This is a genomic window from Roseomonas sp. TF40, from assembly GCF_057219975.1.
In genome coordinates, this window is sequence record NZ_JBXVVR010000001.1 from 507884 (window position 1) to 623226 (window position 115343).

Below are 115343 nucleotides of genomic sequence, written 5' to 3' on the forward strand. Positions count from 1 at the left end.
TCACGCTCAGGCGGAAATCGGGCACGTTCACGTCGATGCGCCGCTCCCCGCCCGGTTCGGCCTTGGCGCGCAGCATGTCGAGCGCGACCCGGAGCTGGTCCACGCGCGCCGAGAGCGGCCGGTTCAGCAGGCCGAGCGAGATGCGCCCGACCCGGCCATCGACCTCAAGACCATTGGCCTGCTGCCAGCGGCGCACCGCGGCCTCGAGCGGCGCGTCGTAGCGCGCCCCGCCATCCGGCGCGGCGGCCAGCACGGCATCCTCGGCCGCGAGGCGGGCGCGCAGCGCGGGGATGCGCACCGAATCGAAGCTGCCCGGCTCGATCGTCGATTCGCCCGGAATCGGCGCGACGCGCGCCACGCGCAGCAGGGCCTTCTGGCGGGCCAACTCGGCCTTCAGCACATCCGCCCCCGCGGGCAGCAGCGCCGCGCGGTCCAGCAGCGCGGCCGGATCGGGGGTGGAGACCAACTCGGCCATCCAGCGGTCGAGATTCACCGGGCCCGCATCGCGCCGGATATCCGGCCGGCCCGGCAGGTCGCGCACCCGGCCGAGCAGCAGGTCCGATAGCGCCATCTGCGTGGCGCGCAGCAGCGCGGCGCGATAGCCGGCCGGGTCCGCGGCCGCCAGTTCGACGCCGGGGATGCCGTAATGCCGCGGGTCGAGCCCATCCTCCTCCAGCCGTCGCAGCCGGTCGAGCAGCCGAACGAGGGAGGCCGGGGCATCGGCGGGCGCGGCCTGGGCGAAGGCGCCGCCCGCGAGTGGCGGGGCGAGGCAGGAGAGTGCCGCGGCGAGAAGGGGACGTCGGGCCGTGTTCATGGGCTGGAAATACCGAAGCGGGGCGGCGGTTGCAAACCTTCGGGGCGCGTCTCAGCGAAACAGATCGGTGAAGATCAGCGCGAGGCCCAGGCAGAGCGCCAGGAACACCAGCCCGCCCAGGAGTGCCGCCGAAAGCCCGCCGCGCGCCCCGCCAGTCTCCTCGCGCGGGATCGAGGGCGGCTCGGGCGTGCCGCTGGGGGTGAAGGGGTCGTCATGCCGCGCCCGGCGTTCCACCACGCGATGCGCGGGCGGCGGGTGGTCGGGGCGCGGGGCGTGCGGTGGGGGGGTGGTCACCGCGATGCTCGGCTGGACGTCACAGGGTGATCAGCCAGGCGGCGGCGGCCAGGAAGGCCAGCAGGGCGATGACGCCCCGGACGATGGCCCAGATGTCCGACCGCCCGACATCGCCCTCCTCGGGCAGGTAGTTGGGGCGCTGCGGCAGGTCGCCATGGCGAAAGGGATCACGGCGCGCTTGCACGCCGCGGGGCACACCGGTCTCGACCCGCTTGTCGACCTGCTGCGTCATTCCAGCCCTCTCAACCTCCTGCATACACCCGCTGCGGTGCCGAAGGCAATCGTTTTAATTTCGAATCGTTTTCCCGGATGGTTGACGCGCGCCCCCCGCTGCGCGACCCCTGCGCGCGGCTTCGGAGAACCAAGATGCGGGCAAGTGCGGCGGCGGTGCGCGAACAGATCCTGGCGATCCTGGGGGCCTGGGGCATGCCCGATGACCTCGCCGCCGAGACCGCCGAGGTGATGCTGGAAACCGACCTCGCTGGCGTGGACAGCCACGGCATCGGCATGCTGGCCAGCTATGAGCGCATGCGCCGCGCCGGGCAGGTGAAACTCGATGCCCGCCCGCGCGTGCTGCGCGAAGGACCCGCCATGGCGCTGGTCGATGGCGGGGCGGGGCTCGGCCATCCGGTCGCCGCCTTCGCCATGCGCCTGGCTGTGCGGAAGGCGAAGGAAGGCGGCGTGGGCGTGGTCTCGGTGGTCAACAGCCACCATTTCGGCGCCGCCGGCTGGTATGTGCAGCAGGCAGCCGCCGCGGGCTGCATCGGCTTCATCACCAGCGGCACGCGCACCCTGGCGATGGTGCCCACGCGCGGCGCCCTGCCGGTGCTCGGCACCAACCCCATCGCCTTCGCCGCCAAGGGGGCCGAGAGCCCCGCCGTGGTGCTCGACATGGCGACCACCACGGTCGCCGCCAACAAGGTCCGCGCCAAGGCGCTGCGCGGCAAGGCGATCCCGCCCGGCTGGGTGCTGGACGGCCAGGGCGCCCCGGTGAGCGACCCCGTGGCCGCCGCCGCGCAGATCTTCGAGCGGCCCGAGGGCGGCATCTCGCCGCTCGGCGGCACGGAGGAGATGGGCAGCCACAAGGGCTACGGCCTTGGGCTGATGGCGCATATCCTGGGCGGCACCCTGGCCGGGGCCAGTTTCAGCCCGATCCGCAACCGCACCCAGCGGCCCGGCGACCCCGACAATATCGGCCACTTCCTGCTGGCGATCGACCCGGGCTTCTTCCGGGAACCCGGCGCCTTCGAGGCCGATCTGGACGCCGTGGTCGGCGTGCTGCGCGCCACGCCCCCGGCCGACCCGGCCCTGCCCGTGCTGGTGCCTGGCGACCCCGAGCGCGCCGAACGCGCGGCGCGCCTTGCGGAGGGCATCCCCATCCCGCCCCTCCTGGCCGAGGAGATCCGCGGCATCGCCGAGCGCGCGGGCGTCGCCTTCCTGCTGGGCAATGCCTGATGGCCGCGCCGCGCGCCCTGCTCTTCGACGTCTTCGGCACGGTGGTCGATTGGCGCAGCGGCATCGCGCGGGAGGCCGCGCCCTTCCTCGCCCGCCACGGCATCGCCGCCGACCCGCACGCCTTCGCCGATGCCTGGCGCGCACGCTACGACCCGGCGATGGCGGTGATCCGCGCCGGTGCGCGCCCCTTCACGCGGCTCGACGTGCTGCACCGGGAGAATCTGCTGGCCGTGCTGGCGGCGCTGGGCCGCGACGCCGCGAGCCTGCCCGGGGCCGAGATCGAGGACCTCGTGCGGGCCTGGCACCGGCTCGACCCCTGGCCGGACAGCGTCGCGGGGCTGACCCGGCTGAAGGCGCGCCACATCATCGCGCCCCTGTCCAACGGCAATGTCGCGCTGCTGCTGAACATGGCCAAGCGCGCCGGCCTGCCCTGGGACGCCATCCTCGGTGCCGAGGTGGCGCAGGCCTACAAGCCGCAGCCCGAGGCCTATCTGCGCACGGCCGAGATCCTCGGCCTGCCGCCCGGGGCCTGCATGCTGGTCGCCGCGCATAACGGGGACCTGGCCGCCGCGCGCGCGGTGGGTTTCGGCACCGCCTTCGTCGCCCGCCCGACCGAATACGGGCCGGCCCAGGCCACCGATCTCGGCCCGACCGGGCCCTGGGATGTTGTGGCGCATGATTTCCTCGACCTCGCCGATCGCCTGGAGCAGTTTCCGATCGAATGACGCCATTCGTTCGAAATTCTTTCCTTAGAAACAATGGGTTATGGAGCATGGGATCCTTCCTGCCGGACGGATCGGGTTCCTGAGAGAGACTGAGACGCCGCATGTCCTTCCCGCATGACGACCAGGCCTGGGCCGAGACGGCCGAATTCCTCCGCGCCCGGCTGGCGCCGCCCGATCGGCTGGTCGCCCCCGACCCCTTCCGCTGGGTGATCCCGCGCGCCCAGCGCTTCCTCGCCGCGCGCGTGAACCAGCCGCGCGCCTTCGAATGGATCGTGACGCACAAGGGCGAGCTGGCGGCCATCCCGCGCGCCTTCCTCGACACGCTGCCCAGCCAGGCCGTGCCGGTCTTCGCCAATGCCGTCTTCGTCGTCTGGGCCACCGCACCGGCCGCCGACCTGCCCGACCTGACGGACACCGACCATGTCCGCGCCTTCCACGTCTTTGCCGAGGCGCTGCCGATCGAGGCCGCGCCGCCGCCGGCCGCCACGCCGGCCGCGCCGGTCTTCCAGGCCCCGCCCCCCGCCGCCCCCGGCGGCCCCGCCCGGCCCTGGCTCGGCGATGGCCAGCCCGGCACCGCGCGCGAACGCGCCTTCCAGGAGGAACTCGACCGGCTGGTGGAGGACTACCTCGCCCCCGCGCAGGGTCTCTCGGTGCTGGATATCGGCTGCGGCGCCGGGCGCTTCGCGGCGCTGGCGGGGGCCGCTGCCCTGACCGGCATCGACCTGGATGAGGCCGCGCTGGCGCGCGCGCGCGCGCGCCACGCAAAGATGACCCAGGCCGCCTTCCGGCGGATGGACGCACAGGCGCTGGAGTTCGCCGAGGCCAGCTTCGATGCGGTGATGATGATCGACATGGCCGAGGCACTGGCCGATCTGCCCGGCGCGCTGGCCGAGGCCGCGCGGGTGCTGGCACGCGGCGGGCGGCTGATGATCACCGCGCCGAACCGCGACAGCCTGCCGATACGCGCGCTGCGCCGGCTCGGCCAGCCCGCGCCCGGCCGCAGCCTGACCGTGGCGGAATTGACCGGGATGCTGCGCGCGGTGGGGCTCAGCGTGATCCGCAGCGACGGCATCTTCCTCTCGCCCGGCTGGGCGCTGCGCGAGGCCGCGAGCCTGCTCGCACCGCTGGAGGAGGATCCGGAATTCGTCGAGGCCGCACGCATCCTGGGCCGTCGCGCCGGCCCGGACTACGCGCTGGCCTTCTGCCTGCTGGCGCGGAAGGGATAGAGCACTATGCGTTCATGAGACCGCAGCGGGCCCTATCCGACGGGCTCGCCGAAGGTCAGCCGGTTGCCATCCGGGTCGCGGAGCGAGAATTCGCGCAGGCCGTACCAGAAATCCGTGGGCGGCACCTCGATGGGCGTGCCGCGCCCGGCGATCTCGGCGTGCAGCGCATCCAGGCCCGTCACCATGACATGCACCTGCCCCTGCCCGCGTCCGGCCGGCGCGCGCAGGGCGGGCATCAGGTTCAGCACCAGCGCGCCGCGCGCCACCGCCGCGAAGTCCGGCGGCTCGCCCACGCGGAAACATTCCACGCAGCCAAGCCGCCCGACATAGAAATCGAGGCTCGCCGCCACATCCCCCACCACGAAGACGGCGGCGAGGGCGGTGAGGCTCGGCGTGCTCACTCGCTGCGGATGCCGCCGTCGCGGATGATCGGCGTCCAGCGCGCCACCTCGCGGCGGATATGCGCGGCGAAATCGGCCGGGCTGCCGCCCACCACCGTGCCCGCCTGGGTCTCGAAGATCCGCTGCTGGACCTCCGGCATCGCGGCGATGCGGCCGAACACCTCATTGATGCGCGCCGCCAGCGCCGGGTCCATGCCGGCGGGGGCGACGATGCCGTGCCAGACCGCGACCTCGAAGCCCGGCAGCACGGTGGAGACCGCCGGCGTGTTGGGCAGCAGCGGCGTGCCGGCCGAGGTGCCGATGCCCAGTGCCTTGGCGTTGCCCTGGCGGATCTGCCCGATGCCGGAAGACACGGTGGGGAAGCCGAATTGCGCGTCGTTGCGGATCAGCGCCGTGACCATCTCCGCGCCGCTGCGATAGGGCACATGCACCATGCGGATGCCGGCCTCCTTCAGGAACAGCGCCATGAAGAGGTGGCTGCCATTGCCGTTGCCGGCCGAGGAATAGGTGAAGCGGTCCGGCGCGGCCTTGGCCTGGTCGATCACCTCGCGGATCGAGGTGGCGGTGACCGAGGGGTGCGCCATAAGCACCGCCGGCAGGTTCACCAGGTGGATGATGGGCGTGAAGGCGGTGGTCGGGTCATAGGCGAGGTTGGGGTTGAGCTCCTTGCCAATGGCGTTGGCGCCGATATCGGCCATCATCAGCGTGAGCCCATCGGGCCGTTCCCGCGAGACGGCGAGGCCCGCGATGGTGCCCCCCGCGCCGGGGCGGTTCTCCACCACCAGCGTCTGCCCGCCGGTCACTTCCGGGAAGCGCGCGGCCACGGTGCGCGACAGGGTGTCGATCGCCCCCCCGGCGCCGAAGGGCACGATGAGGCGGATCGGGCGATCGGGCCAGCTGCCCTGGCCCCGCGCCAGGCCCGGCAGCAGCGCCGGCGCGGCCAGCCCGGCCGCGGCCAACAGGACACTCCGGCGGCCCGGTCGATTCGTCATCGTTTCGCTCCCTCGAATTGGATTGCTCTCATAAATGAACGTGCCCACCCTGGCGCGCAACCTCACCAGCCCATTATGTGAGGCAGATAGCCTCGGAGTCGCGCGCCCCATGACCTGGTCGATCGTCGCCCATGATCCCGAGACCGGCGCCTTCGCGGTGGCCGTGACCACCTGCGCCTTCGCCGTCGGCGCCTCCTGCCCCTTCGTGCGGGCGGGGGTGGGGGCGGTCTCGACCCAATCCATGACCAACCGCTACCTCGGCCCCGCGGTGCTGGACGGACTCGCGCGCGGCCTCTCCCCGGCCGCGGCCATCGAGGGCGCGCTGGCCGGCGATGAGGGGCGCGGCCTGCGCCAGATCCATGCGGTGGACCGCCATGGCCGCTCCGCCGCCTTCACCGGGCAGCATTGCGTGGAGTGGTGCGGCGACCTGACCTCGGCACATGTCTCCTTCGCCGGGAACATGCTGGCCGGGCCGGGCGTGCTGTCCGACACCTACGCCGCCTTCGTCACCAACACCGACCTGCCCCTGGCCGAGCGGCTGCTCGCCGGGCTCGATGCCGGGGAGGCCGCGGGGGGCGACCGGCGCGGGCGGCAATCGGCGGCGCTGGTGCTGACCACGACAGAGGATTTCCCCGACATCTCGCTGCGCGTCGATGACCACCCGCTGCCGCTGGTGGAGTTGCGCCGGCTCTACGGGATCTGGCAGCGCGACCGCGCGCCGACGCTGCGCGACCAGCCCTCCAAGGCGCGGCCCTCGGGCAATCATGACCTGGACAGCATCGAGGCGCGCTGGATCAAGGCGGGGCTCGATATCCGACTGAGGCGCTGAATGCAGCGTCCCCGGGTCGCCGCCCCCTGGGTTGCAGCCCCCTGGGTCGCCGCATTGGGCGCGACCCTGCTGATGCAGACCATCGGCACCTTCCTCAGCCAGACCGTGCCTGTGGTCGCGCCGCTGATGACGGCCGAGCTCGGCCTGCCGCCCGAGGCGATCGGCAATTTCTCCTCGCTCAACACGCTGGGCGCGATCCTGTTCCTGCTGTTCGGCACGCCGCTGGTCGCGCGCTTCGGGCCGGCGCGGATGCTCCAGGCGGGGGCGCTCATCTCCTGCCTCGCGCTGCTTTGTGCGGCGGCGGGCTGGGTCTGGGCCTTGCCGCTGGCGGCGGTACTGATGGGCATCGGCTATGGGCCGACCGGGCCGGCCGGCAGCCGGATCCTGCAGGCCACGGCGCCACCACGCCACCGCGTGCTGATCTTCTCGGTGAAGCAGGCCGGTGCGCCGGCGGGCGGGGCGATGGCGGGGCTGGTGGCGGCGCCGGTGGCCGCGATCTGGGGCTGGCAGGCCGCCCTGCTCAGCGGCATCGGCGTGGCCCTGATCGCCACGCTGGTGATGCAGCCGCTGCGGGCAGGGCTGGATGCGGACCGTGACCCGACGCGCCCGCTGGCCGAGGCTTTCCACTGGCAGCAGCTGGCCACGCCGCTGACGACGCTGCGCCTCTCCCCCATCCTGCCGCCGCTCTGCCTGCAGGCCTTCGCCTTCGCCGCGCTGCAGGGCAGCCTGATGAGCTTCACCGCCACCTGGCTGGTGCAGCGCCACGGCATGAGCCTGCCCGCCGCCGGCAGCATCTATGCCGTGATGCTCGTGGCCGGCGTGGCCGGGCGGCTGGTGCTGGGCTGGGCGGCGGACCGGATGGGCGATGCGACGCGCAGCCTCGCCCTGCATGGCCTTGTGGCCGCCTCGCTCACCGCGCTGTGGGTGCTGGCGGGGCCGGGCGCGCCACTGGGCCTTGCGTGGCTGCTCGCCGCCGGGGCGGGCTTCACCGCGGCTTCCTGGAACGGAATCTTCCTGGCCGAGGTCGCCCGGGTGGTGCCGGCGGATCGCGTGGCGGAGGCCAGTTCGGGTGCCATCCTGCTCTGCTTCCTGGGCTACCTCTCGGCACCCAGCGCCTTCGCCCTGGCTGTGGCGGTGACGGGGAGCTGGCTGCTGCCCTTCCTTGCCGCCTGCGCCTTGCTGGCGATGGTCTCGGTGGGGGTGTTCCTGCGCCGGGGTGCGCCGGACGCCGGCAGGGGCTAGAAGGGCGCCGGATTTCGGCGGGATCGCAGATGAGTGTGGCGCTAGGTGTGATCGGCTTCGGCATCATGGGCGAGCGGCTGCTGCGTGCCGCCCTGGCGCATGACCCGGCGGTGCTGCGGCCCGTCGCCGTGTGGGATCCCACGCCGGCAGCGGCCGCGCGGCTGGCCGCCGCCACACCGCATGTGCCGATGCTGCGCAGCGCCGAGGACGTGATCGCGGCCTGCGACGCGCTCTACATCGCCACCCCGCCCTCTTCCCACCTGCACTACGCGCGCGCCGCCTTCGACGCCGGCAAGGCGGTGTTCCTGGAGAAGCCGCTGGCGGAGGACCTGCCCGCGGCGCGGCGCTTCGTCGCCGAGGCCGAAGCGAAGGGCGAGCGCGCGGCGGTGAACTTCCCCATGGCCTCCTCCCCCGCCGTTGCGCAGATCGCCGCCTGGCAGACCGGCCTCGGGGCGCCGCGGACGCTCACCATCCATGCCGACTTCGCCACCTGGCCGCGCGGCTGGCAGCAGGCGGCCGCAGGCTGGCTCGCGCAGCGCGCCGAGGGCGGCTTCACGCGGGAGGTGCTCTCGCATTTCCTGTTCCTCACGCGCCGGCGGCTCGGCCCGCTCACCCTGGTCGAGGGCCGCGCCACCTACCCGGCCGGCACGGGATCCGAGACGGCGATGGACGCGCGGCTCATGGCGGGTGGGGTGCCGGTGCGCGTCACGGGCGCGGTCGGCGCCACCGACCTCGACGAGACGAATGGCTGGCTGCTGCTCGCCGAGGGGGGTGCGATCCGCCTGCGCGACTGGTCGATCGCGGAGAAGCAGGCGCCCGATGGCAGCTGGCACACCGCGCCCGACGCGCTGCCCAACCCGGCGATGCGCCCGCTGGTGCTGCGCGGGCAGCTCGACAAGCTCGCGGCGCTCACGCGCGGCGCGCGCGTGGACCTCGCCACGCTGCGGGAGGCGCTGGAGGTGCAGGAGATCGTCGAGGCGATCCTCGGCACGGATCAGACCTCGTAGGGCAGGCCGACATAGTTCTCGGCGAGCGTCGTCATCGCCGCCTTCGAGGTGCTGACATAGTCCAGCTCCGCCACCTGCACGCGGTGCTCGAAGCTGTCATCGCCGTCGAAGCGATGCAGCATGGAGGTCATCCACCAGGAGAAGCGCTGGCCCTTCCAGATGCGGCGCAGGCAGATCTCGCCATAGCGGTCGAGCAGATCGGTCTCGCCCCGCTTGAAGAAGCGCTCAAGCCCGCGCGCCAGCACGCGGATATCGGCGATGGCGAGGTTCATGCCCTTCGCCCCGGTGGGGGGCACGATATGCGCGGCGTCGCCGGCCAGGAACAGCCTTCCATGGCGCATCGGCTCCACCACGAAGCTGCGCATGGCGGTGACACCCTTCTGGAAGATCGGGCCTTCCTGCAATTCCGGCCCGCAGCCGAGCCGCTTGTGCAGTTCCTCCCAGATCCGCGCATCGGGCCACTCGTCGAGGTTCTCGTCCGGCGCGCATTGCAGGTAGAGCCGGCTGATCGTCTCGGAGCGCATGGTCGCCAGGGCGAAGCCCTGCTCGTGCCGCGCATAGATCAGCTCATGCGACACCGGCTTCGAATGGCTGAGGATGCCAAGCCAGGCGAAGGGGTAGATGCGATCGAAGACCCGCACCAGCTCGGCCGGGATCGCGCCACGGCAGATGCCGTGGAAGCCGTCGCAGCCGCCGATGAAGGCGCAATCCAGCACCTGCGCCACGCCCGCATGCGTGAAGCTGATCCTCGGGGTGTCGCTGGTCACGTCATGCACGGCGACATCCGACACCTCGAAGAGGATCGGCGGGTTGCCGCTGCGCGTGCCGGCGGCCAACCGCGCGGCGATGAGGTCCTTCACCACCTCCTGCTGGCCATAGATGGTCACGACCTTGCCCGTCAGGTCGGTGAGCGGGATGCGATGGCCGACGCCGTCGAAGCGCAGCTCGATGCCGTGATGCGCGAGGCCCTGCGCGTGCAGGCGATCCGCCACCCCGGCCTCGGTCAGCGTATCGACGCTGCCCTGCTCCAGCAGTCCGGCGCGCACGCGTTCCTCGACATAGGTGCGCGAGCGCGCCTCGAGCACCACGGAATCGATGCCCGCCAGATGCAGCAGATGCGACAGCAGCAGCCCTGCCGGCCCCGCGCCGATGATGCCGACCTGAGTGCGCATCGACCGATCCTCAGTTCGCCCCGATCACCCGCGCGCCGGCGGATTTGGGGCCGGGCAGGTCGATCTCGATCGCCAGCGTCGAGAGGTCGTCGCCGCGATCCACCGAGACGTTGACCCGGTTCGGATCGATCGCGACGTAGCGCGCCACCAGGGCCACGATCTCCTGCTGCAGCTTGGGCAGGAAATCCTCGCGCGTGCGGCCCACCCGCTCGTGCGAGAGCACGATCTGCAGCCGTTCCTTCGCCTGGCTGGCCGAAGTCTCCTTCTTGCGGCTGCGGAAGATGTCGAGCCAGCTCATCACGCGGCCCTCCCGCCGAAGAGGCGCTTCAGGAAGCCCTTCTTCTCGGGCTCGAGGAAGCGGTGCTCAAGCTTCTTGCCCAGGAAGCGCGCCACGGCATCCTTGTAGGCCTGCCCGGCCGCGCTCTCGGCATCCATGATCACCGGATTGCCGGTGTTGGACGCCTTGAGCACGCTCTCGCTCTCCGGGATCACGCCGAGCAGCGGGATGGCCAGGATCTCGCGGATGTCCTCGAGCTTCAGCATCTCGCCGCGCTCGACGCGGGCGGGATCGTAGCGCGTGACCAGCAGGTGTTCCTTCACCGGGTCGCGCTTCTCCTCCGCGCGCTTCGACTTCGACTGCAGCACGCCGAGGATGCGGTCGCTGTCGCGCACCGAGCTGACCTCGGGGTTGGTCACCACGATGGCCTGGTCGGCGAAGTAGAGCGCCATGAGCGCGCCCTTCTCGATCCCCGCGGGGCTGTCGCAGACGATGTAGTCGTTGTCCGCGGACAGTTCCTCGATGATCTTCTGCACGCCTTCCTTGGTCAGCGCGTCCTTGTCGCGGGTCTGGCTGGCCGGGAGGATCTGCAGCGTGTCCACGCGCTTGTCGCGGATCAGCGCCTGGTTCAGCCGCGCCTCCCCGCTGATCACGTTCACGATGTCGAACACCACGCGCCGCTCGACGCCCATGATGAGATCGAGGTTGCGCAGGCCCACGTCGAAATCGATCACCACCGTCTTCTTGCCCGACTGGGCGAGTCCGGTGGCGATGGCGGCGGAGGAGGTGGTCTTGCCCACGCCCCCCTTGCCCGATGTGACGACGATGACTTCCGCCATGGATGACCCCCTGTTGATGTGCTCGCCGGCGTTGCTTGCGCGTCAGCCCAGCGGATCGAAACGCATATGCTCGCCCACCAGCCGGGCCATCACGGCCTTGCCGATGGGGGCTTCCCCGAGACCCTCGCGCACCGCGTAGTAGCCGGCGATGGAGACGAGTTCGGGGTCGAAATGGCTGGCGAAGACGCGCGCCGCGGCGTGGCTCTGCCCGCCGGCGATGGCGCGGCCCAGCAGCCGCCCATAGACGTGGATGTTGCCATCCGCGATCACCTCGGCGCCGCGGTTGACGGTGCCGACCACGATCAGGTCGCAGCCCTGCGCCCAGATGCGCTGGCCCGCGCGCACGGGCTGGTCCACCACCATCGCCGGCTTCGCGATGCCCTCGGGCATCGGCTCGGGCGCGGGCGGCGGCGGCGGCGCGGCGGCCTGGGGGGCCGGCGGGAGAGGCGCGGCGACGGGCTGCTCGGCCGCCTCGCTCTCGCGCCCGATCAGCGCGCGCAGCGGCGGCAGGCCGGCCCCCTGGGCGGCGACCTTCATCTCCGGCGTGCCGCCCGTGGTGCCGATGGGCACGATCTCGATCCGGCGCAGACCCTCGATCAGCCCGGCGAAATCGACCTCGTTGGGGCGCGCGGCGATGTCATCCAGCCCGATGACGACCGGGGCGAAGCGCAGGAAGCCCGGCGCGCGGCGGAACTGGTCGCCCAGCGCCGGCACCACCGCCTCCGCCCGATGGTCCAGCAGGCGCAGCACCAGCAGGTTGAAATTGGCGCCGCGCAGCCGGAAGGGCTCGAGACGGGATGCGGGGGGCCTGGACGCGGCGGACATCGCGACGGGGTTTTCTCGATCTGGGGCGCGTGGCGCGGCGGGGGACCGCGCCTTCGCCTCGTCTATAGCCGCCGCCCTGAGCGGGGCGAAGCCCGTTTGCGGCAGGGTTACACATATGAGGCGCTTGGGGGCCGAACTTGGCCCGATCTGCGAAGTGCGAATCGGGCCGCTTCAATCACTTCCGCCGATTCCCTAACCGCCGCGGATGTTGAGGCTGCGCACCAGGTCACCCCACTTCGCCACCTCCACGCGCAGATGCGCGGCCAGCGCCTCGGGCGAGGTGTCCTCGTAGATGTCCACCCCGGCCGCCACCAGGCGCTGGCGCGTCGCCGGGTCGCGCACCGCCGCCGCCACGGCCTGGGAGATCGGGCGGATCGCGGCCTCCGGCGTGCCGGCCGGCGCGTAGACGCCGTTCCAGGCCGAGCTCTCGTAGCCGGGCACCCCGGCCTCGGCCAGCGTGGGCAGCTGCGGCAGCATGGTCGAGCGCACGGCGGTCGTCACCGCAAGGCCGCGCACGCGGTTGTCGGCCATCAGCGGGCCGACCAGGGTCTGGCTGTCGATCATGAAGTCCACCCGCCCGGCCGTGAGGTCCGCCACCCCCTGCGGCGTGGTGCGATAGGGCACGACGGTGAAGGACACGCCCGCGAGCTTGCGCAGCAGCTCGGCCGAGAGATGGCTGGTGGCGCCGATGCCGGCCGTGCCGAAATTCGCCTCGCCATTCTTGCTCCGCAGCCAGGCGAGGAAGGAGGGGATGTCGGTCGCCGGGACGGAAGGATGCACCACCACCGCGAAGGGCTGGCGCGTGGGCAGCGCGACGGGGGCGAAGCTCTCGATCGGGTCGAAGGCGAAGTTGGCGTAGAGCGCCTTCATCGCCGCGTGCCCCACCGAGCCCACCATGATGGTGTTGCCATCGGGTGCGGCGCGCGCCGCCACCGCCGCGCCGATGGTGCTGCCCGCCCCGCCGAGATTCTCGATCACCATCGGCCGGCCGAGCAGCGGCGACATGCCATCCGCCAGGATACGCGCCACGACATCGGTGAGCCCGCCCACGCCAAAGGGCACGACCACGCGCAGCGGCCGCGCCGCCTGCGCGCGCGCCACCGCCGGTGCCGCCAGCGCGGCCAACAACACACGACGCGAAACAGCCATTCCGAAGCCCCTCTTCTCCCGTTGCGCCCGATAGTGTCCCATCGCGGGCAACAGAGCGAGAGGCCACGCGTGCACGCCATCACCCTGCAGGAGCCCTTCCGGGCCCTGTTCTACACGCCCTTCTACGCGGCGCTGGCACGCGGCGACTTCGCGCGCGCCGGCGTCGCGGTGAAGCTGATCACCGTGGGCGAGCCGGATCGCGCGGTGGCGAACCTGCTCTCGGGCGCGGCGGAACTCGCCTGGAGCGGGCCGATGCGCGTCATCCGCGATCACGCGAAGGACAGCGCCAGCCCGCTGGTGAGCTTCGGCGCGGTGGTGATGCGCGACCCCTTCCTGCTGATGGGTGCCACCCCCAATCCCGACTTCCAACTCGCGGATCTGGCCGGCCGGCGCCTCGGCGTGGTCAGCGAGGTGCCCACGCCCTGGTGGTGCCTGCAGCTCGACCTCGCCCGCGCCGGCGTCGATGTCGGCGCCATCAACGCGGTGACCGGGCGCGGCATGGCGGAGAACGCCGCCGCCCTGCAGCGCGGCGATATCGAGGTGGCGCAGGTCTTCGAACCGGTGGCGAGCCAGATCGAGGCCGCGGGCGGCGCCGTGTGGCACGCCCAGGCGCAGCGCGGGCCGACCTCCTACACCGCCTTCTACGCCACGCGGGCCGCGCTTGCCGCGCATCGTCCGGCCATGCTCGGCATGATCCGCGGCATCGCCGCGATGCAGGCCTGGCTGCACGCGGCCAGGCCGGCCGAGATCGCCGCCACCGTCGCGCCCTGGTTCGAGGGGCTGGACCGCGCGCTGCTCGAGGCCGGGATCGCGCGCTACCTCGCGCTCGGCCTGTGGAGCACGAACCCGCGCTTCCCGCGCGCGGCCTTCGACACGCTGCAGGCCGCCATGCTGAACGCCGGCGCCATCGCCCGCGCGCCCGGCTTCGCCGCCTGCGTGGACGAGGCGATCGTGGAAGAGGCGCTGGCATGAGCAAGCGCCTGCCCACGCGCGCCGATTACGGCTTCTTCCTCACCATCCCGACACGCTGGATGGACAACGACATCTACGGCCACGTCAACAACGTGACCTACTATTCCTACTTCGACACGGTCGTCGCGCGCTTCCTGCTGGGCACCGGGTCGATCAACCTGGTGGACAGCCCGGTGATCGGCGTGGTGGTGGAGACGCAATGCCGCTTCCACGCCCCGATCGCCTTCCCCGACGAGGTCACCGCCGGGCTGCGGGTGGAGCGCGTGGGCAATACCTCCGTCCGCTACGGCATCGGCATCTTCCGCGGCGCCGAGGAACAGGTCAGCGCCGAGGGTCATTTCGTGCATGTCTATGTGGACCGCGCGACGCAGCGCCGCCCCACACCCTTGCCGGCCACGCTGCGCGATGCCGCAACCACCTTGCTCCGGGAAAGTTGATACACAACCTTTCGTTGCAATCGGCTGCTTCGCCTGATTAGACTCAGTCCCAGGGGAATTGAGTCGAGGGCGGGAAGATGAACATGCCGGTCACCGGGACGCAGCGCATCGCCTGGGTCACCCCGCGCAACGCGACCCCTGCCTTGCCCGAGCCCATCCTTCAGATCCGCCCGCTGCGCTACGTCGCGGAAGGCCATCCCGGCGCGCTGCCGCCCGTGCAGGGGCTGCGCGTGCAGGTGCAGGGCAGCCTCGCCGCCCGCATCGAGCAGGAAGGCCAGAGCGGCCTGCTGCGCATCCAGGACCTGCCGCCCGGGCCGCGCCGCGTGCTGCTGACCGATCCGGAGCGCCGCTTCCTGCCGCTCGCCCTCAGCCTCACCATCCCCCCGCGCCTGCCGGCGCGACCGACCATGGCGGCGCCGCCGCCCGCGCCGCTGCCGCGCCCCACCGTGCTGCTCCGCCCCGCCCCGGGCCGCGCCATCCCCGCCGGCATGACGGCGGTGATCGGCACGCTGCGCGATGCGGCCGGGCACGGCATCGGCCTGGGCATGATCACCGTGATGTCGGTGCTGGAAGGCCGCCCGGCGCGCATCGTCACCTGGACGGCGCCCGATGGCGGCTTCGCGCTGTGGCTGCCGGGCGAGGCACCGGGTCTCGACACCCCGGCCCCGCCGCCGGTCACGCGCAGCTTCGCGCTGCACCTGCCCATGCCGCGCCTCGCTGCGGCGCTGGCCGCCGATTTCCTCGGCGCGCTGCCAACCGACCTCGATGGGAGTGCGGCCACCACGCGCCCGGACCTGTTCCGCCCGGCCGAGGCACGGCTGCTCGGCCCCGATGGCGCGCCGGCCGAGGCCGAGGCCGGGATGCTGCCGATCCGCCCGGCCCGCACCCAGCGCTGGGATCTGTGCGTGGCCTGACGCCGCGCGGTTGACGCGCGCGCGCACCGGCCGCATTCCCGCCCGGGCAATCTCGGGCGGAGCAAGCGACATGACCACACTTTCGCGACTGGCGATCCTGGACGACTACCAGGATGTGGCGCGCGGCATGGGCCCCTGGGCGCGACTGCCCGGCAGCCTCGACATCACCGTCTTCCACGACACGCTGAAGGACCAGGAGGCGCTGGTCGCGCGCCTGCTGCCCTTCGACGCGATCCTGGCGATGCGCGAGCGCACCCCCTTCCCCGCCGCGCTGCTCCAGCGCCTGCCAAATCTGAAACTCCTGATGACCACGGGCGAGAAGAACCGCGCCATGGACGTCGCGGCCGCACAGGCGCAGGGCATCACCGTCTGCGGCACGCCGAGCGTGGGTGCGCCGACGGTGGACATCACCTGGGGGCTGATCCTGAACCTGCTGCGCGACCTGCCGGCGCAGCAGGCCAACCTGCGCGCCGGCGGCTGGCAGACCCATGTCGGCACCTCGGTGGAGGGGCTGACACTTGGCATCGTTGGCCTGGGCAAGCTCGGCACGCGCGTCGCCAGGGTGGGTCAGGCCTTCGGCATGAAGGTCATCGCCTGGAGCCGGAACCTGACCCCCGAGGCCGCCGCCGCGGTGGGTGCGACGCGGGTCGAGAAGGCGGAGTTGTTCGCGCAGTCGGACGTGATCTCGCTGCACATGGTGCTCTCCGACCGCTCGCGCGGCATCGTCGGCGCGGCCGAGCTGGCGGCGATGAAGAAGAGCGCGGTGATCATCAACACCTCACGCGGGCCGCTGATCGACCAGGCGGCGCTGGTGGCCGCCCTGACGGAGCGGCGGATCGGCGGCGCGGGGCTCGACGTCTTCGACGAGGAGCCGCTGCCGCCCCACCACCCGCTGCTCGCCTGCCCCAACACGGTGCTGACGCCGCATCTGGGCTATGTCTCGGTGCAGAACTACGCCGCCTATTTCCAGGGCGCGGTCGAGGCGATCGAGGCCTATCTGGCCGGCAAGCCGATCCGCGTGCTGGCACCATGAGCGCGTCCGATCGCCGCAGCGCCGAAGGGCGCGAAGACGTGAATCGGCCGCCAACAAACGGCCATCTGCCGGCTTTCTGGGCGGGCGCCACGCAGGCGGAGCGCGACGCCGCCTACAACAATGCCGAAGCCGTGGCCGACAGCCCGGCGCTGATCGCCGCGCGCGATGCCGCCGCCTCGGCCTTCCGCGCGGCGCATCCGGCGCATCTCGACCTGCCCTTCGGCCCCGGCGCGCGGGAGAAATGGGACCTCTTCCCCGGCCGCGACCCGGCCGCGCCCTGCCTGGTGTTCATCCATGGCGGCTATTGGCAGCGCAACCGGCGCGAGGATTTTGCGCACCTTGCCGAAGGCGCCCTCGCCATGGGGTGGAGCTTCGCCTGCCATGGCTACACCCTGGCGCCCGAGGCCTCGCTGACCACCATCGCCTGGCAGGTCCATGCGGCGCTCGATTGGCTCTCGGCGCAGGGCGCGGCGCATGGCATCGCGGGGCCGCTGGTGGCCTCGGGCTGGTCGGCGGGCGGGCATCTGACGGCGCTGGCGCTGGAGCATCCGGCGGTCAGCGCCGGGCTCGCCATCAGCGGCATCTTCGAGCTCGCGCCGATCCGCGAGACCTATCTCAACGCCGCGCTCAAGCTGACCGAGGCGGAGGTCGCCGACCTCTCGCCCCAGCGCCGGCCTGTGGTGATGAAGCCGCTGGCCATCGCCTATGGCAGCACGGAGCTGCCGGAACTCGTCCGCCAGAGCCGTGATTTCCATGCGCTGCGCAGCGCCGCGCACGCACCCGGCCCTCTGCTGCCGATCCCCGGCGCGGATCATTTCCGCATCCTCGAGGCGCTGCGCCAGCCCGGCGGCAGCCTTTTGCGGGCTGCCGCGACGCTGCTGGACTGAGCCGCGCCCGCTACCGCGCCGGAAGGCTGTGCTGGTCCCGCACCGCCCGGCGCAGCTTCTCCAGCAAGGCAAGGCGGGCGGCTTCATCGCCCGCCTGGTCCAGCGCCTTCTCCAGCTCCAGCAGCAGCGCCGCGCGCTTGTTGTGCCAATCGGGCTGGCCGAGCCCCTCGGGCGTGGCGCGACGCCGCGCGCCGCCGGCGGCCGGCAGGCGTGTGGGCAGCCGGCCTGGCTCCAGCGCGAAGGCCTCATCCATCATCGGGCGGATCACCGCCTCCTTGGCGAGTTGCCCCGTGCCAGTCAGGCGCGCCGCGAGCCCCTCGATCGCCTCGGGCTCGCCATGCACGAGAAAGACGCCACCGGCCAGCTTGCCGCGCGCGGCAACCCAGCGCTCCAGCTCCGGCCCGTCGGCATGGGCGGAGTAGCCCTCGATCCGCGCGATGCGCGCGCCGACGCGATAGGTGTCGCCCTGGATGCGGACCTCACTCGCCCCATCCTGCAACAGCCGCCCGAGCGTGCCGGCAGCCTGGAAGCCGACCAGCGCCACGATCACGCGCGGGTCGCACAACCGCGCCTTGAGATGCGCACGGATGCGCCCGGCCTCGCACATGCCGCTGCCAGCGAGCAGGATGTGGAAGCCTTCCTGGCGCGTGATGCGCTGGCTTTCCTCGCCATCGGCCACGTAGCGCAGGCGGGGCGAGGTGAGCGCCGCGCGCAGCGCCCGCCCATCCTCCAGCGTCTGGGCATGATGCTGGAAGACGCGGCTGGCGCGCGTGGCCAAGGGGCTGTCGAGGAAGATCGGCGCAATCGGCACCTCATGCGCGTTCATCATGTGCACGAGGTCCAGCATCACTTCCTGCGCCCGCTCGACGGCGAAGGTCGGGATGAGCAGCGCACCACCCTGGGCATGCGCCGCGCGCACCAGCGCCCCCAGCGCCGCACGCCGGGCCTTGGGGGTGATGGCCGGGCGATCCTCATCGCCATAGGTCGATTCGATAATGATATGGTCCACCCCGCCCTCGGGGGCCTCGGCGCGGTGCTGCATCGTGCCGTCATCCGGCCCGATATCGCCGGAGACGACCACGCGCATCGACCCTTCCGGCAGGTCGAAGACCAGTTCGATCGAGGCCGAGCCCAGCATGTGTCCGGCATTCCAGTAGCGCGCCTGCACGCCGGGCACGGGCGAAAACCAGGCTCCGTATTCCACGGGCGCGAAGAGGGCGAGCGTGCGCTCGGCATCCTCGGCCGTGTAGATCGGCTGCACCGGCGCGCGCCCGCGGTTGCGGTTGCGGCGGTTCAGGATCTCCACCTCATGCTCCTGGATGTGCCCCGCATCGGGCAACATGCAGGAACACAGATCGACCGTAGCGGGCGTGGCGTGGATGCGTCCGCGGAAGCCCATCCCCGGCAGGCGCGGCAGCAGCCCGCTATGGTCGATATGCGCATGGGTCAGCAGCACGGCATCAAGCCGCTTGGGATCGAAGGCGAGCGGCTCATAGTTCAAGGCCTTGAGCGATTTCGGCCCCTGGAACATGCCGCAATCCACGGCGAAGCGCGCGTCCGGCGTCTCGAACACCAGGCAGGATCCGGTGACGACCTGCGCCGCGCCGCAGACCCGCAGGGTGATGGCCATCACGCTTCCTCCACGCCGGCTGTTTCTTCCCTCCCGGCTTGGGCGCAGCATAGGCCCGCCGCGAGAGGTCGGAGAAGCGGCATCGCAGGAGCGACCGATGTCGAAGCGGCCAGCCCGGAACCAGCCAGCGCGCGATCTGCCGAGCTATCGCCTCGCGATGCTCGACCGCGAGTTCCTGCTCAGCCCCGCGATGCGCGGCGTGCGGCTGCAGGTGGAATGCGCCAAGGCGGATGAGGCGCTGCGCGCTGCGGGCATCCGCTCGACCATCGTGGTGTTCGGCAGCGCCCAGGTACGGGAAGACGGGCCGGGCCGCCATGCCGCCTGGTATGCGCAGGCCCGGCGCTTCGGGCGTATCGCCGCCGAGCGCGGCGGCGCGCTGCGGCCCGTGGCAGGCGTGCGCGACAATGTGATCGCCACCGGCGGCGGCCCGGGGATCATGGAGGCGGCGAGCCGCGGCGCGCATGACGCCGGCGCACCCGCCATCGGCTTCAACATCCGCCTGCCGGCCGAGCAGTCGCCCAACCGCTACACCACCCCGGCGCTGACCTTCCAGTTCCACTACTTCGCCATCCGCAAGTTGCACCTGGCGATGCGCGCCCGCGCGCTGGTGGTCTTTCCCGGCGGCTTCGGCACGCTCGACGAATTGTTCGAGATCCTGACCCTGCGCCAGTCCGGCCGGATGGGCGTGGTGCCGATCGTGCTGGTGGACGAGGCCTATTGGCGCAGCCTCATCCGCTGGGAGGTGCTGGTCGAGAACGGCATGGTCACGGGCCAGGATCTCGACCTGCTGCGCTTCGCGGAAGATGCGGAGGGCGCCTGGGCGCTGCTGGAGCAGGCGGGCGTGGCGCTCGGCAGCGATCACGCCCAGGCGCCCGGCACGCCGACGCCGCCATGAAACATGCCGCCCCGGCGCCTGGATCAGCCCGCGCCGCAGCCCGGTAGCGGGCGCACCAGCCCATGCCCGTAGACCGGATCGCGCCCCGGCGCGCCGAGGTCGAGCGCCGCGCGCGCCAGCCGCTGAGTCGCGGTGGCGGCATCCAGCGATACCATCGCCTGGGCGAAGGCCGCGGCGACGAAGGGCACGGCATAGGAGGTCCCGCTCAGCGTGCCGCGCCCGGCCGGGGCAGGCAGGCCGACGCCAGGGGCGGCGAAGGCCAGGTGGCTGCCCCGACCGGCGCGGATGAAGGGCCGGCGCTCCCGGTCCACCGCCGTCACGGCGATGACCCAGGGGTAGGCGGCCGGGTAGCGCGGCGGGCTGGCCTGGCCCTCATTGCCCGCCGCCGCGGCCAGCAGGAGCCCCGCCGCCGCCGCGCGCTCCGTCGCCAGGGCCAGGACCTCATTGGCCGGGCCGGCGAAGGAGAGATTCACCACCGCCACCTGGTGCTGCAGCATCAGCCCGAGCGCGGCGGCGAGGTCGAAGGCGTCCGCCGCATCGCCATCGGGCGTGCGGTGGAAGGCATCGATGGCCAGGATCGGCGCCGGGCCAAGCTGCGCGGCCAGCAGCGCCGCCACCGCCGTGCCATGGGTGGGGGAGGACGGCGCGCGGCCCGCCCCGCGCCGGGTCAGGCGCTCGATCGGCAGGCCGGCCAGGGCCGGGGTGGCGGGATCCACCCCGGTGTCGATCATGCCGATGCGCGCGGCCGGACAGATGATCGCCGCCGGCAGGGGCGTGGCCGGCACCGCCCCTGGGCCCGCCTGGCCGGGCCGGTAGAGGTGGTTGAGATCGACCCGCGCCGCCGGTGCGAGGGCGCGCGCGCGCTCCCGCGCCGCGGCGGCGCTCAGCCCGGTGGGCAGGCCGAGCCGGGCGACGCGCCCGGGCAGGAAGCCGGCCGGGGCTTCCTCGATCACCGTGAAGCCGGCGGCCTGCAGCCGCGCCAGGGCCGCGTCGTCCAGCCCGATGATGGCGAGTTCGCGCGGCACGGAATCGGGCCGGGCGGGCGGCTGGGCCGGGCGCGGCGCGGGGGCGGGTGCGGCGGCCACGGGCGCGGGCGGTGGGGCCGGGGGCGCGGCCGCGCCGGGAGCGAAGGCACCGAGGAAGCTGCGCAGATCCTGCAACACGCGGCCGGAGGGCGGGGCCCCGCCGAGGGGCATGCGTGCCTGGCCATCCGGCCCATCGCCCCCACCGCCACCGCCACCGCCACCGCCGCCGGCCGCGCCGCCACCGGCCGCGCCGCCGCCGCCATCATCGTCATCCGCCAGGCCCGGCGATCCGCCGAGCAGCGCCAGCACGCCCAGCACCACCAGCCATCTCGCCCCTCCTGACAGGCGCATGGATCAGTCTCCGCTCTCGGGGTGTCGGCGGGCCCGCGCGCCGGGGCGTGCGCCGCCGTGCGAATGGGCTATGCTGGCCCTCCGGGAATAGAGGCGCGGCCCAGTCGATATGGTTCTGGAACACTGAGGATGACAGGCCCGGATGGCAAGGCGCCCACCCCTTTCGCGCAGGAACTCGTGGCGCTGCTGCCGCGGCTGCGCCGTTTCGGCGCCGGCCTCACCGGCTCGCTCGACGCGGCGGACGACCTGGTGCAGGCCGCCTGCGAACGCGCGCTGCGCGCGCCCGAGCGCTTCACCCCCGGCACGCGCATGGACAGCTGGATGTTCCGCATCATGCAGAACATCTGGATCGACCAGCGCCGCGCCCGCGCCCGCCGCGGCCCCGCCAGCAGCGAGCCCGAGGTGCTGGCCGCGCTGGTGGGCACGGATGGCCGGCGGATCACCGAGGCGAGCCTCACCCTGGAGCGCGTCTGGGCCGCGATGCAGACCCTGCCGGAGGAGCAGCATGCCGTCCTGGTCGCGGTCTGCGTCGAAGGCCTGGGCTATGTCGAAGCCGCCGAGATGCTGGAGATTCCGCTTGGCACGGTGATGAGCCGTTTGTTTCGCGCCCGGCGCGCCCTCGGCCAGGCCCTCGGCCTGACGGCGGCAGCGGTATCCGGCGAAGGAGGCGCCTAGGCCATGGCCCAGGAAGATGAAGACGATCTGATGCTGATGCGCCTCGCCGATGGCGAACTCTCCGCCGAGGCAAGCGAGGCGCTGCTTGCGCGGATCGAGGCGAGCCCCGACCTCGCCGCGCGCTTCGCGCTGTTCCTGGAAACACGGGAACGCGTGGCGGCCAGCTTCGCCCCCGTGCTGGATGCCCCCGTGCCGGAGCGGCTGGTGCAGGCGGTGCTGGCCGCCGATGCCGCGATGCAGCCGGCGAATGACCGCGGCGCGCCGCGGCCGGGCCGCGCCGCACGGCCGCTGCTGGCGGCCTCGGTCGCCGCGCTGCTCGCCGCGCCGCTCGGCTATCTGGTCGGGCGCGAGGCCCCGCCGCGCAACGCCATCGTCGATCCCTTCGCGGGCGCGCGCACCCTGCTGGCCGAGACGCTGGAGAGCACGCCCTCCGGCAGCCGGCGCAGCCGGGGGGGCGCATCGGTGCAGCCCCTCGCGACGCATCCCGTGGCCGGCGGCGCCTGCCGCGACTTCCTGCTGGAAGCGCCGGAGGGTGCGACGCTCGGCATCGCCTGCCGCGGAACGGAGGGCTGGGTGCTGCGCGCCTCGGTGCGGATCGAGAACGCCGCTGCCATGCGCCCGGCCTCGCCCGACCACCCCGTGCTGGCCGCGGCGCTGGAGCGCCTGGGGGCCGCGGCGCCGCTGGATGAGGCGGCCGAAGCCGCGCTGCTCCGGCGCGGCTGGCGGTAGGCCGGAACGCCGAAAGGCGGCCGGTTCGATGAACCGGCCGCCCCCAGCCCATCCGGGCAGGATGCTCAGAACAGCGTGAAATCCGAATCGCTGAGCTGCGCGACGCCGAGCAGCGTTGCGATCTGCACCGCCGCCGCCCCGCCCGCGCCATCGGCATCCCAGGACAGCGCGCCGGTCGTGGTGTTGAACAGGAAGGTGCCCAGCCCCGCCTGGGTCGCGACCGGGGCGATGCCATTCACCACCTGGGCCGTATCGAGCGAGTTGCCCGCACGCAGCCCGCCGCCGAAGAGCCGCGCGTCGATCGCCAGGAAATCCTCGCCGCTGGTGAAATCCGTGACGATGTCACGATCCGCCGCGCGGTTGCCGAAGATGAAGAAGTCCTGGTCCGCCCCGCCGGTCAGGCGGTCCACGCCCGCCTCGCCGCGCAGGCTGTCGCTGCCGTCACCGCCCAGCAGCAGGTCATTGCCCAGGCCGCCGCGCAGGTCGTCATCATCCTGCCCGCCATCCAGCGTGTCGGCGCCGGCATCGCCGAACAGCCGGTCCGCGCCCTCATTGCCGTTGACGATGTCGTTGCCGGCATCGCCATTGACGATGTCATCGCCCTCACCGCCCGAGACCGTATCGGCCGCATCGCCACCCGAGAGCGTGTCGCCATCCGCGCCGCCATCGATGAGGTCGCGGCCGAGTCCGCCCTCGATCAGATCCTCGCCGTCCTCGCCGAAGAGCACGTCGTTGCCGGCCTCGCCGCGCAGCACATCCTTGTCGGCGCCGCCGAAGAGGCTGTCCGCCCCCGCGCCGCCGAGCAGCAGGTCATCGCCATTGTCGCCGCGCAGCACGTCGTTGCCGGCCTCGCCAAGGAGCTGGTCGGCCTCGTCCCCGCCCTCGAGGATGTCGTTGCCGAGGCCGCCCAGCAGCGTGTCCTGCCCGGTATCGGCGATCAGCACATCGTCGCCGTCATTGCCCTCGAGCAGGTCGTTGCCCACACCACCCAGCAGCAGGTCGTTGCCCAGGCCGCCCGACAGGACATCGTCATCCTCCCCGCCATCGAGCGTATCGGCGCCGGCATCGCCGAACAGCGTGTCGAGCCCCTTGCCCCCGAAGAGCAGATCGGCCCCGCCGAGGCCCTGGATGAAGTCATCGCCATCGAGACCGTCGATCACATCGGCCAGCTGCGTGCCGATGATGCGGTTGTTGCCAAGCGTCGCGCTCATTTCTGTCTTCTCCGCCTTGTCGTTGCGCCGGGGAGCAGGGCCGTTCATCGGCACCCTGCCCTTCCGATCGCAGCCACAACGCGGCGGCGCGGCGTCTATTCCCGGCCTGACACGGGCGTGATCAGCCGGCGAGGAAGCGCCCCGCGCCCTCGGCCAGCACCTGCACGCAGAGCGCCAGGTCTTCCTCCTTCGTGTCCTCGGACCAATGGTGGCTGATGCCGCCGATGGAGGGGGTGAAGAGCATCGCGGCCGGCATCCTGCGCGCGAGATACTGCGCGTCATGCCCCGCCCCGCTGGGCATGCGTTGCCACTTGCCGGGTGCCAGCGCCTGCGCCGCATCGGCCAGCGCCTGCTGCATCGCCGCGTCGCAGAGCGCGGGGGTGGAGAGGCTGACGGGTTCGAGCACGCAGGGGCATTTCTCGCGCCGGTTGCTCTCCTGCACCAGGGCGCGCAGGCAGGCCTCCATGCGCGCGATCACGCCCTCGTCGATGTCGCGCAGCTGGAACATCACCTCCGCGCGGCCGGGGATGATGGAGTTCGCCCCGGGGTCGAGCGTGATGCGCCCGGTGGTCCAGGTGCTGCGCGGACCGCAGACCAGCGGAAACTGCCGGTCGATCTCGGCGAGCAGCCGCACGGCGGAGAGCCCCGCATCGCGCCGCTCGGCCATGGTGGTGCCGCCGGCGTGATCCTGCATGCCGGTGAAGACCAGCTTCCATTGCCGGATCGCGACGATGCCGGTGACCACGCCGACCTGGAGATCCGCGCTCTCGAGCTGCGTGCCTTGCTCGATATGCATCTCCAGAAAGCCCTTGTGCCGTCCTGGCTCCATCTGGATGCGCGGCAGGCCCTCGAGCCCCGCCTCGCGCAGCGCCTGGCGCAGCGGCTTGCCGTGGTAGCGGTTGGAAAGCGTGTCGATCTCGGCCTCGGGCAGTTCGCCGATGAAGCTGCGCGAGCCGATGAAGCCGCCATAATGGCCTTCCTCATCGGCCCAGGCGGCGACATCCACCGGCAGCCCGGCACGCGCGAGCGCGAGGCCCGCCACCACGCCGAGCGCACCATCCAGCCAACCGGCCTCGTTCTGGCTCTCGATATGGCTGCCCACCAGCAGCTTCGGCCCTGGGCCAGGATGGCGGCCGATGACGTTGCCGATGCCATCCATCGCCGGCTCCAGGCCGATCTGCTGCATCTTCGCCATCAGCCAGCGGCGGCTTTCCATGTCCTGGGGCGAGTAGGTCGGGCGGTGCACGCCGGTGCGGAAGGTGCCGATGCCGCGCAGCTCGTGCAGGTCGGCGAGGAATCGGGCAGTGTCCACATGCGGCATGGCAAGGCTCTCGGATGGTGGTCGCCGCCATGCTGCGCCGCACCTGCCCGCCGCCACAAGAGAGGGACCCGCAAACATGCCCGAGATTTCCCGCTTCATGCCGCCCGCCGGCGGGCGCAAATACCCGCCCTTCGCGCTCGCGGTCCGGCATGGCGACACGCTCTACGTCTCGGGCATCGGGCCCATGGGTCCGGATGGCGTGCCGAAGGATGACTTCGCCGCGCAGTTCGCGATCGTGATGGATCACCTGCAGCGCGCGCTGATCCAGGGGGGCAGCAACATGCGCTCCATCCTGAAGGCGAATGTGCTGCTGACTCGCGCGTCAGACGTGGCGGAGATGAACCGGCTCTACGCCGCGGCCTTTCCCGCGGATGCGCTGCCGGCGCGCACGACCTGCGTGGTCAGCGCGCTGCCGATTCCGGAATTCCTGCTGGAGATCGAGGTGATCGCGGCCGTGGCGTAACCGGGCGGGTCAGGCTTGCCGCATGGCCGCCTGCGCCGCGCGAGGGCGCTACCGATGCGACCCCGCGACATCCCGAGGATGAGCGCTGGCTTCAGGCCAGGGGCGCGTCCGGCGCGATCGCCAGCAGGCTCGCCCCGGCGCGCAGCCGCCGCGCCATGAAGGCCAAAGCGGGGTCGTCGGGGCGGGCCGCGGCCAGGGCCAGCAGGCGCGCCGCGGCCTGCTCAGGGTGTTCTCGCAGGCTCTCGAAGGCCGCGACATGGGCGCTGACCTCCGCCCCCGGCAGGGCCGGCACGCCGATCTCGATGGGCTGCGCCTTGCCGCGGATGAGGAAGACGCCGATCGGGCGCAGCGCATGCGCCTCGCACCGCACCGCGGTCGCGGCCGAGACGAGCAGCCGCGTGCCGACCAGCTTGTTCAGCGCCTCGATGCGCGAGGCGGTGTTGAGCACATCGCCCACCGCGCCGTATTTCAGCCGCGCCCTGGTGCCGATGTTGCCGACCAGCGCCGCCCCCGAATGCACGCCGATGCGCGTCACACCAAGCTCGATGCCCGCGCCGCGGCGGGTGGCGCGGAAGGCCTCCGCCGCGAGGTCGAGGGAAAGCGCCGCCCGCACGGCGCGATCGGCATGGTCGGGCTGGCGGTGCGGCGCACCGAAGATGGCAAGCATGCCATCGCCTGCGAATTCGGCCACCAGCCCCCCGGCGCGCGTGACCGCCAGGGTCAGAACCTCGAAATAGTCGTTCAGCAGGGCCGCCATCCGGTCCGGCGGCAGGGTCTCGGCCAGGGCGGTGAAGCCGGCGAGGTCGGTGAAGATCACCGAGATGTCGCGCTGCTCGCCGCCAAGCCGTGGACCTTCAGGCTCGGCCAGCATCGCGTCGATGATGGCGGGGTCGAGGTAGCTGTCGAAGCTGCGGCGCAATTGCCGGCGCTCCTGCAGCCCCTGGGCGTGCAGCGCCCAGATCGTGGCGATGGCAGCGAGCGCGAAGGCGAGGCCCGCCGGCACCAGCGGCGGCACCAGCCCCTGGCCATAGGCGAAGATCCCCAGCGCGAGCAGCGCGCCCAGCCCCAGCGCCAGCCCCGCCAGCGCGCGCAGCGGCCGGGCGACGCCCTGCGCCAGCCCGGCGCCGAGCAGCGCCGCCACCCAGGCGGCCAGCGCCTCCGCCAGCGGAGAGAGCGGGCGCAGCCCCGGCGATTGCCCGCGTGCGAGGCGCAGCAGCTGGTCCGCCACATGCGCGTGCAGCGCGGCGGAACTGTCCTGCGCCCCGGCGCCGCGCGCGGCACTCAACGGCGTGGTGAAGCCGTCTCGCACGCTCGGCGCCTCGATCCCCACAACCACGGCCCGGCCGCGCAGCAGTGCCTGGCCCTCCCCGGCCAGCACCGCGCCGAGCGAGAACTGCGGGAAGCCACCAGCCCCGGCGGCGAAATCAAGCAGGATCTGGTAGCCGCCGGCATCCGCCCGGCCATAGGGCGCGCCCCGGGCGGGGAGCAGCGGCACCGGATGCCCGGCCAGGGAGATGCGCTCTCCGGTCTCGTCCAGCGCCTGCGGCATCGCGCCCAGCAGGCGGGTTGCCAACGCGGCGCCGAGGCCGAGATGGTTCTCGCCGCTGACCGGATCCAGCCCGGCGAGCAGCCCGCGCCGGACCACCCCGCCCGCATCGGCCGGCAATTCGGCCAGGGCCACGGCATCGAGGCTCTCGGGGGTCAGGAAGAAGGGCGGGGCGACGCGCTGCGCGGCCGGGCCGGTCAGCCGGGCGGCCCAGGCGATGTCGGGGCTGGTCGCCGCCCGCGCCGCCAGCGCCGCGCTGCCGGGGGGCTGGGGCAGGTCGCGGAACAGCGCGATGCCGATGGGGCCGGCCTGCGCCGCCGCCAGCCGGTCGAGCAGCGCGGCCAGTGTGCCATCGGGCAATGGCCAGCCATGCTGGCGCAGATCGGCCTCCTGCATCAGCACCAGGGCGATGTCGGCGCTGGGCGCGCGGCCGGCCCGGTGCAGGATCAGCCGGTCATGCAGCCACAGCGCCGGGGCCTGGAGCGCGCCGGCGAATTCCAGCAGCAGCACGGCCGCGAGCGCCAGATGCGCCGCCAGCAGCCCGCGCCAGCGACGCGGCCCAGGCGACGGCCTGCCAGGCGAGGCCGGGGGCGCTGACGCGCTCAGTTGCCGGGCCGGGCCGCGCGTTCGCGCGCCAGCGCCTGCAGGGCCGGCTGCAACCCGCGGAGCGAGACCGCCACCACCACCTCGGCCTGGCCGGCATCGCGGTATTCGAGGCGCGCCGCGGCCTCCCGCGCGCCGAGCCGGGCCCAGGGATCCTCGCGAAACTCGGCATCGAGCAGGCAGCCCGCCGGCCCGCAGGCCCGCAGCACCAAGGGCAGCGCGCGCGCGCGTTCCTCCGGCACCAGGGCGAAGGGCAGCTGGGCGGCGACGTTGACCGGGATCAGCAGCACCATCTTCCAGGGGTCGTTGGCGCCGCTGCCTGTCCGGCCGAGCGCGATCTGCACCACCGCCTGCCCGGCGCGGTTGCCGATCACCTGCGCCAATTCGCAGCTGCGCGCGGGCGGGGCGCCGTCGCAGCGGAGCGTCCAGTCGCCATAGGTCGCGGTGGTGCGGGCGGGCTGGGGCAAGGCGGGCGGAGGGCTGGCGGGAGAGGTCGCGGCGGGAGGCGCCGGGCGCTGCTGGGCAGCGGCCAGGGGCGACAAGGCCAGCCCCGCGGCCAGGGCCAGGATGCCGATTGCGCCGCGCTGCCTCATCCGGGGTCCACCCTGCCTCACCATCCCGGCGCAAGGTCCGCCGAAAGCGGCCCTGGCCGCAAGGGGCGCGCTCACGCGCCGCGGGCCCGGGACAGGGCGGCGTCCAGCGCGGCCGGGTCGGGCAGGCGGATCGCGCCGCGCTGCACCATCACCAGCCCGTCCCGCGCCAGCTGGCCGAGTTCGCGAGTCACGGCCTCCCGCCGCGCGCCGATCCGCGCGGCCAGCACCTGATGCGTCGGCGGCGGGGAGATGCTGCGCCCCGGCGCCGGGCGGGCGGGTGGGCGCGCCAGATGCAGAAGCTCCGCCACCAGCCGCCAACGCACCGGCAGGGCGCGATCCAGCAGGCGCTGCTCCTGCGCGCGCAGCCGGGCCAGCAGCAGGCCCAGCAGGCGGTGCAGCAGCACCGGGCTGCGTTCCACCAGGCGCAGGAAGGCCGGGCCCGGCAGCACCGCGAGGCGGCAGGCGGTGAGCGCGGTGATGCTGGCCGAGCGGGCGGCGCCATCGATCGCGGCCATCTCGCCGAAGATCTCGCCGCGGCCGAGATCGCCGAAGATCGTCTCCTGGCCCTGGGCGTCGCGGACCAGCACCCGCATGGCCCCCGCGGCGACGAAGAAGACATCGCGGGAGTCCTCGCCATGCGCGACCGCCGTCGCACCGGGGGCGAGGTCGCGCCAGCGCAGCGCCGCCAGGGCCTCGGCGAGGGCCTGGGGCTCGGCGCCCTCCAGGAAGGGCAGGGCCGGATGGGTCATGCGCCGATGTCGCGCGGCGGCCGGGGGCGGGGCAAGCGGTTTGTGCGCCAGCGCACAGCGTCCTTGCCGCTCCCGCGTCAACTTCGTGTCATCGCGCGGTCGTTGCCCCGCCCCGTCCAGCAATTTATGGTGAGTCCAGAAATGAGCGCATTTCCCCCCTTTTCCGTACTGGCCGCGCTGCTGGTCGCCCTGGCGGGGCTGCACCCCCTCGGCGCCATCGCACAGACCCGCGCGCCGGAGCGCGTGGACCCAGACCGCCCGATCTCCCGCGGCGCGCTCGGCCTGCCGGCCCGGGGCGGGCCCCGCGACACCGTGCCGGCCGGCACGCGCGGCCCGACGGAGGATGCGGCGCCGCGCCCCACGACCCCGGTGCAACCCCCTCGCCCGGCCCCATCGCGCACGCCATGACGCGCCCCGGATGAGCGCCGGGCGCGCCACGCGCTGGCTCGGCCTCGCGGCCGCGCTGCTGGCCGCGCTGCCCGCTGCGGCGCAGCGCCCGCCCGCCCCGGTCGCCGATCCGATCCGCCGCACCCTTCCCCAGCCCGCCCCCCCGGTTGCGAGCCCCCTGCCACCGCGGGACGCCCCGGCGGCGGCGGTGGACCCCGCCGGCTCCCCCATACTGGCGATCGACCGCGCCAGGCTGCAGGGTGCGAGCCTGCTGCCGGCGGATGCCTTCGCGCCGGAACTGGCAGATCTCGCCGGCCGCGCGGTCCCGGCCGCGGAGATCGAGGCGCTGCGCCAGGCGGTGCTCGGCCGCTACCGCGCCGCGGGCTACCCCTATGTCGCCGTCACCCCGGTGCTGCGCCGCGCCCCGGCCGAAGGCGCGGGGGAACTCGTGCTGCTGGTGGCCGAGGGCTACATCGCCGAGGTGCTGCTGGACGGCGAGATCGGCCCGGCCGCCGTGCAGGTGCTGCGCTTCCTCGACCCGCTGACGCGCGAACGCCCGCTCTCGGCCGCCGGGCTGGAACGCGCCATGCTGCTGGTCTCCGACATCCCCGGCGTCGGCGCCCGCGCCCTGATGCGCCCGGTGCCGCGCGAGCCCGGCGCCTTCCAGCTCGTGGTGCAGCTGCGCCGCCAGGCGAGCAGCTGGCTGTTCAACATCGACAATCGCGGCGCGCCGACGACGGGACGGGCGCAGATGGTCGCGGGCGTCAGCCTCAACAGCATGACCAATCTGGGCGAACGGACCGATGTCGCGGTGCTGGGCACCGGCGACACGCTCGGAAGGGGCCAGCATTTCGTGCAGATCGGCCAGGAGGCCTTTCTCGGCAGCTCGGGGCTGCGGCTGCGCGCCCATGCCGGGCGCGGCAACACCCTGCCCGATGGCGCGCTCGAGCAGATCGGCTATCGCGGCGAGACGCAGGTGCTCGGCCTGGGGCTGAGCTACCCGCTGCTGCGCAGCCGCCCCGCCAATCTCAGCCTGACCGCCCTGGCCGAGGCGGTGGACAGCCGCGTGCTGGCCGATCTGCCGCCCGATGGCGCGCGCGGGCAGGTCAGCGAGGATCGGGTGCGGGCGCTGCGCCTGGGCGCCGAGGGCAATATCCGCGATGCGCTTCTGCCGGTGGGCGCGGCCGCCACGACCCAGGGCGTGCTGCGCCTGCACCAGGGGCTGACCGCCTTCGGCGCGAGCGACGGCTCGGCCCTGGGCACCGGGCGGCTCGGCGCGGATTTCGGCTTCACCAAGGTGACGCTGGATGCCGTGCGCAGCCAGCCGCTGCTGCTGCTGGCCGATGGCAGCGTGCTGGGGGTGCAGGCGGTGCTCGGCGCGCAATGGACCAATGACCCGCTGCCGCTCTCCGAGAAATACTACCTCGGCGGCAACCGGCTGGGCCGCGGCTTCTATTCGGGGCAGGTCACGGGCGACCGCGCCTTGGCCGGCTCGGTCGAGTTGCAATACACGGCGGCGACGGAAAGCCCCGGCCCCGAGGCGGGCTGGGCCGAGCGCCTCTCCCGCCCGGCGGCGCAATACTACCTGTTCTACGATGCCGGCCGGACCTTCGAGGTGCTGGAGCGCGACCCGGACCGCCGGCTGGCCTCCTGGGGCGGCGGCGTGCGGCTGACGCTCGCCGAGCATCTGCTGCTGGAGCTTGAGGGCGTCTCGCGCCTGACGCGCCGGCCGAACGGGGCGCTGGCCGGGACCGAGGCCGCGCAGGCGGTCTTCGGCCGTGCGACGGTGCGCTACTGATGCGCGCCTGGCTGCTCTGCGCCACCGCCCTCACCGGGCTGGCCTTGACCCGCCCGGCCCCGGCCCAGCCCGCGCCTGGCACAGGGCCCCAAGGTGGGCGGGTGGTGGCGGGGCAGGCGGCCATCACGACCGCCCCGGGCCGCACCACCATCACCCAGGGCAGCGATCGCGCGGCGATCGACTGGCAGCGCTTCGATGTCGGGCGCGACCACACGGTGCAGTTCCGCCAGCCCTCGGCGCAATCCTGGACGCTGAACCGGGTGCAGGCGGGCGATCCCTCGACGATCGCGGGGCGGATCCAGGCCAATGGCGGCGTGGTCATCACCAACCCCTCGGGCGTGGTATTCAGCCAGGGCGCGCAGGTGAATGTCGGCAGCCTCATCGCCTCGGCGCCCGGCATCACGAACGAGGCCTTCATGGCCGGGCGGATGCGCTTCGACCAGCCGGCGCGGCCCGGCGCGCGGGTGAGCAATGCCGGTGAGATCACCGTGGCGCAGGGTGGCCTGGCCGCGCTGGTCGCCCCGGAAGTGGCCAATAGCGGGCGAATCCGCGCCCGGCTGGGTCGCGTGGTGATGGGCGGCGCCGAGGCCTATGCGCTGGACCTTCAAGGCGATGGGCTGATTTCCTTCGACGTGACCGAGCAGGTGCGCTCGCGCGGCGGCGCCCCCGCGCTGGTCACCAACAGCGGCGAGATCGAGGCCCAGGGGGGCACGGTGCTGCTGGCCGCGCGCGCCGCCGGCGGGGTGATCGAGACGCTGGTCTCCCAGGCCGGGACCATCGAGGTCGGCCCCGGCCGCGCCACGCTTCGGGCCGAGGGCGGCGATGTGGCGGTGTCGGGCCGGATCGGCGCGCAGGGCGGGCCGGCCGCGCGGGGCGGCACGGTAGCCGTGGTCGCCAGCGGCACGGCGCGGCTCGCCCCCTCCGCCCGGATCGACGCCTCGGGCGGGGCGGGCGGCGGGCGCGTGGTGGTCGGCGCCGGGGCCGAAAGCCGCCCCGGTGCCGCGGTGGGCCTGGGCGGCGGCGTGGCGATGGCGGCGGGGGCGCGGATCCGCGCCGATGCCACGCAGCGCGGCTCCGGCGGCACGGTGGTGCTCCACAGCGCCCACCGCACGGAGGCGCGGGGGGCCATCTCGGCGCGCGGCGCGGGCGGGGGCGATGGCGGGGAGGTGGAGGTCTCCTCGCACGGCCTGTTGCTCATGGGGGCGGTGGTGGATCTGGTGGCGCCGGGCGGGCGGCCGGGCCGCCTGCTCGTGGACCCTGCCGTGGTGCATGTGGTGGACAGCTTCACCGGCGGGCCGACCTCCGAGGTCCTGGCCAGCACCATCGCGACCACCGCCGGCGACTACCGGCTGGAGGCGCAGCAGGCGATCCGCGTGCTGGCGCCGATCGACAAGGCTTCTGGCGGGCTGGTGCTCGCCACCACCGGCGCGGACCTGCTGGATGGCGGCGGCATCTTCGTGGATGCCAGCATCACCCTGCGCGACCCGGCGGCTGGCTTCGGGGTCACCACGCCGGGGCTCTTCGCGCTGCGCGGCGGGGCGGCCATCTCGGCCCCTTCGATCAGCCTGCTGGCCGGTGGCATGGCCGTGACGGGTGAACTGATCGGCACCGCAATCTCGCTGAACGCCAATGGCGCCGCGGGGGATTCGCGGGTGCTGAATGGCGGCATCTCCATCACCGGGCGCATCAGCGGCAACCAGATCAACCTCCTTTCCGGCTTCGGCTTCGTCCATCTCGGCACCGCCGCACTGACCGGCGATGAGATCGCGGCCATGCCCTCGGCCGCCGGGCTGGTCACGGCGGACCTGCTGCGCGGCACGCCGGGCCTGCTGCGCGCATCCCTGCGCACGACCGGGACAGACGGGGCGATCACCATCCAAGCGGGGCGGGAGGCCTATCTTTCCGGCCAGATCGCCGCCGGGGATTCGGCGCGCAGCGGTGCCATCAGCATCACCACCGGCACCGACCTCACCCTGGCCGGCAACATCGACGCCTATGGCAGCGCCACGCGGACCACCGCGACCGTGCTGCTCACCGCCAGTGGCACGATCACCCATTCGGGGCAGACACGGGTCTTCCATGAAACCGGCCCCGCCGCGCCCTGGGGCCTGTCGATCAGCGCCATGGGCGGCTTCGTGAATACGGGGCTGCTCGCCTCGCGAGACGCGACGACCAGCCTCGCCATCGCCGACCTGCCGGGCGTGCAGGTCACGACGCAGGGCGGGCCGCTGCGCAGCGGGGCCATTGATTCGGGCGGTCGCCTGTTTCTGCAGGGCCAGGGCGGCGTGCTGGTCGATGGGCCGATCACCGGCGCCCTGGGCCCCTCCGCCGGCGGCAGCGTGACCCTCCGGAGCAACCTGGGCGGGGGGGACATCCATGTGGACCAGCCCCTCACCGTGCCAGGCGGCGTGGGCATCTTCGACGCCGTGGCGGATGGCGCCTTCCACCTCTCCGGCTTCGGCGATGCGCGCGGGATCAGCGCCAACACCATCCGCATCTCGGCCGGCGGCATCGCCCTGGCCGGGAGCCTCTCGGCGGGAATGGACGAACTCGGGCACAATGGCGGGGGGGAGATCCTGGTCTCCACGCGGCTGGGCGGCACGGCACTGGGCGGCAGCCTCACCCTGCTCAACACCATCCGGGCGGGCGTCGACACGACGGTCAACCTCGACACCAACCAGACCAACGGGTTCCTCCTGGTGGCCAGCGCCGCCCAGGCCACCGACCTGCTGGCGAGCCTGGGCGGCCCCAGCCGGCCGGAGGTGTTGCGCGGCAATGCCTGTCCCGGTGCCTGCGCCAGGATCGATGCGCTGGGCACGGGCCTGCTGACCCTGTGGAGCGGCGCCGGCAGCCTGGTGAACGCGGGCAGCATCACCGGCCGGGGCGGCGTGGCGATCGCCAATGGCAGCGGCCGGGTGATCAATACGGGCCTCATTGCCGGCAGCATCGATCGCTCCGCCGCCCCGGCCGTCACGACGGGGCTTTCCATCGTCACCGCAGGGGAGATCAGCAACACCGGCACGCTGCGCGGCAGCGGCGGGGCGCGTGGGAGCACGATCCTGCCCTTCACCCCTGCCCTGAGCCTTGTCGGCGGGTCGGTCCTGCAGGGCGTGGGCGGCGCCATCGAAGCCCGGGCCGGTACGGCGCCGGTCGAGGGGGCGGGCGGGCTCGAGATCAGGGTTGTCGGGCCCGGCGGCAGCCTGACCAATCGGGGGCTGATCACCGCCGAGGGCGGCGTGACCCTCTTCGCCGCCGGCGACATCCGCAACGACGCCACCGGCATCATCCGCCACAGCCCGACGGCGCTCAGCGGCACCGCGGCCGATGGGCTGCAACTCCAGGCGATCGGCGGCTTCAGCAATGCCGGGCTGATCGAATCCAGCACTTTGAGCCCCCGCGACGCGACCGCCATCTTCGTCGATGTCGGCGGCGCGATCCGCCAGACGGGCAGCATGGCCACGCCCTCGCTGCTCTATCTCGATGCCGGGCTGGACGTGACGCTGGGGGGCAGCCTCTCGGCCGCGACGCTCTGGGTGGTGGGAGAGAGCATCAGCCTTGATGGCGCCGTGATGAACCTGACCGGATCGGGCTGGTTCGCCGCGCCGCAGATCACCGCCGGGGCACCGAGCCGGCTCGGCTACCTGGGCGCGCGCCCTGCCCTGATCTTCGATGCGCGCGCCGTACGGGTCCCGGGCGCGGCCTCGCCGGACCTGACCGGCAGTGACGACGACGCCCAGCCGCTGCAATTGGCCAGCTTCGGCGCGCCCGGCGCGGGCCCGGGCGGGGCCGTGACGCTCGACCTCGACGCCGGGCAGGCGCCGGTTTTCCTGCTGCTGGACGATGGCGTGGTCTCCGGCCGGCTGGGTGCGGGGCGGCTTGGCGTGCAGGGCCGGGGCGGGGCGGCGCTTCTGACCGGCAGCCTGGCGGGCGATGCCGGGACGAGTGCCGCGGTACGCGCGGTGCTGACCCCCCAGGCGGATGCCGCGGCGCAGGCGCGCTACACGCTCAATGGCTGCGTCCTGGCCCTTGCAGGCTGCGCCGTAGCGCCCCCCGTCCTGGCCGGATCGGCCCCCGCCCCGGAGGAGAGGCCGCTGGCCGGTCCCGTTCCAAGTCCGGCGATCCTGCCCTTGGTCGGGACTGCGACCCGCCTGCCCAGCCCCGCGCTCCTGCTGGAAGGCAGCCTCGCCGAGGCCGAACCGGGCATCGCGCCACAGGCCGGCGCGCCTCTGCCGATCCTGCCGCAACCGACGCTGGTCAGCCTGCGCGCCACCCGCGCCCGCCTGGCTGACCCCGACCTGGTGCTGCCGCTGAGCCTGGCGGAGGAGGAATGAGCCCTCGGCGCCTCGCCCTCATGCTTGGGCTGGCGCTGCTCGGCGCCTGCGCGCGGCCGCCGGACTCCGCCTTCGTCAGCCGGAGCACGCAGCCCGAACTCGGCACCCCCGCCGGCGCCAATGCGCGCGGCGAGGCCTGCCTCGCGCGGCCCGCGGCCCGGCCACAGGCTGACCTGCCGGTACACGGCGCCCTCGACATCGTGTGCGCCGGCTGGACACAGCCCGCCGCGCGACTCGTCCGGCTGGAAGGCCCCGTCGATGCCGCCACGCTCGACCGTCTGTCGGGCGGGGTGTGGGTGGCGGGGCTGCAGCCGCGGCTGGCCTGCGCCCCGCCCCTTGCCACGCGCCTCGCCTCCGGCGCCCCGGCACGGCTGCTGGAATGTCGGCGGCGCGTCGGCGGCTGGCCGCATCTCGTGCTCGTCGCCGCCGGGCCGGAAGGGCCGGTACTGGCCGAGGGCATCGCCCCTGCCCTGCCGGTGCTCGAGCGGCTGATCGCGGGCAGCCCCGACGCGGGGGGACCACGCGCCGCGCGCTCCGACGCGCTGCGCGTCGCCGCGCAGTCCCTGTTGGCGGAGGCCTATGGTGCGGCCGAGATCGGCCGGCACGAAGCCTTGATGCAGCTCGGCCGCGGCCTGGCCGATGCCGAGGACTTCACCGGCGCCGCGGATGCCTTCCGCGGCGCCCTGGCCGTGCAGCAGCGCGTGCTCGGCGCGCAGGATCCGGACACGGTGGGACCGCTCACCGCCCTGGGTTTGAGCCTGGCCGGCCAGGGCCGCAGCGCCGAGGCCAGCGCCACCTTCGCCCGGGCCGAGGCGCTGGCCCCGCGCGCGGCGGACCCGCTGGCGGGCGCGCGGCTCGCGCATTATCGCGGCATGGCCGCATTGGCTGCCGGTGAGCCCGCCGCCGCCCTGCCGCTGCTGCGCGACGCCGAGACGCTCTACGCCGCCCGCCTGCCCCGCGACCTCGAGACCCTGGCGGAGATCGATGTCGTCATCCTCGACGTGCAGGCCCAATCCGCCATCCTCGGCCTCGCGGAGGCGCGGCGCGCCCGCGGCGTGGCGGTGGCGCGGCTCGGCCAGGGGGCCGAGGGCCAGGCCCTGGCCGCCTCCGCCGCGCAGCTGCTGCAACGCGCCGATCTGCAGCCGACCCTGCTGCTCGGCCGGTCGCTGCGCAGCCAGGCCAGCGCCAGCGAGGTCGCCGGCCGCGCGGAGAATGCAGCCGGCCTGGCCCGCCAGGCCGCCGGCCGCTTCGGCGATGCGTTGCCGGGCGAAAGGCCGGAGGCCGGGGCGCTGTTCGCCGCCGGGCGGGCCGCCGCGGCGCTGGGCCGGGAGGAAGAGGCGCTGGCCCAGTTCCGCGCCGGGCTGCGCATCCTCAAGGCCCGCCAGCGCGCCTTGCCGGTGGCGAGCGTGCAGCCCTATCTCGACCTGCTGGCCGCGCGCGGGCTGGGTGCCGAGATGTTCGAGGCAGCGCAATTCGCCCAGCGCGAGCCCACCACGCGGCTGATCGGGCTGTCCGTCGCGCGGCTGGCGGCATCGGGCGGCGATGGCGGGATCGGCGCCGCGCTGCGCCAGAAGCAGGATGCCGACCGCAGCCTGCAGGCGCTTCTCGCCGCGCGCGACGCCGCCGAACCCGGCGCGCTGGGCGATCTCGACCAGCGCATCGCCGCCGCCGAGGCGGCCCGTGCGGAGGCCGAATCCGCCGCCGCCGCCGCCGCCCCCGGCTATCGCCAGCTCCTGGCCCTGCAGGTCGAAGCGGGCGCGGTGCAGCCGCTGCTGGCGCCGGAGGAGGCGCTGGTGACGATGCTGCTCGGGCCGCGGCATGGCCATGTCTTCCTCCTGCGGCCCGGCGCGGCGCCGCAGGCGCGCCGCATCGCCCTGGGCGAGGCCGAGATCGCCGCGCTGGTGGAGCGGGTGCGCGCCACGCTGGTGCTCGGACCGGGCGGGCGGCCGCCCCCCTTCGACACCCAGGCCGCGCAGGCGCTGCACGCGGCGCTGCTCGGCCCCATCGCGCCCCTGCTGGACGGGGTGGAGCGACTGCTGGTGGTCGCCGACGGGCCGGCCCTGTCCCTGCCCTTCAACCTGCTGCTGACCGGCCCCGCCGACCCCGCCCGGCTGCGGGAGGCCCCCTGGCTGCTGCGGCGGCACGCCATCACGCATCTGGCCTCGGCCCAGGCGCTGGTGACGGCGCGCAGCGTGCCGGCCACGGCGCCGGCGCAGCGCAGCGCCTTCGCCGGCTTCGCGGACCCGGTGGCGCCAAGTGCGGCGCAGCTCGCCCGGCGCTTCCCCGCCGATCGCTGCGCCGAGGACGCCCGCCTGGTCGCGCGCCTGCCGCCCCTGCCCCAGGCGCGGCGGGAAGTGGAGCTGGCGCAGCGCATGCTGGCGGAAGGCGGGCAGGCGACCACGCTGCGCAGCGGGGCGGCCTTCACCGCCGCCGCCCTGTCGGGCCCCGCGCTGGAGGGCGCGCGCGTGCTGCACTTCGCCACCCATGCGGTGCTGCCCGGGGAATTGTCCTGCCTGGAGGAGCCGGCGCTGATGGTCTCGCCCGGCCCCGGCCCGGGCGGCGGCGCGGCGGCCTTCCTGCCGGCCAGCGCGGTGCTCAACTGGCGCCTCTCGGCCGATCTGGTGGTGCTCTCGGCCTGCAACACGGGCACCACCAGCACCGGGGCGGGTTCGGGCGGCGAGGGTCTGTCGGCCCTCGCCCGCGCCTTCTTCTTCGCCGGCGCGCGCGGCCTGTTGGCGACGCATTGGGCGGTGGATGACGAGGCCGCGCTGCTGACGGTGCTCGAGACCCTGCGGCGCCACGAACGCCGTGGCGAGGGCGCGGCCGCCTCGCTGCGCGCGGCGCAGTTGCAACTGCTCGACGATCCGCAGAGCCTGCCGCACCCCTTCTACTGGGCGCCCTTCGCCCTGATCGGCGATGGCGCCCCGCCGCGGTGACGCCCTATGCCAGCCCGCCCAGCGCGATCCGGCCCGGGGCATGCTTGGCCGCATCCTTCAACGCGGCCACGCGCGCCCCAACCTCCGGCGGCTCGGCCACCTCCGGGGGCGTGAGCACCAGCACGCCGATGACGCAGCTCAGCAGCGCGAAGCCGCGGGGGTTTCCGTCACGGTCCAGGCCCTGGATGGTGCCGCTGGCGCGTTCTTCCGCCGTGTAGAGCGCCTCGGCCGCGGCGCGGGAGAACTCATCCCGCAGTGCCTCCAGCCGGGCCTGCAGCGCGGCGACATCCGGCCCCGCATCGGGCAAGGCGAGGAAGAAGTCATCGCCGCCGACATGGCACAGGCTCGCCCCTGGCCAGGTGGCGGCCTGCCGGCCCAGCGTGTCGGCGAAGAGCAGCAGCGCGCGATTGCCCTCGAGCCAGCCGCGGATATCGTTGAAGGGCTTGAAGTCCTTCAGGTCGAAATAGCAGAGCGCGCGCAGCCGTCCCGGGCTGGCCGCGACCTCGGCGGCGATGCGGTCCGCCGCCAGGCCGCCAGGCAGATGCGTCAGCGCGTTGCAATCCAGCGCGAGGTCGAGCGCGCGGTGGAAGCGCTGCTCGGCGCTGCGATGCGCATCCGCCGCATCGGCCACGCGCTCGCTGGAACGGCGCAGGCGCGCGCAGAGCATCCGCAGCAGCGCCAGCAGCGCCGCGGGGCGGGAGGCCAGCACCGCCAGGGCGCGCTCGCGCGGCAGGAACAGCAACTCGGCCGGGCCCAGCGCCACGGCATCGGCGCTGCGCGGCTCGCCATCGATCAGCGCCATCTCGCCGATCGCGCTGCCGGCGCCGAGGCGATTGAGCTCCACCACCGCCCCCTCCCGTCGCAGGGAGATGCCGATCTCGCCCGCCAGCAGCAGCCACAGCCCGTCGCCCGGCTCGCCCTGGCGGAACAGCGGAGCGCCGGGCGCAAGGTGCCGGGGCTCGGCAGTGGTCGCCAGCGCGTCGAGATCGGTATCGTCCAGGGCCGCCAGCAGGTCGACCTGCCGCAGGCGGGTGCGCAACACGGCCGCATCGGCCGGCATCGCGTCGTCGGGGGCTGGGACAGGATCCATCGTCGCGCGCCTTGAGCCACTCGTTGCGCCGGGTTTACGGAGCGTCACGCACCCTTTCAAGGCCGGGCGCCACTACCGGTTCGCCAGCTCCGCCAGCACCGCCGTCAACACCCGCGCGCCCGCCGCCAATTGCGCCGGCGTGCTGTATTCGCTCGGGTGGTGAGACACGCCGCCCCGGCAGGGCACGAAGATCATCCCCGTCGGGCACAGCGGAATCAGGAATTGCGCGTCGTGGAAGGCGCCGGACTGCATCCGCCGCGCGCCAAGGCCCTGCGCCTGCGCGGCTTCCTCCACCAGCTTGCAGATCATCGGCGAGAAGGAGGACGGCGCCGCGTTGAACCGCTCGATCACCTTCGCCGTGCAGCCGCGCATCGCCGCCTGCACCACGCCCGCCACCGCATCGCCGCGCGCGCGCAGCACCTCGGCATCCGGGTGGCGGCAATCGATGCTGAAGCGCGCCAGCGCCGCCACCGAGTTGGAACTGTTCGGGCTGATCTCGACGCGGCCGACGGTGAAGCGCAGCACGTCGGTCGGGTCATGCATCAGCGCATTCAGCGCCGTGATGGCACGCACCATGTCCTGCACGGCGTCGCGGCGCATCGAGACGGGCGCGGTGCCGGCATGGTCGGAACGACCCGTGATCTCCACCGTGAACCAGCGGCTGCCCTGGATGCCCTCGACCACGCCGATGTCGAGACCCTCGCGCTCCAGGATCGGGCCCTGCTCGATATGGCATTCGACATAGGCGAAGGGGGCCGTGCCCTCGACCACGCCGAGCCCGCGCCGGGGGATGTCGGCCTCCAGCGCCAGGTGCTTCTCGAGCTCGGCGCCGAAGCTCAGCCCCTCGGTGTCCTTCACCTCGTCCCAGGCATGCGCCTCGCGGTAGCCGGCATAGGCCATGGAGCCCATGCAGCCCGGGGCGAAGCGCCCGCCTTCCTCATTCGTCCAGGCCACCAGCTCGATCGGGCGCTTCGTGGCGAGCCCCGCCTCGCGCAGGGCCTGGATCGCCTCGAGCCCGGCGATCACGCCCCAGATGCCGTCGAACCGCCCGCCATTGGGCTGGCTGTCCATGTGGCTGCCGGTCAGCACCGGGGCCAGGGTGGGATCACTGCCCTCATGGCGCAGGAACAGATTGCCCAGCGCATCGACGGAGGGCGTCAGCCCGATCTCCTTCCCCCAGGCGATCAGCACCCGCCGCGCGGCGCGGTCGAGCGGCGTGAGGCAGGCGCGGTTCACGCCCTCACCGGGGATGGCGCCGAACTCGGCCATCTCCATCATCCGGCCCCAGTGCCGCGCCTGGTCCACCGCCGCGACTGCGTTGGGTGCCGCCTTGCCATCCATCACGCCGATTCCCTGCCTATCCCATGGGCTACCTGTGACGCCACCCGGCGCGGATCCCTGCGCCTGACGCTTTCGCGCCGCGATGTAGCAGCTACAGTGCCACCCACCAAAGCCGGGAGAGTTCGAAATGATCGCACGCCGCCTGCTGCTGGGCGCCCCTGCCCTGTTGCTGCCCGCCGGCGCCCGCGCCCAGGCCACGACGGGCGCGCCCTGGCCGGAGCGCCCGGTGCGGATCCTGGTGCCCTTCGCGCCGGGCGGGAACACCGATGCGCTGGCCCGGCTCACCGCCGACATCCTCACCGAGGCGGTGCCCGGCAGCAGCTTCGTGGTGGAGAACCGCACCGGCGCGGGCGGGCTGCTGGCGGCCGATGCCATGGTGCGCTCGGCCCCTGATGGCCACACGCTGATGATGGTGGCCGTCGCCGTGCTGGCCGTGGCCCCGGCGGCGATGGCGCAGCGCCCGCGCTTCGACCCGGTGGCGGATGTGACGCCGATCGTGAATCTCGGCACCAACCCCTTCGTGCTGATGACCCATCGCAGCGTCGAGGCCGCGGACCTGCCCGCGACCATCGCCTGGATGCGCGCGCGTTCGGGCCGCTTCGCCTATGCCTCGGGCGGCGTGGGCAGCTTCCAGCACCTGACGATGGCGCTGTTCCTGCAGCGCCTGGGCATCGAGGCCGAGCACGTGCCCTATCGCGGCGGCGCGCCGGCCCTGGCCGATGTCATCGCCGGCAATGCGCCGATGATGTTCGCAAATCTCAGCGAAGCCATCCCGCACGCGCAGAACCCCATGGTGCGGCTGCATGGCGTCTCCAGCCTGACGCGCCATGCGAGCCTGCCCGGCGTGCCCGCCATCGCCGAGGCCCTGCCGGGCTTCGAAACCATCACCTGGAACGGGCTGATGGGCCCGAAGGGCATGGCCCCCGCGCTGGTCGAGCGCATCCATGGGCTGGTCGCGAGCGCGCTGACGCGCCCGGCGGTGCTGGCGCGGATGGCGCAGATCGGCGCCGATCCGCTGGGCGAGGGCCCCGCCCCCTTCGCCGCCCGCCTTCAGGCGGATGTGGCGCGCTGGGGCGAGGTGGTGCGCAGCGCGGGGATCACGCTGCAATAGGCATCACGGCGCCGTCACGCTCAGCCCGAAGATGCGCGCGGCCTCGACGGGGCCGGCATTGGCCCGTTCCTGCATCTCGCCGAAGGCGATCGGCGCGGGCGGGCGCAGTGCGATCTCCAGCGTCGAGGGGTTGCGGATGAAGCGCGCGATGGCCTCGCGCATCGGGGTGAAGGCGTCCGGCGCCGGGGACTGCCCCTGGGCGGGGCGGCCGCGCTGCGGGCGCGGGGCGGGGGCGCCGGGCAGCGGGATGGCGAGCGCCATCTGCGCCCATTGCTCGCGCAGCTGCGCCGGGCTCACGCGCTGGGCGCGCGCCTGGTTCACCAACACGCGCTCCAGCAGCCCCGCTTCCTCCCAGCGCAGCGTCAGCCCGGCGAGTTGGCCGGCGGCGAGGCTGGCGGCGTAGCTCGCCGGGTCCGCCCGCTCGCCGGGGGCGATGCGCGGCAGGCCCTGCGCCTGGGCCAGGATGGTCAGCGTGCCGGCCTCCTCCCAGGCGATGCGGAAGGGCTCGATCTCGAGCCGCCCGCCGGTCGGCTGCGCCGTGCCGCGCAGCTCCAGCCCGCCGCTGAGCTCGCGATAGCCCACCTGCTCCAGCCAGCCCGCCATGCCGGGCGGCAGCGCCAGGGCGAAGCCCTCCAGCACGAGGGAGGCCGCCATCAGCCCGGCCGAATCCATCGTCGCCTCGGTGACGACACGCCCCAGGCTCAGCAGCGGCATGCCATCGGCCTGCACCTCGAAGCCCTGCAGCGCAAAGCGCTGCGGCGAGCCCGGCACGGGATCGGGCGGCTGGACCTCATCCAGCACGGCCGCGAGGGTGGCGGCGGCGTCGATGCCGGTGAACTCGACGCGCCCCAGACGGAACTCGCCATCGCCGAGCGCATCCAGCGGCACGGCCAGGGCCAGGCCCTCCAGCGCGAATTCGGTCAGCCGGCCCGGCACCCAGTCGCGCAGCGCAACCCGGCCGAGCTCGATGTCCACATCCCGGTCGGGGTCGCGCAGCTCCACCCCCTCGATGGCCAGGGCCTCGGCGCGGAAGCTGCGCGGGTCGATGTCCTTGGCGTCGGCGCGCGGCAAGGCGAGGCCATTGGCGCTGGCGCGGCCGATCCGCACGCGCACCGCATCGCTGGCCGCGCCGTCGAAGCCGAAGCCCTCGATCCGTGCGGCGCGCAGGCTGCCCGGCGCATAGGCCTCGATCGACACCCGGCCCAGGGTGAGCGTGCCATCCTCGGTCGAGATGGCGCGCAGCCCCTCGATCTCCAGCAGGTCGAGCGCGAAGCTGCCCGGGTCGAACCCCTGCCCGGCGGCGGGCAAGGCAAGGCCGCCAATGACCAGGCGGCTGAGGTCGATGGTCTGCTCCTTGCCACGCTCGCCGCGGATCTGGCGCAACTCGGCGCGGCCGAGGCGCGTCTCCGCCAGGTCATGCAGCAGGATCTCGGCGATGGTGGTGCGGCTCTCGGGATCGGTGACCAGCACCTCCGTCAGGCGCGCGCGGCCCGTGACGGGGTCGACCTCCCGCCGGCCGATGGTGATGCGCGCCTCGGGGCCGATGGCGCTGCGCAGGCGCTCGATCGCGGCATCCAGGCGCCGCTCGGCCTCTGCCTGGGCAAGCGCGCCAGCGGCGGTGAGGGTGACGGCGCCGGCGAAGGCGAGGCCGAGATAGTGGATTCGCATGCGGGTCTCCCTCGGGCGTGCTCCGCCCCTTATGCCACGGCGGCGGCGGCGCGCACGCCTTCGATCATGCTGGTCTTGAGCAGATGCGCCCGCGCCTTCGCCGGATCGGCCGCCGTGGCGCGCAGCTCCGCGAATCGCGCGGCGCGGGCCAGGGGGTCCTTCTCCTCCAGGTTCTTCTTGTTGGCGATGGTCATGGCCTGGAGGAAGGCCTCCGCCACATGGCGCCGCTGGCGGTCATAGCGGGCGAGGCCATCCTCGGGCGCGCCCTGCAGGGCCTGGGTCAGGCGCTCGGCGGCGAGGAAGGCGTCATGGATGCCGAAATTCATGCCCATCCCGCCGAGCGGGTTGTTCACATGCGCCGCATCCCCGGCCAGCAGCACGCGGCCCTTGCGGAAGGTGCCGGCAACGCGCTGGTGCACGGCGTAGAGGTTGGTGTGCACCACCGGGAACTCGCCCTCCTGCGGGATCAGCGCGCGCACCCGGGCTCCGGCGGCGGCGAAATCCAGCAGCGCGGCCTCCTCGGCCTCCGGGTCGGTGGGGAAGACGATGCGCCACAGGCCCCCCGGCCCCTTGGGTGGGGCTTTCCCGGGCACCTTGAACAGCGCGCACCAGGTCTCGGGGTCCGAGACGTAGGAGGAGATGGCATAGCCCTTCGCCGCCATGTCCTCGGTGGTGGTCACCACCAGGAAGCGCTCGCGATAGGTGAAGCCCTCGAAGGGGATCTGCTGGGATTTGCGCACCACGGAGCGCCCGCCATCGGCGCCGAGCAGGTAGCGCGCGCGATGCACCTCGCCCGCCTCGGTGGTGACGCTGACCCCTTCGGCATCCTGCGCGGCATCGGCCACGGCGACGCCCCAGCGGATCTCGGCATGCGGGAAGGCCGCGAGGTGCTTCAGCAGGATGCGACAGAGCTTGTGCTGCTCGCATTGCAGGCGGAACGGATAGGGCGTGACATCGGCCAGCAGGCCCAGATCGAACTCCGCCACCACGCCTTCCGCCCGGCCGCGGAACTGCCAGACCGGTGCCACGATGCCCTGGGCGAGCAGGTCATCCGTGACGCCCGATTCCGTGTAGAGCTCCAGCGTCGGTGGGTGGATGGTGGCCGCACGCGGATCCTCGAAGGGCTCCGCATGGCGTTCCAGCACGCGCACGGAAACGCCGGCCCGCGCCAGCATCAAGGCGGCGGTGAGGCCCGAAGGCCCGGCGCCGGCGATCAGTATCTGGGGCAGGACCTGCGGCGTCATCAGAACTCTTCCAGGATGCGGCCATGGCCTTCGATACGGTCGGTGATGCCGGTGCGGCGCAGCGCATCCCAGCTCAGCACCGTGTTGATGGCGAGCACCGGCTTGCCCAGCCAGCGCTCGGCCTCCGCCGCCACGGCACTGCCGGCGAGGTTGGTGCCGACCTGCACCAGCGCCTCAATATCCGGGCCGTTGAGCTCGATCAGCGATTCGCGGATCGCCTGGGGAGAGACCTGCGCGATCTCGCGCGGCGAAGGGCATTTCAGGCCCTTGAGGCGCACCACCTCGAAGCCCGCCTCGGCGAACCAGGCCTGCACCATGGCGTCGCCGCGCGGCTGGTGCGGGGTGAGCACCGCGATCCGCTTCGCGCCGAACCGCTCCAGCGCGGCGGCGGTGGCGAAGCTGCCCATGGAGACGCCGACGCCGGATTTCTGCTCAAGCTCGGCCGTCAGCGCCTTCGACGCCGCGAGCCCGCCCCAGAAGGCCTCGAGCGCCACGCCCATCACCAGATGTTCGGGCGCGCAGGTCATCACCTGCTCGATCGCCGCCCCCAGACCGTCGCGCATCGCCTGGACATGTTCGAGAAAAGCTTGCTCGGAGGTCAGCGGCCGCTCCTTGATGGAGACCCGTGCGAGATGGAAGGTGACGCCGCGCGGGCGCAGCGCATCGACTTCCGGCTGCACGATGGTGTTGGTGGAGGGCACAACGAAGCCGATCCGCTTCCGCCAGCCCAATGCATCCGCCATGTCCCCGACTCTCCCGCGCAAGGTCGGCCGAGGCTATCGCCGCGCACCGCCCTTGCCCAGGGCGGCGGCTAGCGCGATTGTTGCAGCGCAATGCGGGCCCCTACCCCGGGGCCTGTCGAGGGAACCGCGACGCGATGGACGCCGCCTATCTGGCCGAATGGGCCAATCTGCTGATCCGCTGGCTGCATGTCATCACCGGCATCGCCTGGATCGGCACCAGCTTCTACTTCATCGGCCTGGACAACCAGCTCGACCCGCCGCGCGACGGCAATCCGCGCGTCAAGGGCGAGCAATGGTCGATTCATGGCGGCGGCTTCTACCACAAGCAGAAATACGCCCTGGCCCCGGAGCGCCTGCCCGAGAAGCTGCACTGGTTCAAATGGGAGGCCTACTGGACCTGGATCAGCGGCTTCAGCCTCTTCGTGCTGATCTATTGGGGCCAGGCGAGCACCTATCTGATCGACCCGGCGGTGATGGACCTCTCCCCCGCCACCGCCATCGCCATCTCGGCGGTGATGCTGGTCTCCGGCTGGGTGATCTACGACCTCGCCTGCCGCTCGAAGCTCGGTGAGAACGAGAACGTGCTGCTCGGCGTGGCGATCGCGCTGCTCGCCGTCTCGGCCTTCGTGGCGTGCAAGATCTTCTCGGGGCGCGGCGCCTTCCTGCAGGTGGGCGCGATGACCGGCACGATCATGGTGGCGAATGTCGCGATGGTCATCATCCCCGGCCAGCGCAAGATGGTCGCCGCCATGCAGGCGGGGCAGGAGCCGGACCCGAAATACGGCCGCTGGGGCAAGCAGCGCAGCGTGCACAACACCTACCTGACGCTGCCCGTGCTGTTCCTGATGCTGAGCCCGCACTACCCCATGACCTGGAGCGGCGAGTGGAACTGGGTGGTGCTGCTGGCCGTGACCCTGGCCGGCGCGCTGGTGCGCCAGTTCTTCGTCGCGCGGCAATTCGGCCGCAACCCGCTCTGGCTGCCGGCGGCCGCGACAGCCGTGGTGGTGGGGCTGATGGTGGTGCTCGCCCCCGCCCGCACCCCGCAGATGGCGGGCGCCGAGGTGCCCCGCTTCGAGGAGGTGCAGGCCATCGCCGCCGCCCGCTGCGCCTCCTGCCACGCCGCGCGCCCGACCGATGAGGCCTTCAGCGCGCCACCCAAGGGCGTGATGCTGGAGACGCCCCAGCAACTCCGCCGCTGGGCGCAGGCGATGCGCCAGCAGGTCGCGACCGAGGCGATGCCGCCGGGCAACCTCACCGAGATCACGGCCGAGGAGCGCGCCAAGCTGCTTGCCTGGGTGGCTGCCGGGGCGCCGCTGCAATGAAGGCCTCGGCACTCACCACGCATATCCTCGACACCGCCACGGGCAAGCCGGCGGCAGGGGTGAAGGTGGAGCTCTACCGCATCGACCCCGCCGGCCCGGTGAAGGTGACGGAACGCCTGACCAACAGCGACGGCCGCACCGACACGCCGCTGATGAGCGCCGCGGATTTCATCCCCGGCCGCTATGAGTTGCGCTTCCACATCGGCGCCCATTTCGGCGGCGCGGGCTTCCTCGATGTCGTGCCGATCGCGGTCACGCTTGCCGCCGGCGAGGGGCATTACCACGTCCCCTTGCTGTGCACGCCCTGGTCCTACGCCACCTATCGCGGCTCCTGAGGCGCTTGTAGTCTTTCGCGGGCTTTCGGGGGAAACGGTAGGCATGGGCATCAAGGTCGCGGTGATCGGCGCGGGCACGATGGGCCACGCGCTCGCCGTGGTGTTCGCGCTGGGCGGGCATGAGGTGCGCCTCACCGATTCCTCCATGGCCACGCTCGACAAGGCCGGCCCGCTGATGGAGGCCGCGCTCGCCACCCTCGTCGCCGCCGACGAGGCGCCCGCCGCGGCCGATGCCGAGTGGCTGCATGGCCGCGTCACGCGCCTGCCCACCCTGGCTGAGACGGTGGAGGAGGCCGACCTCATCCTCGAGGCGATCATCGAGCAGCCCGAGGCCAAGCGAACCCTGTTCGAGCAGATCGACCGCCACGCCCCCTCGGCCGCGGTGATCGCGAGCAACACCAGCTACCTCGACCCCTTCCCGCTGATCCCCGCCCGGCGCCAGGCGCGGTCGCTGATCATGCATTGGTACACGCCGCCCTATCTGGTCGATCTGGTGGACATCGTGGGCGGGCCCGAGACCGATCCGCGCGTCGTCGCCTTCGCGCGCGACTTCTGTGAGGGCATGGGCAAGATGCCCGTGGTGATGCGCAAATTCATCCCCGGCTATGTCGCGAACCGCGTGCAATCCGCCATCGGGCTCGAGGTCCAGAAACTGCTCGATGAGGGCATCGCCTCGGCCGAGGAGATCGACACCGCGATCATAGAGGGCATCGCCCTGCGCCTGCCCATCCTGGGCGTGCTGGCGAAGGCGGATTTCACCGGCCTGGGTTTTACGCAGACCAGTCTGAAGAACCGCATGTATGAACCCCCGCCGGTGCGCGGGCGCTCGGACACGGTGGACCGGTTGGTGGCGGAGGGCCGCACCGGCGTGATGGCGGGTGCGGGCTTCTACGATTGGGGTGGACAGGACCCGACCACGCTGTTCGAGGCGCGGGACCGCCGCCTGCTGGAATTGAAGCGCGCGCTGCGCGCCATCGGCACCATGGCGGGAGCAGGACGCAAGCCATGATCACCTACGACCTCACCGGCAAGACGGCGCTGGTCACCGGCGGCGCCTCCGGCATCGGGCTCGCCACCGCGACGCTGCTGGCGAAGAGCGGCTGTTCCCTGGCCGTGAACTTCCTCGCCGGCGACGCACGTGGCCCGGCTGCCGTGGCGCAGCTTCAGGCGCTGACCAATGCGCGCATCCTGCCCGCGCCGGGCAATGTCGCGGACGCCGCGGATGCCGCACGCATGGTCGGCCAGGCCGTGGCGGATCTCGGGCGGCTCGACTACCTCGTGAACAATGCCGGCACGCCGGGCACGCAGAGCGCCATCGCGCCGCATGAATTCGACAGGCTCACGGAAGAGCTGTGGGACGCTGTGCTGGAGGTGAATCTCCGCGGCGTCTTCCGCTGCGCCAAGGCCGCGGGGCCGGCGCTACGCGCGGCGGGGGGTGCCATGGTGAACATCGCCTCCATCGCCGGCATCAATTCCGCCGGCTCCTCCATGGCCTATGGCGCGACCAAGGCGGGCGTCATCAGCCTCACCAAGAACCTTGCGCGCGGCCTGGCGCCAGAGGTGCGGGTGAACGCGGTCGCCCCCGGCGCAGTCGATTCCACCTGGATGATCGAGTGGACGCCCGAGCAGCGCCGCGCCTCCATCGAGAACGCACTGCTCAAGCGCCGCTGCACGCCCGAGGATCTGGCCGAGGTCATCGTCTTCCTGCTCGCCGGCGCGGCGATGGTCACGGGGCAGACGGTGGTGGTGGATGGCGGGCTGACGGTTTGACCCTCGCCGTGCCCTCGCCCTGCATCCGCATCTGCAAGCTCGACCCCGCGCGGGGCATCTGCCTGGGCTGCGGGCGCAACATGGCGGAGATCTCCGCCTGGCCGCGCGCCACGGCGGAACAGCGCGCCGCCATCCTCGCCGCCGCCGCCGAACGGCGCGCGACTCTACCGTAGGGCAGGTGCGGCCACGCCCTCGAAGGTGATGCGGCAGCGCACGCCGCCGGGCAGCGCGCGGTCCGCATTGGGCAGGGTGAGCCGCACGCCGAAAGTGCCGCTCGCCGCGTCGAAGACGTCATCCACCACGCGGATCTCGGCGCTGTAGACCCCACCCACCGGCGGGTCGGGCCGCACCGTGGCGCTCGTGCCCAGCCGCACGCGCCCATGCAGGCGCACCGGCAGGAAGGTCTCGACATGCAGCGGGTCGAGCTGCGCCACGGAGAGGATGTGATTCTCCTGGTTCACATACTCGCCGGGGCCGAGGTTGCGCCCCGTCACCACGCCATCGACGGGGCTGCGGATGGTGCGCTGCTCCAGCGCGGCTTCCACGCGCTGCGCCTCGATGCCCGAGAGGCGGCGGTTCAGTTCGGCCAGCGCCACCTCGCTGGCCGCGATCTGGGCATTGGCGCGCAGCTCCTCGAGCCGCTGGGTGGAGACGACGGAGCGTTCATGCAGGCTCGCCGCCCGCGCCAATTCGCTGCGGATCTGGTCGAGCCGCGCGCGCCGCGCCTCGACCTCCGCGGTGCTGACGGCGCGCGCGCGGGCGAGTTCGAGCGTCGCGGCCTCCACCGTGCTTTCCATCCGCGCCACCACCTGCCCGCGCGTCACCGCCTGGCCGCGCTCGACCTCGATGCTCGCGATGATGCCGGTGATGGGACTGCTCAGGCGCAGCGTGAGCGAGGGCTCGATGACGCAATCGAAGCTCTCCTGCGCCAGGGCGAGGCCCGGCAGCAGCGAAAGCCCGAACGCCATAAGGCAGAGTTGGCGCCTCATTCCACTTCCCCCGCGAAGGCCAGCATGGTGCCGAGCCGGCGTTCCTGTTCCAAGAGGTCGATGCGCGCGCGCCGATGCGCCCGCATGGCGCGCGCCTGCGCGGCATCGAAGAGCCAACGGGCCCCCCACAGGCCGAGCCAGCGCGCCGGATGCGCCGGCACAAGCGCCAGAAGCGGGTCGCGCAGCGAGAGGATCGCCTCCGCGCTGCCCGGCAGGCCGCGGCGCCCGGCCCGGCCTTCGAGCTGGCGGTCGATGCGGCGCGTGTCGTGGCGCTCGGTGAGGATGACATGCAGCCCACCCGCCTGCGCGACGCCCTCGCCCAGCAGGATGTCCACGCCACGCCCGGCCATGTTGGTCGCCACCGTCACGCGCCCGGCCTGGCCGGCGGCGGCGATGATGGCGGCTTCCTCGGCATCCTGCTCGGCGTTCAGCACGGCATGGGCGATGCCCGCCGCGTCCAGCACGGCACTCACCGCGCGCGAGGCCGCGACCGAGCGCGTGCCGACCAGCACGGGCCTTCCCTGCGCCGTGACCTCCGCGACGCGCGCCGCCACGGCCTGCCATTTCGCCTCCTCATCGGCCAGCACACGCAAGGCGCCGCGTGCGAGGCGCGAGGGGCGGTGCGGCGGCACGCGCGCGACGCGCAGCCGGTAGACGCGCCAGAACTCGCCCCGCGCCTCGGCCGCCGTGCCGGTCATGCCGGCCAGCAGGCGGTAGCGGCGGAACAGGCGCTGATAGGTCATGCGCGCGAGGGTGAGCTTGCGCGTGGTGACCGCAACACCCTCCTTCACCTCCATGATCTGGTGCAGCCCGTCGCTCCAGGAGCGGTCGGCCATGATGCGGCCGGTGTTCTCGTCCACGATCTCGACCTTGCCCTCGCGCACCACATACTGGTCGCCGGCATGGAACAGCGCGCGCGCGCTGAGCGCCTGGCGCGCGGCTTCCTCGCGCCGGATGCGCCCGGCCCAGATGCCACCCAGCCGCTCGCCCCTCTCGGCGAGGTACCTGCGCCCGGCCTCGGTCAGCTGCACGCGGCGTTCCTGCAGCAGGACGCGGTAGTGCTGGCCCTCGACCAGCGCATCGGCCAGCGCGAGCGCGGTCTCCGCCCATTGCCGTTCGGCCGCCGCATCGGTCTCGCGCGAGATGATCAGCGGCGTGCGCGCCTCATCGATCAGCACGCTGTCGGCCTCATCGACGATGGCGAAGTCGAGGCCACGCAGCACGACCCCTTGCGTCGGCGCCGCTTCGCCCAGCACCGCGCGCAGCTTGCGCCGCGCGGGGCCCATGGCGCGGCCGAGCGCGAGGCGATCGCGCAGATAGTCGAAGGCAAGCTCCTTGTTGGCGGCATAGGCGATGTCGCAGCGATAGGCCGCGCGCCGCGCCGCCGGGGCCATGCCGTGCAGCACGGCGCCCACGCTCAGGCCCAGCGCGGCGTAGAAGGGGCGCAGCGCCGCGGCGTCGCGCTCGGCGAGGTAGTCGTTCACCGTCACCACATGCGTCGCCCTGCCCGACAGCGCGGCAAGGCCGGCGGCGAGCGCCGCGGTCACGGTCTTGCCCTCGCCCGTATCCATCTCGGCGATGCGGCCATCGAGGATGGTGAGCGCACCGAAAAGCTGCACGTCGTGATGCCGCAGGCCAAGCTCGCGCCGCGCGACCTCTCGCAGCAGCGCCGCGCCGCGCGGCAGCAGGGCGCGCACCAGGCCCTGGCGCCGCAGGGAATCGCGCAGCACGCGCAGTTCCGCCTGCAGCGCGGTGGCGTCGAGCGCGGCGATCCCCGGTTCCAGCGCCGCGGCCTCGCGCACCACCTGCCAGGCGGTACGCGCGCGTGCCCGCGCGGCCAGCGCGCGGGGCGCGGCGAGCACCGCCGTCTCGACCCCATCGAGCCAATGCGGCTTGGGATCCGCCCGCTCAGGGTAGGGGTCGAGCGCGGGCGGCGCCCAGGCGGCCAGCGCGGTCATGCCACGCGCCGGCGTTTCAATGGACGGCGGCGGGCTCGGCCAGGGCAGGCTCAGCCGGTGCCGGGGCGGGCGCCGGGGCGGCTGCCGGCGCCTGCGTCAGTTCCAGCATGTCCTGGAAATGGCGCAGCGAGGCGAGGTGCAGGAAGCTGCACTCCATCTCATCCTTCGCCACCATGTCGGCCAGCACATCCGCGGGCAGGGCCTTCAGCTTGGCGCGGTCGATCACCATGAAGCCGGAGAGGGAGCGCTGCTCGCCGCCGCTCAGCGTGAACTGCGCCTGCATCGGCTGCAGCAGCTTGAGTTCCAGCAGCCGGTCGCAATAGGCCCGCGTGCGCTGGAAGCGCGCCTGGTAGTCCTGCAGGAAGCCCAGCACGGTGCGCAGGTACTGCGTCTGCTCGCCATCCGCGTCGAACAACTTCTCGCCGCGCCCGGCCTGGTTGCAGCCGCTGAAGGTCTCGTCGATGTGCAGCGTGAAGGTCTTGCCCTCCGCATCCTGGGAGAAGACGAAGGGGTAGCGGCGCACGAAGGCGGGGATGTACTTGCCGCTCCACTTGCCCTCGGGCGTGACGTGCAGGTTCTGGTTGTCGCGCACACCCAGGATGACGGCGGGGAAGACCGACTGCTCATTGCCGGCGAAGACCACCGGGTATTCGGCCGCGGCCTGCGCGAATTCGATGGCGGTGACAGGCACGGAATTCACATCGGCCGCGAAGCTGTAGCTGTCGCCGGTCTTGACCGACCAGTCCTTGTGCCGCTGGAAGCTCACCGGCACCGCGGTGCGGTAGAAAAGCTGCTGGGTCGCCATGGTCAAATCCCCTCCTGTCCTCGTTACGGCCGGGTCGCGCTGCCCGGACGTCCTGCACATTGAGCCCCGAAAACGCGCGGCCTGTGTTTCAGCCCGATGCAACTCAGCTTCAGGATGTTTCGCCGCGCTGCGCGGGAGAGGGTGCCTTCGGGCGGGACAGGCTGGCAATGGGCGGCGCGGCTACACCTGGAAATGCCGCAGGAAAACCTGCCGCAAGCCCCGCCAGAAGCGGCTTGCGATGGGCTGATCGGCATGGGCGAAGCGCACATGCACCCGCTCCCCGAAGCGCGCGGCCTCGCCCTGCGGGGTGTCGAACACAAGATCGAGATGCAGGAACCGCCCGATGGTGCGCTGATGCGCGGGGTCCGTCGGGTCGAGCGCGATGGACCCGCCGCCCTGGATGCTCAGCGCCGGGCTGGGCACCGATTCCTCAAGCCGGGCGCCGACGCGCTCGACCCGTGCGGGGCGGGCCTCGGCGCGCAGGCTGGCGGCGCGCACGGCCACAGCGCGGGTGTCCTGCAGCACGAGGTCGGCCTCGTTCTCCGGCACCGCGACGCGGATCACGGGATCGTCATGGCGCACCACATGGCCGATCAGCTCGCCCTTGCGGATGTAGCGGCCGAGCAGCTCCTCCGGCCGGCGCAGCACCAGCCGCCCGGCGGTGCGGGCGCGGATGGTGAGCAGCGCCAGCCGCTCCTCCGCCGCGGCCAGGTCGGCGCGTGCGAGGGTGAGTTCCTCCAGCGTCATGCGCGCGCGCACGGGGTCCGAGACGTCGCGCATGGCATGATGCGCCTCAAGCTCCGCGACCCGGCCGGCGAGCAGCCGGGCGCGGGCGGCCAGCGCGGGGTCCTCCAGGCGCAGCAGGGGCGCCTCGGCCTCGACCTCGGCATTCGGCGCGGCGAGCAGCGCCACGGCCACGCCCTCGGCGCCGGCGAAGACCGCGGCCTCGCCCCGCATCCAGACCACGCCCTCGGCCATGGTGGCGTGCGGCAGGGGGGTGGCGAAGACCAGCCCCGCGCCCAGCGCCAGCGTGCCCGCCGTGACGGCGAAGGCACGGCCGCGATGGCGCCGCAGCGCCGGGCTCGCCACCAGGAAGCGCAGCCACTTCGCCAGCGGCACGCCCATCATCAGCACCAGCGACCAGATGGCGATCAGCACGCCGATGACGAAGAACTGCGTGCCCACCAGCAGCGCGATCGCGAAGGCGACGACCATGCGATAGAAGAAGGAGGCGATGGCGTAGAAGAACAGCCAGGGCGCCTCGCCGGGCGCCATCGCGGCGGGCTCGGCGCTGGTGACGCCGAAGGCGTGGCGCTGCACCAGGTAGCCGATATGCGCATTGGCGCGCTGCGCGAGGTTGGGGATCTCGATCAGGTCGGAGAGCACATAGTAGCCATCGAAGCGCAGCAGCGGGTTGCCGTTGAACACCACGGTGGAGACGCCGCAGATGAGCATGACGGAGAAGGCGAAGGCGCGCACCAGCCCGGGCTCGGCATTCACCCAGACGATCATGGCGATCGAAGCGAGTGCGACCTCGACCAGGATGCCCGCGCCCCCCACCACCGCACGCCGCCATTTCGAGGCGAAGGACATGCTGTCCGACGCATCGACGTAAGGCACCGGCATGAAGACCAGCAGCATCACGCCGATCTCATGCACCTCCCCGCCCCAGCGCTTCACCGCCCAGGCATGGCCCAGCTCATGCACCGTCTTGACCAGCGGGTAGGTGAGAACAAGCAGCAGGATGTTCTCGGTGGCCAGCACGCGGTCGGTGATGTCACCCGAGAGCGCCTCCCAGTTCTGCCCGGCCAGCAGCAGCGCATAGCCCACCAGCAGCAGGAACAGCACGGCGCCGAAGCCGGAGAAGATCAGCCGCGCGATCGGCGCGGTGGCGTTGAGCACCTCATCCGGGTCGAGCAACGGCAGGCGGATGGCCAGCGGGTTGAGCAGGCCCGCCATCAGCCGCTTGCGCCGCTGCCGCCGGCCGCGATCGGCGAGTTCCCCGATATCGGGCGGGATGTCGCCGAACAGCACATCCGCCGCATGCAGCTGGCCGAGCAGTCGGATCACCTCATCCTGCGTCAGCGCATCGTCGCCCAGCCGGGCCGAGGCCGCGCTCCAGACCTCCTCCAGCGTGCGCGTGCCATCCATCAGCCCGACCAGCAGATGCGCCGAGGGCGAGAAGCGGTGGAAGCGGCCCGAGCTGCGGTCCTGCAGCACATACCAGACCTGGCCGCGGAACAGCGTGCGGTGGAAGCGCGCATGGGCGCGCAGCCGCGGTCGAAGCCCCGCGACGCGATACCAGGAGGGGCTGAGGAAGGATTTCTCGCTCACGGCGTCCAGCGCCAGGCAGCGAGGCGCAGCCAATCCACGAGCCGGCGGGTCCAGATGCGGATCAGCAGGCGCTCGCCCACCACGGTGCGGCCCACGCCCACCATGCTCGGGCGCAGCCGCTCGCTCGCCCCTTCCAGCGCTGCCTCGACGCGGAAGAAGTTGCGGCCCTGGCCCTGTTCGGAGATCGGCGTGATGCGCTCGATCCGGTAGCGCTGCGGCGCGCCGGGCGCGGCGGCGAGCACCAGCGTGCCTTCCTGGCCGATGGCGATGTCGGCGATGTCGCCTTCCTCCACCTCCAGCACCACGCGATAGGCGTCGAGCGGGGCGATCTGGAACAGCTCCTCCCCCCGCTCCACCGCGCCGCCCACCCGCTGGCTGAGATTGCCGCGCACCACCATGCCGGCGAAGGGGGCCAGGATGCGCGTGCGCGCCAGCTGTTCCTCGATCAGCGCGAGCTGCGCCTCAGCCTGGTCGATCTGCGCGCGGGCGATGTTCGCCTCGGCGCGCTGCCGCGCGGCCAGGGCGCGGTCGTATTCGTTGATGCGCTGCTGGCGCTGCGTGGCAAGGCGCAGGCGCTCCAGGCGCAGATCCTGGTCGTCGAGCCGCGCCAGCAGCTGGCCCTCGGTCACGATCTCGCCGGCGCGGGCGTGCTCGGCGCCGATATAGCCGGCGAAGGGGGCGACCATGGAACGCTGGATGCGCCCTTCCAGCACGGCGGGCGAGGTCAGCGCATATTCGCCGCGCGCGGTGGCGAAGAAACCCACCAGCAGCACGAGCGCGAGGGTGGCGAGCTTGCGGCCGAAATAGCCGGGCCCGAGCAGACGCTTCAACTGCGTCATCAGGCTCTGGGCGATCTTCACCGGCAGCAGCCGGTCATTGGCGCGCTTCTCGGCCAGCACGGGGCCGACCAGCGTCGCCACGCCATCCAGCAATTCGACCAGCGCGGGCGCGAAGCTCCGTCCCGCCGGACGCTCGAGCGTGATGGCGCCGATGCGCGCCCCCTGGTGGCTGAGCGGCAATGTCAGGATCGCCCCGGCGCGGTGCTGCGCGGCGAGGTCCGCATGCGCGCGCGTGACGCGGAACTCCCAGCCCGGCTGCGGCGGATAGACGATGACCGCGCCCTGGTCGAGCGCCTCTTCCATCGCGGCGCCGACATCGCGGATCAGGTTCATCCGCTCGGCGAACCAGGCGGCGTTGGAGAGCGCCTCCACCCGCACATGCCCGCCGCGACGGAAGCCGATGCTGACCGGATCGCAGTCGAAGCGCCGGGCCAGTTCCGTGGCCAGCGCGGTGGCGGCAGCGCGCGCCTCCTGGTGTTCCAGCACCACGCCGAGCAGGTCGAAGGCGGCGGTGGCGCGCTCGCGCAGCGCGGCATCCTCCGCCATCTGCTCGCGCCGCAGCAGCGATTCCACCCAGCCCGCGCCCCATTGCAGCTGGCGCATCGCGCCCGCCGCGCTGGCCTGGGGGGCGAGCGCCAGGGCGCAGACACCGCACAGCCGGCCTTCGAGCAGGATCGGCGCGGCGACGAAATGCGCGCCCTCCGGCCCCGGCAGCATCAGGCCCTGCCGCTGCGCCAGCGCCTGCTCGGCCGCGGCGGAGAGGCCGGGGGTCAGCGCGGCGATGTCGGGCCAGGCGGCGGCGGGGCGGAAGGGCCCCGCCTCCGGCTCACCAAGCACCAGCACGCCGGCCGTCGCACCCTCGACATGGCGGCATTGCAGCGCCAGCCAGGCGGCGGCGAAGGCCTCGCCGCCCTCGGCCGCGCGGAAGCGGTTCCAGAGCGCCTGGTCGAGCAGCGGGTGGCTGACCAGGCTGGGCAGGATCTCGGCCGGGTTGCGCCGGTCAGCGACCAAGCGAGGCCCCTCCCCCGGTCCAGCTGCGCGACCAGTCGATCGCCGCCGCGCTCGGCAGGCTGGCCGGCTTGCTCACCGGCACGGCCCCGAGGCCGGTGGCGAAGGGCTGGCGCAGATGCGCCGCCCAGGCCGGGTCGAGGAAGGCGCCCAGCCCGTCGGCGAAGAGCCGCGCCCCACCGCCGGGCAGGCTGAGCGGCGCTTCGAGGATCGCGGCCGCCCCCTCCACCGTCAGGCGGCGCCCGACATCGAGCGTGGCCGCCATCGCCGCCTGGCCCGGCGCGTCATCGGCGAAGCCCATGACATGGCCGAGTTCATGCACCACCACCGAGAGCAGGTCGATGCGACCGGACGCCGCACCACCGGCCAGGGCAAGGCGCGTGCCGGGCGCGAATTCCTCCGCGCGCAGCGGTGTCGCGTCGATGAACCAGCCATGGCCGGCGGCATCGGCGTCGAGCGCGATCACGCTGCACCGGGTGTTGCCGAGCATGAGGTCCGGCAGATCCGCCACCACGATGCTGACCGGCGCCGTCGCGGCAAGCTGCGCGGCGCTGACCTGCCCGCTCATCGCCCAGAGCGCCCGCGCCGCCTCGAGCAGCGCGGAGGCCGCCCCGGCCTCGAGGGCGGGCACGCGCACCGGCTGGTCTGGCGCGCGCGCCGCCATCAGCGGCGGGGTCTCATCGGGGAAGATCTCGTCGGCCAAGCCGCCACCCTCGATGAGATCGATGCCCGGCCCGCCCACCAGCCAGTCATCGCCCGCATCGCCACGGATCGTGTCGTTCTGGCCGTTCAGCTTCGCGGTGGAGAGGAAGGTGCCAAGGCTGTCGAGCGCGGTGGTCTGGATCTTCTGCGGCAGGGCGTCGGGCAGGTTGGGGTCGCGCACCTTCTGCTCGATGATGCCGTGGTCGCCGAAGATGATGTCGCGCGTGCTGGCATCGCTGCCCGGCGTGGCGCCTGCGCCCTCGCCTTCCAGCACGTCGCGCCCGGCCAGCAGCCGGTCACGCATCTGGGAGGGCGCGGGCGCGATGAAGGTGCCGGTGAGATGCGCGCCGAGGTCGAGGCTCGGCGCGGGGCTGGCATCGACCGTGGCGATGAACAGCGCGCGCGTGGTGATGTCCACATTCACGCCGCTGTCGCCATAGATGTGGTCGGGGCCGCCCTGGCCGAGGATGCTGTCATCGCCCGAGCCACCGGCGAGGTGATCGCCCGCCTGGCTGCCGATGAGCGTGTCCTGCCCCATGCCGCCATGCGCGGTGAGCCCGACGCTGGGCAGCGCCTCGGGCGCGACGCCGCTGAACAGCAGGCCCGCATCGATCAGGTCGTTGCCCGCATGGCGATAGAGGTTGGCGCGGGGGAAGATGAAGCTCGCATCCTCCTGCGCGCCGGGGGCCCGCAGCGGGAAGGGATCGAAGGGCGCGGGCCCGAAATTCGCGCCCAGCGTGTGATGCGCCCGCCCGCCATACCAGACGCCATCCTGGCCGGTGTCGCCATGGATCACGAGCGGCGAGTCCGGCCCGCCACCGGCACGCACCACGAAGTGGTCGCCACCGATGCGCACGCCGCCATTCTGCGTCAGGTCATTGCCGGCGACCGTCAGCGTCTCGAGCGGGCTCGGCGCCAGCCCGCCCTCGGCGAAGCTCATCTTCGTCGCGGTCAGCGCGATGATGGTGCGCATCTCCGCCTGCCCGCTGAGGGAGACGCTCATGCCGACCTTGAAGCCCTCCAGCAGCCAGCTGCCGGTGGCGCGCTCCAGGGCGGCGTTGCTGACCTGCACCGGCACCGTCGCCTCGATGCGCAGCGGCTCGACGACGCTGATGCTCATGGTCCCGCTGAAATCGGCGAGGAAATCGGGCCCGTCGAGCAGCAGTCTCGAGCCCTTGCCCCAGCCCTCGAAGGCATCGAGCGGGCGCAGCGCCGTGCGCGCATCCGCGATCCCCTTGATCGTGCGCAGGAAGGTCTCGCCGCTGAGCTGCACGGACTGACCCACCGCGAAGCGCGCCTCCGGCCAGGCGAAGCCATCGAGGCGCGTCAGCTCCGTGGCCCCCTTCTGCATCGCCATCTGGCCGATGACCTCAAGCTGCTGGTTGCCGCCGCCATGCAGCACGGTCAGCCCGCCCTGCGGCCCGGCCAGTTCGAAGCGGGTGGTCAGGTTCGCCGCCGTGACGAGTTCACTGCCCTCGAGCGTCATCGTCTTGCCGTCCGGCGAGATCGCGGCAATCCGCCAGCGCCGCTCGCCGGTCAGCAGATCCGCCATCAGCAACTGCCCGGCGCGGAACCCATCATCGCGCCAATTGCCGCTGATCCGATCGACGGTGCCACCCGTGCCGTTTGGCGCCGTGTTGACCGCCGCCGCCAGGGAGACCAGCGGATCGACCGCGACCAGCGTCTGCAGCGCGCTGCCGGCGGACAGCGGCGCGCCCTGCAGCTTGAGCAGGCTGCGATCATTCGGATCCGCCCCATCGCCCAGGACGGAGGCCACGATCCAGGTGCCGGCCAGGCCCTCGATCGTGACCTCCTGGCCCACCAGGAAACCGGCCGCCGCGAAATCGAAGCCCGGCCGCTTCACGATTCCGCCGTCTCCGGTGGGCGAGAAATCCATGTTGCCCATCACGCGGATCGTGGAATCGTTGCGCAGCGTGCCGTTCACATCGACGCGGTCATCGCCCTGGCCCAGCAGGAGGTTGACCGTCTCGATCATGGTCACCTCGCTGCCGCGCACCACCTGACCATCCACCATCATGATCCGGCCATAGGAGATGCCGTCCGCGAAGGTGCCGGGCTCGCCGAAGATGGGCGCCGAAAGGCCGAAGCCGAGCCCATCGGCCATGCCGAAGCCGCGCAGCGCCGTGCCGTCCACCTTGCCGGCCAGGTTCTGCTGACTGCCATCGCCGAAGACGTTCAGCACGTCGATCTGGCGCGATTCCGCCGGCTGCACGCCGACCGGCAGCAGGAAGGCATCCCGCTCGCCGGGCAGCTTCGCGGCCAGACGCAGGCTGCGATCGGCGCCGATGGAGCCACCCTCAACCTCCAGCGGTCCCTGCACCGCCGAGAGCAGATGCACCTGCGCGGCGGCAAGCTTCACGCCCTGGCGCATCGGCGGCAGGTCGAAGAGCGGATCGGCGCGCAGCACCACGCTTTGCGGGGTGTTGAAGTCCTTGCCGCTGAAATTCGCCACCGCGGCGATGCGCGACAGCGTCCAGGGCAGACGCTTGCTGAAGCTGGTCGGGATCTGCCCCTCGGGCGTGAAGACGATCGCCTGGTCGCGCGTCGCGTTCTCGCCCTGGATCAGGGCGATCTTGAAGTCGGCAAAGCGCTCGCCGTCCGAGAGTCGCACGCGCATGCCCTCGAGGAAGCCGTCGGCCAGCCAGCCGCCGCCATCGGTGCGGGTCAGCGTCCGCGTTGCGCCATCGAGGTTCATCACGCCGCTGTAGCGCCCTTCGCGGGTCAGTTCGCTCAGCGTCACGATGTTGTCCTGGGCGATGCCGACCGGCGCGAAGAAGCGGTTCACCGTGATCTTCGTCGCGGTCACGCCCGTGATCACGTAGTCGCCATCATAGCCGACCGTGCTGCCGATGCGCAGCAACTCACCCACCCGGAACCCCTCGGCGATGAAGCTGCCATCCTGGTTGCGCTCGATCTGCCCGCCACTGAGCGAATTGCTCAGCAAGGCCGCCCCCTCGAAGAACAGCGACTCCCGGATCGTGCCGATATCCTGGTAGCGCGCCGCAACACCGTTGACCGTCAGCACATCGGCCAGCCCATCGGTCAGCAGCGCGACGGTGACGGTCGAGGTCGGCTGCTGCGTCAGGCGGATCGTGTAGTTGTCGGTGACGCTCTCATCCGCCTCGGTCTGCAGGTCATCACGGGCCAGCGTGGTCGAGCCCCCGCTCTGCTGCACCAGAACGCCGGCCGTGTCGTTGTCGATCACCTTGATGGCCACGAATGCCGGCGCGCTGCGCAGATTGGGGAAGATGTAGGCCGGGTCGGAGGTCGCGGCGTTGCGCGTGAAGCCGACGCGCACGCTCATCGTGTCCTCCCGATGCGCATCATCGCGAGCTTCCACGCGGATCACCACGCCCTGGTCCCAGTTGGTGGCGTTGAAGGTGATCTGCCAGCGTCCATCCACCTGCTTCATGCGCGGGTCGGAAAGCTGGTTGAACAGCTGGATCTGCCGATCCGCCGCCGCGTCCAGGTTGACATCCAGCACGACCTCCGTCCCGGCCGCGGGCGGGGCGGAGAGCTGGACGATGAGGTGATCCTCCTGGCCGGTCTTGTCGGCCCCTTCGATCACCAGCGTCTGGCCATCCTCGATGAAGCCATTGCCCTGGAACACGCCCGGGAAGATCTGGAAAAGGTTGACGCCCGGCGTGTCGTTGTCCCGCACCGTGACCTCGACATTGCGCACCGCGACGCCGTTGTAGGCCCCGACATTGGAAATGACGCCATGCTGGATGACCGTGACCCGGTCGCCCTCCGCCCGGGTGTCATCCGGCGCGTAGACCAGCACGGCCTGGCCGACATTCCAGTTCGTGGCGTCGAAGCGAAGCACGAGCGAGCGATTGGGCACCTGCACCGTCTGACCATTGATCACGACGCTGCGCTGGAAGCTCGCCAGCGAGACGGAGGGCGCGGTGGTCGCGCTCCCCAGCCAGATGCTGTCGCCGGCCCCGCCACCGAGCGGCGCGGGATCCACAAGGCTGCCGCTCGCCTCCTCCTGCGGACTCCGCGCCGCAGAGACGGTGACGAACACCTCCTGGCCCTGGACCAAGGCCTGCGTGAGCCGCACGAAGTAGATGTCCGTGGTCAGCGCCGTGCCCTCACGCACCGCGGTGAAGCCTGCCGTCTCGCTCACCATCACCAGCCCCTGGCTGGGATCGGCCACATTGTAGTCGAAGCCATCCACCGCCACGCCGTCATAGGCGGCGTCCTTCGAGAGCACCATGTGGTCCACGGCACCCGGCAGCCCCTCAAGCTCGCGAGTGACGATGTCCTCGGTCACATCGCCCGCCACGTTCAGGACATCCGTGCCCAGGCCGCCAATGACGCGATAACCCGTTCCCGCCGCCGTGGATTGCACGAAGACCCGGTCATCGCCCTCCATCGCATCCGTCTCGAAGACCTCGACCGCGGCGTCGCGCACATGCAGCCCCGCGCCCATCAGGCCCTCTCGCGTGAGCACCAGGTCATCCGCATGTTCGGTGCCGACCACGCTGAGCTTGTCGAAGCCCGTGCCCCCATCGACCGAAACAGGAGCGGTGACATTGACGCGCAGCTCATCCTGGACGCCGCCGAGGCGCACGGTCGGATCGCCGCCAAAGCCGAAGGCAGGCAGCGCGACACCCGTCTGCGGGTCAACGACGATGCCGCCACTGCCCCCGCCGACCGTCTCATTGTTCACGAAGGCCAGGGCGAAGGCCCGCACCGTGACGAAGTCATTGCCGTCATCGCCCTCGACACGGAGTTCCGCCTTGTTCGAATAGACCGTGACGGTGTCGTCACCCGTGCCGCCCTGCACCAGCATCGCCGCGGTGTTGCCCGGGCTCAGCCAGCCGCGCGTCGTGGCGACCATGCGCGGGAAATTGTCGGACGGCAGCAGCCCCGCCGCCGCGGCGCTGCGCTGCAGGCCGAAGAGCTGGCCCACCTGGATGGTGTCGTCGCCCGCCCCGCCATCCAGCGTCGCCGTGACGGTGCTGTCATCGACGAAGAAGGCGTCGTTGCCGCCCCGGCCTTCGACCGTCAGGCGCCCGCTGATGCCGCGGTCGTAGTTGATCCGTTGCACCTCGGGCGAGGCCTCGTTCGAGGTCGCCAGATCCAGGTAGGGAGCAAGCGGCCCATGCAGCAGCGCCACATAGGCCGGGCTGCTGGCCTTCTCATTCTCGATCTCGCGGCCCGCACGCAGGACGAAAATGTCATCGGTCGGGAAGGCGACGCCGGTCGATCCGTCGCGACCATTCTGCGTGCCGTTGCGCCCGTAGATGAACAGGTCGTTGCCGAAAGCCTCCGTGACGCCCGTATCGAGGACGTTCACCACGTAGTTGCGCCGATCGATGCCGTTGCTGCCCAGCGTGAAGATCTCGTAGGTGTCCGCACCCTCCTGCCCATCCAGGGTCAAGGCGTGCCCCGCAAGTTCCGCGCCGAGCGCGGTCAGCGCCGTGAGTTGCGCCGGCGAGGTCACGGTCGAGGTGTCCTGCAGGTAGAACACCCTGATGCGGTCCTCTCCCCCGCCAGCAAGGACGCGCGTCCGGGAACCGAGGAAGATATAGCCGCTGCTGCCATGCGTGGTGCCGCCGGTGACACCGGAGACATCGCCGAAATTGATGGTATCGACGTCGCGATCACCCTGAATGGTCGTGCCAAAGCTGGGTGTGGTCAGAGTCGGCGCAAAAGTGCCGATCGGGTTCCCGCCCGTCTGGCTGCCGGGCGTGAGGATGCGCGCCCCGGCGATGATCTGTCCGCGCAGATCCATCGTGGAGCCAATGCCGATGTCGAGATTCTGGTGATCGCCGCGGATCTCGATGTTCTGGCGCGCGACGATGGCGCTGCTGCGATGCAGGGCGATGTTGTCGCCGACCTGCAGCAACACATCTCCCGCCTCGGCGAGGATCAGGCCGCGCGCCACATTGCGCTCCGCATCCGCCTGGTTGCCGGGCAGTCGCGTATTGCTCTCCGCGAAGCGTGCCGTTCCCTGGCGCAGGAGCTGGAGGTCCTCTCCCTGCGCATTGGACTCGCGCACCGTGAGCCGGATGTCGCCGCCGAAGCTGTGCGCCAGCAGCAGCCTCAGCGCGCCATTCGTCTCGGTGACGAAGATGCTGAACGGCGCCTCCAGCGCCACATCATGCCCCGCCCCTTCCAGCCCCGGCGTGGAGACGCCTGCGCCGCTGTTGATGTCGAGGTCATTCTCCGCCTGACCAATGGCGGAGCGCACACCATTCGCATCGATGTCGATGGACAGGCCGATGACGTCAGCATTGGCCTCATTGTCGAAATCGATGATGGAGCCGTTCACCGTCCGCAGTGAGACATTGGCCTTGCTGTGGATGAGGCCCACGGGCATCGCCCCAGTGAGCTCATCCAGATAGATCCCCTCATTCACCGGGGCGAAGTTGTCGAAGGCGTCGAGTCGACCTCCCGTGTTGTTGCGGTCGGTGTTCACCTCGAGGAAGTCGGTCGGCTTGCCGATACCGCCCACAGGACCTGGATCCTTCCGCCCACCATCGCCCGAGGTGAGGGTGATGTTGACGCCCGTCACGTCGATGGTCGCCAGCCCGTCCGCATCGAGGATGCGCTGGGAGGAAGCGAGCGCGACATTGCCCAGGGTCGAGTGCACATGCCCAACCAGCATGTCCCCGGCACTCTCCCGCGCCACGATGTTGCCGTTCGTCGTGAGGAAGATCTGCTCGATCCCATCGGCCTCGGATGTGCCACCCGTCCAGTCCACATCCGTCACCAGGGTGAAGTTGACCACCTGATCGGGCGGGGTATCCACGACGACGCTGCTGCCATAGGGCGTGCCACCGATCTGGGTCGTGCGGTAGCTGCGCGCCTCTCCGAAGGTGGTGCTGGTGGTGATGTGCCCGATGTCGATGTCGTCGCCGGCCCGGACCAAGGTGAAGTTATAGGTCGAGTCGATCTCGACGAAGTCCGTGCCGAAGGCGCGACGGATGTTCTCAAGCCCAACATCCACCGTATCCGGCCTGAAGTGGGCACGGAATACATCGACCAGGAAAGCCGTTGCCGACGGTGGGTTGAACAGGCTGACGACCACATCGGCAACCGTGCTGAGGCCATTGCCCTCCTTGCTGTCGTTGACGACCACATCGACATCGTCGCCCGCGGACAGCCGCGCGACAGGAACCGTCAGCGAGAAGGCGCCGCCGAGGACGGCATCCGCGCGATCAAAGGCCGTGAGATCCAGCACCGTGTCGATCGCCGCATCAGCGGTGGCGACGATCTCGAACAGGGCGCCATTGCGGTCGCGGAAGCGCACGAGTTCGACGGAGATCGGATTGCGCGCAGCAACGCCCACCGCCTGCTGGCCGATCGATCCCGTGTCCGAATCGAGATCCAGCCGATTGGTGCGGATCAGTTCCACATCGGCATCGGTGTTGGCGCGGATGCTGCCACGCTCATTCTCGATGGTCGTGGACCCCATCGGATTCTCGATGCGGCCATCGAGGATCACGTCAGAGGCGGCGATGCCGCCCGGCTGGAGGTTCCGGATCTCGATCTGGGTGCGCGCGAAGGTCTGCACCAGGTCGAATTCGAAGGTCGGATTCGGGCCCGGAAGATTGGGATTCTCGGAATCGAGCGGAACGTTGTTGCCCGGGGCATTGGTCGGCCCGTGGATGACATCGACGGCGATATCGATGGTGCCGCCGAAGGCGACGACATCGATGAGATTGGTGCGGAGATTCTTCGCGGAATTGTTGGTGATCTTCACGAAGTCCCAGGTACGCTTGTATTCGAAGCTGCCTGCATTGCCCCAGATCTGGGCATTGGGCGCGCCATCCAGCGCATTGGCAAAGAAATTCGCCTTGGGTACCGTGTCGTAGTCCATCGCGAGCACCGTGATCTCGGGCGTGGTGATGAGATCACCCAGCTGGAACCCGCCCGCCACCTCGATGTTCACCTTGCGGGTGATGCGACCCGCGGCATCGACAACCAGTTCGGGGTTCGCCTCCCCGAGCATCACCACTGTGCTTTCCCAGAAGATCTCGCGCAGCGCATTGCGCGTCGCACTTTCCGACTCGGTGCCGCCATCGAAGACGGCACCCGAGCGGACGGCGTCGGCGGAGGAGCTGACGTTGGACTGCAGCACCTGCACATCGAGATCCGCCGTGCGGATCACCGACGCATCGCGACCTTCCACCTTCGCCCGCGAGTCGAGCGTTGCGTTGGCGAAGGAATCGGTATCCCCCCCGAGCGCGTCCAGGTCCGCATTCGCGTTGGCGCTGTTCGACGTCTCCTGCACCTGGACGATCAGGCTCACCTTGGTCCGTCCGTTGGTTTCGGATCCGAGCAGCAGCGCGACCTCTGTCAGCGCCTGGATGCGCGTATCGGCATCCGCATCGGTATTGGCGCCGACGGCGCCCACATCCGTCTCGGCATCCGCATCCGCCCGCAGCTTCTGATTGGTCGCGCGCAGCGTGACGAAATTCGCCACCAGATCCGCATTGCCGCGGATCTCTGTGCGCGTGGAGGCATCCGCCTCGCTGCCCGTTCCGGCCCCACGGCTGTTCAGAATCCGCCCGATATTCGCATCGGCGAAGGATTCGCCATCCGCCCCCACGCCACCGCTGTCGCTCTCGGCATCCGCATCCGAATCCGAGGTCGATCGCGCGTCCATCGTCAGCGCATCGGCTGCGGTCAGATCGCCATCCACCGCGATCAGCGAGGTGAACTGGATATTCGACTCGGCAAGCGCCGTCGCCGCGGCACCAAGCCCCCCCGTGCCGACCGACGCCACCGAATCGACATCCGTGTCCGCCATCGTCTCCAGCAGGATATCATCGCGGGCCGTGAGCACCGCCCCGTTGGATACAAGGAGCCTGGTGTTGTTGATCGCGGTGCCCTTGGCCACTGCGTCACCCAGCGCCACGAAGCCACCGCCAGCGCCGTCCGACACCGCCTTGACCACACCGAAGCTCAACGTCCGCGCGACGATGTCGGTAGCGCTGAGCGTGGCGCCCGCGCCGATCGTCAGGTTGGTCGTCACAGTCTCCTGCGCCACCGCGGTCGCGCTGCCGATCTGGATGAAGCCGCCGCCCACACCCGTCGTGCTCGCGGTGATCTGCTGGTCACCGGTCGGCGCCCCAGCCGCCGCCTTCGCGCCGCCGACGCCGTCGAAGCGCCCTGCCCCACCCGATGTGAGATCCAGCACAACGAGATGCTGGCCGCTGCCGCCCGCCGAAGTCAGGTTGTTGCCTTCGATGGCGAAGCTATGCAACCCGCCGGTCGTGTTCGCCCCCAGCGTGAAGGACTTCGCGGCGCCGCCTGGCGTATCCGCAAGACGGAAAGAGGTGTTCGCGACCACGTCCCGCACGAAGTACACGCGCCCATCGACCAAGCCGCCGATCGGTTCATCGACGCTGCGTCGCAGGGAGTGGATGCTGTTGTCGCTTGTGTTGCGGATGAGGTCCAGCACCGTGCCCGCATTCGCATTCGCGAGCGTGGTGGCCAGTTGGATGTTGTTGGCGTCGATGACCCTGGCGAAATAGGTCGTGCCGTTGACGAGCGTCCCCGCGCCCGCGAAGTCGATCGGCGTGCCGGTGACCCGATAGATCACCGCGCTGCCGGTGCTGAATCCGTGGTTCTCGATGTAGATGCGGTTGTTGTTGGTGGCCGTGAAGACGCCATCCGCCTCGGCGACATCGACGAGGGCTGCGGTGAACTGCTTGGGCGCCGGCACGCGATAGGTGACCGCGTCGCCATTCGAGAAACCATGCGCCGTGGTGATGGTCCCGCCCGCGGCAACAGCCGCACGGGATACCGTCCGGCTGAGCGCCGTCACGCTGTCATCGAGCAGCTTGATGCGGGTCTCATCCACCGCGAAGACGCGGTAACGCTCGCCGCTCGTCAGCCCGCCGATGGAGGTGTTGCCGTTGTTGAAGTAGTAGATCATGTCGCCGGTGCGCAGGTTATGCGCCGCCGGCGTGAAGGTGCCTCCCCCCGAGGTGAAGCCGAAGCTGATCTCGTCCGTGAGGGTATCCACGCGCGTGCCCTGGAAGGCGCCGCCAAGATAGATGGAGAGGTCATCGCGCACGACCACGCCGTAGTCACGCCCGGCCGTGAGTCCGCCACCGATCCCCGCGGTCGAGGAAATGACCGCCCCGGTCGCGAGCTTATGCGCAAGCTGGAACTGCACGAAGTTCGTCGCCCCCGGCCCCGTCACGCCCGAGGCAGGGTTGGCGCCGTTGAAGGAGGCGACCGTGCCATCGCTGGTCGTCTCGGGCGTAGCTCCGTGCTGCGCCAGCAGCGTGATCGTGCCGCCGGCGTCGACCTGGTCGGCGCCGCCGACCATGAGGCTGACATTCGGCGTCGCATTCGCGCGGGAGGCGAAGCCGTCCTGCACGTTGACCAGGCCACCGCTGGCGCCCTGCGCCTTGCTGTCGGCGTCGGTCGTCTGCACGGCCGCGACGGTGATGTCGCCCGAAACCACCATGCGCGACGTCGCCGAACCGAAGGTCACGCCCAGGGTGGGGTTCGCCGTCGCATTGGCGCTGCCCGAGGTCACGCTCAGCAGCAACCCGCCCGACGCGGAATTGAGCGAGCTGTCAGCGGTGGTCAGGGCCTCCGCCCGCACGATGAGAGCCGTGGCGCCGACCACGCCGCCCTCGCCGATATTGCCGAGCAGGCTGGTGGTGGTCGTGCCCGTCGCCAGCGGCGTGGCATTGCCGGCGCCGATGGAGATCGAGGAGAAGCCGGCCGAGCGCAGCGAGGCCTTGGCCGTGTTCGCGTTGCGCGACAGCACGCTGACGCTGCCATTCGCCGCGCTCAACGCCGCCGCGGCCTCGATGGTGGTGGCGACCGATGCGTTGGCGATCGCGTCGACATCGGCGTCGGTGACGACACCACCGAGGGAGACGGACACGTTCTGCGCCGAGGCCGTGACACCTCGGCCATTGTCCACGGTGCGGAAGCCGTCCGCATCCGTGTAGTTGTGCCGGGCGGCGATGACGATGTCATTGCCCGCACCGCTCGTCGCGACATCGGCATTGGCACCGACCTCGACGACGACGTTGGAGGTGTCCTCGGCGGTCGCCTCGGCCAGGATCACCGACAGCAGCAACGCCCCGCCCACGCTCGAGGCGATCGCGTTCGTCGTGCTGAGCAGCCCCGCATCCACCGTCACGTCCCCGCCGGTCGCCAGCAGGTTCGCGAAGCTGCCGATCTCCGCCCGCACCGTCGCATCCTGCGTCGCGATCGCCTGGTTGGAGGCACCGACGCCGAACAGGGAGAAGCCGGTCAGCCGCGGCGTCGCCTCCACCGTCGAGGTCAGGTTCGCGAGCACACGGATGCCACCCGCCCCCGTCGCCGTGACATCGCTGCGGTTGCCGACGCTGCCCGCGCCGGTCGGGCCGATACGCGCCTCGACCGAGCCGATGTCCTTGGCCTCCGCCTTCAGCTTGCTCACACCCAGCAGGAAGGCGAAGCCGCCAGTGTTGAGGTCGGCCCGCACCGTATGGATCGCGTCCGCCGTCAGGGCGACGCTCGACGCATCGATGTCTCCCCCTTCGCCGATCAGCGCGCGCGTGTCGGAATCGACGATGGTGGCGACCGTCAGCGCATTGAGGGAGATGCCCTCCACCGTCACATTCAGGATATCAGCGTCGGCCGTCGTCGTCGCATCCGCATCCAGCACCAGCGCCCCGGTCAGCTGGATGGTCACGTCATTGCCGATGAAGGTTTCCGTGTCATGTGCCGCGGTGGCGATGACGTCGGATTTGCCCAGGCCGATGAAGCTCAACCGGGCGGTCGTTGCCTCCGCATCCGCGCTGGTGTTCGCCTCGGCATCCAGCGTCAGGTTCTCCGCCGTGATGCGCGCATTGCGGTCCACATAGGCCCGCGTCGCCGAGACCTGGCTGCCGGCCACGGCCGGGTCGAGCTGCCCGACACGCGCAATGGCGCTGTAGGCGGAAACGCCGATCATGCCCGCCGATCCGCCCAGGATCGTCGCCTTGGCCATCGGCTCCGCCAGCAGGGTCTGCGCCCGGAGAGTGATGGCCGAGGCGCCGAGGTCGAGCACCGCATTGCGCCCGACATAGGCCTCCGTCTCACGGCTCGCCGTCGCCAGCGCGTTGAAGACGCCGACGCTGATGCCGATGGATCCGGAGACACCCGTGGCATTCGCCAAGGCCTGGGCGGAACTCTCCACCGCATCCGCCGTGACCGTCCCGGCGAAGAGATCAACGCGCGGGCCGACATAGGCACGCGTGGCGCCAACGAGTTGCGCCGTCGGCAGGATGGCGTTGATCGTCGCGGCGATCGCGAAGGTGCCGCCGAAGGCCTCGGCCTGGGCAACAGAGGCGCTGCGCGCATCCATGTCCAGGATGCCGCGACCGCCGGACATGCTGCGCACCGAAATGCTGCCATTCGTCAGGCGCGTCGTATCCTGGTGCTCACCGGCATAGGCCTCGACGATGCTGTCCACGCGCGCGGTCGGCACGGCGCCGGTGCCGGCGCCGAAGCCCGCCACGGCCACGGCGGTGAGCCGCGCCTCGGCACGCACATTGCCGTCCGCATCCAGCCGCAGGCGGCTGGTGCGCACATCCGTCCCGTCGCCGGCATAGGCGCGGGTGCGCCCACCGGCGATGGCCGTGGGCACCATCACGGAGGCCGCCGCCAGCGCACCCACCGCCGCGCCATTGGTATTGGCAATGGCATCGATGTCCGACCGGGCGAAGACGTCGATGGGGCCCGAGACATCGATGACCGCCGCCGGATCGCCACCGCCGAGACGCCCGCTGGCCGCGCCGACGAAGGCCTCGATGTCGCCGCTGACCGTCGCATCCGCATCCAGCGTCGATACGGTGAGGCCGAAGGAGAGACCGACGAGCGAGGTTCTCGCCTCGGCCAGGTAGGTCACGCGATCCGTGCCGCCCTTGCCCGCCAGGACATCGAGGTCACCGGCATCGATGTTCACGCCGTCGCGCACATAGGCGCTGGTGCGGCCCGAGACGGTGGCCGTGGGCTGCATGACGCTGAGGCTCACCAGCGCCGAGAAGCCGCCGCCATTCACGATCGCCGTGGCTGTCATGCCGGAATCAGCGGAGACGAAAATGGCGCCGCTGTTCACATCGATATCGGTGGTGACATTGGTGGCATTCACCGCGGCATTCGCGCCGAGATAGGCCTCCACCGTGCCGCTGACCGTCGCCGTCGCCGTGACCATCGCGCCCGAGAAGAGCAGGCCGACATTGGTGCTATTGGCGGTGGCGCTGGCGCGCATGAAGGGCGCATCCGCCACCACGCGCAGGCTGCCGGCGTCGATCTCCGTACCCTCGCCGACATAGGCGCGCACCGTGCCGCTGACGATGGACGTCAGGCGAATGCCGGTGAGCGACACGCCACCCGATAGGCCCACGGCGGAGACGGTGGGCAGGGCGCGCATGTCGCCCACGGCGTCAATGGTCACGGCGCCGCCGCCGACATGCACATCCGCAAGGATCGCGGTGGGCACGGTTCCCGCATGCGCGCCGACATGGGCATCGACCAGGCCGGTGATGCGCGCATCCGCATCGGCGCGCGCCAGCGAGGCAAGGCCGCTGACATTGACGGTGGAGGTGCTGGCGGCCGAATCGTAATCGCCATCGGCATCGACATCGAGGCTCTGCGCCACGACACGCCCGCCCTGGTTGACCGACGCGCGCGTGGTGCCGGAGACATCGGCGAAGCTGCGCATCGCGCCGACCGTCGCCCCGAGCGCGGCGCCGACATTGCTGATCGTCGCCGTCGCATCCATGTCGCTATAGGCGTTGATGTCCACGACGCCGCCGATATCGAGCGCACGCTCGACATCGGCGCTGGGGGCAACGCCCAGCGGCGCGCCGATGAAGGCATCCACCAGCCCCGAGACGCGCGCATCGGCGCGCACGAAGGTGCCCGTCGCCCCCAGGGACAGACCGGCAACGAAGGTGGTGGCCGTGGCGGCGTAGTCGATCCTGTCCCCGGGCGCGCCGGCCTCGATGGTCAGGGCGGACGCATCGAGATCCACGCGGTCACGCACGAAGGCCAGGGTGCGCCCGCTCACCGTCGCACTCGGCAGCACGACGCTGAGCGAGAGGCCGCTGAGCGAGGCACCGATGCTGTTGGCCTGCGCGGTCGCCTGCATGACACTGTCGGCATCGACGCGCACGGTGCCGGTGGTGCGCACGACCGGCGCGGCGGCCGTGGAGACGGTGGTCAGGCCCGCGCCGATGAAGGCCGCGACGGTGCCCGATACGATGGCCTCCGCCTGCAGCGTGTTGATCGAGGAGAACAGGCTGAAGCCGGTCGCGAAGCTGCGTGCATCGGCGCGCATGACGGGGGCATTGGCCTGCACCGTCAGGCGCTGCGCCGTGATGTCGGACCCCTCGCCCACCTGCGCCTGTGTGACGCCCGCAACCTCGGCGCGCGGCAGCATCACCGTCGCGCTCAGCGCGCCGCCGGACAGGCCACTCGCCATGGCATTCGCCGTGCGGTTGGACAGCGCCGAGATCAGCACGCCCCCATCGCCCTGCTTGCCCACGGCGACGATATCGATGTCGGTGATCGCCCCCGCCGTAGGCGCGGTGCCCGCACGCGCGCCGGTGAAGGCCTCGGTGTCGCTGCGGATGAGCGCGACCGAACGCGCGCCGGCCCCGCCAGTGAGAAGGCCACCGCCGCCCACGATCAGCGAGGCGTCCGCGACCTCGGTGCTGCTGGCGACCACGTCGAGCCGCGCCGCCTTGAGCGTGGTGCGCTCGCCGACATAGGCGAGCGTATCGGCCAGGATCTGCGCCGTGCTCGTCGCGGCCGCGACACCGATGCCGGCCGCGATGCTGACGGCCCCCGAGGCCTGACCCGGGCTGTTCGGATTTGCCGGATTCGCGGAGGATCTCGTGGTCGCGGTCAAGGTCGCGTTGGCGCCGATCAGCACCGTGCCACCCGTCAGGTCCAGCATCGTCGCGCCCGTCGGCGTCGTGCCGGTCCGCGTGCCGGCATAAGCCTCGGTGAGGCGGGCGATGCTCGCCGTCACGCTCGCACCCGCGCCACCTGCCAGGCCGATCGTGGCCGAGGTCACAAAGGGATCGGCCAGCGCGATGGAGGTCGCCGTGATCGAGAGGCCATCGCCCTGCACCACCATCGCGCCATCGGCGAAGGCGCGGGTCGTGCCATTGATCTCGGCCGAGGCGACCATGACGGAGATCACCGCGCCGACGGCGCCAGCGCCGCCGATGGCCCGCGTCACGCTGTCATGGTTCGAATCCGCATCGATGACGACGCCTTGCCCGACCCCGAGCGCACGCAAGGAAGCGTTGCGGGCAAAGGCCTCGACCGTCGCGGTCACCAGCGTACCGGCATCGCCGCCCGCCCCGGCCGCGCCGATGGCAGCCGCGACGGCAGCCACCGAGACGGTCGTCTCCACATCCTGGGTGGTGTCGGCATCGATGAGGATACCGCCCAAGCCGCGCGCGATCGCCGCCGAATCCACGATCTGCGCCGTGGTCGTGTTGCGCAGGATGTTGTCGCCGAGACCGACCGCGACCGCGACGCCCGTAAGTCCGCCCGCGGCCGCAACGCTGACCAGCCGCGCCGTGGCATCCGACAGATCGTGCGCCTCGACCACGATGGCGCCCTGCGCGTCCAGGCTGGCCCCGCCCGTGACGGCGGCGCTGATGATGGCGGTGCTGGTGTTGCGCGCGACCGCGCCGGTCCCGGCGCCCGAGAAGCCGAGTCCGACAGCCAGCGAGGCCGAGACCGCATCCGGATCGGCGGTCAGCGTGCTGCGCGAATCCGCCAGCACGGTGATGTTGCCGCCACTCGCCTTCACGCCCGCATTCTCGATCAGCGCGCGCGTCTTGGCGGTGCTGGCATTGGTGGCGGAGACCGCCGCGACGGCCACCGAACCGGCCGCGATGCCCCCGCCCGCGGCCACCGAGGCCGCCAGCGCCGTCGATGTCGCGGCCATCGCGTCCGAGGCATCGACCCGCACGGCACCGCCGGCGGACACACCAGGGGTCACCGCATTGCCGCTGTTGCGGATGGTGGCATCCGCCGTGCTGCTCAGCGTGTTGGCCGTGATCGCCGCAGCCACGCTGACCGAGAATCCTGCCGTGGCGGCGACGGCCACCGTGGCCGAGACCGCCTTCGCATCGGCGTCGATGACGGTGTTGGTGTCCGCCTCGACGATCACATCCTTGCCGGCCGTGACGGTGCTGGAATCGATCAGGCTGCGCACGGTCGTGGCGACCGTATTGGTCACCGAGGCGGCCGAAATGCCGATGGAGACACTCACGCCGGCCGCGACCGAAGCGCCGACCACGGCGGCCACGACCTCGCCATCCACCAGGCTGGCATCGGCCGCATCCACGAGCACATTGCCCGAGGCCGTGACGGTGCTGCCGGCGCGGATCGCGGCCTCGGTCACGTTGTTCGCCGTGCTGACGGCAGTGGCCCCCGCGCCCGTCACGGTGACCGAGGCGCCGCCGGAGGCCGACATGGAGACACTGACGGCGACAGAGCGCGCCCGCACATTCGCATCCGACAGCGCGATCACCGAGACATTGCCGGTGCTGGACGCCACACGCGCCGCATCCGCCAGCGCCGCGACATTCGTGCCGTAGTTGTTGCGTGCCTGGGAGATAGCGAGGTTGAGCGTGACACTCAGCCCGCCGCTGCCGCTGAAGCCGACAGAGGCCGCGACCACGCGCGCATCGATATCCGAAATGTCGCGCGCCTGGATGGTGACCAGCTCGGCCGCGGTGAGGTTCGCGCCCCCCTTCACCGAGGCCTCGACCCGGTTCGTCATGGTGTTGACCAGCACCGCGCCCGCCGCGGCGATGTTCACCGCCCCCGCGCTGCTGCCGCCCAAGGCCAGGGCCGCGGCCGTGCCGACGGCATCGATATCGCCGTTGAAGGTCGCGGCGATGCGCGTCTCCCGCCCGCCCGCGGAGACGGTGGCGCCGTCCACCGTCGCCACGGTGGTGCTGCCAACGACATTGTCCGCCCGCGTGATGGCGACCGAGAGCCCCCCCGAAATGGTGCCCGAGGCGCTGACGCTGATCGAGATGGCCCGCACCTCGGAGAGGATCGTGGACGCATCCAGCGCATCCACGGTGAAGCTGCCCGGGGTGGTCAGGCTGCCCGGCCCCTGCACGGCAGCGGTGGTGGAGCCGTTCAGCGTATTGGTCGCCCGCGCCCCGGCCCCGGTCAGCGCGAAAGCCATGGAGCCGCTCACGGAGACGGCGGCGGCCGCCGCATTGGTGAAGGCGGTGACGCGGCTGTTGGTCACCGCATCGACATCGATGGCGCCGCCCGTGGTCGTCACATCCGAGGCCAGGATGCGCCCCATCACCACCGTGCCGATGGTGTTCGTGGTCAGCGCCACGGCGCCGGATCCGCTGAGGCTGAGGCTGCCGCCGACGGCGACGGAAATCGCGGCGGCGACGTTGGTCGCCTCAATGCTGTTGAGGTTGTCGCCGCGCACGATGACGGCGCCGCTCGCCGTGACACCCTGGCCATCGGCCGTGCGGCTGTTGCGGATCGCCCCTTCGGTGCGCCCGTTCACCGTGTTGTTCACCACCGCCACCGCGAAGCTCGCCGCCCCGCCGATGCTGCCCGAGCCCGCGACCGAAAGCGCCGCCGCCACGCCGGTGACGAGGATGGCGGCGGAGCTTGTCGCATCCACCGTCACGCCCTTGGCGGAGACCACCTTGGTGTCGTCCAGCACCGCCTCTGTGGTGTTGTCGATGTTGTTGTCGGCGAGGGAAACCGCCGCCGCCAGGCTGATCGCCCCGTTGGAGCCGATGGCCACGCTCGCCGAGGCCGCGACGACCGAGGCGGTGATCGTCGCGTCATCGGTGGCGGTGACGGTGACGGCACCGATGGCCTCGATCACGGCACCCCCGATCGCGCCGGCCTGGATCACGTTGTCGATCTCGTTGTCGACATCGGCACCCGTGCCCGCGCCACTCAGGCCCAGCCCGCCACTCCCGGTGATCGAGATGGAAGCGGCCACCGCGACGGCCTCGATCTCGCTGGTCGAGATCGCATTCGCCGTGAAATTGCCGCCGGCCCGCGCGCTGCCGCCTTCGAGCACGGCGCGGGTGACATTCTTGATGCTGTTTACCGCGATGGAGCCTGCGACTGCGAGGCTGCCGCTGGCACTGCCGCTGCCGAAGCTCGCGCTGACATTGGCGGCGACGAGGTAGGCGCGGATGCGCGACGCATCGCTGGCCTGCAGACCAATGACGCCACCAGCAACGATGTCGGCATTGCTAGAGAGCGCCTCGACGCGGTTCGCGATCTCATTGGTCGCGATCGAGACGCTGGCGGAGATGGCGATGGCGGCGCTGCTGCTGCCGCTGAAGGCCACGCCCGCCGCCACCGCCGTGGCCTGGATGACCGAGGTCGAGGTCGCGGTGAGCACGACATTCCCGGTGGTTGCCGTGACATCCACGCCATCGATCAGCGCGCGTGCCGAATTGCCGATCCCATTCAGCGCGAGGCCGATGCCCAGGGTGCCCGACCCGCCCGTATTGCCGCTGACCGCCACGCCAAGCACGGCCGCGACCGCATTCGCCAGGATATCGGCCTCGTCGCGCGCGGTGACGGTCACATTGGTCTGTGCCGTCGCCGTGCGCCCCGCCGCCAGCGGCGCCTTGATCGAGGCCTCGACCGCATTGGTGATATCATTCTTGGCCGAAGCCCCCACGGCCTGGCCGGCCACGGCATTGCCCGAACCCGCCGACACGCCGAGCGAGGCGCCGAAGGCGGTCGCGTTGATGCCCGAGGAACTGTCGGCCACCACGGAGAGGGCGGCCGGCGAAACCACGTTGCTGTTCTCGATCGTCGCGCGCGTGGTGCTGGCGATGTCATTGAAGGTCAGCGACAGTCCCAGCCCAACGCCGACATTCGCACCCTGGCTGGCCGAGATGTTGATGCCCGCGGCCCCGGCCACCGCGTTGATCTGCGAGGAATCCGAGGCCGTGACGGCAATGTTGCCCAGGCTGGTGGAAACGGACGCGTTGCCGATGGCCGCCTCGGTCGTGCCGGTGATGAAATTGCCGGACCCGGACCCGGCCCCGGCCAGGGCAAGGCCCGAGCCATTGCCGGCCGAGAGCGCTCCGGCCACTGCGAAGGTGATGGCGGTGATCTGGGCCGCTTGATCGGCATCGATGGTGACCGTGCCGGCCGCGGTCGTGCTGGCACCGGTGATCGCCGCGCGAACGGTGCTCAGGATGTCGTTGCGCGCCGCGGCGGCGCCCACGGCGATGGCATTGGCGCCGCCCGAACCGCCGGTGACGACCTGGATGGCGGCAGTCCCGGCATCGGCCGTGATCCGGGAGGCATCGCTCGCCAGCACCGAAACCACGCCGCCCGTGTTCAGCACGCCGCCCGTCACCAGGGCCTGGACGGAAGAATTGATATTGTTACCCGAGCCCGAGCCCGCACCCGCGAAGGCCGTGCCGCCCTGCGTCCCCACGCCGACGCCACCGGCCAGGGTCAGCGCCCTGATTTCCGGGCTGGCCGATGCCGCCACGGTGGCGGAACGGACACTGGAATTGCTGTCGATCAGCGCGGCCTCGACGACACTGTCGATGGAGTTCACCGCGATGGAGGCACCGATGGCGATCGAGGGATCGCTCCCGCCCGTGTCGATCGCGATCGCCGCACCGCCCGCATCGGCGCTGATGCGCGAGGTGTCCACCGCGACGATCGCCAAGGCGCCCCCGCTGCGCAGGATCGATCCCGCACCGATGCTGGCGCGCACGGCATTGTCGATGTCATTCACCGCCACGCTGCCGGCGCCGGTGAAGCTGAAGTCGCTGCTGCTGCTGCCCGAACTGCCCGCTCCGCTCTGCCCGGTGGTGAGCGTGCCGCCGACGCCGATGGCCAGCGCCTGGACATTCGTGGCGCCGCGCGCATCAACCCCGATGCCGCCCTTGCTGCGCAGGAGGTTGCCGCCGGCGGCGATGGCGCCGACATTGTTGTCGACTTCCAGGATGGAGGCCGCGCCACCGAAGGCGCTGCCGCCCGCCACCGCGAGGCCACCCACCACGGTCTGCAGGTTGGTCTCATCCGCGGCCCGCAGCAGGATGACCTGACCGGCCGCCGCCGGCGTGTTCGCCGCCGCGACACGATTGACCGAGGCATTCTGCCCCAGCGTCGCGAGCGTCTCACCCTTCACGACGCCCACCGCGACGGAGAAGCCGACGCCGACATCCCCGCCGCTGAGCGATCCGGCCGCACCGATGCCGACCAGCAGGATATCCTCGAAGGAGGACGCCGTCAGCGCGAAGCCGCGCGACTGGGTCACGCCCTGCGTGCCATCATCGGCGAAGATGCCGTTGCGCACCGGAATCGTGACGCCCAGGCCCAGTGCCTGGACATCGATGCCATTGCCGACGCTGGCGAGCGTGCGATCGAGATCCACCACGACGGCCACGGAGGCGCCGACGCCGTCATTGCTGAAGGACAGGCCGAGGCTGCCCGCCGCGGCATCGATCACGGTGCGGCTCTCCGCCGCGATCTGCACGCTGCCTTGCGCAGCGACGACCACGCCGCCGGCCACGCCATCCAGGGCGCCAAGCTGCGCCAGCGTGTCCGTGTCGTTCACCAGCACCACCGCGCCGCCGGCGACGGCGGTGGAATCGCCCGCACCGATGTTCACGCTGAGCGCGAACAGATCCTCGCTGCCGATCGCCTCGATGGTCAGCGATCCTCCGCTCTGCAGGCGCGTCGCCGGCACGGGCAGCGTGGCCTCCTGCACGCTCGCCTCGGTGACCTTGACGAGCACCATCACGTCGAGCCCGACGCCGATGCCCTTCTTCTCCTTGCTGCCGGCCAGCGCGCCGATCACGTCGATCACGCGCGTCTCGTCGAGGGCGCGCAGCACGATGTCGCCGCCCGCCTGCAGGATGGCCCCGGCGCCGATCAGGCTGCGCGTCATGGTGGTGAAGATGCTCACACCCGCCGAGCCGGCGCCGGCATCACCGCCCGACCCGATGGCCGCGCCCACGACCAGCAGCGAGGCATCCACCCCGATGTCGCCGAGCATCGGCGCCACGATGGACAGCGGATTGACGCCCGCATCCGCGAGGATCGCGATGCCGCCGCTTGCGGTGATCGCCGCGCCGCTGCCGACCAGCGCCTGGGTGGTGCTGGTGACGAAGTTGACGCCGACCGCCGCGCCGACGCTGGTGCTGCCGCCGCCATCGCTGGTGGTCAGCGCGCCCCCGCCCGCGATGCCCTGCACCCCGATCTTCTGGCGCGCCGTGATGTCCACATCGCCGGCATCGACGACGACGCTCGCCGTCTCGCCGAGCCGCGCCGTGGTGGTGGCCAGCACCACATTGACCGCGACCGCGCCGGCCACGGCCGTATTGTCGCTGCTGCCGCCACCGCCGCCGCCGCCGCCGCCGCCACCGGTCTTCTGGGTGGAGCCGCTGCCGGCGAGCGCCAGGGCGCGGAAGGCATGGGCGCTGTTCGCGTCATGCCCGGCCTCGATGGCGAGCGATGCGGCCTCGATGCTTGCCCCCGCGCCAATCGTGGCGAGGCTCTCCAGCTCCGCAACGTTCACCGCCGCCGCGGCACCAACCGTGGTCTTCGCCGCATCCTCGAAGGCAAGCGCAATGGCCTGCGTCTCCGCCGCGACCGCGCTGAGCGCGCGCAGCGCCACCGCGCCATCGGCGCGCAGCACGACCGCCGGCGCGATGGTTGCGGTGACGGCGGGGCGCACCACGGTGCCGGCCAGCGCGGCCGCAACACGGAGCGACCCGCCTTGCGACTGCGTGCTGGCGGATTGGCTGTTGCCGCCCTGCCCGCCAGGATTGGCGGTCTGCGTGGCCGCGGTGCCATTGGCCGTGTTGGTCTGCGCGCCGGGTTGCGGCGCCGAGACCGCGGTGCCGGACCTGTTGCCGGCATAGGTCGATTGCGACTGCGCGTTCTGGTCGGCGGTGCTGCCGCCATTGGCCTGGGACTTGGCGCCCTCGGAACTGCCGGTCGCCACCGTGCGGGCGGCGATCCGTGACGTGGCGAGCACCGAGACATCATCGGCGCGTGCCGCGCCCGTGCTGACATTGCGCGACAGCGAGGCCGAGGTATCGTCCTCCGCCCAGCCGAGCGCGATCGCGATGCCGACACCGGTCTCCCCGCCCTCGGTATCCGCATCGCCCGCCGTGTTGAGATCGAGCGTCGAACTGGCGAGCACGCCGAGATCGCCGTCCACGTCGAGCATCGCCGCACCGGGCATCACCCGCGCCGTGGTGGTGTTGAGCGAGACGGCAAGCGCCACCGCGCCGCCCACCGCCGTGCCGCTGCTGGCATCGGCCGAGGCACCCGCCTTGGCCCGCGCCGCCACGGCATGGGCGCCATTCGCCCGGACCGTCGCATCCTGCGCGCCGACGAGGCTCGCCGTGCCGGCGACATCCGCGAGCGCATCCTGCTCGCCCACGCTGATGGCGAAGGAGAGCCCGACGCCGGTGGAGGTGCCGGCCGCATTCTTGTTGGGCACGGCCTGCGCCACCGCCGTGCTGCGCGCATCGGCGTCGATCAGCACCGCGGCCTTGTCCAGATCGAGATCCGCGGCGCCATCGGCAATGATGATCGCCGCATTGGCGCCGAGGCTGGCTGTCGTGCTGCCGCGACCGACATTGATCGCCACCGACCCCGCCACGCCGGTCTTGCCGCCGCTGGCGCCCGAGCGGGCGAAGGCCAGGCTGTCATGGCTGCGCTCGGTCAGGCTGTGCGCCGTGCCGGTGCCGACGCTGGTCAGCGTGATCGCCTGGCCGGCCAGGGCATTCTCGAAGCTGGAGGCGAGACGCAGCAGACCGTCATGCCCGACGATCGCGAAATAGGTTGTCCCATCGGTGAGACCGCCGATGTCGGTGCCGCCGCCATTCGCATAGACCACGGCCGTGCCGGTGACGATGCCTTCGGGGGCGGCTAGCGGCACCTCGATGCGGGTCTGGTCCGGGTCGAAGGTGATGTCGTCGGAGGCCGCGGTCTCGATGCGCTCCAGCTTGTGGGCATCGCCCGCACCGAGCGAGGTGAGGTTGATCGCAGTGCCCGCCTCGGCGCGCGCCTTGGTGGTCGCGAGCTTGATCTTGCCGTTCTCGCCCAGGATGACGAAGTAGTCGGTGTTGTCGGTCAAGCCGCCGATGGCCGTGCCGCCGCCATGGCGATACTTCACCTTCTCGCCGGTCTTCAGCCCGTCCTGCTCGCCGACGAAGATCGTGTCATCGGCCACGCTGACGCGCGTGAGCTGGGCGGGGGCGATGCCGATGCTGCGATCTTCGACCGCCGCCTGCACCGTCACGCCATCGGCCGTGACATTCGCCTCGGCCACGCTGGCGCTGTTGGTCAGCGTCGCGTGGTTCACCGCGACCGCAACACCCACGGTCGTGCCGCCCTCGGTGGTCACGGCGGCGCCATCGGCCAGCGTCGTCCCATCCGCATTGGCAAGGCTGCGCACGGTGACACCGCCGCCCGCCGCCACGGTGATCGGCGTGCCGGGCGCACCGCCGAGATTCGCCACGACGCTGGTGGTGGCGACGTTGATGCCGATCGCGGCGGCCACGCTCACCGCGCCGTCGGAGGTGTCGCTGTCGGGCGCCGTGGTCGTGCCGGTGCCGCCGCTGCGCGCATTGGCGACCCCGACCTGGGCGTTGCTCTGCTGCTCGACATCATCATCGTCGGCGCTGCCCGAGGCGCCGTCATCCGCCGTCGCCCCGGCGGCCGAGGCCTTGGTCTCGGTCCGGCTGATCGCGGCGGCGCGCGCGGCCACCAGCACGGCACCGCCGGCGGTCACGCTGCGCGCGAGATTCGCCGTGACGCTGTCCTCGGCAATGGTCAGGCCGAAGGAAGCGCCGATGGCGGCGCTGGTCGCCTCGGTCGCGCCCTCGGATTTCGTGGCGGTCTTGGCATCGAGGCCGGCATTGATGTCCAGCCCGCCGCCGAGCGTCAGCGCGTCACCCGCCTGCACCACCGCCCGCACGTCATTCTGCGCGACCGAGATCGCGACCACGGGCGTGATCGCCGTGCCGCCCTCGCCGCCGCCCTTCACCGTGGTGTTCTGCTCATGCGTGCCGAAGGCACCGAGCGTAAGGTCGTGCACGCCGCTCAGCGTGGCGCCGGTCCGCACCTCCGCCGCCGTGTCGTTGTCGCCGATGTTGATGCCGACGGAGGCACCCAGGCCGAAGCTGCTGCCCGAGGTGCCGTCGCCATCCTCGTCGCCCTTCTCCTGCAGCGCCTCGGCCGTGACCGTGTTGCGGGTATTGGCGTTGGCCAGGAGCGAGACGGAGCCGGGCAGCGTATCACCGAACCCGCCATCGCCGGGCGAGAAGACGATCTGCGCCCCGGCGCCGAGCACGGCCTCGGTGCGCATGTCGGCGCGGTTGATGGCAAGCGAACCGGCCGCGCCGAGATTGCCGCCGCTGGCGCCGGAGACGGATTTCGCCAGGAAATCATGGCGGTTGTCGGTGCCCGTCGCGAAGACATCGGCCGAGAGGTTCAGCCCATCCGCGCGGATGGTCGCCGCCCCGACGCTGGCGCGCACCAGGCCATCGGCGTCGTTGATGCCGATGGCCACGCCGACCGTGCCCGTGCCGCCCTTGCTGGCGCTGCCATCGGCATCGGCGGAGGCATCCATGTTGCCGGCGGCGGAGATGAAGACCGCGCCATCGGCATCGACCACCGCGCCGCCATCGATGGTGGCGACCGCGACGAGATCGGCGATGTTGATCGCGAAAGCCGCCGCGACGCTCACCGGCCCGTCGGAGGTCGAGGCATCGGGCGTGGTGGCGCTGCCGGAGGAATCGCCCGAGCGCGTGCGGTTCGCCGCCTGGGTGTTCGCGTTGCCGAGCTGCGCCTGGGATTGCTGGTTGGCGCGGTTGTCATCCGCGGTGGAGCCGGAATCATCCTCCTCGGCGCCGGTCGCGGAGGCATCGGCCTCGCTGCGCGTGACACTGGCGCCCTGCGCCGTGAGGAACACGCCCCCGCTGGTGGTGGTCACGTCGCGCGCCAGCGTCGCGGCCACGCGGTCCGTCGTCACGCCGAGGCCGAGCGAGAGGCCCACCGCCGCATCCGTGCCCGTGGCATCGCCCTTCGCGGTGGTCACGGTGCTGCCGCGGCCCGTCGCCTCGAGCGAGAGGCCGCCGCTGATCTCGAGCGCCGCGCCGGCCTGCACGCGCGCCGTGGTGTCGTTCTGCGCGACCGAAATGGCCGCGACGGGCGTGATCGCCTTGCCGCCCTCGGCGCCGCCGATGGCATCCGTGCGCATCGCATAGCCGCCCGTGGCCTGCAGGGTCACGCTGTCGGGCGTGCCGAGCGCATTCGTCGTCACCGCGCCGGAATCGATCGAGGCGAGCGTCGTGTGGTCGGTGATGTTCAGCGCGAAGCTTGCGCCCACGCCGATATTCTCGGCCCCCGCCACATCCGCGCCGGCCTTGATGCCGGCCATGGTGGCGCTGCTGGCGGCGATGTTCAGCGCGCCGGTATTGCTGGCGGAATCCGCACCGTCACGCAGCGTGAGGGTGGAGCCCGTGCCCAGACGCGCGGCCGCATTCGCCTCGAAGACATTGATGCCGAGCGAGCCAGCCACGCCGAGCTCGCCGCCACTGGCGCCCGAGGTCGCATCCGCGGCCGCGCGGTGCTCGCTCTCGCGCAGCTTGTGCGCACTGCCCGTGCCGACGCTGGTCAAGGCGATCGCCTCGCCCGAGAAGGCGCGATCGCGCGTGGTGGCCAGCGCGATCTCGCCATCCGCGCGCTCGATCACGAAATAGGTGTTGCCGGAGATCAGGCCGCCGAAGGCGGTGCCGCCGCCCGCCACATAGGTCACCGCATCGCCGGTGCGCAGCGTCTCCACCTCGGGCGAGGCCAGTGCCACAAAGTTCGAGGCCGGGTTGAAGGTGATGGCGGGCTTGCCTGTGCGCTCGAGCTTGTGGCCATTGCCCGCGCCCACCGCGGTGAGGTCGATGGCCGTGCCGGCCTCGGCATTCACCAGCGTGGTCGCCAGCTTGATGCGCCCGTTCTCGCCCTTGATGACGAAGTACTCGGTGCCGCTGGTCAGCCCGCCGATCGCGGTGCCGCCATTGCGGTCGTATTTCACCTTCTCCCCGGTCTCGAGGCCCTCGACATCGCCGACCCGGATGGTGTTCGCGGCGATATCCACCACGCTCGCCTGGGTCGCGCTGACATCCAGCTCCCGCTCGGCCATGCCGACCTCGACGGTGAGCTCGGAGGCGGTGATGGTGCTGGTGCCCGTGCCGGCATTGGTGCGGATGTTCGCGGTGTTGATCGCCGCCGCCGCGCCGACCGTGCCGGTGCCGCCCTCGGCCGCGCTGCCATCGGCGGTGGCGCGGGAATCGGCGTTCGAGCGGGCCTTGAGGCCCACGCCGCGATCCGTGGTCAGCGCAATGCCCGGGCCGAGCAGCGCAGTGGCCTCGGCATCCTGGAGATTCACCGCGATGGCGGCCGCGACCGCCATGGTGCCGTCGCTGGTATTGGCCGAAGGTGCATCCGTGGTGCCGGAAGCCCCGACGCCGCGGCTGCTCGACTGCGCGTTGCCGAAATCGGTCTGCGCCTGGGTCTGCTGATCGACCTCGTCATCATCGCCGCTGCCGGCACTGTCCTCACCCGCGCCCTTGGCGCTGGCGGTCGCGTTGGAGCGCGCGCGGAAGATGCCCTGCGCATCGAGCGTCGCACCGCCGGCCGTGCTGGTCGTGCTGCGCAACAGCCGCGCCGTCGCGCTCTCCTCGAGGATGGCGAGCGCGAGGGAGGCGCCGAAGCTGGTATCGCCGCCCTCCGCATCGCCCTCCGCCGTGGTGAGGATGGCGCTGTCATGCGCGGCAGCCAGGTTGAGCTGCCCCGCAAGGGTCAGCAGCGTGCCGGTGCCGATGGCGGCGTCGGTGTCGTTGAAGGCGAAGGTGATGGCGACGACGGGGGTCAGCACGGTGGCGGAAGAGCCCGTGGCCTCGGCCCCGCCCTGCGCCTCGGTCTCGGACTCATGCGTGCCGGTGGCGCCGAGCGTGATGGCGTCGGCGGTGATCACCCGCGCGCCGTCCCGGATCGCCGCGGTCGTGTCGTGGTCGAGGATGGCCAGCGCCACGGAGGCGCCGACGCCGAGCTTGGACGCCGTCACCGGATCCTGCGTCGGCGTCGCCTTGGTGACGGTGTTCGTGGTGGAGGTGGCGGTGAGCGTGAGGTCGTTGCCGCCGAGATTGACGTTGGTGCCGGCCCCATCGGTGACCAGCGCCTCGACCGTCGTCTCGACCACATGGATGGCGAGCGCGCCGGCGAAGCCTGTCTCCGTCGTGTCGCCCACGCCCGAGATCGCCTCGGCCGTGAAGCTGTCTCCGGCCGCCATGGTGGCGGTCACGGCCACGCCGCCGGTGGCGTTCAGCCGGCCGGCATCCTCGAGGAAGGCGCGCGTCGTCGCATCCACCAGGCCGAAGGCCACCGCCACGCCCGAGCCGGTGCCCGTCGAACCCGTGGTGGTGCCATCCGCCTTCGACTTGACCTTGTCGGTCGACAGGGCGCTGACGGTGAGCACACCAGCGGTGGTCTGCGTGCCGGTGCTGCCGATGAAGGCCTCGGTCACCGGCCGATAGGTGGAGACGGCGACGGCGGCCGCGAAGGTGACGGAACCGTCGCTGGTGCCGGCATTGTTGGCGGAGAGCTGCTGCGCGCTCTGCGTCGTGCCGCCGGAATCGCTCGCGCCGCCGGCGGTGGCGATGGCCAGCGTCTCGACATCCGATGTCAGATTGGCAGTGATGCTGATGGAATCTGGCGTGTTGCCCGCATTGGCGCCGATCACGGCGGTATCGTCGAGGAAGGCGCGGGTGGTCGATTCCACGACGCTGACGGCAAGCGCGGCCCCACGCGCATCGGCGGCGGCGGCGCCATCGGCGGTGTTGACGATATCGATGCTCGTCGTCGCACCCAGGGCGACGGCGCCGGCGACACGCAGGCTGCTCGCGCCCTGCACAGCCACCAGCGCATCGCTCAGCACGGTGACGGAGGAGATCGCAGCGTCCTTGTTGGCGTCCACATCGGCGCCGGAGGAATCGGTCTCCGCCACCACGGTCACGACGACGGCGGCGGTCGCGGTGAGGCTGGCGGCGGTGAGCGTGGTGTTGTTGAAGGTGATGGTGGCGGAGGGGTCCGCGATCGCGATGGAATTCTCCAGCGCGCCCAGCGTGAACTGGCTCTGCACGATGTTGGCGGTGGACGTCGCGCCCAGCGTCACGGCGCCGGTCGCGGTCAGCGTGCCGCCGGTCAGGTCGATGACGGTCGCGGCGGCGGCGAAGATCGCGCCATCCGTGATCTCGCCATCGCCGCCCGCCGCGCCGCCGGCGGCGGCCGTGATGGTGATGTCGTCTGCGATGATGGTGCCGCTGACGCGCGTATCCTCGACCGTCACGGTCAGGTCGCGCACCGTCAGCGTGCCGGTGATGATGAGCTTGTCCGTGCCCGTCTGGCCATCGATGATCAGGTCGGTACCGGCGAGGTTGACCGTGCCGATGGTCAGCTGGTCGCGCGAGAGCACCGGGATGCCCTCATCGGCCCCGAGGCGGATGGTCAGGCTGTTCGAGGGGCGCGTGAAGGTCACGCTCTCGAAGGTGACGGCGCCGAGCGGATCGGTGGAGGCGATGGTGTAGTTGGCGCCCGACTGCGAAAGCGTCGCGGTGTCGGATACCGCGCTGAGGTCGATCACGCGATCGGAGATCGACATGTTGTCGGTGATCGGCTCGAGCCCGTCATAGGCGAGCGTCACGCCGTCGCGGGTGATGGTGCCCGAGGTCGGGCCGGTGGCGACATAGGTGACGGAGGCGAAGCTGCCGCCCTCCAGCACCAGCGAGTCGAAGCCACCCGCCCCGCCATCCATGACGCCCGAAATCGCGGCATCGCCATGAACGAAAAAGGTGTCCTCATTGTCCGTCGCCCCCAGCAGGCGCTCGACGGACAGGAAGGACACCCCCGCAACGTGCCCGGCATCGCGGCCGGTGACGTGCCAATCGGCATCGCGCGGCGGGCCGGTGACCGCATCGGTGCCGGCCCCGCCCTGGAACACCACCTTGCCGTCGAGCTGCGCCTCCAGCCCCAGATAGCCGAGCGCGTCGTCGCCCAGACCGCCCTCGATGGTCAGCAGCCCGACCGGGGCCAGGAATTGGTGGCGCAGCAGGCCATCCCCGGCCTCGATCGCGGCCAGCCCATCCCCGGCCGTGCCGGCCTCCATCAGCCGCAGCACCTGGCCCAGCCCGGTGTCGTCGGTGAAGACGCGCTGGGCGGCGCCGAGCGTATCCTCCACCAGCGCCACGCCGGTGAAGGCGATGCGCTGCGGGCCGGCCGCGCCCTGGGCGATGGTGACCTCGCCCGCGCCGGCGCTGGTGACGGCAAGGGTGACCGACTCCACCGCCCCGCCGCGCAAGGAGAGCGTATCGGCCCCCGCCCCCCCCTCGAAGGTGATGTCGAGGGGCGTGAGGAACTGCGCCGCGAAATCGATGGTCAGCCGGTCATCGCCCGCCGTGCCGCGCACGCGGATCGCGTCGATCTGCTGCGCCTGGCGCTGGTCGAGCACCTGGCCTGTGCTGCGGTCGAGCAGTTGCACCGACTGCACGAGGTTATCGTAGCGCAGCGCGTAGTCCTGCGCGGCGTGGGCGGCGAGATCGACGGTGAAGGGCATGAGGTCGGCCGAGAGCAGGAAGCGCGGCTCCAGCGCATCCACCCGCACGCCGAGCGCCGGGGCCAGGGGCGCCAGGCTGGGCGTGGGCTGCGCGGCCTGCCTCTCCCCCCGCAGCCAGGACCAGAGCCGCCTGGTCAGGCGGGTCTCAGGCTTGCGCGCGAAAGCCTCGCGCCCGAACGGAAAGGCCATGCCGGTCACTCCTCCACCCGTCCGGCGGGGCCACCCGGCCTTGCGGCCACGCCGGCGGAACGGCGGCGGTAACCCCGCGTTAACGGACGCTCATGGTGCGAGCCGGCCGGAAATGGCGTCAAGGCGCCCGAGGGGCCAGAAGCGGTCCCGGGGGCGCAAGTTCCCGTCATCGTGTTTCATGCTGTTTCATCCCGGCGAAACGGACGACACACGCCCCCCGCCCCGCGGCACCGGCATCCTGACCCGGCGCCGCCCGCCCCCGCCCCTTGCCGCCAGCCGGGGGAGCGGGCAGGAAGGCGCCGCCCTACCCCCCCCTACCGCGCGTGGCCCCGATGAACGACCGCATTTCCCTGCCCAAGGACCGCATCCGAATCCTGCTGCTGGAAGGCATTGCCGACAGCGCGGTGGAGCTTTTCGTCTCGGCCGACTACCGCACCATCCATCGCGAGAAGAAGGCGCTGGAGGGCCAGGCGCTGATCGAGGCGGTGAAGGGCGTGCACATCCTGGGCATCCGCAGCCGCACCGAGGTGACGGAAGAGGTGCTGGAGGCCGCGGACCGGCTGATCGCCATCGGCTGCTTCTGCATCGGCACGAACCAGGTGGACCTCGCCGCCGCCGCGCGGCGCGGCATCGCCGTGTTCAACGCGCCCTTCAGCAACACGCGCTCGGTGGCGGAACTCACGCTGGCCGAGGCGGTGATGCTGATGCGCGGCATCGTCGACAAGTCGGTGGCCGCCCATGCCGGGGGCTGGGACAAGTCGGCGGCCAATTCCTGGGAGATGCGCGGCAAGACGCTCGGCATCATCGGCTATGGCAATATCGGCAGCCAGCTTTCCGTGCTGGCCGAGGCCTTCGGCATGCGCGTGCTCTACCACGACCACACCACGAAGCTGCCGCATGGCAATGCCACCCCCGCCTCCTCCCTGCAGCAACTGCTCTCGCAATCCGACGTGGTGACGATCCATGTGCCGGAGACGCCGGATACGGTGAACATGATCGGCGCGGCGGAACTCGCCCTGATGAAGCCGAGCGCGGTGTTCATCAACAATGCCCGCGGCACGGTGGTGGATGTGGTGGCACTGGCCGCCGCGCTGCGCGAGAAGCGGATCCTGGGTGCGGCCGTGGATGTCTTCCCCGTCGAGCCCAAGCGCAATGGCGAGGCCTTCATCAGCCCCCTGCAGGGCCTGCCCAACGTGATCCTGACGCCGCATATCGGCGGCAGCACAGCCGAGGCGCAGGACCGCATAGGCCAGGAAGTGGCGCGCAAGCTGGTGGACTACAGCGACACCGGCACGACGCCAGGCAGCGTGAACCTGCCGCAGGTGCAGCTGCCGCCGCGCCCGACCGGCGCGCGCTGGACGCATCTGCACCGCGACGCGCCGGGCATCCTTTCGCGCATCAACGAATGCTTCGGCCGCCGCGGCCTGAACATCGCGGCACAGTACTACCAGACGGAGTCCGAGCTCGGCTACGTGGTGGTCGAGAGCGTGGAGGCGCGCCAGGACGCGGAGGCCATCCTGGCAGAGCTGCGTGCCCTCCCGGGCACGATCCGCGCCCGGCTGATCTACGAACGGCACTAGCCAAGGCCGTCCGCTTCACGTTTCGGAAAGCTCCGCTGCCGCACAGTGCGGGGGAAACCCCGATCGCAGCGGAGACGGCGCATGAAGCGCGCGCGCAAACGCACCCTCGTCGCCGGGGGTGCCGGCTTCCTCGGCTCCCATCTCTGCGAGCGTCTGCTCGCCGAGGGGGAGGAGGTGATCTGCCTCGACAATTTCTTCACCGGATCGCGTGACAACATCCGCCACCTGCTGGGCCAGCCGCATTTCGAGGTGCTGCGCCACGACGTGACCGTGCCGATCCAGCTCGAGGTGGATGAGATCTACAACCTCGCCTGCCCGGCCTCCCCCATCCACTACCAGCACAACCCGGTGCAGACGGTGCGCACCTCGGTGCATGGCGCGATCAACCTGCTGGACCTCGCGAAGCGGCTGGATGCGAAGATCTTCCAGGCCTCGACCTCGGAGGTCTATGGCGACCCGGCGGTGCACCCGCAACGCGAGGACTACCGCGGCAACGTCAACCCCATTGGCATCCGCGCCTGCTACGATGAGGGCAAGCGCTGCGCCGAGACGCTCTTCTTCGATTATCACCGCCAGGATGGCGTCAACATCCGCGTCGCGCGGATCTTCAACACCTATGGCCCGCGCATGCACCCCAATGACGGGCGCGTGGTTTCCAACTTCATCGTCCAGGCCCTGCGCGGCGAACCCATCACCCTCTATGGCGACGGGCAGCAGACGCGCTCCTTCTGCTATGTCGACGATCTGGTGGAAGGCATCCTGCGGCTGATGCGCGCGCCGGATGCCGTGACGGGCCCGATCAACCTCGGCAATCCGGATGAATTCACCATCCGCGAACTGGCGATGGAGGTCTCGCGCCTCACCGGCTCGCGCGCCGGCTTCCAGCACCGCCCGCTGCCGCAGGACGACCCGATGCAGCGCTGCCCGGACATCACCCGCGCGCGCGACCTGCTGGGCTGGCGCCCCAGCGTCAAGCTCGAACAAGGGCTGCGGCGGACCATCGCCTATTTCGCCGAGGAGCTGGGGCTGCGCGTGCCGGAGCCCACCATCCTGCGCGTGCTGGATGGCGGCGCTGCCGGGCGCAGCGCCGCTTCCTGATGGCGTTCACCAGCGGGCAAGCATCGCCGCGCTAGGTTCGCCGCATGACGATGGCCGACAAGAGGTTGGCACCGGAGCTCACGGCGCTGCGCTGCGTGTTCCTGGTTGCGATGCATCACGGCCTGCAGCTCGCCCCGGACGAGCTGCCGCAGATCGGCCATGCGGACATGGTGCCCGCCGTGCTGCGCGCCCTGCGCCAGGCCGGGCTGAAGGGCCAGGCGCTGCGCGATGCGGGGTGGGAGAAGGCGGCGCGGCTCGGCACAGCCTATCCGGCGCTGGCAGTGCGGCGCGACGGCAGCTGGTGCATCCTGATCCACACGCTGGAAGGCGCCGATGGCACGCCGATCGCCGCCGTGCTCGACCCCGCGCGCGAGCAGGAGGGCGTGCGGCTACTGCCTCGGGAGGAGTTCCTCGCCGAATGGTCCGGCACGCTGGTGCTGGTCAAGCGCGTCCATGCGCTGGGCGATGAGGACCAGCCCTTCGGCCTGCGCTGGTTCCTGCCCGAGATCCTGCGCCACCGCCGCCTTTTTGCCGGTGTGGCCATCGCGGCCCTTGTCGCGAACCTCATCGGCTTCGCCATCCCGCTGCTCTTCCAGGTACTGATCGACAAGGTCATCACCCATCAGGCCTGGCAGACGCTCTATGTGGTGGTGGGCGTCTTCGTGCTGCTCACGCTCTTCGACGGGCTGTTCGGCTATGTGCGGCAGCACTGCATGCTGCTGGCGAGCAACAAGATCGATGCGCGGCTCGGCGCGCGGACCTTCCGCCACCTGCTCTCCCTGCCGCTGGCCTTCTTCGAGAGCCACGCCGCGGGCGTGGTGGTGCGCCACATGCAGCAGACCGAGAAGCTGCGCCATTTCCTCACCGGGCGGCTGTTCCAGGTGGTGCTGGATGCGGCGCTGCTGCCGATCCTGCTGGTGTTCCTGGCCCTCTACAGTGGCGTGCTCACGCTGGTGGTGCTGGGCTTCTCGCTCGCCATCGCGCTGGTGATCGGCGCCATGGTGCCGACCTTCCGCGCCCGGCTGAACCGGCTCTACGAGACCGAGGGCGCGCGCCAGGCGCATCTGGTCGAGACGCTGCACAACATGCGCGCGGTGAAATCCCTGGTGCTGGAGCCGGCCCGGCAGAAGGCCTGGGACCAGAAGCTCGCCGCCGCCATCCGCCAGCATGAGGCGGTGGGCCGGATCGGTGCGGGCGGCAGCGTGGCGACAGGCATGCTCGAGAAGCTGATGCAGATCAGCGTGCTCGCGCTGGGCGCGACGCTGGTCTTCGAGGGCGCGCTGAGCCTGGGCGCGCTGGTCGCCTTCACCATGCTCTCGGGCCGCGTCACCGGGCCCTTGGTGCAGATGGTCGCGCTGATCAACGAGTATCAGGAGGCGGCACTCTCCGTGCGCATGCTCGGCACGGTGATGAATGCCCCCCCCGAGCGCGGCGGCGGGGCGCGCCTGGCCCGCCCGCCCCTCACCGGGCGGCTGCAGTTCGAGCAGGTGAGCTTCCGCTACCCCGGCGCCGCCACGCCGGCGCTCGATGGCGTGTCCTTCAGCGTAGCACCCGGGCAGGTGATCGGCGTGGTCGGGCGCTCGGGCTCGGGCAAGACCACGATCACGCGGCTGATCCAGGCCATCCACGCGCCGCAATCGGGCCTGATCCACCTGGATGGCGTGGACATCCGCCACATCGACCTCAACCATCTGCGCCGCGGCATCGGCGTGGTGTTGCAGGACAACCTGCTCTTCCGCGGCACGATCCGCGAGAACATCGCCGCCGCCCGCCCCGATGCGCCGCTGCCCGAGATCATCGAGGTCGCGCGCCTCGCCGGCGCGCAGGAGTTCATCGACCGCCTGCCACTCTCCTACGACACGATGGTGGAGGAAGGGGCGAGCAATTTCTCCGGCGGCCAGCGCCAGCGCCTGGCCATCGCGCGCGCCCTGCTGACACGCCCCAACCTGCTGATCTTCGACGAGGCGACCAGCGCGCTCGACCCGGATAGCGAGGCGATCATCCAGCAGAACCTGGCGGAGATCGCGCGCGGGCGCACCATGGTCATCGTCTCCCACCGCCTCTCCTCGCTGGTGCAGTCGGACGCGATCCTGGTGTTGGAGCAAGGGCGCCTGCTGGATTGCGCGCCGCACGCCACGCTGCTCGAGCGCTGCGAGATCTATCGCCACCTCTGGCAGCAGCAGACGCAGCACCTCCGATGAGCATGCGCCGTCGCCCCCGCGCCGCGCCCCCCGCCCCCGTGGCGCGCGAGGCCATCGCCTTCCAGGACGATCTGGAGGCGCTGCTGGCCGAGCCCCCGCCACGCCTGCTGGCCAGCGGGCATTGGATCCTGGCCTTGCTGGTGCTCGCGCTGCTGCTCGGCGCGGGCGTCGCGCGCATCGACGTGGTGGTGACGGGCAGCGGGCGGCTGATGCCCGATGCGCCGCCCGTCGTGCTGCAACCGATGGAACGCGCCGTGCTGCGGGAGGTGCTGGTGCGCCCCGGCCAGGTCGTACGGCAGGGCGATGTGCTCGCGCGGCTCGACCCCACCTTCACCGAGGCCGATCGCCAGGCGCTGGCCGCGCAGGCCCGCGCCCTGCGCGCCCAGCTCGCCCGCGTCGAGGCCGAGCTGGGCGAGGCCCCCCCGCCCGCCGGCACGGATCCCGACGCGGCGCTGCAGGCCGTGCTGCAGCACAGCCGCGCCACGCTGCGCGCGACGCGCCTGCGCGGCTATGCGGAGGAAATCCGCGCGCTGGAAACGGGGCTCCTGGCGGTCGAGGCGCAGCAGGCGAGCCTGACCGAACAGGCCAGCCTCGCGCGGGAGGTCGAGGCCCTGCGCGCGCGGCTCTTGGAAGGGCAGATCGGCTCGCGCCTCAACCTGCTCGCCGCGCGGCGTGACCGGCTGGAGGCCGAGCGGCAGCTCGATCAGGCGCGCAACCGGCGCGAGGAGCTGGGCCACAGCCTCGCCGCGCGGCGCGCGGAACAACAGGTCTTCACCGATGACTGGCAGCGCCTGCTGCTGGAAGACTCCGTGCGGTTGCGCGGCGAGCTGGTGCGGGTGGAGGAGTCGCTCGCCAAGGCGGAACGCCTCGCCGCGCTGACCACCCTCCTCGCCCCGGTCGATGGCGTGGTGCTGGAGGTCGCGCGGCGCTCGGCCGGCTCTGTGCTGCGAGAGGCCGAGCCGCTGGTCACGCTGGTGCCCGCCCAGGCGCCGCTGATCGCCGAGATCACGCTGCGTTCAGCCGATATCGGGCCGCTGCGGCTGGAGGAGGATGTGGTGCTGAAGGTGGACGCCTTCCCCTTCCAGCGCTTCGGCACGCTCACCGGCCGGCTGCGCGCCGTCAGCCGCGACAGCTACAGCCCCGGCCAGCCGCCAGGCGCCGATGCCCCCGCGCCGCAGGCGGGCGCGGTGCATCGCGGCCAGGTCGAGATCCGTGACACCGCCGGGCTGCGCCTGCCGCCGGGCGTGACGCTCATCCCCGGGATGACGCTGCTCGCCGAGATCAAGGTCGGCGAGCGCAGCGTGCTGGGCTACTTCCTCAACCCGCTGCTGCGCGGGCTGGAGGAGAGCCTGCGCGAGCCTTGATCAGGCGGCCGCACGCAGCGGCATGGCGGCGCCGCGCGCGGGCTGGCGCAGCACGGCGATGAAGTAGCCATTGTGCCAGTCGCTTTCCTTGAAGGCGATGGCGGCGTGGGTGTTGTCGAGCGTGGTGCGGATCTCCGCCCCGTAGAGCATGGAGAGCCCGCCCTGCACGATGGCGCGGTGCGTGCCCGCGCGCACCTGCCACCAGTTCCAGTCGTCGCAGATGAAGACAAAGGTCTCGGTCAGCGCGGGCAGCGCCTGCACCAGCCCGTCATGCTGGTCCTGCTCCTCATGCGGGCCGTCGAAGAGGTAGACGCCGAAGGGGGCGTGCCGCGCGGCGAGGTCGGCGAAGGGCACGGCGCGGAAATCGCTCTCGATCACCTCCACCTCGGCCTGGGGCGTGCGGAAGCGCGCGAGATTGCCGAGGAAGGCCTCGCGCGGGCCCCCGAACTGGCTCCAATTGTCGATGGCGACGGCGCGCACGGCGTTGCCATGGATGGCGGCGCAGAGGGTGGAGCCCATCCAGCTGCCGACCTCAAGATAGCCCACCGGGCCCAGGCGGCGCAGCAGCGTGTTGATGAAGTGCCGGTAGCGCGCGCCGGACATGCCATCGATGGTGAAGATGCCCTGGCTGCGGTCGATCGGCGCGGCCAGCGCCTCGGCCAGCGTGGCGCGCAGCAGGCGCACCTGGGGATCGTCGGGCGCGATCACGACCTCGGACACGTGACTCATCGAGCTTTTCTCCGGATGCGGGGGCAGCGCGTGGATCAGACAAGGTTCATCTGAACAGGCGGTAAACGCGCGCCATGCAGGATGCGTTCATCCTTTCCGGCGAGACTGCGCCCGCACCCGTCCGGAAAAGCCGACGCATGGATAGCCTGCCCCCCACTCTCACCACCCTGCGCCGCGTGCTGCATGTCGGCTGCGGCGCGGCCTCGCCGGAGAAGTTGCCGGCCGGCTTCTTTGCGCCCGGCGAATGGCAGGAGATACGGCTCGACATCGACCCGGAGGTGGCGCCGGATGTGGTGGCCTCCATCACCGACATGGCGGCGGTGCCGAGTGGCTCCGTCGATGCGGTGTGGTCCTCGCACAATCTCGAACACCTCTTTGCGCATGAAGTGCCGCTGGCGCTGGCGGAGTTCCGCCGCGTGCTGAAGCCGGATGGCTTCGCGCTGATGACCATGCCCGACCTGCAGCAGATCGCGGCTTTGGTTGCCGAGGATCGGCTGGCGGAGCCGGCCTATATGTCACCGATGGGGCCGATCACGCCGCTCGACATGCTCTATGGCCATGGGGCCTCGCTCGCGGCCGGCAATGCCTTCATGGGCCATCGCGGCGGCTTCACGGCGCGCACGCTGGAAGCCGCGCTGCGCGGCGCGGGCTTCCCGATCGTGCGGGTGATGCGCGATGGCCACTACGCGCTCTGGGCCACGGCCTATCGCGGCGGCGCCCCGGCCCCGGTCACGGGCTGAGCCGTACGCGCTCCAGCGCGGCTTCCAGGCGGCGCGTGAAGCCCGCCGTGTCGCCAAGCGTGCGCATCCAGGCGTCGCCCGCCAGCACGGCCCGCGCGGCGGCGTGGCGGGCGGGATCGGTCGCCAGGGCGATGGCGCGCGCCACATACGCGCCGCGCGTTGTGGTGATGCCGTCGGTGAGCCCGATGGCGCTCAGCAGGCTCGTCGCCATGCGCGCGGCGAAGGCGCGGCCTGACAGAGTGAGCAGCGGCAGGCCCATGCGCAGCGCGTCGCTCGCCACCGTGCCGGAATTGTAGGGCGTGGTGTCGAGGAACAGGTCGGCCAGGCGCAGCCGCGCGAGGTAATGCGCCGGCGCCACGCGCGGGCCGAAGATCAGGCGCCCCGGCGCCAGCCCCAGGGTTTCGGCCCGCGCGCGCAGATTGGCGCTGCCGCCATGCCCGTCCTCCGCCAGCCAGAGCACGCTGCCCGGCACGGCGCGCAGGATCGCGACCCAGTCGGCGAACATCGGCTCGGTGATCTTGTAGAAATTGGCGAAGCAGCAGAAGACGAAGGCATCCTCCGGCAGGCCTTCCTCGGCGCGCGTCAGGGCCGGCAAGGCGGGCATGCGGCTGTCATTCGCCTGGTAGAGACCCGCGAGCTTCAGGGGCCTCGGCGCGTAGAGGGCTTCGGCCTCGGGCGGGACGGCGATGTCGTCGCAGATCAGGTAGTCGAGTTCCGGCAGGGGCACGGAGCCGATATAGCCGAGATAGGTCGCCTGCACCGGCGCGGGCTTCCAGCGCAGCACGCCGAGCCGCGCGCCGCGCGTCAGCCCGTTGAGGTCGATCAGGATGTCGATCTCATCGGCGCGGATGCGCGCCGCCGCGGCCGCATCCTCCATCGCGCCGATCTTCACGTGATGGTCGAGGGCCGCGATCACACGCGCGCGGACATCGCTGCCATCCTCGGGCGAGGAGCAGTAGCCGAAGATCTCGAAGCGGTCGCGGTCGTGGCGTTCCAGCACCTCGGCGATCAGGAAGCTCATCGCGTGGCGGCAGAAGTCCGAGGAGAGGTATCCGATCCGCAGCCGCGCATGCCGGTAGCCGCGCGCGGGGGCGAGGTGGCGGGGCGCGGCCGGGACCTTGCGCGCGAGCCAGGTGGCGACGATGCGGCGCTGGAGGTCGATGTCGTCATGCAAAGCGAGCGCGCCGAGCGGGCCGGCATGCAGCACCGCCTGGTCGCGCGTCAGGCCGGGGATGTCATCCGCATGGATCGGCCAGGCGCAGAGCTTCTGGCGCAGATGCGTCCAGTGCTGCAGCACGTCGGGCTGGTCGGGCGAACTCAGCAGGCTCTGGCGCAGCGCCTGCTCGGCTTCCGTGAAGCGGCCCATCTGCTCGAAGAGCCGGCCGCGATGGTTGAACAGTTGCTGGCGCTTGGCCTCCGGCTGCAGCGCCTGCTGCCAGGTGGCGAGCGCGGCCTCCGCCTGCCCGGATGCTTCCAGCGCCAGGCCGAGATTGATCGCCGCATCATGGAAATCAGCCTTCAGCGCCAGGGCGTTGCGGTAGCAGATGGCGGCCTGCGCCGGATCGCCCGCCTGGGAGAATTCCACACCGAGGTTGAACCAGGCCGCAAGCGCCTGCGGATGCCCCGGATTGGCGCCGAGCCAGGCCTGGTAGGCAGCGATGGAAAGCGCCCGCCGCCCCTCGCGCGAGGCGCGTTCGAGCGGGGGCAGCAGCCCCTCCAGCGGCAGCTGCGCCAGCGCGCGCTGCCGCCGGGCTTCCTCCGGCGGGGGCAGCGCGGCGGGCCAGGCGGGGCCGTTCAGCAGGCCGAGCAGCCAACCCTGGTCGAGCGCGGCCTGGGGCAGGATCGCGTTCATCGGCCGCTCCAGAGGCGCCGGTCGGGCGGCAGTGCCGCGAAGGCATCGCGCGCGGCGACCCCGCTCGGCCAGTCGGGGCAGCGGCCGGTGGCGATGGCGATGCCGATGTCGAGATAGGCGTCGAGATTGGTGAGGTCCGGGCGCGGCAGGCGATCCGCGACGAAGTCTTCCCACATCTCGCGATAGCATCCCTCAAGCGCGCGCACATGGCGTTCCGTGTCGAAGAGGATCGAGCCTTCGCGCAGCGCCAGCAGGCGGGGGCGATAGGCGCGCAGGCGTGCCGGGTCCCGGCCCAGCGCGACGGCCTGCGCGACATAATCCTCGGCGCTCGCACAGACGAGTTCCGGCACGCCGGCCGCGGTGACGAGGCTGGCGCAGACGCGCGCGGCGAAGCTCCGCCCCGGCAGGGTCAGCACCGGCGTGCCCATCCACAGCGCGTCGGAGGCCGTGGTGTGCGCGCCATAGGGCGCGGTGTCGAGGAAGAGGTCGGCGGCCGCGTAGCGCGCGACATGCGCGGCATTGCCTTCCATCGGGGCGAAGACGAGGCGCGCGGGGTCGATCCCTGCCTCCTCGGCGCGCGCGCGCAGGCGCACATCCACCGCGTCGCTGCTCATCAGCAGCCAGAGCACGCTGCCGGGCACGCCCTGCAGGATGCGCATCCAGCGGGCGAAGACCTCGGGCGTGATCTTCTGCGTGCCGTTGAAGCTGCAGAACACCACGGCGTCTTCCGGCAGGCCCAGCGCGCTGCGCGGCGGCGCGGGCGCCACCTCGCGGTGCCGGTCATTGGGCTGGTAGCAGGGCAGGCGCCGCACGGCCTCGCTGTAGAAGATCTCCTCGCCCGGCGGGATGATGTGCTCATCCGCCAGGATGTAGTGGTGATAGGGCGTGCCCATCGTGCCGGCATAGCCGAGCCAGTTCACGATGATCGGGGCGGGGCGACGCGAGAGCAGCCGCGTGCGCGCGCCGCGCGTATGGCCGTTCACATCCACCAGGATATCGATGCCATCGGCGCGGATGCGCGCCAGCGCGGCGTCGTCATCGAGCGGCGCGAGGTCCACCCAATGCTCGGCGCTGGCGCGGATGCGCGCCTTCACCGGATCCTCCTGCGGGATGCCGTTGTAGTAGACGAAGACCTCGACCTGCGTGCGGTCATGCAGGCGGAAGATGTCGGCGGTGAGATGGCCGATGGCGTGCGAGCGCAGGTCCGAGGACAGGTAGCCGATGCGCAGCCGCCCACCCGGCGCGGCACGGCGCGGGGCGAAATCCGCCGTGGTGTGGAAGGTATCGGGCATGCCGAACTCGGCCCTGCCGTAGGCGGCGGCATGCGCCAAAGCGAGCATCGGGTCGTCGCGGTGGCAGGCCAGGCTGAGCGGCGCCATGGCGCGCAGCAGCGCGGCCTCATCCAGCCCGCCCACCGGCTCCAGCAGCGGCCAGCAGCATTGCCGCTGGCGCAGGCTGACCCAGTGCTGCACCACGTCGCGCGTCTGGGGCGCGAGCTCGATCACCTGCCGTAGTTGCGCCTCGGCCTCCGCATGCAGGCGGTTGGATTCCAGCACGCGGGCGATGTGCTTCAGCGCGGTGATCTTGTAGCCGAGGCTCTCGCCCGAGACCTGCGCCAGATGCCCCGTGACCTGCGCCCAATGGCTGAGCGCGGGCGCCAGCGCGCCGAGCCGTTCATAGACGACGCCGAGATTGATGAAGGGCGGCAGGAAGGTGGCGTTGCGGCGGATCGCCTCGGCGAAGGCATGGGCGGCGCCGGCAAGGTCATCGAGCCCGCTCAGCACCACGCCGTAGTTGAACAGCACCGCATGGGCCAGCGGATCGGCGGGGTGCTGCGCCAGCCAGTCGCGGTAGAGCGCCGCGGCGCCCGGCGCCTGGCCTGCGGCGCTGAGCCGATGCGCGGCGCCGAACAGCTCGGCGACACTCAGAGGCGGGCTGTTGTCCTGCATGCTTCCATCCTGGCGCGCTGCAACGGGCGCAAGATGGCGGCGCATCCGTGAAGGGATGATTACCAACGACGCGGCGCGGCTCGTTCACCGCCTGGAAAGACTCCCTCCCTAAGCTGCCCCCCGGCCCGGGATGACAAGATGTCCGCCCCGCGCTGCCGCGCAGCTCTGCCGAGGGATTGCTGGTCCCTGCTGCGCCTTGTCGTGCCAGCCGGGAGTAGAGCGATGACGGTGTTCGCCGGATTGACGACGACCCAGGTCGCGCAGCTGACCACGACCACGATCGCGGCACTGACCACGACCGAGCTCCGCACGATGGCGACCACCCAGGTCGTCGCGCTGACCACGACGCAGATGGGCGCGCTGACCTCCGTGCAGCTGGGCGCGCTGCACAGCACCCAGGCGGCGGCACTGGAGACCACCGACCTCGCCGTGCTGTCCACCGCGCAGATCCGCGGCCTGGCCAGCACGCAGCTCGGCGCGCTGAGCACCACGCAGCTGGGGGCGCTGACCAGCACGCAGATGGGCGGGCTGAGCAGCACACAGGCCGGCGCGCTGACCACGACGCAGGTGGCGGCGCTCACCACCACGCAGCTTGGCGGCTTCGGCACCACCCAGGTCTCGGGCCTGGGCAGCGCGCAGCTGGCCGCGCTGACGACGACGCAGGTGGGCGCCCTGACCAGCACGCAGGTCGGCGCCATCCGCAGCAGCCAGATCAAGGGGCTCGAGAGCAGCGACATCGCGGCGCTGACGACGACGCAGGTCGCGGGGCTCACCACCTCCCAGATCACCTCGCTGACCAGCACCCAGGCGGCCGCCCTCGAGACGACGGATCTGGCGGTGCTGACCACCACGCAGATCCGCGGTCTCGCCAGCACGCAGCTGGGCGCGCTGAGCACCACCCAGGCGGTCGCGCTGACGACGACGCAGCTGGGTGCCTTCACCGCGACGCAGACGGCCGGGCTGACGACGACGCAGCTCGCCGCGCTGACCACCACCCAGGTAGGTGCCCTGGGCACCACGCAGGTGGCGGGGCTGACCAGCGCGCAGATCGGCGCGCTGACCACGACGCAGGTGGCGGCACTCACCACCACCCAGATCGGCGCCATCGGCTCTGCCCAGATCAAGGGGATGGAGACCGCCGACCTCGCCGCGCTCACCACCACCCAGTTCGGCGGGCTGACCAGCGCGCAGCTTGGCGCCCTGGCCGCGACGCAGGCGGCGGCGATCGAGACCACCGACCTCGCGGCACTGACCACCACCCAGCTTCGCGGCCTGGTCAGCACGCAGCTGGCCGCGCTGAGCACGACGCAGGTCGGTGCGCTGACCACCACGCAGCTCGCCGCGCTGGCGACGACCCAGGTGGCGATGCTGACGAGCACGCAGGTGGCGGCGCTGACCACCACGCAGATGGGCGCGCTGGCCAGTTCGCAGATCGGCGCCCTGACCACCACGCAGATCCGCGGCCTGGAGACGACCGACCTCGCCGCGCTGACCACGACGCAATTCGGCGGGCTGACCAGCACCCAGATCGGTGCGCTGACCTCGACGCAGGCGGTGGCGATCGAGACCACCGACATCGCCGTGCTGACCACGACGCAGATGCGCGGCCTGGCCAGCACCCAGCTGGCCGCGCTGACCACCACCCAGGGTGGCGCCTTGAGCTCGACGCAGCTCGGCGCCCTGACCAGCACGCAGGTGGCGAGCCTGACCACGACCCAGCTGGCGGCGCTGACCACCACGCAGATCGGCGGCTTCGGCACCACCCAGGTCGCGGGGCTGACCAGCGGCCAGGTGGCGAGCCTGACCACGACCCAGATCGGCGCCCTGACCACGACCCAGGTCGCCGCCATCGGCTCCTCCCAGATCAAGGGCATGGAGACCACCGATCTCGCCGCGCTGACGACCACGCAATTCGGCGGGCTCAGCAGCCTGCAGATCGGCGCGCTGACCTCCACCCAGGCCGCCGCCATCGAGACCACCGACCTCGCCGTGCTGACCACAACCCAGGTCGCCGGCCTCGCCAGCACGCAGCTTGGCGCGCTCACCACCACCCAGGCGGCGGCGCTGACCACCACCCAGCTCGGCGCCTTCACCTCCACTCAGATCGGCGCCTTCACCACCACCCAGGTCGCCGCCCTCACCACCACCCAGGTCGCCAGCCTCGGCACCACCCAGATCCTCGGCATCACCACCGGCCAGCTCGCCGCCCTCACCACCACCCAGATCGGCGCCCTCTCCTCCACCCAGGTCGGCGCCATACGCCGCAACTGGATCACCGGCATGGAGACCACCGACCTCGCCGCCCTCACCACCACCCAGGTCGCCGGGCTGATTTCCACCCAGGTCAATGCGCTCACCACCACGCAGATCCAGGCGCTCGAGACCACCGACCTCGCCGTGCTGACCACAACCCAGCTCGTCGGCCTCACCAGCACGCAATTCGCCGCCCTCACCACCACCCAGGCGGCGGCGCTGACCACCACCCAGCTCGGCGCCTTCGCCACCAGCCAGATCGCCGGCATCGGCTCCGCCCAGCTCGCCGCGCTGACCACGACGCAGCTCGGTGCGCTGACCTCGACCCAGATCGGCGCCATCGGCTCCGCCCAGATCAAGGGCATGGAGACCACCGACCTCGCCGCGCTGACGACCACGCAATTCGGCGGGCTGACCAGCACCCAGATCGGTGCGCTGACTTCGACCCAGGCGGCGGCCATCGAGACCACCGACCTCGCCGTGCTGACCACGACGCAGCTGCGCGGCCTGGCCAGCACGCAGCTCGCCGCACTCACCACGACGCAGGCCACCGCGCTCACCACCACCCAGCTCGCCAGCCTCACCACCACCCAGGTCGGCGCGCTGACGACGACGCAGGTGGCGGCGCTCACCACCACGCAGATCGGCGGCTTCGGCACCACCCAGGTCGCGGGGCTGACCAGCGGCCAGGTGGCGGCGCTGACCACGACCCAGATCGGTGTCCTGACCACGACGCAGATCGGCGCCATCGGCTCCGCCCAGATCAAGGGCATGGAGACCACCGACCTTGCCGCGCTCACCACCACGCAATTCGGCGGGCTGACCAGCACCCAGATCGGCGCGCTGACCTCCACCCAGGCCGCGGCCATCGAGACCACCGACCTCGCCGTGCTGACCACGACGCAGCTGCGTGCGCTGGCCAGCACGCAGCTGGCGGCGCTGACCACGACCCAGGCGGTGGCGCTGACCACGACCCAGCTCAACGCCCTGACCAGCGCGCAGATGGGGCTGCTGACCACCACCCAGGTCGCGGCGCTGACGACCACCCAGGTGAATGCCCTGGGCACCACGCAGGTGGTCGGCATCACCAGCGCCCAGCTGGCGGCCTTGACCACGACGCAGATCGGCGCGCTGACCTCGACCCAGATCGGCGCCATCGGCTCCGCCCAGATCAAGGGCATGGAGACCACCGACCTCGCCGCGCTCACCACGACGCAGTTCGGCGGGCTGACCAGCACGCAGATCGGTGCGTTGACCTCGACCCAGGCGGCGGCCATCGAGACCACCGACCTCGCCGTGCTGACCACGACTCAGATGCGCGGCCTCGCTTCCACCCAGATCCTGGCGCTGAGCACGACGCAGGTCGGCGCCCTGACCACCACTCAGCTTGACTCCCTGACCACCACCCAGGTCGGCGCGGTCACCAGCGCCCAATTGGCGGCGCTGACGACGACGCAGCTCGGCGCGCTGACCTCGACCCAGATCGCCGCCATCGGCTCGGCCCAGATCAAGGGCATGGAGACGACCGACCTCGCCGCGCTGACGACGACGCAGTTCGGCGGGCTGACCAGCACCCAGATCGGCGCGCTGACCTCCACCCAGGCGGCGGCCATCGAGACCACCGACCTCGCCGTGCTGACCACGACGCAGCTGCGCGGCCTGGCCAGCACCCAGATCGGTGCGCTGACCACGACGCAGGCCACCGCGCTCACCACCACCCAGCTCGCCAGCCTCACCACCACCCAGGTCGGCGCGCTGACGACGGCGCAGGTCGCGGCCCTGACCACCACGCAGATCGGCGGCTTCGGCACCACCCAGGTCGCGGGCCTGACCAGCGGCCAGGTGGCAAGCCTGACCACGACCCAGATCGGCGCCCTGACCACGACGCAGGTCGCCGCCATCGGCTCCTCCCAGATCAAGGGGCTGGAGACCACCGACCTCGCCGCGCTGACGACCACCCAGTTCGGCGGGCTCAGCAGCCTCCAGATCGGCGCGCTGACCTCCACCCAGGCCGCCGCCATCGAGACCACCGACCTCGCCGTGCTGACCACCACCCAGGTCGCCGGACTGGCCAGCACGCAGCTTGGCGCGCTCACCACCACCCAGGCGGCGGCGCTGACCACCACCCAGCTCGGCGCCTTCACCTCCACTCAGATCGGCGCCTTCACCACCACCCAGGTCGCCGCCCTCACCACCACCCAGGTCGCCAGCCTCGGCACCACCCAGATCCTCGGCATCACCACCGGCCAGCTCGCCGCCCTCACCACCACCCAGATCGGCGCCCTCTCCTCCACCCAGGTCGGCGCCATACGCCGCAACTGGATCACCGGCATGGAGACCACCGACCTCGCCGCCCTCACCACCACCCAGGTCGCCGGGCTGATCTCCACCCAGGTCAATGCGCTCACCACCACGCAGATCCAGGCGCTCGAGACCACCGACCTCGCCGTGCTGACCACCACCCAGCTCGTCGGCCTCACCAGCACGCAATTCGCCGCCCTCACCACAACCCAGGCGGCGGCGCTGACCACCACCCAGCTCGGCGCCTTCGCCACCAGCCAGATCGCCGGCATCGGCTCCGCACAACTCGCCGCGCTGACGACGACGCAGCTCGGCGCGCTGACCTCCACCCAGATCGGCGCCATCGGCTCCGCCCAGATCAAGGGCATGGAGACCACCGACCTCGCCGCGCTGACGACGACGCAATTCGGCGGGCTGACCTCGACCCAGATCGGTGCGCTGACCTCGACCCAGGCGGCGGCCATCGAGACCACCGACCTCGCCGTGCTGACCACGACGCAGCTGCGTGGCCTGGCCAGCACCCAGATCGGTGCGCTGACCACGACGCAGGCCACCGCGCTCACCACCACCCAGCTCGCCAGCCTCACCACCACGCAGGTCGGCGCGCTGACGACGACGCAAGTGGCGGCGCTCACCACCACGCAGATCGGCGGCTTTGGCACCACCCAGGTCGCGGGGCTGACCAGCGGCCAGGTGGCGGCGCTGACCACGACCCAGATCGGTGCCCTGACCACGACGCAGATCGGCGCCATCGGCTCCGCCCAGATCAAGGGCATGGAGACCACCGACCTTGCCGCGCTCACCACCACGCAGTTCGGCGGGCTGACCAGCACCCAGATCGGCGCGCTGACCTCCACCCAGGCCGCGGCCATCGAGACCACCGACCTCGCCGTGCTGACGACGACCCAGATGCGCGGCCTCGCCAGCACGCAGCTGGCGGCCCTGACCACGACCCAGGCGGTGGCGCTGACCACCACCCAGCTCACTGCCCTGACCGGCACCCAGATGGGGCTGATGACCACGACCCAGGTCGGCGCCCTGACCACCACCCAGGTGGCGGCCCTGGCCACCACCCAGGTCCTCGGCCTGACCAGCGCCCAGCTGGCGGCGCTGACGACGACACAGATCGGCGCGCTGACCACGACGCAGGTCGGCACCATCGGCACCGCGGCGATCCGCGGGCTGGAGACCACGGACCTCGCCGCCCTGACCACCACGCAGATCGGCGCGCTGACCACCACCCAGCTCGCCGCACTGAATTCGACCCAGATGGCAGCGATGGAGACCACCGACCTCGCCGTGCTGACCACCACCCAGATCCGCGGGCTGGAAAGCACCCAGAGCGCGGCGCTGACCACCACCCAGATCGCGGCGCTGACCACGACCCAGGTCAGCGCGCTCGGAAGCTGGCAGGTGGCAGCGCTGAACTCCACGCAGCTGGGGGCGCTCTCCACCACCCAGATCGGGGCGCTGACGACGACCCAGATCGCCGGCATCGCCGTGGCGCAGATCAAGGGGCTGGAGACGACCGACCTGGCCGCCTTCACCACGACCCAGATCGGCGGGCTGACCAGCGCGCAACTGGCCGCGCTGACATCGACCCAGGCGGTCGCGCTGGAAACCACGGACCTCGCCGTGCTGACCACCACTCAGATCCGCGGCCTGGCGAGCACGCAGCTGAGCGCGCTGACCACCACCCAGGCCACGGCGCTGACCACCACCCAGCTCACCGCCCTCACCAGCACCCAGGCGGCAGCGCTGACCACCACCCAGGTCGCCGCCCTGACCACCACCCAGGTCGCGGCCCTGGCCACCACCCAGGTGAGCGGGCTGGGCAGCGCGCAGCTCGCGGCGCTGACCACGACGCAGATCGGCGCGCTGAGCAGCACGCAGATGGCGACCCTCAGCTCCGCCGAGATCAAGGGGCTGGAGACCACCGACCTTGCCGTGCTGACCACCACGCAGATCGGCGGCCTGACCTCCACCCAGATCAGCGCCCTGACCAGCGCGCAGATGGTGGGGCTGAGCACGACCGGGCTGGCGGCGCTGACCACGACGCAGATCCTGGGGCTGACCACGGCGCAGCTCGGTGCCCTCAGCACGACGCAGGTCGCGGCGCTGACCAGCACCTCCATCACGGCGCTCACCACCGCGCAGATGGCGGGGCTGACGACGACGCAGCTCTCCATCCTGAGCACGACGCAGATCACCGCGCTGGAATCGAGCGACATCGCGGCCCTGACCGACACGCAGGTGGCGGGCTTCACCAGCACGCAGATCGGCGCCATGGACAGCGGCCAGGTGAACGCGCTCTTCGCCTGACGGGCGTTCGGGGGGCTTGTGCCCCCCGCGCTCAGGCGTCTGCGGGTTTTGCGCGCTCCATCTCCAGGCGCTGCGTGAAGGTGGTCTCCACCAGCCGGCGGAAATGCGCAAAGTCGCGGATGAGGTAGGCGTGCTCCGCCTCATCCGTCTGCTCGAGGTTCAGCGCCAGCCCCGGGGTGCGCAGCCACAGCGAGAACAGGTGGCACATGTTCTCGAGGTCCATCGGATGGCGGCTGTGCAGCACGGTCAGCACCGCACGCGGCGGGCCGGGCGGCAATTCGTCCAGGTTCAGCCGCTTCGGGATGCGGGCGATGTTAGCGCGCAAGGCGGGCCAGGCCAGCGGCAGCGTGGCGTCCAGGTTCACCTGCGGATTGGAGACGACGCAGCTCGCCCCCAGGCGCAGCGCCCAATGCAGCGCCGCGTAGCCCGCCATGGAGGCGCCGAAGAACAGCACGCGCGACGGTTTGTAGCCCGCGACGAGCGAGCGGAGCAGCGCCCCGAAGCGCTCCCCGCCATCATCATAGAGGTAGTAGCCGTTCGAGGGGTCGCGGAAGCCGAGGATATCCGCGTTCATGCGCCGGTGGATGGTCTGGACCGAGGCGTATTTCGCCCCGTTGTTGTGCGTCGCGAAGGTGACGATCAGGCGACGCTCGGCGTTCTTCGGATTGGGCAGGAACAGGAAGGGGAAGCCATCGGTGACGCGCTCGAAGCGCGCCACCAATTCCTCCTTCGAGAGCTGCGTGGTGTCAGCCTGCATCCACCACGGCGCGCTTGGCCATCACGGTCACCAGATGCGCGCGGTATTCGGCGCTGCCATGGATGTCGCCATTCATGTCGGCCGGGTCGAGCTTGATGCCCGCGACCGAATCCGGCGCCCATTTCGCGCTCAGCGCCTGCTCCATCGCGGCGACGCGGAAGACGCCGTTGTTGCCTGCGCCGTTCACCGCCACGCGCACGCCCGCCGGGCCGGTCGCGACGAAGACGCCGGCCATGGAATAGCGGCTGGCGGGGTTCTTCATCTTGGCGTAGCCGGCCTTCGCCGGAACGGGAACGTGGATCGCGGTCACGATCTCGCCCACCTCCAGCGCGGTGGAGAACATGCCAGTGAAGAAATCATCGGCGCTGATCGTGCGGCGGTCGGTCTTGATGGTCGCCCCCAGCGCCAGCAGCGCGGCGGGGTAGTCGGCACTCGGGTCGTTGTTGGCGACCGAGCCACCCATGGTGCCGCGGTTGCGCACCTGCGTGTCGCCGATCGTGCTTGCCATGGCGGCCAGCGCCGGGATCGCGGCCTTGATCTCGGCCGAGGTCGCGACCTCGTAATGCTTCGTGAGCGCGCCGATGACGATCGTGTTGCCCTCCCGCTTGATGCCGCGCAGCTCCGCGATGCCGGAGAGATCGACCAGCATCGTGGGCTTGTTCAGCCGCAGCTTGAGCGCGGGCAGCAGCGTCATGCCGCCGGAGATCGGCCGCGCATCCGCATCGGCGGCCAGGAGCTTCACCGCATCGGCGACGGAAGTCGGCTTGTGATAGGCAAATTCATACATGGGAAGGCTCCTTCACTCGGCCGCCATGCGATGGCCGTGGATGATGTTCCAGATCTTGTCCGGCGTGGCCGGCATTTCGACGTGACGTACGCCATAGGGCTTCAGCGCGTCCACCACAGCGTTCATCACCGCGGGCGGCGAGCCGATGGCGCCCACCTCCCCGCAGCCCTTCACGCCGAGCGGGTTGTGCGTGCACAGCGTGGTGTGGGTGGCGACACTCACCATCGGCAGGTCATCCGCGCGCGGCATGGTGTAGTCCATCATCGAGCCCGAGATGAGCTGGCCGCCCGCATCATAGATCGCGGCCTCCAGCAGCGCCTGGCCGATGCCCTGGGCGACGCCGCCCTGGACCTGGCCCTCGACGATCATCGGGTTGATGACGCGGCCCACATCGTCCACGGCGGTGAAGTTCACCACCGAGACCTTGCCCGTGTCGGGGTCGATCTCGACCTCGCAGATGTGGCAGCCACCCGGATAGGTGAAGTTCTTCGGGTCGTAGAAGGCGGTTTCTTCCAGCCCCGGCTCGATTTCCTCGATCGGGTAGTTGTGGGGCACATAGGCCGCGAGGCTGATGTCGGTCAGCGACTTGGTCTTGTCGGTGCCGGCCACGCGGAAGGTGCCGCGGTCGAACTCGACATCCTCGACCGAGGCTTCCATCAGGTGGGCCGCGATGCGCTTGCCCTTGGCGACGATCTTGTCCATCGCCTTGTCCATGGCCGAGCCACCGACCGCGAGCGAGCGGCTGCCATAGGTGCCCATGCCGAAGGGCACCTTCGCGGTGTCGCCATGCACGATGTCCACATTGGCGATCGGCACGCCAAGCTTGTCGGCGACGAGCTGCGCCAGCGTCGTCTCATGCCCCTGGCCGTGACTGTGCGTGCCGGTCAGCACCGTGACGCTGCCCGTGGGATGCACGCGGATGGTGCCGACCTCATAGAGGCCCGCCCGCGCACCCAGGCTGCCCACCACGGCCGAGGGCGCGATGCCGCAGGCCTCGACATAGGTGGAGATGCCGATGCCGCGCAGCTTGCCGCGCGCCTTGGCCGCGGCGCGGCGCGCCTCGAAATCGCCCCAGCCCGCGCCGGCAAGCGCGGCGTCCAGCGTGGCGTGGTAGTTGCCGCTGTCGTACTGGAGCGCGACCGCCGTCTGGTAGGGGAACTGGTCGGGGCGGATGAAGTTGCGGCGGCGGAACTCGACCTTGTCGAGCCCGGCCTCGGCCGCGGCGACATCCATCAGGCGTTCCAGCAGATAGGTGGCCTCGGGCCGGCCCGCACCGCGATAGGCGTCGACGGGCACGGTGTTGGTGAACACCGCCTTGACCTCGGCATAGATCACCGGCGTGTCGTACACGCCCGACAGCAGCGTGGCATAGAGATAGGTCGGCACGCAGGGCGCGAAGGTGGAGAGATAGGCGCCCATATTGGCCAGCGTGTGCACCTTCAGCCCGAGGATCCGGCCATTGGCGTCAAGGGCGAGTTCCGCGGTGCTGACATGGTCGCGCCCATGCGCGTCCGACATGAAGCTTTCGCTGCGCTCGGCGGTCCACTTCACCGGGCGCTTCACCTTGGCCGCGGCCCAGGTGACGATCGCCTCCTCGGCATAGTGGTAGATCTTGCTGCCGAAGCCGCCGCCGACATCGGGGGCGACGACGCGCAGCTTGCTCTCGGGGATGTGCAGGACGAAGGCGCCCATCAGCAGCCGGATCACATGCGGGTTCTGGCTGGTGGTGTAGAGCGTGTAGTCGCCCGAGAAGGAATCGTACTCGCCGATGGCCGCGCGGGGCTCCATCGCGTTGGGCACCAGGCGGTTGTTCGTGGTCTCGAACTTCACCACGCGCGCGGCCTTGGCGAAGGCGGCCTCCATCACCGCGCGGTCGCCGATGTGCCAGTCGTAGCAGATGTTGCCCGGGGCGCTGTCATGCACCTGCGGCGCGCCCGGCTTGATGGCGTCCTCGGTCTGGGCGACGCCGGGCAGCGGCGTGTAGTCGACCACGATGGCCTCGGCCGCGTCGCGCGCCTGGGCGCGGGTCTCGGCGATCACCACCGCCACGGGGTCGCCGACATGGCGCACCTTGCCGATGGCAAGCGCGGGGTGCATCGGCTCCGCCATCGGCGAGCCGTCCTTGTTGTGGATCTGCCAGCCGCAGGGGATACCGCCGATATTCTCGGCCGCCATGTCGGCGCCGACGAAGATCGCCTTCACCCCCGGCATCGCCCGGGCCGCGGCCGTGTCGATGCTGTTGATGGCGGCATGGGCGTGCGGGCTGCGCAGCATCACCGCATGGGTCTGGCCGGGCCGGTTGATGTCGTCCGTGTAGTGGCCGGCGCCCTGCAGGAACCGGAAATCTTCCTTGCGGCGAACACTGGCGCCGATGCCCTCGAAGGGCTGCACAACATTCATTGCTCTTCCTCCCCGTTGACGTGCAACAGGCTGGCCCGCCGCGCCGCACCCTCTGCCGGGGTGCTGACGCGGAGCGCCCAACCGCAGGCTGTTACTCGGCCGCGCGCGCGATCTCGCTGCGGCGGCCCTGCATGACCTCGGCGGCCGCGGCGATGGCCTTCACGATGTTGTGGTAGCCCGTGCAGCGGCAGAGATTGCCCTCGAGCCCCTCGCGGATCTCCTGCTCGGTCAGGCCGCCCGGGTGCTTGTTCACCAAATCGATGGCGCTCATCACCATGCCCGGCGTGCAGAAGCCGCACTGCAGGGCGTGGTACTCGCGGAAGGCCTCCTGCATCGGGTGCAGCGTGCCGTCGGCGGCGGCCAGGCCCTCGATCGTGGTGATGCTGGCCCCCTCGCACTGCACGGCGAGGATGGTGCAGGCCTTGACGCTGTCGCCGCCCATATGGACGACGCAGGCGCCGCACTGGCTGGTATCGCAGCCGACATGCGTGCCCGTCAGCCGCAGATGCTCCCGCAGCAGGTCGACGAGCAGCGTGCGCGTCTCGACCTCGACCGTCTGCTTCGTGCCGTTCACCGTCAGTGTGACCTGCGGCATTGCGCCTCTCCCCGAATGTCCGTTGCAGGACCCAACTGGGGGGCCCTTCCCTGCGCGCAAGCCTCGCCTCACGCCTTACGGGCGTCAAGCGGGCTCAGCCTGTCTTTGCGCTCACCCGACGGCGAGCAACTGGGCGCCCTTGGCCCCGGAGAGCGGGTTGGCCGCCGGGTCGCCCTCATGCAGGTGGCAGGCGGCGATGTGCCCCTCCCCCAGCGCGCTGGCCACGGGCTTGAGCTGCGGCTCCTCCACCCGGCAGCGGTCGAAGGCATAGGGGCAGCGGGTATGGAAGCGGCAGCCCTTGGGCGGGTTGATCGGGCTCGGCACATCGCCCTTGAGGATGATGCGGTCGCGCTGCGCGCCCGGCATGGGCTGCGGCACGGCGGAGAGCAGCGCCTCGGTATAGGGGTGCTTGGGCGCGGCGAAGAGGCTGCGCTTGGGTGCGACCTCGACGATCTTGCCCAGATACATCACCGCCACGCGGTGCGTCATGTGCTCGACGATGGCGAGGTCGTGGCTGATGAACAGCAACGCGAGGCCGAGTTCCGCCTGCAGATCCTGCAGCAGGTTGACGATCTGCGCCTTCACCGACACGTCGAGCGCGCTGACCGCCTCGTCGCAGATGATGAGGTCGGGCTCGCCGGCCAAAGCGCGGGCGATGCCGATGCGCTGGCGCTGGCCGCCGGAGAATTCATGCGGCCAGCGATTCACCGCGTCACGCGGCAGGCGCACCTTGTCCATGAGCTGATGGAGCCGCTCATCGAGGTCGGCGGCGCTCTTGGCGAGGCCGAAATTGCGGATCGGCTCGGCCAGGATGTCGCGCACGCGCATGCGCGGGTTGAGGCTGCTGAAGGGGTCCTGGAACACCACCTGCATCTTGCGCCGCAGCGGGCGCAGCGTGCCGGCCGGCATGTCGTCGATCCGCGCCCCGTCCAGGATCACCTGCCCGCCGGTGAGCGGGAAGAGCCGCAGCAGCGCCTTGCCGACCGTGGACTTGCCGCAGCCGGATTCGCCGACCAGCGCGAGCGTCTCGCCCTTCGCGATCGAGAAGGAGACGCCATCGACGGCATAGACCTGCCCGGTCACGCCGCCGAAGAAGCCGCCACGGATCGGAAAGTGCTTCTTGAGGTCGTTGACTTCGAGGATGTTGCTCATGCCGCCAGCACTCCCTCACGCGGGGCGTAGTGGCAGGCGGCAACGTGCCCCTCGGCCTTGGCTTCCAGCGCCGGTGCCACGCTGCGGCACAGATCGGTGGTGTGCGGGCAGCGCGAGGCGAAGACGCAGCCATCGATCTTGCGCTTCAGACTCGGCACCAGGCCCGGGATCTCGGCGAGGCGCGTCTCCTCCCCCGTGAGCGAGGACCCCAGCTTGGGCACGGAGCCGAGCAGCCCCTGCGTGTAGGGGTGGCGCGGGTTGCGGAACAGGGCGCCCACCGGCGCCTCTTCCACCTTCTTGCCGGCATACATGACGACCACGCGCTCCGCGACCTCCGCCACCACGCCAAGGTCGTGGGTGATGAGCACGATGGCCGCGCCGACCCGATGCTTGAGGTCGCGCATCAGGTCGAGGATCTGCGCTTGGATGGTCACGTCCAGCGCGGTGGTGGGCTCATCCGCGATCAGCAGCTTCGGGTTGCAGGCAAGCGCGATGGCGATCATCACGCGCTGGCGCATGCCGCCCGAGAGCTGGTGCGGATATTCGCGCACGCGCCGCCGCGCCTCGGGGATGCCCACCAGGTTGAGCATGTCGATGGCGCGTTCCTCGGCCTCCTTCGCGGAGAGGCCCTGGTGCAGGCGCAGCGTCTCGCCGATCTGGCGGCCCACGCTGAGCACCGGGTTGAGGCTGGTCATCGGCTCCTGGAAGATCATGCTGATCTCATTGCCGCGGATGTCGCGCATCTCGCGGTCCGAGGCCTGCAGCAGGTTCTTGCCGTTGAAGCGGATCGCGCCCGCGATCTTGCCCGGCGGCTCGGGGATGAGCCGCAGGATGGACATGGCGGTGACGGATTTGCCGCAGCCGGATTCGCCCACGATGGCCAGCGTCTCACCGGCATTGACGTGGAAGGAGACGCCATCCACCGCGCGGTTGATGCCGTCCGGCGTGCGGAAATGCGTCTGCAGGTTGTCGACTTCGAGAAGTGCCACGTTACACCATCCCAATCATATGCGGGCCGGCAGCATGCCGCACTTCAGGCGTGCTGAGGCCGCGAATGCGGCCCGCGGCAAGTGCCGCGAAGCCAAGCCGCCGGAGGCGGCGCCCGTCACGCCGCAGGCGTGCCTTCGGCACGACGTTTGAGGGCATCATCATCACAGCCTCTTGGCCATGCGGGGGTCGAGCGCATCGCGCAGACCGTCGCCGAGCAGATTCACGGCAAGCACGGTGATGGACAGGAAGATGGCGGGGAAGAAGACGATGTAGGGCTTCACCTGCCACAGCGCCCGGCCCTCGGCCATGATGTTGCCCCAGCTCGGGATGATGGGCGGCGTGCCCGCGCCGATGAAGCTGAGGATGGCTTCGGTGATCATCGCGCTCGCGCAGATATAGGTGGCCTGCACGGTGAGCGGCGCGAGGGTGTTGGGCAGGATGTGGCGGATGATGATGCGCGGCGTGCGCGTGCCCGCCGCCACGGCGGCATCGACATAGGGTTGCTCGCGCAAGCTGAGCACAACGCCGCGGACGAGGCGCGAGACGCGCGGGATCTCGGCGATGGTGATGGCGATGATCACGTTTTGCACCGAGCCGCGCGTCAGCGCCATCAGCGCGATCGCCAGCAGGATCGGCGGGATCGACATCATGCCGTCCATGATCCGCATGATGATGCTGTCGGCCACGCGGATGAAGCCCGAGATCAGGCCGATGGTCAGCCCCGCGAGGCTGGCCAGGATCGCCACCGAGAAGCCCACCGTCAGCGACACCCGCGCGCCGTAGAGCACGCGCGAATAGATGTCGCGGCCGAGCATGTCGGTGCCGAACCAGAACTGCGCCGAAGGCTCGCGCGTGCGCAGCGCGGGGGCCAGCGCCGTCGGATCCTTGCTGGTCAGGAAGGGCGCGAAGACGGCGATGAACACCATCGTCAGCACCAGGAAGCCGCCGATCGCGATGGTCGGGTTGCGGCGCAGGAAGCCGACAAGGCCCTTGCGTGCCTTCACCGGCGGCATGATATCGCCCATCGGCGGCGCGGCGTTGATGCCCGGGGGCAGTGCCGCGCCTTGCGGGAATGTGGCCGTGCTCAATACCGGATCCTCGGGTCGAACAGGGTGTAGGCCAGGTCGATCGCGAGATTGACCAGCACATAGACGAAGCTGAACAGCAGCACGACGCCCTGGATGACCGGGTAGTCGCGCCGCAGGATGGCATCCACCGTGAGGCGGCCGAGGCCGGGGATGGCGAAGACGCTCTCCGTCACCACCGCGCCGCCGATCAGCAGCGCGATGCCGATGCCGATCACGGTGATGATCGGCACGGCGGCGTTCTTCAGCGCGTGCAGGAAGAGGATGGAACGCTGCCCCACGCCCTTCGCCTTGGCGGTGCGGATGTAGTCCTGCTGCAGCACCTCGAGCATGGTCGCGCGCGTGATGCGCGCGATCAGCGCGATATAGACGCTGCCCAGCGCGATCGCCGGCAGGATCAGGTTCTCGAGCCAGGGCCAGAAGCCGCGCGAGAAGGGCGTGTAGCCCTGCACCGGCAGCCAGTCGAGTTCGAGCGCGAAGATGTAGGCCAGCACATAGCCGACCACGAAGACCGGCACGGAGAAGCCGAGCACCGCGAAGCCCATCACCGCGCGGTCGATCGCCGTGCCCTGCTTCCACGCCGCCATCACGCCCATCGGCACGGCGAGCGAGACGGCGAGCAGCAGGGTGACGATCATCAGCGACAGCGTGGGCTCGATCCGCTGCGCGATCATCGTGCTGACCGGCAGGTTGGTGAAGATCGAGACCCCGAGGTCACCGTTCATGATGTCCCAGACCCAGGCCGAGAACCGCACCAGATAGGGGCGGTCAAGGCCGAGGCTGGCCCGGATGCGCTCCACATCGGCCGGCGTGGCCTGGTCACCCGCGATGACGGCCGCGGGATCGCCAGGGGCGAGGTAGAGCAGCGAGAAGACGAACAGCGCCACCACCGCCATGACGGGGATCGTGGCGAGGACTCGTCGGACGATGTAAGCGAACATCCGGGTACGGTTTCCTTCGGATCAGGTCTTGCTGACGCCCCAGAAGAAGGGCAGCGGCCCCTTGGCGATGCCGCTCACATTGCGCCGCCAGGCCTGGTAGCTCAGGAAGAAGCCCGTGGGTGCATAGACCACGTTCTCCATCGCCGCGCGGTTGAGACGCGCGATCGCCGCACGCTCTTCCGCCAGGTTGGAGGCGGCGAGCCAGTTCGGCACCTCGGCCTCCACCGCCGGCACGTTGGGCCAGCCGAACCAGGCGCCGTCGCCATTCGCGCGCACCGCGTTGTAGAGCACGGGATTGATGGCGTCCGCGCCCGCATGCCAGGTGTGGAACATGCTCCAGCCGCCCTGGCCCGGCGGGTTCTTCATCGAGCGGCGCTGGCCGACCGTGCCCCAATCGGTGGCCA

71 protein-coding genes (2 of these 71 running past the window's edge) are annotated in these 115343 nt (G+C 71.4%); 31 read left to right on the plus strand and 40 right to left on the minus strand.

Going from position 1 to position 115343, the window contains the following annotated elements:
• The 3 genes in view from AC2D9U_RS02210 to AC2D9U_RS02220 are tightly spaced (at most 51 nt apart) and all read right to left on the minus strand, a layout consistent with a single transcriptional unit that may run on beyond the window.
• Positions 1-814, minus strand: the 5' portion of a protein-coding gene (locus AC2D9U_RS02210) for a L,D-transpeptidase family protein (RefSeq protein WP_484745979.1). 698 nt of this gene lie to the left of the window's left edge; only the first 814 of its 1512 coding nucleotides appear in the window; the start codon lies at positions 812-814; its stop codon lies off the left edge, out of view.
• A 51-nt stretch (positions 815-865) separates the two neighbouring features.
• Positions 866-1108 (minus strand): hypothetical protein, encoded by a 243-nt coding sequence (locus AC2D9U_RS02215; protein WP_484745982.1) that lies wholly within the window; start codon positions 1106-1108, stop codon positions 866-868.
• 19 nt (positions 1109-1127) lie between these two features.
• On the minus strand, positions 1128-1340 hold the full coding sequence (locus AC2D9U_RS02220) for a hypothetical protein (protein WP_484745983.1): 213 nt from the start codon (positions 1338-1340) through the stop codon (positions 1128-1130).
• 134 nt (positions 1341-1474) lie between these two features.
• On the opposite strand from AC2D9U_RS02220, the gene AC2D9U_RS02225 reads away from it, so the two are divergent.
• From AC2D9U_RS02225 to AC2D9U_RS02235, 3 genes are all read left to right on the plus strand, one after another.
• The gene (locus tag AC2D9U_RS02225; protein WP_484745985.1) at positions 1475-2563 is read left to right on the plus strand and encodes an Ldh family oxidoreductase; all 1089 of its coding nucleotides are present in this window, start codon (positions 1475-1477) and stop codon (positions 2561-2563) included.
• Positions 2563-3288: a haloacid dehalogenase type II gene (locus AC2D9U_RS02230; protein ID WP_484745987.1), complete on the plus strand. Its 726-nt coding sequence runs from the start codon at positions 2563-2565 to the stop codon at positions 3286-3288. The genes AC2D9U_RS02225 and AC2D9U_RS02230 overlap by 1 nt, the downstream gene beginning before the upstream one ends.
• Before the next feature lie 101 nt (positions 3289-3389).
• Positions 3390-4514, plus strand: a complete 1125-nt coding sequence (locus tag AC2D9U_RS02235) for a class I SAM-dependent methyltransferase (protein WP_484745988.1) — start codon at positions 3390-3392, stop codon at positions 4512-4514.
• 32 nt (positions 4515-4546) lie between these two features.
• Here the strand turns inward: AC2D9U_RS02235 and AC2D9U_RS02240 are convergent, their stop codons facing one another.
• Both AC2D9U_RS02240 and AC2D9U_RS02245 read right to left on the minus strand, forming a co-directional pair.
• A complete protein-coding gene (locus tag AC2D9U_RS02240; protein WP_484745990.1) occupies positions 4547-4915 on the minus strand; it encodes a VOC family protein in 369 nt (122 codons plus the stop codon).
• Entirely contained in the window at positions 4912-5907 is a 996-nt protein-coding gene (locus AC2D9U_RS02245; protein ID WP_484745993.1) for a Bug family tripartite tricarboxylate transporter substrate binding protein, read from the minus strand. Before AC2D9U_RS02245 ends, AC2D9U_RS02240 begins: the two co-directional genes overlap by 4 nt.
• A 34-nt stretch (positions 5908-5941) precedes the next feature.
• Between AC2D9U_RS02245 and AC2D9U_RS02250 the strand changes: the two genes are divergently transcribed.
• Genes AC2D9U_RS02250 through AC2D9U_RS02260 form a run of 3 tightly spaced genes read left to right on the plus strand, consistent with a single transcriptional unit; the run spans position 5942 to position 8985 of the window.
• Entirely contained in the window at positions 5942-6736 is a 795-nt protein-coding gene (locus AC2D9U_RS02250) for a DUF1028 domain-containing protein (protein WP_484745994.1), read from the plus strand.
• Complete coding sequence (locus tag AC2D9U_RS02255) at positions 6737-7978, plus strand: MFS transporter (RefSeq protein ID WP_484745996.1); 1242 nt, start codon at positions 6737-6739, stop codon at positions 7976-7978.
• A 29-nt stretch (positions 7979-8007) separates the two neighbouring features.
• Positions 8008-8985 carry a Gfo/Idh/MocA family protein gene (locus AC2D9U_RS02260; protein ID WP_484745998.1) on the plus strand — a complete coding sequence of 326 codons (978 nt, stop codon included), beginning with the start codon at positions 8008-8010 and terminating at the stop codon, positions 8983-8985.
• Here the strand turns inward: AC2D9U_RS02260 and pobA are convergent.
• From pobA to AC2D9U_RS02285, 5 genes are all read right to left on the minus strand, one after another.
• Positions 8973-10157, minus strand: a complete 1185-nt coding sequence (gene pobA / locus AC2D9U_RS02265; RefSeq protein WP_484746001.1) for a 4-hydroxybenzoate 3-monooxygenase — start codon at positions 10155-10157, stop codon at positions 8973-8975. The two genes, AC2D9U_RS02260 and pobA, sit on opposite strands and share 13 nt — an antisense overlap.
• Positions 10158-10167: 10 nt before the next feature.
• Positions 10168-10455 (minus strand): cell division topological specificity factor MinE, encoded by a 288-nt coding sequence (gene minE / locus AC2D9U_RS02270; RefSeq protein WP_484746004.1) that lies wholly within the window; start codon positions 10453-10455, stop codon positions 10168-10170.
• On the minus strand, positions 10455-11273 hold the full coding sequence (gene minD, locus AC2D9U_RS02275; protein ID WP_484746006.1) for a septum site-determining protein MinD: 819 nt from the start codon (positions 11271-11273) through the stop codon (positions 10455-10457). Before minD ends, minE begins: the two co-directional genes overlap by 1 nt.
• A 42-nt stretch (positions 11274-11315) precedes the next feature.
• Positions 11316-12098, minus strand: a complete 783-nt coding sequence (gene minC, locus AC2D9U_RS02280) for a septum site-determining protein MinC (protein ID WP_484746008.1) — start codon at positions 12096-12098, stop codon at positions 11316-11318.
• A 192-nt stretch (positions 12099-12290) separates the two neighbouring features.
• Positions 12291-13247, minus strand: a complete 957-nt coding sequence (locus tag AC2D9U_RS02285) for a Bug family tripartite tricarboxylate transporter substrate binding protein (RefSeq protein ID WP_484746010.1) — start codon at positions 13245-13247, stop codon at positions 12291-12293.
• Between the two features lie 69 nt (positions 13248-13316).
• Here AC2D9U_RS02285 and AC2D9U_RS02290 point away from each other — a divergent pair, with 69 nt between their 5' ends.
• The 5 genes from AC2D9U_RS02290 to AC2D9U_RS02310 all read left to right on the plus strand — a co-directional run bounded on the left by AC2D9U_RS02290 (position 13317) and on the right by AC2D9U_RS02310 (position 17490).
• Positions 13317-14219, plus strand: coding sequence for an ABC transporter substrate-binding protein (locus AC2D9U_RS02290; RefSeq protein ID WP_484746011.1), 903 nt, complete (start codon positions 13317-13319; stop codon positions 14217-14219).
• A complete protein-coding gene (locus tag AC2D9U_RS02295) occupies positions 14216-14656 on the plus strand; it encodes an acyl-CoA thioesterase (RefSeq protein ID WP_484746012.1) in 441 nt (146 codons plus the stop codon). The genes AC2D9U_RS02290 and AC2D9U_RS02295 overlap by 4 nt, the downstream gene beginning before the upstream one ends.
• A 77-nt stretch (positions 14657-14733) precedes the next feature.
• Positions 14734-15570, plus strand: coding sequence for a hypothetical protein (locus AC2D9U_RS02300; protein ID WP_484746014.1), 837 nt, complete (start codon positions 14734-14736; stop codon positions 15568-15570).
• 70 nt (positions 15571-15640) lie between these two features.
• Positions 15641-16603, plus strand: a complete 963-nt coding sequence (locus AC2D9U_RS02305; RefSeq protein ID WP_484746016.1) for a D-2-hydroxyacid dehydrogenase family protein — start codon at positions 15641-15643, stop codon at positions 16601-16603.
• Positions 16600-17490: an alpha/beta hydrolase gene (locus tag AC2D9U_RS02310; protein ID WP_484746018.1), complete on the plus strand. Its 891-nt coding sequence runs from the start codon at positions 16600-16602 to the stop codon at positions 17488-17490. The genes AC2D9U_RS02305 and AC2D9U_RS02310 overlap by 4 nt, the downstream gene beginning before the upstream one ends.
• Positions 17491-17500: 10 nt before the next feature.
• On the opposite strand, the gene AC2D9U_RS02315 is transcribed toward AC2D9U_RS02310, so the two are convergent.
• Entirely contained in the window at positions 17501-19120 is a 1620-nt protein-coding gene (locus tag AC2D9U_RS02315; RefSeq protein WP_484746019.1) for an MBL fold metallo-hydrolase RNA specificity domain-containing protein, read from the minus strand.
• Positions 19121-19217: 97 nt separating this feature from the next.
• Between AC2D9U_RS02315 and AC2D9U_RS02320 the strand changes: the two genes are divergently transcribed.
• Positions 19218-20015, plus strand: coding sequence for an LOG family protein (locus tag AC2D9U_RS02320; RefSeq protein ID WP_484746020.1), 798 nt, complete (start codon positions 19218-19220; stop codon positions 20013-20015).
• 23 nt (positions 20016-20038) lie between these two features.
• Here the strand turns inward: AC2D9U_RS02320 and AC2D9U_RS02325 are convergent, their stop codons facing one another.
• Positions 20039-21391 (minus strand): S8 family serine peptidase, encoded by a 1353-nt coding sequence (locus tag AC2D9U_RS02325; protein WP_484746023.1) that lies wholly within the window; start codon positions 21389-21391, stop codon positions 20039-20041.
• Between the two features lie 129 nt (positions 21392-21520).
• Between AC2D9U_RS02325 and AC2D9U_RS02330 the strand changes: the two genes are divergently transcribed.
• Both AC2D9U_RS02330 and AC2D9U_RS02335 read left to right on the plus strand, forming a co-directional pair.
• Positions 21521-22066: an RNA polymerase sigma factor gene (locus tag AC2D9U_RS02330; protein WP_484746026.1), complete on the plus strand. Its 546-nt coding sequence runs from the start codon at positions 21521-21523 to the stop codon at positions 22064-22066.
• 3 nt (positions 22067-22069) lie between these two features.
• Positions 22070-22795 (plus strand): anti-sigma factor family protein, encoded by a 726-nt coding sequence (locus tag AC2D9U_RS02335; RefSeq protein ID WP_484746028.1) that lies wholly within the window; start codon positions 22070-22072, stop codon positions 22793-22795.
• Positions 22796-22860: 65 nt separating this feature from the next.
• Here the strand turns inward: AC2D9U_RS02335 and AC2D9U_RS02340 are convergent, their stop codons facing one another.
• Both AC2D9U_RS02340 and AC2D9U_RS02345 read right to left on the minus strand, forming a co-directional pair.
• Positions 22861-24006: a calcium-binding protein gene (locus tag AC2D9U_RS02340; protein WP_484746031.1), complete on the minus strand. Its 1146-nt coding sequence runs from the start codon at positions 24004-24006 to the stop codon at positions 22861-22863.
• A 121-nt stretch (positions 24007-24127) separates the two neighbouring features.
• Positions 24128-25327, minus strand: a complete 1200-nt coding sequence (locus tag AC2D9U_RS02345) for a hydantoinase/carbamoylase family amidase (protein WP_484746033.1) — start codon at positions 25325-25327, stop codon at positions 24128-24130.
• Between the two features lie 76 nt (positions 25328-25403).
• Here AC2D9U_RS02345 and AC2D9U_RS02350 point away from each other — a divergent pair, with 76 nt between their 5' ends.
• Entirely contained in the window at positions 25404-25790 is a 387-nt protein-coding gene (locus AC2D9U_RS02350) for a RidA family protein (protein ID WP_484746036.1), read from the plus strand.
• 91 nt (positions 25791-25881) lie between these two features.
• Here the strand turns inward: AC2D9U_RS02350 and AC2D9U_RS02355 are convergent, their stop codons facing one another.
• From AC2D9U_RS02355 to AC2D9U_RS02365, 3 genes are all read right to left on the minus strand, one after another.
• Positions 25882-27846 carry a CHASE2 domain-containing protein gene (locus AC2D9U_RS02355; protein ID WP_484746039.1) on the minus strand — a complete coding sequence of 655 codons (1965 nt, stop codon included), beginning with the start codon at positions 27844-27846 and terminating at the stop codon, positions 25882-25884.
• 92 nt (positions 27847-27938) lie between these two features.
• On the minus strand, positions 27939-28406 hold the full coding sequence (locus AC2D9U_RS02360) for an invasion associated locus B family protein (RefSeq protein ID WP_484746042.1): 468 nt from the start codon (positions 28404-28406) through the stop codon (positions 27939-27941).
• A 197-nt stretch (positions 28407-28603) separates the two neighbouring features.
• A complete protein-coding gene (locus AC2D9U_RS02365; protein WP_484746044.1) occupies positions 28604-29281 on the minus strand; it encodes a Crp/Fnr family transcriptional regulator in 678 nt (225 codons plus the stop codon).
• Between the two features lie 141 nt (positions 29282-29422).
• Between AC2D9U_RS02365 and AC2D9U_RS02370 the strand changes: the two genes are divergently transcribed.
• From AC2D9U_RS02370 to AC2D9U_RS02385, 4 genes are read left to right on the plus strand one after another with little or no spacing between them, the layout of a single operon-like run.
• Positions 29423-29689, plus strand: coding sequence for a hypothetical protein (locus tag AC2D9U_RS02370; RefSeq protein ID WP_484746045.1), 267 nt, complete (start codon positions 29423-29425; stop codon positions 29687-29689).
• Between the two features lie 10 nt (positions 29690-29699).
• The gene (locus AC2D9U_RS02375) at positions 29700-31466 is read left to right on the plus strand and encodes a ShlB/FhaC/HecB family hemolysin secretion/activation protein (RefSeq protein WP_484746047.1); all 1767 of its coding nucleotides are present in this window, start codon (positions 29700-29702) and stop codon (positions 31464-31466) included.
• The gene (locus AC2D9U_RS02380; protein WP_484746049.1) at positions 31466-35797 is read left to right on the plus strand and encodes a two-partner secretion domain-containing protein; all 4332 of its coding nucleotides are present in this window, start codon (positions 31466-31468) and stop codon (positions 35795-35797) included. Before AC2D9U_RS02375 ends, AC2D9U_RS02380 begins: the two co-directional genes overlap by 1 nt.
• On the plus strand, positions 35794-38733 hold the full coding sequence (locus AC2D9U_RS02385) for a CHAT domain-containing protein (RefSeq protein WP_484746053.1): 2940 nt from the start codon (positions 35794-35796) through the stop codon (positions 38731-38733). Before AC2D9U_RS02380 ends, AC2D9U_RS02385 begins: the two co-directional genes overlap by 4 nt.
• Positions 38734-38737: 4 nt before the next feature.
• On the opposite strand, the gene AC2D9U_RS02390 is transcribed toward AC2D9U_RS02385, so the two are convergent.
• A complete protein-coding gene (locus AC2D9U_RS02390) occupies positions 38738-39823 on the minus strand; it encodes a cyclic nucleotide-binding domain-containing protein (RefSeq protein ID WP_484746056.1) in 1086 nt (361 codons plus the stop codon).
• Positions 39824-39895: 72 nt separating this feature from the next.
• Entirely contained in the window at positions 39896-41164 is a 1269-nt protein-coding gene (locus tag AC2D9U_RS02395) for a M20 family metallo-hydrolase (protein ID WP_484746059.1), read from the minus strand.
• A gap of 127 nt (positions 41165-41291) precedes the next feature.
• On the opposite strand from AC2D9U_RS02395, the gene AC2D9U_RS02400 reads away from it, so the two are divergent.
• Entirely contained in the window at positions 41292-42275 is a 984-nt protein-coding gene (locus tag AC2D9U_RS02400; protein WP_484746063.1) for a Bug family tripartite tricarboxylate transporter substrate binding protein, read from the plus strand.
• 3 nt (positions 42276-42278) lie between these two features.
• Here AC2D9U_RS02400 and AC2D9U_RS02405 read toward each other — a convergent pair whose 3' ends face one another.
• The 3 genes from AC2D9U_RS02405 to AC2D9U_RS02415 are packed head-to-tail and all read right to left on the minus strand — an operon-like array spanning position 42279 to position 45930.
• Positions 42279-43943: a hypothetical protein gene (locus AC2D9U_RS02405; RefSeq protein ID WP_484746066.1), complete on the minus strand. Its 1665-nt coding sequence runs from the start codon at positions 43941-43943 to the stop codon at positions 42279-42281.
• Positions 43944-43972: 29 nt separating this feature from the next.
• The gene (locus AC2D9U_RS02410) at positions 43973-45187 is read right to left on the minus strand and encodes an FAD-dependent oxidoreductase (protein WP_484746069.1); all 1215 of its coding nucleotides are present in this window, start codon (positions 45185-45187) and stop codon (positions 43973-43975) included.
• On the minus strand, positions 45187-45930 hold the full coding sequence (locus tag AC2D9U_RS02415) for a maleate cis-trans isomerase family protein (protein ID WP_484746072.1): 744 nt from the start codon (positions 45928-45930) through the stop codon (positions 45187-45189). The genes AC2D9U_RS02410 and AC2D9U_RS02415 overlap by 1 nt, the downstream gene beginning before the upstream one ends.
• A gap of 134 nt (positions 45931-46064) precedes the next feature.
• On the opposite strand from AC2D9U_RS02415, the gene AC2D9U_RS02420 reads away from it, so the two are divergent.
• The 5 genes from AC2D9U_RS02420 to AC2D9U_RS02440 are packed head-to-tail and all read left to right on the plus strand — an operon-like array spanning position 46065 to position 49530.
• Positions 46065-47252, plus strand: coding sequence for a urate hydroxylase PuuD (locus tag AC2D9U_RS02420; protein WP_484746075.1), 1188 nt, complete (start codon positions 46065-46067; stop codon positions 47250-47252).
• Positions 47249-47587, plus strand: a complete 339-nt coding sequence (uraH, locus tag AC2D9U_RS02425) for a hydroxyisourate hydrolase (protein ID WP_484746078.1) — start codon at positions 47249-47251, stop codon at positions 47585-47587. The genes AC2D9U_RS02420 and uraH overlap by 4 nt, the downstream gene beginning before the upstream one ends.
• 43 nt (positions 47588-47630) lie before the next feature.
• Positions 47631-48596, plus strand: a complete 966-nt coding sequence (locus tag AC2D9U_RS02430) for a 3-hydroxyacyl-CoA dehydrogenase family protein (protein WP_484746082.1) — start codon at positions 47631-47633, stop codon at positions 48594-48596.
• A complete protein-coding gene (locus tag AC2D9U_RS02435; protein WP_484746085.1) occupies positions 48593-49357 on the plus strand; it encodes an SDR family NAD(P)-dependent oxidoreductase in 765 nt (254 codons plus the stop codon). Before AC2D9U_RS02430 ends, AC2D9U_RS02435 begins: the two co-directional genes overlap by 4 nt.
• An 8-nt stretch (positions 49358-49365) precedes the next feature.
• Positions 49366-49530 (plus strand): DUF1289 domain-containing protein, encoded by a 165-nt coding sequence (locus tag AC2D9U_RS02440; protein WP_484746088.1) that lies wholly within the window; start codon positions 49366-49368, stop codon positions 49528-49530.
• Here AC2D9U_RS02440 and AC2D9U_RS02445 read toward each other — a convergent pair.
• From AC2D9U_RS02445 to AC2D9U_RS02470, 6 genes are all read right to left on the minus strand, one after another.
• On the minus strand, positions 49522-50325 hold the full coding sequence (locus AC2D9U_RS02445; RefSeq protein WP_484746091.1) for an efflux RND transporter periplasmic adaptor subunit: 804 nt from the start codon (positions 50323-50325) through the stop codon (positions 49522-49524). The genes AC2D9U_RS02440 and AC2D9U_RS02445 overlap by 9 nt on opposite strands.
• A 17-nt stretch (positions 50326-50342) precedes the next feature.
• Positions 50343-52304, minus strand: coding sequence for a preprotein translocase subunit SecA (locus tag AC2D9U_RS02450; protein WP_484746093.1), 1962 nt, complete (start codon positions 52302-52304; stop codon positions 50343-50345).
• 16 nt (positions 52305-52320) lie between these two features.
• Positions 52321-53109 carry a SapC family protein gene (locus AC2D9U_RS02455; RefSeq protein WP_484746097.1) on the minus strand — a complete coding sequence of 263 codons (789 nt, stop codon included), beginning with the start codon at positions 53107-53109 and terminating at the stop codon, positions 52321-52323.
• 180 nt (positions 53110-53289) lie between these two features.
• Positions 53290-55443, minus strand: a complete 2154-nt coding sequence (locus tag AC2D9U_RS02460) for a PqqD family peptide modification chaperone (protein ID WP_484746100.1) — start codon at positions 55441-55443, stop codon at positions 53290-53292.
• Complete coding sequence (locus AC2D9U_RS02465) at positions 55440-57293, minus strand: GAF domain-containing protein (protein WP_484746103.1); 1854 nt, start codon at positions 57291-57293, stop codon at positions 55440-55442. The genes AC2D9U_RS02460 and AC2D9U_RS02465 overlap by 4 nt, the downstream gene beginning before the upstream one ends.
• Positions 57283-87843, minus strand: coding sequence for an LEPR-XLL domain-containing protein (locus tag AC2D9U_RS02470; RefSeq protein WP_484746106.1), 30561 nt, complete (start codon positions 87841-87843; stop codon positions 57283-57285). Before AC2D9U_RS02470 ends, AC2D9U_RS02465 begins: the two co-directional genes overlap by 11 nt.
• Before the next feature lie 332 nt (positions 87844-88175).
• Here AC2D9U_RS02470 and serA point away from each other — a divergent pair, with 332 nt between their 5' ends.
• From serA to AC2D9U_RS02490, 4 genes are all read left to right on the plus strand, one after another.
• Positions 88176-89423 carry a phosphoglycerate dehydrogenase gene (gene serA, locus AC2D9U_RS02475; RefSeq protein WP_484746109.1) on the plus strand — a complete coding sequence of 416 codons (1248 nt, stop codon included), beginning with the start codon at positions 88176-88178 and terminating at the stop codon, positions 89421-89423.
• 81 nt (positions 89424-89504) lie between these two features.
• Positions 89505-90521 carry a UDP-glucuronic acid decarboxylase family protein gene (locus AC2D9U_RS02480; RefSeq protein ID WP_484746112.1) on the plus strand — a complete coding sequence of 339 codons (1017 nt, stop codon included), beginning with the start codon at positions 89505-89507 and terminating at the stop codon, positions 90519-90521.
• A gap of 44 nt (positions 90522-90565) precedes the next feature.
• The gene (locus tag AC2D9U_RS02485) at positions 90566-92722 is read left to right on the plus strand and encodes a peptidase domain-containing ABC transporter (protein ID WP_484746115.1); all 2157 of its coding nucleotides are present in this window, start codon (positions 90566-90568) and stop codon (positions 92720-92722) included.
• A 2-nt stretch (positions 92723-92724) separates the two neighbouring features.
• Positions 92725-94086 carry an HlyD family type I secretion periplasmic adaptor subunit gene (locus AC2D9U_RS02490; protein ID WP_484746118.1) on the plus strand — a complete coding sequence of 454 codons (1362 nt, stop codon included), beginning with the start codon at positions 92725-92727 and terminating at the stop codon, positions 94084-94086.
• Here the strand turns inward: AC2D9U_RS02490 and AC2D9U_RS02495 are convergent, their stop codons facing one another.
• Positions 94087-94815, minus strand: a complete 729-nt coding sequence (locus tag AC2D9U_RS02495; RefSeq protein ID WP_484746121.1) for a class I SAM-dependent methyltransferase — start codon at positions 94813-94815, stop codon at positions 94087-94089. It lies immediately after the preceding gene.
• Between the two features lie 137 nt (positions 94816-94952).
• Here AC2D9U_RS02495 and AC2D9U_RS02500 point away from each other — a divergent pair, with 137 nt between their 5' ends.
• Positions 94953-95555 carry a class I SAM-dependent methyltransferase gene (locus tag AC2D9U_RS02500; protein ID WP_484746122.1) on the plus strand — a complete coding sequence of 201 codons (603 nt, stop codon included), beginning with the start codon at positions 94953-94955 and terminating at the stop codon, positions 95553-95555.
• On the opposite strand, the gene AC2D9U_RS02505 is transcribed toward AC2D9U_RS02500, so the two are convergent.
• Both AC2D9U_RS02505 and AC2D9U_RS02510 read right to left on the minus strand, forming a co-directional pair.
• Positions 95545-97407 (minus strand): O-linked N-acetylglucosamine transferase, SPINDLY family protein, encoded by a 1863-nt coding sequence (locus tag AC2D9U_RS02505; protein ID WP_484746125.1) that lies wholly within the window; start codon positions 97405-97407, stop codon positions 95545-95547. The genes AC2D9U_RS02500 and AC2D9U_RS02505 overlap by 11 nt on opposite strands.
• A complete protein-coding gene (locus AC2D9U_RS02510) occupies positions 97404-99356 on the minus strand; it encodes an O-linked N-acetylglucosamine transferase, SPINDLY family protein (RefSeq protein ID WP_484746128.1) in 1953 nt (650 codons plus the stop codon). The genes AC2D9U_RS02505 and AC2D9U_RS02510 overlap by 4 nt, the downstream gene beginning before the upstream one ends.
• Before the next feature lie 222 nt (positions 99357-99578).
• Here AC2D9U_RS02510 and AC2D9U_RS02515 point away from each other — a divergent pair, with 222 nt between their 5' ends.
• Complete coding sequence (locus AC2D9U_RS02515; protein WP_484746131.1) at positions 99579-106232, plus strand: hypothetical protein; 6654 nt, start codon at positions 99579-99581, stop codon at positions 106230-106232.
• 31 nt (positions 106233-106263) lie between these two features.
• On the opposite strand, the gene AC2D9U_RS02520 is transcribed toward AC2D9U_RS02515, so the two are convergent.
• From AC2D9U_RS02520 to AC2D9U_RS02560, 9 genes are all read right to left on the minus strand, one after another.
• Positions 106264-106989: a hypothetical protein gene (locus AC2D9U_RS02520; RefSeq protein ID WP_484746134.1), complete on the minus strand. Its 726-nt coding sequence runs from the start codon at positions 106987-106989 to the stop codon at positions 106264-106266.
• A complete protein-coding gene (locus AC2D9U_RS02525) occupies positions 106979-107776 on the minus strand; it encodes an FAD binding domain-containing protein (protein ID WP_484746136.1) in 798 nt (265 codons plus the stop codon). Before AC2D9U_RS02525 ends, AC2D9U_RS02520 begins: the two co-directional genes overlap by 11 nt.
• Positions 107777-107788: 12 nt before the next feature.
• Positions 107789-110176, minus strand: a complete 2388-nt coding sequence (locus AC2D9U_RS02530; RefSeq protein WP_484746139.1) for a xanthine dehydrogenase family protein molybdopterin-binding subunit — start codon at positions 110174-110176, stop codon at positions 107789-107791.
• A gap of 91 nt (positions 110177-110267) precedes the next feature.
• The gene (locus tag AC2D9U_RS02535; protein ID WP_484746142.1) at positions 110268-110771 is read right to left on the minus strand and encodes a (2Fe-2S)-binding protein; all 504 of its coding nucleotides are present in this window, start codon (positions 110769-110771) and stop codon (positions 110268-110270) included.
• 111 nt (positions 110772-110882) lie between these two features.
• The gene (locus AC2D9U_RS02540; RefSeq protein ID WP_484746143.1) at positions 110883-111923 is read right to left on the minus strand and encodes an ABC transporter ATP-binding protein; all 1041 of its coding nucleotides are present in this window, start codon (positions 111921-111923) and stop codon (positions 110883-110885) included.
• Positions 111920-112912 (minus strand): ABC transporter ATP-binding protein, encoded by a 993-nt coding sequence (locus AC2D9U_RS02545; protein ID WP_484746147.1) that lies wholly within the window; start codon positions 112910-112912, stop codon positions 111920-111922. The genes AC2D9U_RS02540 and AC2D9U_RS02545 overlap by 4 nt, the downstream gene beginning before the upstream one ends.
• A gap of 162 nt (positions 112913-113074) precedes the next feature.
• Entirely contained in the window at positions 113075-114001 is a 927-nt protein-coding gene (locus tag AC2D9U_RS02550) for an ABC transporter permease (protein ID WP_484746149.1), read from the minus strand.
• Positions 113998-114939, minus strand: coding sequence for an ABC transporter permease (locus AC2D9U_RS02555; protein ID WP_484746151.1), 942 nt, complete (start codon positions 114937-114939; stop codon positions 113998-114000). The genes AC2D9U_RS02550 and AC2D9U_RS02555 overlap by 4 nt, the downstream gene beginning before the upstream one ends.
• A gap of 21 nt (positions 114940-114960) precedes the next feature.
• On the minus strand, positions 114961-115343 hold the 3' portion of the coding sequence (locus AC2D9U_RS02560; RefSeq protein ID WP_484746153.1) for an ABC transporter substrate-binding protein. 1219 nt of this gene lie beyond the right edge of the window; 383 of the gene's 1602 nt are visible here — the last part of the coding sequence; the start codon falls outside the window, past its right edge — the gene reads right to left on this strand; its stop codon occupies positions 114961-114963.

Excerpts from the sequence above, each read along its gene's own strand:
- AC2D9U_RS02220 (WP_484745983.1), bottom strand. The coding sequence starts at position 1,340 with ATGACGCAGCAGGTCGACAAGCGGGTCGAGACCGGTGTGCCCCGCGGC.
- AC2D9U_RS02225 (WP_484745985.1), top strand. The coding sequence starts at position 1,475 with ATGCGGGCAAGTGCGGCGGCGGTGCGCGAACAGATCCTGGCGATCCTG.
- AC2D9U_RS02230 (WP_484745987.1), top strand. The coding sequence starts at position 2,563 with ATGGCCGCGCCGCGCGCCCTGCTCTTCGACGTCTTCGGCACGGTGGTC.
- AC2D9U_RS02235 (WP_484745988.1), top strand. The coding sequence starts at position 3,390 with ATGTCCTTCCCGCATGACGACCAGGCCTGGGCCGAGACGGCCGAATTC.
- AC2D9U_RS02245 (WP_484745993.1), bottom strand. The coding sequence starts at position 5,907 with ATGACGAATCGACCGGGCCGCCGGAGTGTCCTGTTGGCCGCGGCCGGG.
- AC2D9U_RS02250 (WP_484745994.1), top strand. The coding sequence starts at position 5,942 with ATGAACGTGCCCACCCTGGCGCGCAACCTCACCAGCCCATTATGTGAG.
- AC2D9U_RS02255 (WP_484745996.1), top strand. The coding sequence starts at position 6,737 with ATGCAGCGTCCCCGGGTCGCCGCCCCCTGGGTTGCAGCCCCCTGGGTC.
- AC2D9U_RS02260 (WP_484745998.1), top strand. The coding sequence starts at position 8,008 with ATGAGTGTGGCGCTAGGTGTGATCGGCTTCGGCATCATGGGCGAGCGG.
- pobA (WP_484746001.1), bottom strand. The coding sequence starts at position 10,157 with ATGCGCACTCAGGTCGGCATCATCGGCGCGGGGCCGGCAGGGCTGCTG.
- minE (WP_484746004.1), bottom strand. The coding sequence starts at position 10,455 with ATGAGCTGGCTCGACATCTTCCGCAGCCGCAAGAAGGAGACTTCGGCC.
- minD (WP_484746006.1), bottom strand. The coding sequence starts at position 11,273 with ATGGCGGAAGTCATCGTCGTCACATCGGGCAAGGGGGGCGTGGGCAAG.
- minC (WP_484746008.1), bottom strand. The coding sequence starts at position 12,098 with ATGTCCGCCGCGTCCAGGCCCCCCGCATCCCGTCTCGAGCCCTTCCGG.
- AC2D9U_RS02285 (WP_484746010.1), bottom strand. The coding sequence starts at position 13,247 with ATGGCTGTTTCGCGTCGTGTGTTGTTGGCCGCGCTGGCGGCACCGGCG.
- AC2D9U_RS02295 (WP_484746012.1), top strand. The coding sequence starts at position 14,216 with ATGAGCAAGCGCCTGCCCACGCGCGCCGATTACGGCTTCTTCCTCACC.
- AC2D9U_RS02300 (WP_484746014.1), top strand. The coding sequence starts at position 14,734 with ATGAACATGCCGGTCACCGGGACGCAGCGCATCGCCTGGGTCACCCCG.
- AC2D9U_RS02305 (WP_484746016.1), top strand. The coding sequence starts at position 15,641 with ATGACCACACTTTCGCGACTGGCGATCCTGGACGACTACCAGGATGTG.
- AC2D9U_RS02310 (WP_484746018.1), top strand. The coding sequence starts at position 16,600 with ATGAGCGCGTCCGATCGCCGCAGCGCCGAAGGGCGCGAAGACGTGAAT.
- AC2D9U_RS02315 (WP_484746019.1), bottom strand. The coding sequence starts at position 19,120 with ATGGCCATCACCCTGCGGGTCTGCGGCGCGGCGCAGGTCGTCACCGGA.
- AC2D9U_RS02320 (WP_484746020.1), top strand. The coding sequence starts at position 19,218 with ATGTCGAAGCGGCCAGCCCGGAACCAGCCAGCGCGCGATCTGCCGAGC.
- AC2D9U_RS02325 (WP_484746023.1), bottom strand. The coding sequence starts at position 21,391 with ATGCGCCTGTCAGGAGGGGCGAGATGGCTGGTGGTGCTGGGCGTGCTG.
- AC2D9U_RS02330 (WP_484746026.1), top strand. The coding sequence starts at position 21,521 with ATGACAGGCCCGGATGGCAAGGCGCCCACCCCTTTCGCGCAGGAACTC.
- AC2D9U_RS02335 (WP_484746028.1), top strand. The coding sequence starts at position 22,070 with ATGGCCCAGGAAGATGAAGACGATCTGATGCTGATGCGCCTCGCCGAT.
- AC2D9U_RS02340 (WP_484746031.1), bottom strand. The coding sequence starts at position 24,006 with ATGAGCGCGACGCTTGGCAACAACCGCATCATCGGCACGCAGCTGGCC.
- AC2D9U_RS02345 (WP_484746033.1), bottom strand. The coding sequence starts at position 25,327 with ATGCCGCATGTGGACACTGCCCGATTCCTCGCCGACCTGCACGAGCTG.
- AC2D9U_RS02350 (WP_484746036.1), top strand. The coding sequence starts at position 25,404 with ATGCCCGAGATTTCCCGCTTCATGCCGCCCGCCGGCGGGCGCAAATAC.
- AC2D9U_RS02365 (WP_484746044.1), bottom strand. The coding sequence starts at position 29,281 with ATGACCCATCCGGCCCTGCCCTTCCTGGAGGGCGCCGAGCCCCAGGCC.
- AC2D9U_RS02370 (WP_484746045.1), top strand. The coding sequence starts at position 29,423 with ATGAGCGCATTTCCCCCCTTTTCCGTACTGGCCGCGCTGCTGGTCGCC.
- AC2D9U_RS02375 (WP_484746047.1), top strand. The coding sequence starts at position 29,700 with ATGAGCGCCGGGCGCGCCACGCGCTGGCTCGGCCTCGCGGCCGCGCTG.
- AC2D9U_RS02380 (WP_484746049.1), top strand. The coding sequence starts at position 31,466 with ATGCGCGCCTGGCTGCTCTGCGCCACCGCCCTCACCGGGCTGGCCTTG.
- AC2D9U_RS02385 (WP_484746053.1), top strand. The coding sequence starts at position 35,794 with ATGAGCCCTCGGCGCCTCGCCCTCATGCTTGGGCTGGCGCTGCTCGGC.
- AC2D9U_RS02390 (WP_484746056.1), bottom strand. The coding sequence starts at position 39,823 with ATGGATCCTGTCCCAGCCCCCGACGACGCGATGCCGGCCGATGCGGCC.
- AC2D9U_RS02395 (WP_484746059.1), bottom strand. The coding sequence starts at position 41,164 with ATGGATGGCAAGGCGGCACCCAACGCAGTCGCGGCGGTGGACCAGGCG.
- AC2D9U_RS02400 (WP_484746063.1), top strand. The coding sequence starts at position 41,292 with ATGATCGCACGCCGCCTGCTGCTGGGCGCCCCTGCCCTGTTGCTGCCC.
- AC2D9U_RS02405 (WP_484746066.1), bottom strand. The coding sequence starts at position 43,943 with ATGCGAATCCACTATCTCGGCCTCGCCTTCGCCGGCGCCGTCACCCTC.
- AC2D9U_RS02410 (WP_484746069.1), bottom strand. The coding sequence starts at position 45,187 with ATGACGCCGCAGGTCCTGCCCCAGATACTGATCGCCGGCGCCGGGCCT.
- AC2D9U_RS02415 (WP_484746072.1), bottom strand. The coding sequence starts at position 45,930 with ATGGCGGATGCATTGGGCTGGCGGAAGCGGATCGGCTTCGTTGTGCCC.
- AC2D9U_RS02420 (WP_484746075.1), top strand. The coding sequence starts at position 46,065 with ATGGACGCCGCCTATCTGGCCGAATGGGCCAATCTGCTGATCCGCTGG.
- uraH (WP_484746078.1), top strand. The coding sequence starts at position 47,249 with ATGAAGGCCTCGGCACTCACCACGCATATCCTCGACACCGCCACGGGC.
- AC2D9U_RS02430 (WP_484746082.1), top strand. The coding sequence starts at position 47,631 with ATGGGCATCAAGGTCGCGGTGATCGGCGCGGGCACGATGGGCCACGCG.
- AC2D9U_RS02435 (WP_484746085.1), top strand. The coding sequence starts at position 48,593 with ATGATCACCTACGACCTCACCGGCAAGACGGCGCTGGTCACCGGCGGC.
- AC2D9U_RS02445 (WP_484746091.1), bottom strand. The coding sequence starts at position 50,325 with ATGGCGTTCGGGCTTTCGCTGCTGCCGGGCCTCGCCCTGGCGCAGGAG.
- AC2D9U_RS02450 (WP_484746093.1), bottom strand. The coding sequence starts at position 52,304 with ATGACCGCGCTGGCCGCCTGGGCGCCGCCCGCGCTCGACCCCTACCCT.
- AC2D9U_RS02455 (WP_484746097.1), bottom strand. The coding sequence starts at position 53,109 with ATGGCGACCCAGCAGCTTTTCTACCGCACCGCGGTGCCGGTGAGCTTC.
- AC2D9U_RS02470 (WP_484746106.1), bottom strand. The coding sequence starts at position 87,843 with ATGGCCTTTCCGTTCGGGCGCGAGGCTTTCGCGCGCAAGCCTGAGACC.
- serA (WP_484746109.1), top strand. The coding sequence starts at position 88,176 with ATGAACGACCGCATTTCCCTGCCCAAGGACCGCATCCGAATCCTGCTG.
- AC2D9U_RS02480 (WP_484746112.1), top strand. The coding sequence starts at position 89,505 with ATGAAGCGCGCGCGCAAACGCACCCTCGTCGCCGGGGGTGCCGGCTTC.
- AC2D9U_RS02485 (WP_484746115.1), top strand. The coding sequence starts at position 90,566 with ATGACGATGGCCGACAAGAGGTTGGCACCGGAGCTCACGGCGCTGCGC.
- AC2D9U_RS02490 (WP_484746118.1), top strand. The coding sequence starts at position 92,725 with ATGCGCCGTCGCCCCCGCGCCGCGCCCCCCGCCCCCGTGGCGCGCGAG.
- AC2D9U_RS02495 (WP_484746121.1), bottom strand. The coding sequence starts at position 94,815 with ATGAGTCACGTGTCCGAGGTCGTGATCGCGCCCGACGATCCCCAGGTG.
- AC2D9U_RS02500 (WP_484746122.1), top strand. The coding sequence starts at position 94,953 with ATGGATAGCCTGCCCCCCACTCTCACCACCCTGCGCCGCGTGCTGCAT.
- AC2D9U_RS02505 (WP_484746125.1), bottom strand. The coding sequence starts at position 97,407 with ATGAACGCGATCCTGCCCCAGGCCGCGCTCGACCAGGGTTGGCTGCTC.
- AC2D9U_RS02510 (WP_484746128.1), bottom strand. The coding sequence starts at position 99,356 with ATGCAGGACAACAGCCCGCCTCTGAGTGTCGCCGAGCTGTTCGGCGCC.
- AC2D9U_RS02515 (WP_484746131.1), top strand. The coding sequence starts at position 99,579 with ATGACGGTGTTCGCCGGATTGACGACGACCCAGGTCGCGCAGCTGACC.
- AC2D9U_RS02520 (WP_484746134.1), bottom strand. The coding sequence starts at position 106,989 with ATGCAGGCTGACACCACGCAGCTCTCGAAGGAGGAATTGGTGGCGCGC.
- AC2D9U_RS02525 (WP_484746136.1), bottom strand. The coding sequence starts at position 107,776 with ATGTATGAATTTGCCTATCACAAGCCGACTTCCGTCGCCGATGCGGTG.
- AC2D9U_RS02530 (WP_484746139.1), bottom strand. The coding sequence starts at position 110,176 with ATGAATGTTGTGCAGCCCTTCGAGGGCATCGGCGCCAGTGTTCGCCGC.
- AC2D9U_RS02535 (WP_484746142.1), bottom strand. The coding sequence starts at position 110,771 with ATGCCGCAGGTCACACTGACGGTGAACGGCACGAAGCAGACGGTCGAG.
- AC2D9U_RS02540 (WP_484746143.1), bottom strand. The coding sequence starts at position 111,923 with ATGAGCAACATCCTCGAAGTCAACGACCTCAAGAAGCACTTTCCGATC.
- AC2D9U_RS02555 (WP_484746151.1), bottom strand. The coding sequence starts at position 114,939 with ATGTTCGCTTACATCGTCCGACGAGTCCTCGCCACGATCCCCGTCATG.